Origin of the sequence: Streptomyces viridiviolaceus, assembly GCF_014650995.1 — a bacterium.
GTDB classification, from domain to species: Bacteria; Actinomycetota; Actinomycetes; order Streptomycetales; family Streptomycetaceae; genus Streptomyces; species Streptomyces viridiviolaceus.
This window is the reverse complement of the sequence record NZ_BMWA01000017.1, coordinates 65,210-177,331: the sequence shown is the minus strand read 5'-3', so window position 1 is coordinate 177,331 and position 112,122 is coordinate 65,210. Positions and strand designations below refer to the sequence as shown.

The 112,122-nt window shown below is 73.0% G+C and carries 108 protein-coding genes and 3 pseudogenes (1 of these 111 running past the window's edge); 73 read left to right on the top strand and 38 right to left on the bottom strand.

Annotated elements, in window-relative coordinates; all coding sequences use genetic code 11:
• From IE260_RS25315 to IE260_RS25300, 4 genes are all read left to right on the top strand, one after another.
• On the top strand, positions 1–534 hold the 3' portion of the coding sequence (locus tag IE260_RS25315; RefSeq protein ID WP_189875696.1) for an HAD hydrolase-like protein. 495 nt of this gene lie to the left of the window's left edge; only the last 534 of its 1,029 coding nucleotides appear in the window; its start codon lies off the left edge, out of view; it ends in the stop codon at positions 532–534.
• Positions 535–625: 91 nt separating this feature from the next.
• Positions 626–1,669 carry a FecCD family ABC transporter permease gene (locus IE260_RS25310; protein ID WP_189875694.1) on the top strand — a complete coding sequence of 348 codons (1,044 nt, stop codon included), beginning with the start codon at positions 626–628 and terminating at the stop codon, positions 1,667–1,669.
• Positions 1,666–2,703, top strand: a complete 1,038-nt coding sequence (locus IE260_RS25305) for a FecCD family ABC transporter permease (protein WP_189875692.1) — start codon at positions 1,666–1,668, stop codon at positions 2,701–2,703. Before IE260_RS25310 ends, IE260_RS25305 begins: the two co-directional genes overlap by 4 nt.
• Positions 2,700–3,587 carry an ABC transporter ATP-binding protein gene (locus IE260_RS25300; protein ID WP_189875690.1) on the top strand — a complete coding sequence of 296 codons (888 nt, stop codon included), beginning with the start codon at positions 2,700–2,702 and terminating at the stop codon, positions 3,585–3,587. The genes IE260_RS25305 and IE260_RS25300 overlap by 4 nt, the downstream gene beginning before the upstream one ends.
• Here IE260_RS25300 and IE260_RS25295 read toward each other — a convergent pair.
• A complete protein-coding gene (locus IE260_RS25295; protein ID WP_189875688.1) occupies positions 3,571–3,918 on the bottom strand; it encodes an SCP2 sterol-binding domain-containing protein in 348 nt (115 codons plus the stop codon). The two genes, IE260_RS25300 and IE260_RS25295, sit on opposite strands and share 17 nt — an antisense overlap.
• A 41-nt stretch (positions 3,919–3,959) precedes the next feature.
• Between IE260_RS25295 and IE260_RS25290 the strand changes: the two genes are divergently transcribed.
• From IE260_RS25290 to IE260_RS25265, 6 genes are all read left to right on the top strand, one after another.
• Entirely contained in the window at positions 3,960–4,232 is a 273-nt protein-coding gene (locus tag IE260_RS25290; protein ID WP_189875686.1) for a hypothetical protein, read from the top strand.
• A 24-nt stretch (positions 4,233–4,256) separates the two neighbouring features.
• Positions 4,257–5,072: a hemolysin gene (locus tag IE260_RS25285; RefSeq protein ID WP_189875684.1), complete on the top strand. Its 816-nt coding sequence runs from the start codon at positions 4,257–4,259 to the stop codon at positions 5,070–5,072.
• A complete protein-coding gene (locus IE260_RS25280; protein WP_189875681.1) occupies positions 5,069–5,974 on the top strand; it encodes an NAD kinase in 906 nt (301 codons plus the stop codon). The genes IE260_RS25285 and IE260_RS25280 overlap by 4 nt, the downstream gene beginning before the upstream one ends.
• Before the next feature lie 165 nt (positions 5,975–6,139).
• A complete protein-coding gene (recN, locus tag IE260_RS25275; RefSeq protein ID WP_189875712.1) occupies positions 6,140–7,858 on the top strand; it encodes a DNA repair protein RecN in 1,719 nt (572 codons plus the stop codon).
• Positions 7,859–7,891: 33 nt separating this feature from the next.
• Positions 7,892–8,653, top strand: a complete 762-nt coding sequence (locus tag IE260_RS25270; protein WP_189875679.1) for a hypothetical protein — start codon at positions 7,892–7,894, stop codon at positions 8,651–8,653.
• A gap of 185 nt (positions 8,654–8,838) precedes the next feature.
• Positions 8,839–9,978, top strand: coding sequence for a glycosyltransferase family 4 protein (locus IE260_RS25265; RefSeq protein WP_189875678.1), 1,140 nt, complete (start codon positions 8,839–8,841; stop codon positions 9,976–9,978).
• 53 nt (positions 9,979–10,031) lie between these two features.
• On the opposite strand, the gene IE260_RS25260 is transcribed toward IE260_RS25265, so the two are convergent.
• Positions 10,032–11,666, bottom strand: a complete 1,635-nt coding sequence (locus IE260_RS25260) for a PucR family transcriptional regulator (protein WP_189875676.1) — start codon at positions 11,664–11,666, stop codon at positions 10,032–10,034.
• Positions 11,667–12,354: 688 nt separating this feature from the next.
• Positions 12,355–14,157: a glycoside hydrolase family 15 protein gene (locus IE260_RS25255; protein ID WP_189875711.1), complete on the bottom strand. Its 1,803-nt coding sequence runs from the start codon at positions 14,155–14,157 to the stop codon at positions 12,355–12,357.
• Between the two features lie 514 nt (positions 14,158–14,671).
• On the opposite strand from IE260_RS25255, the gene pyrG reads away from it, so the two are divergent.
• From pyrG to IE260_RS25195, 12 genes are all read left to right on the top strand, one after another.
• The gene (gene pyrG / locus IE260_RS25250; RefSeq protein WP_189875674.1) at positions 14,672–16,321 is read left to right on the top strand and encodes a CTP synthase; all 1,650 of its coding nucleotides are present in this window, start codon (positions 14,672–14,674) and stop codon (positions 16,319–16,321) included.
• 82 nt (positions 16,322–16,403) lie between these two features.
• Positions 16,404–17,030 carry an NUDIX domain-containing protein gene (locus IE260_RS25245; protein WP_189875672.1) on the top strand — a complete coding sequence of 209 codons (627 nt, stop codon included), beginning with the start codon at positions 16,404–16,406 and terminating at the stop codon, positions 17,028–17,030.
• A 162-nt stretch (positions 17,031–17,192) separates the two neighbouring features.
• Positions 17,193–19,220, top strand: coding sequence for a tetratricopeptide repeat protein (locus tag IE260_RS25240; RefSeq protein WP_189875670.1), 2,028 nt, complete (start codon positions 17,193–17,195; stop codon positions 19,218–19,220).
• A gap of 134 nt (positions 19,221–19,354) precedes the next feature.
• Positions 19,355–20,479 (top strand): alanine dehydrogenase, encoded by a 1,125-nt coding sequence (gene ald / locus IE260_RS25235; protein WP_189875668.1) that lies wholly within the window; start codon positions 19,355–19,357, stop codon positions 20,477–20,479.
• Between the two features lie 414 nt (positions 20,480–20,893).
• The gene (locus IE260_RS25230) at positions 20,894–22,021 is read left to right on the top strand and encodes a ParA family protein (protein ID WP_188180739.1); all 1,128 of its coding nucleotides are present in this window, start codon (positions 20,894–20,896) and stop codon (positions 22,019–22,021) included.
• Between the two features lie 41 nt (positions 22,022–22,062).
• Positions 22,063–22,575, top strand: coding sequence for a hypothetical protein (locus tag IE260_RS25225; protein WP_229881210.1), 513 nt, complete (start codon positions 22,063–22,065; stop codon positions 22,573–22,575).
• A gap of 471 nt (positions 22,576–23,046) precedes the next feature.
• Positions 23,047–24,141: a segregation and condensation protein A gene (locus IE260_RS25220; protein ID WP_308434694.1), complete on the top strand. Its 1,095-nt coding sequence runs from the start codon at positions 23,047–23,049 to the stop codon at positions 24,139–24,141.
• A complete protein-coding gene (gene scpB / locus IE260_RS25215) occupies positions 24,138–24,830 on the top strand; it encodes an SMC-Scp complex subunit ScpB (RefSeq protein WP_189875662.1) in 693 nt (230 codons plus the stop codon). Before IE260_RS25220 ends, scpB begins: the two co-directional genes overlap by 4 nt.
• Positions 24,830–25,891 carry a pseudouridine synthase gene (locus IE260_RS25210; RefSeq protein WP_189875660.1) on the top strand — a complete coding sequence of 354 codons (1,062 nt, stop codon included), beginning with the start codon at positions 24,830–24,832 and terminating at the stop codon, positions 25,889–25,891. The genes scpB and IE260_RS25210 overlap by 1 nt, the downstream gene beginning before the upstream one ends.
• A 62-nt stretch (positions 25,892–25,953) precedes the next feature.
• Positions 25,954–26,673 (top strand): NUDIX hydrolase, encoded by a 720-nt coding sequence (locus IE260_RS25205; protein ID WP_189875658.1) that lies wholly within the window; start codon positions 25,954–25,956, stop codon positions 26,671–26,673.
• Positions 26,670–27,680, top strand: coding sequence for an ADP-ribosylglycohydrolase family protein (locus tag IE260_RS25200; protein WP_189875656.1), 1,011 nt, complete (start codon positions 26,670–26,672; stop codon positions 27,678–27,680). The genes IE260_RS25205 and IE260_RS25200 overlap by 4 nt, the downstream gene beginning before the upstream one ends.
• A 4-nt stretch (positions 27,681–27,684) precedes the next feature.
• On the top strand, positions 27,685–28,434 hold the full coding sequence (locus IE260_RS25195; RefSeq protein ID WP_189875655.1) for a nucleotidyltransferase domain-containing protein: 750 nt from the start codon (positions 27,685–27,687) through the stop codon (positions 28,432–28,434).
• Here IE260_RS25195 and IE260_RS25190 read toward each other — a convergent pair.
• Together IE260_RS25190 and IE260_RS25185 are read right to left on the bottom strand one after the other, a co-directional pair.
• On the bottom strand, positions 28,360–29,103 hold the full coding sequence (locus IE260_RS25190; RefSeq protein WP_189875653.1) for a nucleotidyltransferase domain-containing protein: 744 nt from the start codon (positions 29,101–29,103) through the stop codon (positions 28,360–28,362). The two genes, IE260_RS25195 and IE260_RS25190, sit on opposite strands and share 75 nt — an antisense overlap.
• 22 nt (positions 29,104–29,125) lie before the next feature.
• Complete coding sequence (locus IE260_RS25185) at positions 29,126–29,536, bottom strand: Rieske (2Fe-2S) protein (protein WP_189875651.1); 411 nt, start codon at positions 29,534–29,536, stop codon at positions 29,126–29,128.
• Positions 29,537–29,677: 141 nt separating this feature from the next.
• On the opposite strand from IE260_RS25185, the gene aroH reads away from it, so the two are divergent.
• From aroH to der, 5 genes are all read left to right on the top strand, one after another.
• A complete protein-coding gene (gene aroH / locus IE260_RS25180) occupies positions 29,678–30,040 on the top strand; it encodes a chorismate mutase (RefSeq protein ID WP_189875650.1) in 363 nt (120 codons plus the stop codon).
• Positions 30,037–31,122, top strand: a complete 1,086-nt coding sequence (locus IE260_RS25175) for a prephenate dehydrogenase (protein WP_189875648.1) — start codon at positions 30,037–30,039, stop codon at positions 31,120–31,122. The genes aroH and IE260_RS25175 overlap by 4 nt, the downstream gene beginning before the upstream one ends.
• A 112-nt stretch (positions 31,123–31,234) precedes the next feature.
• On the top strand, positions 31,235–31,930 hold the full coding sequence (cmk, locus tag IE260_RS25170; RefSeq protein ID WP_189875646.1) for a (d)CMP kinase: 696 nt from the start codon (positions 31,235–31,237) through the stop codon (positions 31,928–31,930).
• A gap of 53 nt (positions 31,931–31,983) precedes the next feature.
• Positions 31,984–32,571, top strand: a complete 588-nt coding sequence (locus IE260_RS25165; protein ID WP_229881216.1) for a lysophospholipid acyltransferase family protein — start codon at positions 31,984–31,986, stop codon at positions 32,569–32,571.
• Between the two features lie 74 nt (positions 32,572–32,645).
• Positions 32,646–34,124 carry a ribosome biogenesis GTPase Der gene (gene der / locus IE260_RS25160; protein WP_189875642.1) on the top strand — a complete coding sequence of 493 codons (1,479 nt, stop codon included), beginning with the start codon at positions 32,646–32,648 and terminating at the stop codon, positions 34,122–34,124.
• Positions 34,125–34,199: 75 nt separating this feature from the next.
• On the opposite strand, the gene IE260_RS25155 is transcribed toward der, so the two are convergent.
• Both IE260_RS25155 and IE260_RS25150 read right to left on the bottom strand, forming a co-directional pair.
• Positions 34,200–34,514 (bottom strand): hypothetical protein, encoded by a 315-nt coding sequence (locus IE260_RS25155; RefSeq protein WP_189875640.1) that lies wholly within the window; start codon positions 34,512–34,514, stop codon positions 34,200–34,202.
• A 74-nt stretch (positions 34,515–34,588) separates the two neighbouring features.
• Positions 34,589–35,371: a DUF8842 C-terminal domain-containing protein gene (locus IE260_RS25150; RefSeq protein ID WP_189875638.1), complete on the bottom strand. Its 783-nt coding sequence runs from the start codon at positions 35,369–35,371 to the stop codon at positions 34,589–34,591.
• 537 nt (positions 35,372–35,908) lie between these two features.
• Here IE260_RS25150 and IE260_RS25145 point away from each other — a divergent pair.
• From IE260_RS25145 to IE260_RS25130, 4 genes are all read left to right on the top strand, one after another.
• Positions 35,909–36,559: a LysM peptidoglycan-binding domain-containing protein gene (locus tag IE260_RS25145; protein ID WP_189875636.1), complete on the top strand. Its 651-nt coding sequence runs from the start codon at positions 35,909–35,911 to the stop codon at positions 36,557–36,559.
• A 410-nt stretch (positions 36,560–36,969) separates the two neighbouring features.
• Positions 36,970–37,773 (top strand): hypothetical protein, encoded by an 804-nt coding sequence (locus IE260_RS25140; RefSeq protein WP_189875634.1) that lies wholly within the window; start codon positions 36,970–36,972, stop codon positions 37,771–37,773.
• A 46-nt stretch (positions 37,774–37,819) separates the two neighbouring features.
• Complete coding sequence (locus IE260_RS25135; protein WP_189875632.1) at positions 37,820–38,818, top strand: helix-turn-helix transcriptional regulator; 999 nt, start codon at positions 37,820–37,822, stop codon at positions 38,816–38,818.
• A gap of 300 nt (positions 38,819–39,118) precedes the next feature.
• A complete protein-coding gene (locus IE260_RS25130) occupies positions 39,119–39,334 on the top strand; it encodes an I78 family peptidase inhibitor (protein WP_189875630.1) in 216 nt (71 codons plus the stop codon).
• 109 nt (positions 39,335–39,443) lie between these two features.
• Here the strand turns inward: IE260_RS25130 and IE260_RS25125 are convergent, their stop codons facing one another.
• Together IE260_RS25125 and IE260_RS25120 are read right to left on the bottom strand one after the other, a co-directional pair.
• Positions 39,444–40,463, bottom strand: a complete 1,020-nt coding sequence (locus IE260_RS25125) for a phosphatase PAP2 family protein (protein ID WP_189875628.1) — start codon at positions 40,461–40,463, stop codon at positions 39,444–39,446.
• A 238-nt stretch (positions 40,464–40,701) separates the two neighbouring features.
• Positions 40,702–41,943, bottom strand: coding sequence for a mannosyltransferase family protein (locus tag IE260_RS25120; protein WP_189875626.1), 1,242 nt, complete (start codon positions 41,941–41,943; stop codon positions 40,702–40,704).
• A gap of 261 nt (positions 41,944–42,204) precedes the next feature.
• On the opposite strand from IE260_RS25120, the gene IE260_RS25115 reads away from it, so the two are divergent.
• From IE260_RS25115 to IE260_RS25105, 3 genes and pseudogenes are all read left to right on the top strand, one after another.
• Positions 42,205–43,839 carry an MFS transporter gene (locus IE260_RS25115; protein ID WP_189875624.1) on the top strand — a complete coding sequence of 545 codons (1,635 nt, stop codon included), beginning with the start codon at positions 42,205–42,207 and terminating at the stop codon, positions 43,837–43,839.
• 57 nt (positions 43,840–43,896) lie between these two features.
• Positions 43,897–44,016: pseudogene (locus IE260_RS25110) on the top strand (acyl-CoA dehydrogenase); the annotation flags it as partial.
• 74 nt (positions 44,017–44,090) lie between these two features.
• Positions 44,091–44,591 carry a Tn3 family transposase gene (locus IE260_RS25105; RefSeq protein WP_229881208.1) on the top strand — a complete coding sequence of 167 codons (501 nt, stop codon included), beginning with the start codon at positions 44,091–44,093 and terminating at the stop codon, positions 44,589–44,591.
• A gap of 237 nt (positions 44,592–44,828) precedes the next feature.
• On the opposite strand, the gene IE260_RS25100 is transcribed toward IE260_RS25105, so the two are convergent.
• The 3 genes from IE260_RS25100 to IE260_RS25090 form a co-directional block, all read right to left on the bottom strand.
• A complete protein-coding gene (locus IE260_RS25100) occupies positions 44,829–45,596 on the bottom strand; it encodes an SDR family NAD(P)-dependent oxidoreductase (RefSeq protein ID WP_189875623.1) in 768 nt (255 codons plus the stop codon).
• Between the two features lie 162 nt (positions 45,597–45,758).
• Positions 45,759–46,517: an SDR family NAD(P)-dependent oxidoreductase gene (locus tag IE260_RS25095; protein WP_189875621.1), complete on the bottom strand. Its 759-nt coding sequence runs from the start codon at positions 46,515–46,517 to the stop codon at positions 45,759–45,761.
• Positions 46,518–46,662: 145 nt separating this feature from the next.
• Entirely contained in the window at positions 46,663–46,926 is a 264-nt protein-coding gene (locus IE260_RS25090; protein WP_076972001.1) for an Atu4866 domain-containing protein, read from the bottom strand.
• Positions 46,927–47,065: 139 nt separating this feature from the next.
• On the opposite strand from IE260_RS25090, the gene IE260_RS25085 reads away from it, so the two are divergent.
• The 3 genes and pseudogenes from IE260_RS25085 to IE260_RS25075 all read left to right on the top strand — a co-directional run.
• Positions 47,066–47,947 (top strand): helix-turn-helix transcriptional regulator, encoded by an 882-nt coding sequence (locus IE260_RS25085; protein WP_189875619.1) that lies wholly within the window; start codon positions 47,066–47,068, stop codon positions 47,945–47,947.
• A 78-nt stretch (positions 47,948–48,025) separates the two neighbouring features.
• Positions 48,026–48,958 (top strand): recombinase family protein, encoded by a 933-nt coding sequence (locus IE260_RS25080; RefSeq protein ID WP_444545572.1) that lies wholly within the window; start codon positions 48,026–48,028, stop codon positions 48,956–48,958.
• 51 nt (positions 48,959–49,009) lie between these two features.
• Positions 49,010–49,591: pseudogene (locus tag IE260_RS25075) on the top strand (acyl-CoA dehydrogenase family protein); the annotation flags it as partial.
• Positions 49,592–49,630: 39 nt separating this feature from the next.
• Here IE260_RS25075 and IE260_RS25070 read toward each other — a convergent pair.
• The gene (locus IE260_RS25070) at positions 49,631–50,068 is read right to left on the bottom strand and encodes a cell division protein SepF (protein ID WP_189875617.1); all 438 of its coding nucleotides are present in this window, start codon (positions 50,066–50,068) and stop codon (positions 49,631–49,633) included.
• A 289-nt stretch (positions 50,069–50,357) separates the two neighbouring features.
• On the opposite strand from IE260_RS25070, the gene IE260_RS25065 reads away from it, so the two are divergent.
• Positions 50,358–51,569: a DUF5685 family protein gene (locus IE260_RS25065; RefSeq protein WP_189875615.1), complete on the top strand. Its 1,212-nt coding sequence runs from the start codon at positions 50,358–50,360 to the stop codon at positions 51,567–51,569.
• A gap of 24 nt (positions 51,570–51,593) precedes the next feature.
• On the opposite strand, the gene IE260_RS25060 is transcribed toward IE260_RS25065, so the two are convergent.
• Entirely contained in the window at positions 51,594–52,541 is a 948-nt protein-coding gene (locus IE260_RS25060; protein ID WP_189875613.1) for an ABC transporter substrate-binding protein, read from the bottom strand.
• 392 nt (positions 52,542–52,933) lie between these two features.
• Here IE260_RS25060 and IE260_RS25055 point away from each other — a divergent pair, with 392 nt between their 5' ends.
• The 9 genes from IE260_RS25055 to IE260_RS25015 all read left to right on the top strand — a co-directional run bounded on the left by IE260_RS25055 (position 52,934) and on the right by IE260_RS25015 (position 63,138).
• Entirely contained in the window at positions 52,934–53,791 is an 858-nt protein-coding gene (locus tag IE260_RS25055; protein ID WP_189875612.1) for an amino acid ABC transporter permease, read from the top strand.
• The gene (locus IE260_RS25050; RefSeq protein WP_189875610.1) at positions 53,788–55,665 is read left to right on the top strand and encodes an FAD/NAD(P)-binding protein; all 1,878 of its coding nucleotides are present in this window, start codon (positions 53,788–53,790) and stop codon (positions 55,663–55,665) included. The genes IE260_RS25055 and IE260_RS25050 overlap by 4 nt, the downstream gene beginning before the upstream one ends.
• Entirely contained in the window at positions 55,662–56,423 is a 762-nt protein-coding gene (locus tag IE260_RS25045) for an amino acid ABC transporter ATP-binding protein (RefSeq protein ID WP_308434692.1), read from the top strand. Before IE260_RS25050 ends, IE260_RS25045 begins: the two co-directional genes overlap by 4 nt.
• A 39-nt stretch (positions 56,424–56,462) precedes the next feature.
• Positions 56,463–57,539 carry an LLM class flavin-dependent oxidoreductase gene (locus IE260_RS25040; RefSeq protein WP_189875607.1) on the top strand — a complete coding sequence of 359 codons (1,077 nt, stop codon included), beginning with the start codon at positions 56,463–56,465 and terminating at the stop codon, positions 57,537–57,539.
• Positions 57,536–58,825 (top strand): NtaA/DmoA family FMN-dependent monooxygenase, encoded by a 1,290-nt coding sequence (locus IE260_RS25035; protein ID WP_189875606.1) that lies wholly within the window; start codon positions 57,536–57,538, stop codon positions 58,823–58,825. Before IE260_RS25040 ends, IE260_RS25035 begins: the two co-directional genes overlap by 4 nt.
• Before the next feature lie 14 nt (positions 58,826–58,839).
• Entirely contained in the window at positions 58,840–59,661 is an 822-nt protein-coding gene (locus IE260_RS25030; RefSeq protein ID WP_189875604.1) for a DUF1684 domain-containing protein, read from the top strand.
• A 211-nt stretch (positions 59,662–59,872) separates the two neighbouring features.
• On the top strand, positions 59,873–60,781 hold the full coding sequence (locus IE260_RS25025) for a S1 family peptidase (protein ID WP_189875602.1): 909 nt from the start codon (positions 59,873–59,875) through the stop codon (positions 60,779–60,781).
• 162 nt (positions 60,782–60,943) lie between these two features.
• The gene (locus IE260_RS25020; protein WP_189875708.1) at positions 60,944–61,822 is read left to right on the top strand and encodes a slipin family protein; all 879 of its coding nucleotides are present in this window, start codon (positions 60,944–60,946) and stop codon (positions 61,820–61,822) included.
• 233 nt (positions 61,823–62,055) lie between these two features.
• Positions 62,056–63,138, top strand: coding sequence for a S1 family peptidase (locus IE260_RS25015; RefSeq protein ID WP_189875600.1), 1,083 nt, complete (start codon positions 62,056–62,058; stop codon positions 63,136–63,138).
• Between the two features lie 67 nt (positions 63,139–63,205).
• Here the strand turns inward: IE260_RS25015 and IE260_RS25010 are convergent, their stop codons facing one another.
• Positions 63,206–64,264 carry an ABC-2 transporter permease gene (locus IE260_RS25010; protein WP_189875598.1) on the bottom strand — a complete coding sequence of 353 codons (1,059 nt, stop codon included), beginning with the start codon at positions 64,262–64,264 and terminating at the stop codon, positions 63,206–63,208.
• Positions 64,265–64,418: 154 nt separating this feature from the next.
• Between IE260_RS25010 and IE260_RS25005 the strand changes: the two genes are divergently transcribed.
• Positions 64,419–67,943, top strand: coding sequence for a DNA polymerase III subunit alpha (locus IE260_RS25005; protein WP_189875596.1), 3,525 nt, complete (start codon positions 64,419–64,421; stop codon positions 67,941–67,943).
• Positions 67,940–68,908 (top strand): DNA polymerase Y family protein, encoded by a 969-nt coding sequence (locus IE260_RS25000; protein ID WP_189875594.1) that lies wholly within the window; start codon positions 67,940–67,942, stop codon positions 68,906–68,908. The genes IE260_RS25005 and IE260_RS25000 overlap by 4 nt, the downstream gene beginning before the upstream one ends.
• An 11-nt stretch (positions 68,909–68,919) precedes the next feature.
• On the opposite strand, the gene IE260_RS24995 is transcribed toward IE260_RS25000, so the two are convergent.
• Positions 68,920–69,294: a cupin domain-containing protein gene (locus tag IE260_RS24995; protein ID WP_189875593.1), complete on the bottom strand. Its 375-nt coding sequence runs from the start codon at positions 69,292–69,294 to the stop codon at positions 68,920–68,922.
• 86 nt (positions 69,295–69,380) lie between these two features.
• Here IE260_RS24995 and IE260_RS24990 point away from each other — a divergent pair, with 86 nt between their 5' ends.
• Entirely contained in the window at positions 69,381–69,824 is a 444-nt protein-coding gene (locus IE260_RS24990) for a MarR family winged helix-turn-helix transcriptional regulator (RefSeq protein WP_189875591.1), read from the top strand.
• Between the two features lie 49 nt (positions 69,825–69,873).
• On the opposite strand, the gene IE260_RS24985 is transcribed toward IE260_RS24990, so the two are convergent.
• The gene (locus IE260_RS24985; RefSeq protein WP_189875589.1) at positions 69,874–70,905 is read right to left on the bottom strand and encodes a lytic polysaccharide monooxygenase auxiliary activity family 9 protein; all 1,032 of its coding nucleotides are present in this window, start codon (positions 70,903–70,905) and stop codon (positions 69,874–69,876) included.
• Positions 70,906–71,075: 170 nt separating this feature from the next.
• On the opposite strand from IE260_RS24985, the gene IE260_RS24980 reads away from it, so the two are divergent.
• On the top strand, positions 71,076–71,537 hold the full coding sequence (locus IE260_RS24980) for a GNAT family N-acetyltransferase (protein WP_189875587.1): 462 nt from the start codon (positions 71,076–71,078) through the stop codon (positions 71,535–71,537).
• Positions 71,538–71,547: 10 nt separating this feature from the next.
• Here IE260_RS24980 and IE260_RS42650 read toward each other — a convergent pair whose 3' ends face one another.
• Complete coding sequence (locus IE260_RS42650; protein ID WP_268254939.1) at positions 71,548–71,682, bottom strand: hypothetical protein; 135 nt, start codon at positions 71,680–71,682, stop codon at positions 71,548–71,550.
• A gap of 138 nt (positions 71,683–71,820) precedes the next feature.
• Here IE260_RS42650 and IE260_RS24975 point away from each other — a divergent pair, with 138 nt between their 5' ends.
• A complete protein-coding gene (locus IE260_RS24975; RefSeq protein WP_189875585.1) occupies positions 71,821–72,438 on the top strand; it encodes a class I SAM-dependent methyltransferase in 618 nt (205 codons plus the stop codon).
• Between the two features lie 10 nt (positions 72,439–72,448).
• Here the strand turns inward: IE260_RS24975 and IE260_RS24970 are convergent, their stop codons facing one another.
• Both IE260_RS24970 and IE260_RS24965 read right to left on the bottom strand, forming a co-directional pair.
• On the bottom strand, positions 72,449–72,949 hold the full coding sequence (locus tag IE260_RS24970; RefSeq protein WP_189875583.1) for a ribonuclease FAU-1 family protein: 501 nt from the start codon (positions 72,947–72,949) through the stop codon (positions 72,449–72,451).
• Complete coding sequence (locus IE260_RS24965) at positions 72,930–73,859, bottom strand: GNAT family N-acetyltransferase (RefSeq protein ID WP_189875581.1); 930 nt, start codon at positions 73,857–73,859, stop codon at positions 72,930–72,932. The genes IE260_RS24970 and IE260_RS24965 overlap by 20 nt, the downstream gene beginning before the upstream one ends.
• Before the next feature lie 70 nt (positions 73,860–73,929).
• On the opposite strand from IE260_RS24965, the gene IE260_RS24960 reads away from it, so the two are divergent.
• Positions 73,930–74,298 carry a GntR family transcriptional regulator gene (locus IE260_RS24960; protein WP_189875580.1) on the top strand — a complete coding sequence of 123 codons (369 nt, stop codon included), beginning with the start codon at positions 73,930–73,932 and terminating at the stop codon, positions 74,296–74,298.
• Here IE260_RS24960 and IE260_RS24955 read toward each other — a convergent pair.
• The 5 genes from IE260_RS24955 to IE260_RS24935 form a co-directional block, all read right to left on the bottom strand.
• Complete coding sequence (locus tag IE260_RS24955) at positions 74,286–75,095, bottom strand: DUF72 domain-containing protein (RefSeq protein ID WP_189875578.1); 810 nt, start codon at positions 75,093–75,095, stop codon at positions 74,286–74,288. The genes IE260_RS24960 and IE260_RS24955 overlap by 13 nt on opposite strands.
• Before the next feature lie 16 nt (positions 75,096–75,111).
• A complete protein-coding gene (locus tag IE260_RS24950) occupies positions 75,112–76,206 on the bottom strand; it encodes a DUF5925 domain-containing protein (RefSeq protein ID WP_189875576.1) in 1,095 nt (364 codons plus the stop codon).
• Between the two features lie 502 nt (positions 76,207–76,708).
• The gene (locus IE260_RS24945; protein WP_189875574.1) at positions 76,709–77,524 is read right to left on the bottom strand and encodes a polysaccharide deacetylase family protein; all 816 of its coding nucleotides are present in this window, start codon (positions 77,522–77,524) and stop codon (positions 76,709–76,711) included.
• Entirely contained in the window at positions 77,517–78,506 is a 990-nt protein-coding gene (locus IE260_RS24940; protein ID WP_189875572.1) for a glycosyltransferase family 2 protein, read from the bottom strand. Before IE260_RS24940 ends, IE260_RS24945 begins: the two co-directional genes overlap by 8 nt.
• On the bottom strand, positions 78,503–79,321 hold the full coding sequence (locus IE260_RS24935; RefSeq protein ID WP_189875570.1) for a glycosyltransferase family 2 protein: 819 nt from the start codon (positions 79,319–79,321) through the stop codon (positions 78,503–78,505). The genes IE260_RS24940 and IE260_RS24935 overlap by 4 nt, the downstream gene beginning before the upstream one ends.
• Before the next feature lie 642 nt (positions 79,322–79,963).
• Here IE260_RS24935 and IE260_RS24930 point away from each other — a divergent pair.
• Complete coding sequence (locus IE260_RS24930) at positions 79,964–80,770, top strand: SGNH/GDSL hydrolase family protein (RefSeq protein ID WP_189875568.1); 807 nt, start codon at positions 79,964–79,966, stop codon at positions 80,768–80,770.
• A gap of 11 nt (positions 80,771–80,781) precedes the next feature.
• On the opposite strand, the gene IE260_RS24925 is transcribed toward IE260_RS24930, so the two are convergent.
• The 4 genes from IE260_RS24925 to IE260_RS24910 form a co-directional block, all read right to left on the bottom strand.
• Positions 80,782–82,407: a serine/threonine-protein kinase gene (locus IE260_RS24925; protein ID WP_189875707.1), complete on the bottom strand. Its 1,626-nt coding sequence runs from the start codon at positions 82,405–82,407 to the stop codon at positions 80,782–80,784.
• A gap of 88 nt (positions 82,408–82,495) precedes the next feature.
• Entirely contained in the window at positions 82,496–83,932 is a 1,437-nt protein-coding gene (locus IE260_RS24920) for an urease accessory protein UreH domain-containing protein (protein WP_189875567.1), read from the bottom strand.
• The gene (locus IE260_RS24915) at positions 83,929–85,659 is read right to left on the bottom strand and encodes a tetratricopeptide repeat protein (protein WP_189875565.1); all 1,731 of its coding nucleotides are present in this window, start codon (positions 85,657–85,659) and stop codon (positions 83,929–83,931) included. Before IE260_RS24915 ends, IE260_RS24920 begins: the two co-directional genes overlap by 4 nt.
• A gap of 107 nt (positions 85,660–85,766) precedes the next feature.
• Complete coding sequence (locus IE260_RS24910; protein WP_189875563.1) at positions 85,767–87,302, bottom strand: DUF4331 domain-containing protein; 1,536 nt, start codon at positions 87,300–87,302, stop codon at positions 85,767–85,769.
• A 200-nt stretch (positions 87,303–87,502) separates the two neighbouring features.
• Here IE260_RS24910 and IE260_RS24905 point away from each other — a divergent pair.
• The 3 genes and pseudogenes from IE260_RS24905 to IE260_RS24895 form a co-directional block, all read left to right on the top strand.
• Positions 87,503–88,054 (top strand): annotated as a pseudogene (locus IE260_RS24905) (sigma-70 family RNA polymerase sigma factor); the annotation flags it as partial.
• Positions 88,051–88,857, top strand: a complete 807-nt coding sequence (locus IE260_RS24900; protein WP_189875559.1) for an anti-sigma factor — start codon at positions 88,051–88,053, stop codon at positions 88,855–88,857. The pseudogene IE260_RS24905 and the gene IE260_RS24900, both read left to right, overlap by 4 nt.
• Before the next feature lie 115 nt (positions 88,858–88,972).
• Positions 88,973–89,242, top strand: a complete 270-nt coding sequence (locus tag IE260_RS24895; protein WP_189875557.1) for a hypothetical protein — start codon at positions 88,973–88,975, stop codon at positions 89,240–89,242.
• 189 nt (positions 89,243–89,431) lie between these two features.
• Here IE260_RS24895 and IE260_RS24890 read toward each other — a convergent pair whose 3' ends face one another.
• Both IE260_RS24890 and IE260_RS24885 read right to left on the bottom strand, forming a co-directional pair.
• On the bottom strand, positions 89,432–90,241 hold the full coding sequence (locus IE260_RS24890; RefSeq protein ID WP_189875556.1) for an ABC transporter permease: 810 nt from the start codon (positions 90,239–90,241) through the stop codon (positions 89,432–89,434).
• The gene (locus IE260_RS24885; protein ID WP_189875554.1) at positions 90,238–91,182 is read right to left on the bottom strand and encodes an ATP-binding cassette domain-containing protein; all 945 of its coding nucleotides are present in this window, start codon (positions 91,180–91,182) and stop codon (positions 90,238–90,240) included. Before IE260_RS24885 ends, IE260_RS24890 begins: the two co-directional genes overlap by 4 nt.
• A gap of 63 nt (positions 91,183–91,245) precedes the next feature.
• Between IE260_RS24885 and IE260_RS24880 the strand changes: the two genes are divergently transcribed.
• The gene (locus IE260_RS24880; RefSeq protein WP_189875552.1) at positions 91,246–91,950 is read left to right on the top strand and encodes a TetR/AcrR family transcriptional regulator; all 705 of its coding nucleotides are present in this window, start codon (positions 91,246–91,248) and stop codon (positions 91,948–91,950) included.
• 13 nt (positions 91,951–91,963) lie between these two features.
• Here IE260_RS24880 and IE260_RS24875 read toward each other — a convergent pair whose 3' ends face one another.
• From IE260_RS24875 to hmgA, 3 genes are read right to left on the bottom strand one after another with little or no spacing between them, the layout of a single operon-like run.
• Positions 91,964–93,118: a type ISP restriction/modification enzyme gene (locus IE260_RS24875; protein ID WP_189875550.1), complete on the bottom strand. Its 1,155-nt coding sequence runs from the start codon at positions 93,116–93,118 to the stop codon at positions 91,964–91,966.
• A gap of 22 nt (positions 93,119–93,140) precedes the next feature.
• Entirely contained in the window at positions 93,141–93,890 is a 750-nt protein-coding gene (locus IE260_RS24870; RefSeq protein WP_189875548.1) for a GntR family transcriptional regulator, read from the bottom strand.
• Between the two features lie 26 nt (positions 93,891–93,916).
• Positions 93,917–95,233: a homogentisate 1,2-dioxygenase gene (gene hmgA, locus IE260_RS24865; RefSeq protein ID WP_189875547.1), complete on the bottom strand. Its 1,317-nt coding sequence runs from the start codon at positions 95,231–95,233 to the stop codon at positions 93,917–93,919.
• 138 nt (positions 95,234–95,371) lie between these two features.
• On the opposite strand from hmgA, the gene IE260_RS24860 reads away from it, so the two are divergent.
• The 10 genes from IE260_RS24860 to IE260_RS24815 all read left to right on the top strand — a co-directional run bounded on the left by IE260_RS24860 (position 95,372) and on the right by IE260_RS24815 (position 105,842).
• Positions 95,372–96,064, top strand: a complete 693-nt coding sequence (locus tag IE260_RS24860) for a hypothetical protein (protein WP_229881201.1) — start codon at positions 95,372–95,374, stop codon at positions 96,062–96,064.
• 82 nt (positions 96,065–96,146) lie between these two features.
• Positions 96,147–96,764, top strand: coding sequence for a TetR/AcrR family transcriptional regulator (locus IE260_RS24855; RefSeq protein ID WP_189875545.1), 618 nt, complete (start codon positions 96,147–96,149; stop codon positions 96,762–96,764).
• A 113-nt stretch (positions 96,765–96,877) separates the two neighbouring features.
• Positions 96,878–99,109 carry a molybdopterin oxidoreductase family protein gene (locus IE260_RS24850; RefSeq protein ID WP_189875543.1) on the top strand — a complete coding sequence of 744 codons (2,232 nt, stop codon included), beginning with the start codon at positions 96,878–96,880 and terminating at the stop codon, positions 99,107–99,109.
• 134 nt (positions 99,110–99,243) lie between these two features.
• The gene (locus IE260_RS24845; protein WP_189875541.1) at positions 99,244–100,656 is read left to right on the top strand and encodes a CitMHS family transporter; all 1,413 of its coding nucleotides are present in this window, start codon (positions 99,244–99,246) and stop codon (positions 100,654–100,656) included.
• A 21-nt stretch (positions 100,657–100,677) separates the two neighbouring features.
• Positions 100,678–101,910: an MFS transporter gene (locus IE260_RS24840; protein ID WP_189875539.1), complete on the top strand. Its 1,233-nt coding sequence runs from the start codon at positions 100,678–100,680 to the stop codon at positions 101,908–101,910.
• A 79-nt stretch (positions 101,911–101,989) separates the two neighbouring features.
• Positions 101,990–102,169: a hypothetical protein gene (locus IE260_RS24835; protein WP_189875537.1), complete on the top strand. Its 180-nt coding sequence runs from the start codon at positions 101,990–101,992 to the stop codon at positions 102,167–102,169.
• A gap of 165 nt (positions 102,170–102,334) precedes the next feature.
• The gene (locus IE260_RS24830) at positions 102,335–103,021 is read left to right on the top strand and encodes a hyaluronoglucosaminidase (RefSeq protein WP_189875535.1); all 687 of its coding nucleotides are present in this window, start codon (positions 102,335–102,337) and stop codon (positions 103,019–103,021) included.
• A gap of 10 nt (positions 103,022–103,031) precedes the next feature.
• Positions 103,032–103,199: a hypothetical protein gene (locus IE260_RS24825; protein WP_189875533.1), complete on the top strand. Its 168-nt coding sequence runs from the start codon at positions 103,032–103,034 to the stop codon at positions 103,197–103,199.
• 137 nt (positions 103,200–103,336) lie between these two features.
• Positions 103,337–104,725, top strand: coding sequence for an aldehyde dehydrogenase family protein (locus IE260_RS24820; RefSeq protein WP_189875531.1), 1,389 nt, complete (start codon positions 103,337–103,339; stop codon positions 104,723–104,725).
• Positions 104,726–104,741: 16 nt separating this feature from the next.
• The gene (locus tag IE260_RS24815) at positions 104,742–105,842 is read left to right on the top strand and encodes a Zn-dependent alcohol dehydrogenase (RefSeq protein WP_189875530.1); all 1,101 of its coding nucleotides are present in this window, start codon (positions 104,742–104,744) and stop codon (positions 105,840–105,842) included.
• Here IE260_RS24815 and IE260_RS24810 read toward each other — a convergent pair.
• The 3 genes from IE260_RS24810 to IE260_RS24800 all read right to left on the bottom strand — a co-directional run bounded on the left by IE260_RS24810 (position 105,839) and on the right by IE260_RS24800 (position 108,248).
• Positions 105,839–106,777, bottom strand: a complete 939-nt coding sequence (locus tag IE260_RS24810) for a DMT family transporter (protein WP_189875706.1) — start codon at positions 106,775–106,777, stop codon at positions 105,839–105,841. The two genes, IE260_RS24815 and IE260_RS24810, sit on opposite strands and share 4 nt — an antisense overlap.
• A 65-nt stretch (positions 106,778–106,842) precedes the next feature.
• Positions 106,843–107,556, bottom strand: coding sequence for an ArsR/SmtB family transcription factor (locus IE260_RS24805; RefSeq protein WP_189875528.1), 714 nt, complete (start codon positions 107,554–107,556; stop codon positions 106,843–106,845).
• 50 nt (positions 107,557–107,606) lie between these two features.
• Complete coding sequence (locus IE260_RS24800) at positions 107,607–108,248, bottom strand: TetR/AcrR family transcriptional regulator (protein ID WP_189875526.1); 642 nt, start codon at positions 108,246–108,248, stop codon at positions 107,607–107,609.
• Between the two features lie 116 nt (positions 108,249–108,364).
• On the opposite strand from IE260_RS24800, the gene IE260_RS24795 reads away from it, so the two are divergent.
• The 3 genes from IE260_RS24795 to IE260_RS24785 all read left to right on the top strand — a co-directional run bounded on the left by IE260_RS24795 (position 108,365) and on the right by IE260_RS24785 (position 110,628).
• Positions 108,365–109,516: an acyl-CoA dehydrogenase family protein gene (locus tag IE260_RS24795; protein ID WP_189875523.1), complete on the top strand. Its 1,152-nt coding sequence runs from the start codon at positions 108,365–108,367 to the stop codon at positions 109,514–109,516.
• A gap of 90 nt (positions 109,517–109,606) precedes the next feature.
• Positions 109,607–109,897, top strand: a complete 291-nt coding sequence (locus IE260_RS24790; RefSeq protein ID WP_189875521.1) for a YiaA/YiaB family inner membrane protein — start codon at positions 109,607–109,609, stop codon at positions 109,895–109,897.
• An 86-nt stretch (positions 109,898–109,983) separates the two neighbouring features.
• Positions 109,984–110,628, top strand: a complete 645-nt coding sequence (locus IE260_RS24785) for a TetR/AcrR family transcriptional regulator (protein ID WP_189875519.1) — start codon at positions 109,984–109,986, stop codon at positions 110,626–110,628.
• 17 nt (positions 110,629–110,645) lie between these two features.
• On the opposite strand, the gene IE260_RS24780 is transcribed toward IE260_RS24785, so the two are convergent.
• Positions 110,646–111,107, bottom strand: coding sequence for a MaoC family dehydratase (locus tag IE260_RS24780; protein ID WP_189875517.1), 462 nt, complete (start codon positions 111,105–111,107; stop codon positions 110,646–110,648).
• A 106-nt stretch (positions 111,108–111,213) separates the two neighbouring features.
• Here IE260_RS24780 and soxR point away from each other — a divergent pair, with 106 nt between their 5' ends.
• On the top strand, positions 111,214–111,720 hold the full coding sequence (gene soxR / locus IE260_RS24775; RefSeq protein ID WP_189875515.1) for a redox-sensitive transcriptional activator SoxR: 507 nt from the start codon (positions 111,214–111,216) through the stop codon (positions 111,718–111,720).
• 101 nt (positions 111,721–111,821) lie between these two features.
• Positions 111,822–112,122, top strand: a 301-nt coding sequence (locus tag IE260_RS41880; RefSeq protein WP_229881198.1) for a hypothetical protein, incomplete at its 3' end; no start/stop codon positions are given.

Sequence of the window (112,122 nt, the reverse complement as noted above, 5' to 3'; positions counted from 1 at the left end):
TCCAACACCGACCTGACGATCCCGGGCGCGCGAGGGATCGCTCCGGGCAACGGCGCGGCGGTGGAGGTCGTGCGGATCGCCACCGGGGCCGAGCCGCAGGTCGCGGGGAAGCCGCTGCCTCCGATGCACCGGGAGACGATCCTGCGGACCGGCGCTCGGCGGCCCCTGGTGGTGGGCGACCGGCTGGACACGGACATCGAGGGCGCGTTCAACGGGGAGGTCGACTCGCTGCTCGTCCTGACCGGTGTGACCGACGGAGCGCAGCTGCTGGCCGCGCCGCCGCAGCACCGGCCGACGTACGTCGATGCCGACCTTCGCGGGCTGCTCGCCGGTCAGGCCGAGGTCACCGGAGACGGGGACGGCGGGTTCCGCTGCGGTGGCTGGACGGCGACGGCGGGGGAGCGGCTGGAGCTGGAGGGCGACGGCGAGGCCATGGACGGGTTGCGGGCGCTGTGCGCGGCGGCCTGGACGGCGGCCGGGGAGGGCACGTGCGAGCTGGACCCGGGGAAGGCGTTGGCGCGACTGGGGTTGTGAGTCGCCGTGGTGGGAAGGAGCCCGCCTCGGACGGCCTCCGTGAGCGTCCAGGGGATCGTGATCGATTGGCAGGGTAGGCTAACCTAACCGCGTGTTGGTCGACAGTCCTCCCGAACAGCGCGCGGAGACCGCCCCCGCGCCCCCGAAACGCCAGGCGATACGCGCCGTTGGGCTGCTCGTCTCCGTGGTGATCCTGGTGGTCGTCGCGTTGGCGAGCATCGCGATCGGTGCGAAGGACCTGCCCCTGGACCAGGTCTGGCACGGTCTGTTCCACGATTCGGGCACGTACGGCGACATCGTGGTCGGTGAGCGGTTGTCGAGGACCGTGCTCGGCCTGCTCGCGGGTGCCGCGCTCGGCCTGGCAGGAGCCGTGCTGCAGGCGCTCACCCGGAATCCGCTGGCCGATCCCGGACTTCTCGGCATCAACGCCGGTGCCTCCGCGGCGGTCGTCACGGCCATCACCTTCCTCGGCGTCACCTCGCTGTCGGGCTACGTCTGGTTCGCCTTCCTCGGGGCGGCGGCGGTCGGTGCGCTGGTCTGGTTCCTGGGCGGCAGCCGGGGTGCCACGCCGGTGCGGCTGGCGCTGGCCGGTACGGCGATCAGCGCCGCGCTCTTCGGCTACCTCCAGGCCGTGATGATCATGGACGACGCGGCGCTTGGCCGGATGCGCTTCTGGACGGTCGGTTCGCTGTCCTCGGCGACCGACGACATCATCGTCGAGGTGCTGCCGTTCTTCGCGGCGGGCTCCGTCCTCGCTCTGGCGCTCGCGCGGCCGCTCAACGCCATGGAGATGGGCGACGACACCGCCAAGGCGCTCGGCGCCAACCTGAACCGCACCCGGGCGCTGTCCATGCTCGCCGCGACCGTGCTGTGCGGGGCCGCGACCGCGGCCTGCGGCCCGATCGTGTTCGTGGGCCTGATGGTCCCGCACATCGTCCGCTCCTTCACCGGGCCCGACCTGCGCTGGATCCTGCCCTACGCCGCGATCCTGTCGCCCGTGCTGCTGCTCGGCGCGGACGTGCTCGGCCGGATCGTCGCGCGGCCCTCGGAACTGCAGGTCGGCATCGTCACCGCCGTCCTGGGCGGTCCGGTCTTCATCTACCTCGTACGACGGCGGAGGACGGCCCAGCTGTGAAGACCAACCGTGCTGTGCGGAGCCCGGGAGGGCTGTCGGTCCGACTGGACGTCAGGACCCTCGTCGTCGTGGTGCTGCTGCTGGTGGCCGCGCTCGCCGCGAGCGTCGTCCTGATCGGCACCGGCGACTTCGAGATCCCGGCCGCGGACGTGCTCAGGACCCTGTTCGGCGAGGGCAACGCCAGTCAGGAGTTCATCGTCAACGAGTTGCGGCTGCCCCGGGTCCTGGTCGGGCTGCTGGTCGGTGCCTCGCTCGGGCTGGGCGGCGCGCTGTTCCAGGCCATCTCCCGCAACCCGCTGGGCAGTCCGGACGTGCTCGGCCTCGGGCAGGGCGCGACGGCCGGCGCGCTCACGATGATCGTCCTGTTCTCCGGGGGTGCGACGCAGGTGACCCTCGGCGCGCTGCTGGGCGGCCTGGTGACCGGACTCGGCATCTACCTGCTCGCCTGGAAGCAAGGCGTGCACGGCTACCGACTGGTTCTGGTCGGCATCGGTATGTCGGCGATCGTCACGGCGATCAACGGCTACCTGCTCACCAGGGCCGACATCGTCGACGCCGCCCGTGCCGTCGTATGGATGACCGGATCCCTCGACGGGCGCGACTGGAACCAGGTGTGGCCGCTGCTCGCGCTGTGCGCCGTGCTGGTGCCGCTCGTGCTCGCCAACGGGCGGGGCCTGCGGATGATGGAGATGGGCGACGACATCTCCTACGCCCTCGGGGTGCGCGTCGAGCGGGTGCGGATGCTGCTGCTGGTGGCCGCCGTGCTGCTCACGGCAGCCGCCACCGCCGCGGCAGGCCCGGTCAGCTTCGTCGCGCTCACCGCGCCGCAGCTCGCCCGCCGCCTGACCCGCTCGCCAGGCCCCAACCTGCTGCCGTCCCTGTGCATGGGCGCCGCCCTGCTGATCACCGCCGACTGGATCTCGCAGCGGGCCTTCGGCGCCGACCAGCTGCCCGTGGGCGTGGTCACCGGTGTTCTCGGCGGCGTCTACCTGCTGTGGCTGCTGGTCACCGAGCGCAAGGCGGGCCGGATATGAGCGCCGGCACCGGCATCCGCAGCGGGCTGAACAACCAAAGGAGCATCGTGAACCGCCTGTCCGCCGAGAACGTCACCCTCGCCTACGACCAGCGTGTCATCGCCGAGAAGCTGTCGGTCGAGATACCCGACAACTCCTTCACCGTGATCGTCGGCCCGAACGCGTGCGGCAAGTCCACCCTGCTGCGGGCTCTGTCACGGATGCTCAAGCCCAGCCAGGGCAGGGTGCTTCTCGACGGAGAGGTCATCCAGTCGATGCCCGCCAAGCAGGTCGCGCGGACCCTCGGCCTGCTCCCGCAGTCGTCGATCGCGCCCGACGGCATCACCGTCGCCGACCTCGTCGGCCGCGGCCGCTACCCGCACCAGGGCCTGCTGCGCCAGTGGTCGACCGAGGACGAGCGGGTCGTCCAGGAGTCGATGGCCCGGACCGGCGTGGCCGAACTCGCCGACCGCTACGTCGACGAACTCTCCGGCGGCCAGCGGCAGCGCGTGTGGATCGCCATGGCGCTCGCCCAGCAGACCCCGCTGCTGCTGCTCGACGAGCCGACCACGTACCTGGACATCCAGCACCAGATCGACGTCCTCGACCTGTGCGCCGAACTGCACGAGGAGCAGGGCCGCACCCTCGTGGCCGTCCTGCACGACCTCAACCACGCCGCCCGCTACGCCACCCACCTCATCGCCCTGCGCGGCGGGGAGATCATCGCCGAGGGCGCGCCGAACGACATCGTCACGGCCGGACTGGTCGAGGAGGTCTTCGGACTGCGCTGCCAGGTCATCGACGACCCGGAGACGGGCACGCCGCTGGTGGTGCCGGCCGCGCGCAAGGCACGCGCGCATGGCGGCGCCGCGCCGGAGAAGGTCGCCGCTACAGAAGCTTCCTGAGCCGGAACAGGTCGCGCAGGCCGGCCTCCAGCCGAACCCGGCCCGAGCCCCAGGCCCTGGCGAAGTTCAGCTCGCCGCCGACCAGGGCCACCAGGTCGTCGCCGGTCATGGCCAGCCGGATGTCGGCCTTCTCGCGCGGCGGCCCCTCAAGGGTCTCCCGCACGTCGATGCGGCCGTCCGCCATGCGTCCGGCGAAGGTGACGTCCAGGTCGGTGATGTGGCAGCTCACCGAGCGGTCCAGTTCGGCGGCCGCCCGGACGTCGCCTTCGGCGTCCTGCATGTTGTCCGAGAGCTTCTCGAGTGCGGCGCGGCACTCCTCAGTCGTCGCCATCAGGACCGACCGTATCGCAGTGGTTCGGGTAGCGTCGGGGCATGAGCGACGCAGTTCCCGAGCCCGGGGCCCAGGAGGCCGGGGCGGAGGCGGAGGCGCAGCCCGAGTACGACCCCGCCGCGCCCGCCCCGCTGCACGTGCCCCGCACCCCCACCGGCAACGCCGAGGTGGACGCCCGGCTTGCCCGGCTGGCCGACGCCGACCACCTGGCCACGGACGGGCACGTCGAGGTGTACGAGGATGTACACAGGGGGCTGCGCGACGCGCTCACCGCGCTCGACGCCCGCCCGGGACCTCCGGCGCCCCCCGCCTGAAAGCACAAGGGAGCTGAACCGAACGTGGCAGGAGTCGCACGCCGCCGTCTCGACGCGGAGCTGGTCCGCCGGAAGCTCGCGCGCTCACGCGAGCACGCCAGCCAGCTGATCGCCGCGGGGCGGGTCACCGTCGGCAAGACCGTCGCGACCAAGCCGGCCACGCAGGTGGAGACCGCCGCGGCCATCGTCGTCACCCAGGACGACAGCGACCCCGACTACGTCTCGCGCGGCGGTCACAAGCTGGCCGGCGCCCTGGCGGCGTTCGTACCGCAGGGACTGGTCGTCGAGGGGCGACGGGCGCTGGACGCCGGCGCCTCCACCGGGGGCTTCACCGACGTCCTGCTGCGGGCGGGCGCCGCGCACGTCGTCGCCGTGGACGTCGGATACGGACAGCTCGCCTGGACTCTCCAGCAGGATGAACGCGTCACCGTCAAGGACCGTACGAACGTACGCGAACTGACGCTCGGAGCGATCGATGGGGAGCCCGTGGACCTTGTCGTGGGGGATCTGTCCTTCATCCCGCTCGGACTGGTGCTGCCCGCCCTGGTGCGGTGCACGCGGCCGGACGCCGACCTGGTGATGATGGTGAAGCCGCAGTTCGAGGTGGGCAAGGAGCGGCTGGGCAGCGGGGGAGTGGTACGCAGTGCGCAGCTGCGGGCCGAGGCCGTGCGGGGCGTCGCCCGCAGGGCGTGGGAGCTCGGGCTCGGTGTGAAGGGGGTCACCGCCAGTCCGCTGCCCGGTCCCTCCGGGAACGTCGAGTACTTTCTGTGGCTGCGGGCCGGGGCCGGCGAACTGGACCCGGCCGACGTTGACCGTGCAGTGGCGGAGGGGCCGCGTTGACACAGAACCGAGCTCGTACTGTTTTCCTGCTCGCCCACACCGGGCGCCCGGCGGCCGTGCGCAGCGCCGAGCTCGTGGTCAAGGGGCTGCTGCGCGCCGGGCTAGGCGTACGCGTCCTGGAGGCCGAGGCCGTCGACCTGCCGCTGCCGGACGAGGTGGAGCTGGTCAAGGAGGCCACCCCGCAGTGCCTCGACGGATGCGAGCTGCTGATCGTGCTGGGCGGCGACGGGACGCTGCTGCGCGGCGCGGAGTTCGCCCGCGCCTCCGGGGTGCCGATGCTCGGCGTCAACCTCGGCCGGGTCGGCTTCCTCGCGGAGGCCGAGCGGGACGACCTCGACAAGGTCGTCGACCGGGTGGTGAGCCGGGCGTACGAGGTCGAGGAGAGGATGACCGTCGACGTCGTCGTGCACCGCAACGGCGACATCGTGCACACGGACTGGGCGCTGAACGAGGCCGCCGTGCAGAAGGTGTCCGCCGAGCGGATGCTCGAGGTCGTGCTGGAGATCGACGGGCGGCCGGTGACGGGGTTCGGGTGCGACGGCATCGTCCTGTCGACGCCGACCGGGTCGACGGCGTACGCGTTCTCGGCCGGGGGGCCGGTGGTGTGGCCGGAGGTCGAGGCGCTGCTGATGGTGCCGATCTCGGCGCACGCGCTGTTCGCGAAGCCGTTGGTGACCTCGCCGGACTCCGTGCTCGCGGTGGAGGTGCTGCCCCACGTGCCGCCGGGCGTGCTGTGGTGCGACGGGCGGCGGACCGTCGAGCTGCCGCCGGGGGCGCGGGTGGAGGTCCGGCGGGGGGCCGTACCGGTGCGGCTGGCCCGGCTGCACCACGCTTCTTTCACCGATCGGCTGGTGGCCAAGTTCGCGTTGCCGGTCTCCGGGTGGCGGGGAGCGCCTCATTAGCGGTCTCGGAGGGCTGGTCCCGGAGCGTCGGCGGCCGCGTGCCGCCTGTGGCTGATCGCGCAGTTCCGCGCGCCCCTGGGGGCGATGCACTCCTGTGGGTGACAAGGGCGGGCCGGTCGCACTCCCGGGCCCGGACCTCGTAAGGTCGTGTCCGTGTTGGAGGAGATGCGGATACGGTCGCTCGGAGTCATCGACGACGCCGTAGTGGAGCTGTCGCCCGGGTTCACCGCCGTCACCGGTGAGACGGGTGCGGGCAAGACCATGGTGGTCACCAGCCTGGGACTGCTGCTCGGCGGGCGCGCGGACCCGGCGCTGGTGCGGATCGGTGCGAAGCACGCGGTCGTAGAGGGGCGGATCTCCGTGCCCGGGGACGCCGCGGCCGCCGTACGGGCCGAGGAGGCCGGGGCCGAGCTCGACGACGGGGCGCTGCTGATCAGCCGCACCGTGTCCGCCGAGGGGCGGTCGCGGGCGCACCTGGGCGGACGGTCCGTGCCGGTGGGGATGCTCGCCGAGCTGGCCGACGAGCTGGTGGCCGTGCACGGGCAGACCGACCAGCAGGGGCTGCTCAAGCTCACCCGGCAGCGGCAGGCGCTCGACCGGTACGCGGGCGACGCGGTCGCCGTGCCGCTCGCCAAGTACGCCGGTGCCTACCGGCGGCTGCGGGCCGTCTCCTCGGAGCTGGAGGAGATCACCACGCGTGCGCGGGAACGCGCGCAGGAAGCCGACATGCTGCGCTACGGCCTCGACGAGGTCGCAGCCGTCGAACCGCGCGCCGGCGAGGACGTGGAGCTGGCGGAGGAGGCCGAGCGGCTGGGCCACGCCGAGGCGCTGGCGTCCGCCGCCACGGCCGCGCACGCCGCGCTGGCGGGCGATCCGGAGGACCCCGAGGGCGTGGACGCGGCGACGCTCGTCGCGGGCGCGCAGCGGGCCCTGGACGCCGTGCGGTCGCACGACCCGGCGCTGGCCGCCCTCGCCGACCGGATCGGCGAGGTCGGCATCCTGCTGCGTGACGTCGCCGGGGAGCTCGCTGGGTACGCCGACGACCTGGACGCCGACCCGCTGCGGCTGGCCGCGGTCGAGGAGCGGCGGGCCGCCATCACGGGGCTGACGCGGAAGTACGGCGAGGACGTCGCCGCCGTGCTGGCCTGGGCCGAGCAGAGTGCCGCCCGGCTGACCGAGCTGGACGGCGACGACGAGCGGATCGGTGAGCTGACCGCCGAGCGGGACGCGCTCAGGGCCGAACTGGGCGGGCTGGCACAGGCGTTGACCGACGCGCGGACCGAGGCCGCCGAACGGTTCGCCGCCGCGGTGACCGCCGAGCTGGCCTCGCTCGCCATGCCCCACGCGCGCGTGTCGTTCGCGATCCGGCAGACCGAGGACCCCGAGGGCGTGGAGGTCGGCGGGCGGACGGTGGCGTACGGGCCGTCGGGCGCCGACGAGGTCGAGCTGCTGCTCGCCCCGCATCCGGGCGCGCCGCCGCGGCCCATCGCCAAGGGTGCGTCCGGCGGTGAGCTGTCGCGCGTGATGCTGGCCGTGGAGGTCGTGTTCGCGGGCACGGACCCGGTGCCGACGTATCTCTTCGACGAGGTCGACGCCGGTGTGGGCGGCAAGGCGGCGGTGGAGATCGGGCGGCGCCTGGCACGGCTCGCGAAGACCGCGCAGGTCGTGGTCGTCACGCATCTCCCGCAGGTGGCCGCCTTCGCCGACCGGCAGCTGCTGGTGGAGAAGACGAACGACGGGTCGGTGACCCGGTCCGGCGTGAAGGTGCTGGAGGGCGAGGACCGGATCCGGGAGCTGTCCCGGATGCTCGCCGGGCAGGAGGACTCCGAGACGGCCCGGGCGCACGCCGAGGAGCTGCTGGCGGCGGCTCGGGCGGACGCGTAGAGGGCCGGTCCGGCGGGCCCGTAGGGTGACGGCATGATCATCCGTGCCCGCCGGACCGTCTCGTCCCTCGCCCTCGCCGCCGCGCTCACCCGTACCGGTCTGACCGTGCTGCGCGCCACGGCGCCGGGCGGCGCGGAACGCTGGGAACGGGGGAACCACGCCGGACGGACCGTGGGTCTGTACGCCGGTCCCGCGTCCGCCGTGGCCGCGGCGGTGGGCGCCGGGCGGATCCGGCCCGCCGCCGGGGTCGCCGTCCTCGCCGCCGGTGTGTGCGGTGCCTACGACGACGTGGCGGGGGCCGAGGACCCCCGTCGCGGGTTCCGGGCGCATCTGTCGGCGCTGCGCGGTGGTGAGGTGACCAGCGGGGCGGTGAAACTGTTCGGGATCTCGGCGGCCGGGCTCGTCGCCGGCGCGGCCATGAGGGAACGTCCGCTGGACAAGGTGCTCGCCGGGGTGGTGATCGCCGGGGCCGCGCACTTCGTCAACCTCGTCGACGTACGCCCGGGAAGGGCCGCGGCAGCGGTCCTCGCGCTGGGGGCGCCGGGGCTGCTGCGGGCGGGGCCCGGCGCGACTGCGGCAGCCACCGCGATGGGCGCCGCCGCGGCCGTGCTGCCCGACGACCTCGCCGAGCGCACGATGCTCGGCGACACGGGAGCGCACGCACTCGGCGCGGCCCTGGGCGTGGCCGTGGTGGCGGGCAGCGGCAGGGCGGGGCTGGTCGCCCACGCCGCCGCACTGGTGGCCGCGGCGGCGTGCGGAGAGAAGGTGAGCGAGCTGGCACGGTCACTCGTGTGAGTGACTGGCTCCGTCTCGTTGCCCCGAAGGTCACGCGCTCGTGGCGTTCGTCGTTCCCGGAACACCCGTACGGCCTGGCATCCTTGACGGAGTAACGCGCAGGAAACCGTACGGCGCACTCCGCCGCCTCGTCCTTCTGTACTTTCTTCGTGACCGCCCCACGCCGAACCAGGAGCCCCGGCCACGTGACCCCCGTGAGCAGCCACTCACCGCACGGCCAGTCATCGCTGCGCACCGTGCAGGTGCTGGGCGGAGGCAACGCGGGCAGCAGCGCGCACGTGCGCTCCCTGGCCGCCGGGCTCGTGGCACGGGGCGTGAAGGTCACGGTGTGCGCCCCCGTCGAGGCGGAGCGCACCTACGACTTCGCGGGAACCGGGGCCGACCACGTGCACGTGCCGCGCAGCAGTGACCCGGGGTCGCTGGCCGCGCTGCGGGCCGCCTGTGCGGACGCCGACCTGGTGCACGCGCACGGGCTGCACGCCTCCTTCCGTACCGTGCTCGCCCTCGGCGGGCGCCGTACCCCGCTCGTCGTCACCTGGCACGACCGGGCCCATGCCGACGGGGCGCGCGCCCATCTGCTGCGGCTGCTGGAACGGCGGGTGATGAGGGCGGCCACCGTGGTGCTCGGTGCCACGTCGGAGCTGGTGGACCGGGCGAGGCGGACGGGCGCGCGGGACGCCAGGCTGGCCGCCGTCGCCCTTCCCGGCCGCTCCCGCCGGCCGGTCGAGCCCGAGGACCCCGACCGGCTCCGGCCCAAGGCCCGGGCCGAACTCGGCGCCATCGGCCGCCCGTTGCTCATCGCGGTCGGCTCCCTGGAACGGCATCGGGGGTACGACGTCCTGCTCGACGCCGCGCGCGCATGGCGCCGCCTCGACCCGGTGCCGCTGGTCGTCGTGGCCGGGGAGGGGTCGCTGCGTGCGGACCTCCAGCGGCGGATCGAGGGCGAGCGGCTGCCGGTCGTGCTCGTCGGGCGCCGCGACGACGTCACCGATCTGCTGGCGGCGGCCGACCTGGCGCTGCTGCCGAGCCGCCGGGAGTCGCGCTCCGTCCTCGCCCAGGAGGCCCTCCACGCGCGCGTGCCGCTCGTCGCGAGCGATGTCGGCGGCATCCCCGAACTGGTCGGCGACGCCGCCGAACTCGTCCCGCCCGGGGATCCCGAGGCGCTCGCCGAAGCCGTCGTCCGGCTGCTCGACGACCCCGAGCGGCGGGAGCTGCTGAAGGACAGGGGCGTACGGCAGGCGGGCACATGGCCGACCGAGGACGAGACGGTCGCCCAAGTGCTCAGCGTCTACGACGAGTTGACGCAGCCCAGGTTGCTGATCTAGGGCCTGCCCGCCGGAGTGGGCCGCGGCGGATCGGCGGCCCTCCCCCGATACCCCTAGCCCGCGTGCCTGCGGGCCCGCAGGGCCAGGCTCAACGCCAGTACCGTCTGCGGGTCGTCGAGGTCCGTGCCGAGCAACTCGCCGATGCGGGCGAGGCGGTTGTAGAGCGTCTGCCGGTTGAGGTGGAGCTCCCGGGCCGTCTCCGCCTTGCGGCCGGCATGCGCCAGGTACGTCTCCAGGGTCGGCAGCAGAGGCGGTCTGGACCTGTTGTCGTGGTCCCGGAGGGGGCCGATCGCGCGGTCCACGAAGGCCGCCAGGTCCGGGTGGTCGCGCAGCCGCCACAGCAGCAGATCGATGTCCAGGCGCCGGGCGTCGTACCACGGCCGGTCGGTGAGCCCCTGGGCCGCGGTGGCCGTCTCCGCGGCGTGCCTGAGTCCCGCCGACGCCGCCGCCCAGCCGCCGGCCACCCCGACGACCACCACCGGCGGCTGCGCACCGGGCCGCTGCATCCCGGCCCGCTCCGCACCCGCCCGCAGCGCCGCCGCCACCCGGTCCGCGACCGCCGCCCGCTCCGACTCGGAGCGCAGGCCCAGCAGGAGCGGGACCCGGCCCTCCACCGGTCGTACGCCCAGCAGGACCGGGACGCCGACGGCCGCCAGCTCTTCCGCGACCGCGCGCGCCAGCACCGCCCAGCCGCCGCCCGCGGGGGAGAGGCTGTCACCCAGCCGCATCACCACCGGCAGCAGCGGACTGCTGCCCGGCTTGAAGCCCAGCACGCGGGCCTGCGCCGGGGCGTCCTCCGCCGTGATGCGGCCCTCGGCGAGGTCGGTGAGGAAGTCGCCCCGTCCCCGCGCCGCCAGCTCCTCCTCCTGCCGCGCCTGCATCAGCACCACGGCGAGGATGCCGGCCGCCCGCTCCGCCGCCATGCGGTGCACCGGCGCCAGCGGTGACCGCACGGGCAGCATGACCAGCCGGGCGCGCACCGACCCGGTGCCGGGGCCGCCGCCGGGCACGTCCACCAGGACCGTGCCCGCCGGGGGCGGCGCGTCCTTGTGCGGGCCGCGCAGCCCCTCCCACACCTGGAGCGGATCGGCGCCCTCGGGTCCGGCCCCGGCCGCGTACAGGAGGCGGCCGTCGGCGGTCTCCAGGAAGACGGGGTTGTCCCCGAAGTCGGCCAGGATCTCCAGTACCTGGGGGACCCCGCCGCCGCCCAGCAGGGCCTGGGTGCACCGGCGGTGCACCTCCTCGGCCCGCTGTAGAAGCGCGTAGTGGCCGTTGACGATCTCGGTGTGGATCTCCTCGGTGACCGTCACGAACGGCACTTCGCGGTGCAGCTGGACCAGCGGCAGCCCGGCCGCGCGGGCGGTGTCGACGAGGGCGGCGGGCAGCCGGGCGAAACGGGGGCCCAGCTCCACGACGAGCGCCGCGATGCCGCGCTCGGCCAGCGTGCGCACGAACACGCGCTGCTCGGCGGGGCGGGTGCCGAGGCCGTAGCCCGTGGTCAGCAGGAGTTCGCCGCCCTTGAGGAGGGAGGCGATGTTGGGTACCTCGCCTGCGTGCACCCAGCGCACGGTGCGGTGCAGGCGGTCGGCGCCGGCGAGGATCTCGGGCAGGCCGCTGCGGAGGCCGGGCAGCTCGAGGGCGCGTTGCACGGTGATCCCCGTGGGCTGGGGGGCGCTGGGGGTTTCCATGGAGCGGACGGTACCTGGGGGTGTGCGCCGGGCACATCTCCGGGCGTCCGGCCCGATTCGGTGACGGTCGGGTCGGTCACGGGACGGCCGTCGGCCGGGCGCCCTCCTGGCGTCACGGTGGTCGTCGGCCGGGCCATCCACCTGGTGTCACGGCGGTCGTCGGCCGGGACATCCACCTGGTGTCACGGCGGTCGTCGGCCGGGGCATCCACCCGGTGTCACGGTGGTCGTCGGGTGGGCCGGGCGGTCCGGCGCCACGGGGTGCCGCTGCGCCCACCCGTGCCGCCCCTGGGGGTGCCTCCCAGGCCGTTCAGGCACTGGGGAGCCACGACTTGCCCGCAGCTGCGGCGTTGAGCGCCGCCCGCGGCTGCGACGGCGCATGCCCGCTCCGCGGCTGCGGAGGCGCGCACCGGCCGCGGCGGTGACGGTGCGCCCCGGACCTTGGGCTGCGACGGCGCGCTGCCGGTCCTGCGGCGGCGGTGCGCATCCGTCCGCGGCTGCGGTGCGCGTCCGTCCGCGGCTGCGGCGTCGCGTGCCCCGCCCGCCCGCAGCCACGACGCGTCCCCGTCCCGCGCCTGCGGCGTTGCGTGACCGTTCCGCAGCCACGGCGCGTCCCCGACCCGCGCCTGCGGCGTTGCGTGACCGTCCCGCGGCGGTGGTGGGGCGTGCGCGCCGTCGGCCGCAGGTGGTCAGCCCGCGTACGCTCCGCTTGCCGTGAGGCGCAGGGCCGTGTCGATCAGGGGCACGTGGCTGAACGCCTGCGGGAAGTTGCCGACCTGGCGCTGCAGGCGCGGGTCCCACTCCTCGGCCAGCAGGCCCAGGTCGTTGCGCAGGGACAGCAGCTTCTCGAAGAGCTTCCTCGCCTCGTCCACGCGGCCGATCATCGCCAGGTCGTCGGCCATCCAGAACGAGCAGGCCAGGAAGGCGCCCTCGTCGCCGGGCAGGCCGTCGACGCCCGCGTGGTCGCCCTCCGTGGGGTAGCGCAGGATGAAGCCGTCCGGCGTGGACAGCTCCCGCTGGATCGCCTCGATCGTGCCGATGACCCGCTTGTCGTCCGGCGGCAGGAAGCCCATCTGCGGGATCAGCAGCAGCGAGGCGTCCAGTTCCTGGGAGCCGTAGGACTGCGTGAAGGTGTTGCGCTCCTCGTCGTAGCCCTTCTCGCACACGTCCCGGTGGATGTCGTCGCGCAGCTGCTTCCAGCGCTCCAGCGGGCCGTCGGCGTCGCCGGACTCGATCAGCTTGATGGTGCGGTCGACGGCGACCCAGGCCATGACCTTGGAGTGCACGAAGTGGCGGCGCGGGCCGCGCACCTCCCAGATGCCCTCGTCCGGCTCCTGCCAGTGGTCCTCCAGGTAGCGGATCAGCTTCAGCTGGAGCAGCGAGGCGTAGTCGTTGCGGGCCAGGCCCGTCATGTGGGCCAGGTGCAGGGCCTCGGTGACCTCGCCGTACACGTCCAGCTGCAGCTGGTGCGCGGCGCCGTTGCCGACCCGGACCGGCCCGGAGTTCTCGTAGCCGGGGAGCCAGTCCAGCTCCGCCTCGCCGAGCTCGCGCTCGCCGGCGATGCCGTACATGATCTGCAGGTTCTCCGGGTCGCCGGCGACCGCGCGCAGCAGCCACTCGCGCCAGGCGCGGGCCTCCTCGCGGTAGCCGGTGCGCAGCAGCGAGGACAGGGTGATCGCCGCGTCGCGCAGCCAGGTGTAGCGGTAGTCCCAGTTGCGCACGCCGCCGATCTCCTCCGGCAGGGAGGTGGTGGGTGCGGCGACGATGCCGCCGGTCGGGGCGTACGTCAGGGCCTTCAGCGTGATCAGGGAGCGGACCACGGCCTCGCGGTAGGGACCGTGGTACGTGCAGTGCTCCACCCACTCCCGCCAGAAGTCCTCCGTCGCCTCCAGCGACTGCTCCGGCTCCGGCAGCGGCGGCGGCTCCTTGTGCGACGGCTCCCAGGAGATCGTGAACGCGATCCGGTCACCCGGAGCGACCGTGAAGTCCGCGTACGTGGTCAGCGCCTTGCCGTAGGTCTCGGCCTCCGTGTCGAACCACACGGAGTCGGGGCCCGCGACGGCCACCGTGCGTCCCTCGTGCCGGTGCACCCACGGGACCACCCGGCCGTAGCTGAAGCGCATCCGCAGCTCCGAGCGCATCGGCACCCGGCCGGAGATGCCCTCGACGATCCGGATGAGCTGGGGGGCACCGTCGCGCGGGGGCATGAAATCGGTCACGCGGACCGTGCCGCGCGGGGAGTCCCACTCGGATTCCAGGATCAGCGAGTCCCCGCGGTAGTTCCGCCGGTGGGCGGTGGGCGGCTCCTCGCCGGGGGCGTAGGCCGGACCGAGCCGCCAGAAGCCGTGCTCCTCGGTGCCCAGGAGGCCGGCGAAGATGGCATGCGAGTCGAAGCGGGGCAGGCACAGCCAGTCGACCGTGCCGTCCCGGCAGACCAGGGCAGCGGTCTGCATGTCTCCGATGAGTGCGTAGTCTTCGATGCGCCCGGCCACGTGCAACTCCAGTCGAACGGCCACGTCACCCCGCGTGGGGGCGGTCGCTAGTGCGGTCATGGGGTGGTTGTGATGCGTCGTTGAGCGATGAAGCAAAGCAGTCACCGTGTTGTGACGCCAAACGACAATTGTCGCTCAACGAACTGACGAGCTCTTGTTGTTCCGGTGCTGACGGGCGGGGGGTGGTGCCATGTCGCCGGGTCGGCTCGGCAGCGAATGTCCGAGCAGGATACGACGCACGTAGATGATCTGTGTGCCGCTCCGGGCAACCCGAGTCGGCCGAACGAGTGAGCACCGGGTGAGAAAACGGTATGCGATGTGCATGCGTGTCGGGGCGTGCGCGGAGCGTGGCCGGAAGCCATCGCCTTCCGGCGCTGATACGCTGGTAGCCCGTGGACCGGTGGGAGACAAACCCCGGAACCGCAGCGACGGCGCCGCCGACGAAACCCGGGACGACCGGGCCGGACGGCCGCGCCGCACCCCAGACCGCGACCACGGGAGCCCCCTCTTGGCCATGCCGCCCAAATCCACGACGACCAAGCACATCTTCGTCACCGGGGGTGTCGCCTCCTCGCTCGGCAAGGGGCTGACCGCCTCCAGTCTCGGCATGCTGCTCAAGGCCCGGGGCCTGCGCGTGGTGATGCAGAAGCTCGACCCGTACCTGAACGTCGACCCGGGCACGATGAACCCCTTCCAGCACGGTGAGGTGTTCGTCACGAACGACGGCGCCGAGACCGACCTGGACATCGGCCACTACGAGCGTTTCCTCGACCGCGACCTGGACGGTTCGGCCAACGTCACCACCGGCCAGGTGTACTCCACGGTGATCGCCAAGGAGCGGCGCGGCGAGTACCTGGGCGACACGGTCCAGGTCATCCCGCACATCACCAACGAGATCAAGCACCGCATCCGCCGCATGGCGACGGACGAGGTGGACGTGGTGATCACCGAGGTCGGCGGCACGGTCGGCGACATCGAGTCGCTGCCGTTCCTGGAGACCGTCCGCCAGGTCCGGCACGAGGTCGGCCGGGACAACGTCTTCGTGGTGCACATCTCCCTCCTGCCCTACATCGGCCCCTCCGGCGAGCTGAAGACCAAGCCGACCCAGCACAGCGTGGCCGCCCTGCGCAACATCGGTATCCAGCCGGACGCGATCGTGCTGCGCTGCGACCGCGAGGTGCCGACCGCGATCAAGCGCAAGATCTCGCTGATGTGCGACGTCGACGAGGCCGCCGTGGTGGCCTGCCCCGACGCCCGCTCGATCTACGACATCCCCAAGGTCGTCCACACCGAGGGCCTGGACGCCTACGTCGTCCGCAAGCTGGACCTGCCGTTCCGCGACGTGGACTGGACGACCTGGGACGACCTGCTCGACCGCGTCCACAACCCCGACCACGAGGTCACCCTCGCCCTGGTCGGCAAGTACATCGACCTGCCCGACGCCTACCTGTCGGTCACCGAGGCGCTGCGCGCGGGCGGCTTCGCCAACCGGGCCCGCGTGAAGATCAAGTGGGTCACGTCCGACGACTGCAAGACCCCGGCCGGCGCCAAGGCGCAGCTCGGCGACGTCGACGCCATCTGCATCCCGGGCGGCTTCGGGGACCGCGGCGTGCTCGGCAAGGTCGGCGCGATCAAGTACGCCCGCGAGAACAAGGTCCCGCTGCTCGGCCTCTGCCTGGGCCTGCAGTGCATCGTGATCGAGGCCGCGCGCAACCTGGCCGGCATCACCGACGCCAACTCCACCGAGTTCGACCCGGCCACCGGCCACCCGGTCATCTCCACCATGGCCGAGCAGCTGGACATCGTCGCCGGCGAGGGCGACATGGGCGGCACGATGCGGCTCGGCATGTACCCGGCCAAGCTGGCCGAGGGCTCCATCGTGCGCGAGGTCTACGACGGCAAGGAGTACATCGAGGAGCGGCACCGCCACCGCTACGAGGTGAACAACGCCTACCGCGCGGAGCTGGAGAAGAAGGCGGGCATCCTCTTCTCGGGCACCTCCCCGGACGGCAAGCTCGTCGAGTACGTCGAGTACCCGCGCGACGTCCACCCGTACCTGGTCGCCACCCAGGCGCACCCGGAGCTGCGCTCGCGCCCGACCCGCCCGCACCCGCTCTTCGCCGGGCTGGTCAAGGCCGCGGTCGAGCGGAAGACGGCGAAGTAACACACCAGTTGTACGGTGGCCGGGGCGCGCCCGTTCAGTGGTGCGCGCCCCGGCTCTTCGCGTACGTCTGGAAGGACAGGGCATGACGATCAAGGACACTCCCGAGGAATGGGAGATCCGGGCGACGACGACCCCGTTCCGGGGCAACAAGACCTCCGTGCGCACCGACGACGTGGTCATGCCCGACGGCTCCGTGGTCACCCGCGACTACCAGGTCCACCCCGGTTCCGTGGCCGTCCTCGCCCTCGACGACGCGGGCCGTGTCCTGGTCATCCGGCAGTACCGCCATCCCGTGCGCGAGAAGCTCTGGGAGATCCCGGCCGGCCTGCTCGACGTCCCCGGCGAGAACCCGCTGCACGCCGCCCAGCGCGAGCTGTACGAGGAGGCGCACGTCAAGGCCGAGGACTGGCGGGTGCTGACCGACGTCTACACCACCCCCGGCGGCTGCGACGAGGCCGTACGGATCTTCCTCGCCCGGAACCTGTCCGAGGCCGAGGGCGCGCGCTTCGAGGTCGAGCACGAAGAGGCCGACATGGAGCTGGAGCGGGTGCCCGTCACGGACCTGGTCCGGGGGGTGCTCGCGGGCGAGTTGCACAACAACTGCCTGGTCGTGGGCGTGCTCTCGCTGGTCGCCGCGCAGCAGGGCGACGGGCTCGACGCGCTGCGTCCGGCTCAGGCGCCGTGGCCGGCGCGTCCCTTCGAGGCGTGAAGCCGTTCAGGCCGTTCGCGGTGTGACCATCGGCTGATCCGATCGAGGGACGCGACCGCCGCGCTCCGCCCGGGACGTAGCAGAGCGTGAACTAGGCTCGGGAAAGGCCCGGACCGGACTACCGGCGGGCGCCGGCGTGCGGTGGGATCGGGAGTGTGGCCCGTGACGGATCAGGCGGTGGACACGGACGGCGTGCGGCTGTCGGGCGACACGCTTGAGCAGAGTCCTTTCCTGGGCCGCGTCAGGGAGTTGAAGGAACTGCGCGCCGACATCGAGCGCGCGGGCCTGGACACTCTCTCGGGCCGGAAGGCACCCCGCGCGCGCGTACTGCTCATCGCCGGCCGGCCCGGCTCGGGCCGCACCGCCCTCGCCGAGGAACTCGTCGCCCAGGTCGCCGACCGTTACGCCGAGGGCGTACTGCGTGCCCGGCTGAGCGAGCCGGACGGCACGCGCGTGCCCGTCGCCCGTGTCGCCCGGGAACTGCTCACCGAGCTGGAGCAGACCGTCCCGCCCGGAGCCTGTGAGGAGGACCTCGCCCAGGCGCTGCGCACCGCCCTCGCCGACCGCCGCATGCTGCTCCTGCTGGACGACGCGGCCGACGCCGAGCAGGTCGACGCCCTGCTCCCGGACACCCCGGACTGCCTGGTCGTCGCCGTGGCCGAGGGCCCGCTGACCGGCATCGCGGACGTCCGCCCGTGCACCCTCGGGGGCCTGGACACCAAGTCGGCCGTGGCGCTGCTGTCCCGGTACACCGGCTCGGTCCGCATCACCGTCGACCCCCGGGCCGCCGAGCACCTGGTCGAGGCCTGCCAGGCCCAGCCCGCGGCGCTGACCCTGGCGGGCGGCTGGCTGGCCGCCCGTCCCAAGGCGGCCGTCGCCGACCTGGTCAAGCAGCTGCACGCGGACGCCGGGGAGGGGACCCCGCTCGGCCGCGTCTTCCGGCTCGCCTACGCCTCCCTGCCCGGCCCCGCCGCCCGGACCCTGCGGCTGCTCTCCCTCGCCCCGGCCGGTCTGGTCGACCCGCACACCGCCTCCGCGCTGGCCGGCTGCTCCGTGGACGGCGCCCGCGCCACCCTGGACGGTTTCGTCGACCTCGGCGTGCTGCGCGCGGTCGGCTCCCCGCTGCCGCAGTACGAGGTGCCGGGCTGTCTGCACCCCCTGCTGACGGCCCTCGCCGAGGCCCACGACCGGCCCGCGGAGCTGCAGCTCGCCCGCGCCCGCATGCTGGAGCGGACCGTACGGCTGCTGCAGTCCTGCCGGGCGATCACCGAGACCGACAGCCCGCAGGCCCGCGAGAAGCTCGTCGGGATGCCGCGTGCCCTGCGCTTCCCCACCCCCCGGGCCGCCGCCGACTGGCTGCGCATCCGCCGGCCCGCCCTGCTGGCGGCGGCGCGCCTCGCGGTCGCCGACGGAGAGCTGGACACCCTCGCCCGGCGGCTGATGTCCCAGCTGGTCCGGGCCATGGTGGCCCACTTCGGCACCCAGGCGGCGGCGCCCGACCTGTACGGGATCCACCGCCTCGTCCTGGATGTGGCCGAGCGCCGGGAGCTGCCCCGGGAGAAGGCCGCGGCCCTGCTGAACCTGGGCGACCTGGACGCCCGGACCGGCCGTACGGCCGAGGCGCTGGTGCGGTTTCGGGCCGCGCTGGACGCCGCACGCGAGGCGGACGACCCGTACGCGACCGGCCGCGCGATGGAATCCGTAGGCGGTGCCCACCTGGAGCTGGGCGACTACGACCGGGCCGCCGACTGGTTCGGCCGCGCCCTCGCCCAGCGGCTCGCCCGGGACGAGCGCGCGGACGCCGCGCGGATCTACGGCCGGATCGCCACCGCCCACACCTACGCGGGCCGCTACGGCGAGGCGGTGCGCGGCTGGCGCGCGGCGGTCGCCGGGTACCGCAGGACCGGCGATGTGGCCGCTCAGGCGCGGGCGTTGAGCGAGCTGGCCCGCGTCCAGGAGTACGCCGGACGGCCCGAGGAGTCGCTGCGCACCTGCCAGGAGGCCGTCGAGCAGGCCCGCCGGGCCGAGGACGTCCGGCTCGAGGCGGCGCTGCAGATGCGCCTCGCCGACACTCTGGACCGCCTCGGCGACCCCACCGCGGCCGGACTGCATCGGAGTGCGGCCGAGCGATTGTTGGGCGAGGACCCCGTTAACACCTGCGAAATCCGCAGCACATCTGCTGAAGATTGATGCTTTGAAAGGCTAGACAGCGGGAACGCCTTCATTAGACTGGCTCTGCCGCACCTTCTCCTGCGGTCTCTCCCGGTGTGCCCGAGCATGAGCGGGTATGCCTTGTAATAGCCACATTCTCTGAGTCAAGGACCGTGATCGACGTGAAGGTCGGCATTCCCCGCGAGGTCAAGAACAACGAGTTCCGGGTGGCCATCACCCCCGCCGGCGTCCACGAGCTGGTGCGCAACGGTCACCAGGTCGTCGTGGAGCGCGACGCCGGCGTCGGCTCCTCGATCCCGAACGAGGAGTACGTCGCCGCCGGCGCCCAGATCCTCGACACCGCCGACGAGGTGTGGGCCGCCGCCGATCTGCTGCTGAAGGTGAAGGAGCCGATCGCGGAGGAGTACCACCGCCTCCGCAAGGACCAGACGCTCTTCACCTACCTGCACCTGGCCGCCTCCAAGGAGTGCACGGACGCCCTGCTGGAGTCCGGCACCACCGCGATCGCCTACGAGACGGTCGAGCTCCCGAACCGCGCGCTGCCGCTGCTCGCCCCGATGTCCGAGGTCGCGGGCCGGCTGGCCCCGCAGGTCGGCGCCTACCACCTGATGGCCGCCAACGGCGGTCGCGGTGTGCTGCCCGGCGGCGTCCCCGGCGTGCTGGCCGGCCGGGCCGTCGTGATCGGCGGTGGCGTCTCCGGCTGGAACGCCGCGCAGATCGCCATCGGCATGGGCTTCCACGTGACGCTGCTCGACAAGGACATCAACAAGCTCAAGGAGGCCGACAAGATCTTCGGGACGAAGATCCAGACCGTCGTCTCCAACGCCTTCGAGCTGGAGAAGGCCTGCCTCGAGGCCGACCTGGTGATCGGCGCCGTGCTGATCCCGGGCGCCAAGGCCCCGAAGCTGGTCACCAACGAGCTGGTGTCCCGGATGAAGCCCGGAAGTGTCCTTGTCGACATCGCGATCGATCAGGGCGGCTGCTTCGAGGACTCCCACCCCACCACGCACGCCGAGCCGACCTTCAAGGTCCACGAGTCGGTCTTCTACTGCGTCGCCAACATGCCCGGCGCGGTGCCCAACACCTCCACCTACGCGCTGACCAACGCCACGCTGCCGTACATCGTCGAGCTGGCCAACCGCGGCTGGGCCGAGGCCCTGCGCCGCGACCCGGCGCTGGCCAAGGGTCTCAACACCCATGACGGCAAGGTCGTTTACAAGGAGGTCGCCGAGGCCCACGGCCTGGAGCACGTCGAGCTGAGCTCGCTGCTGGGCTGACCGGTCGGCGGCCGGTAAATCGGCTAAGTCACCAACCGGTAAAGGCGATACGTCAACAGACGCCGTCAACCGTGCACATCCGGCCGGACCTTGCCCGACAAGGTCCGGCCGGATGTGTGTATGGTCACTTTGCGATTCTCGGCCAACTCGCCTCGAACGTAACGCTTCAACCGATTCGCGCACCGGTGAAACCTGCTGTGCGACGGCCGTACGCCCTTGACAGAGGGATGTTTCATTGCCGACACATCGGGCCGGGTCCGGCGGATTGTGTTGCTGCGGACCGCCGACACGCCATAGAGTCGCCAACCGTCGGCATGGTGCCACGCTGACCTGTCTAGAAGTTTCCTGGTCACCAAGGAGGTAAGACGACTTGTGAATGAGTCGACATTTACTCCCGGGGGTGGTCAACCAGGAATGCCTGCACGGGCTCACGGCCCCGGGCGTCTCGAGGCTGTCGGCTCCGTCGCTGTACGCACCTTCGCAGCCCACCAGAGTCCGCAGGCAACTCAGACAGCACACATGAGCATGGATGGCCAACACGTGAACGCCATGGCCGGCGACGGAAGTGGCGCGCCCCGCAACCACTTCGCCGACTACGACGAACTGCCCGAGGGGCACTTCTACGACCCGGACGCGGAGTACGAGCCCGATCCCGAGTACGCGGCCACGCTCGCGCCGGACGCGGCCCGTCAGCGCCGCGAGCGCATCGGCCCGACGGGACGCCCGCTGCCGTACTTCCCGATCCCGGGCCCGCTGACCGATCACGGCCCCGCGAAGATCATCGCGATGTGCAACCAGAAGGGCGGCGTCGGCAAGACGACGTCGACCATCAACCTGGGTGCCGCGCTCGCCGAGTACGGGCGCCGGGTGCTGCTCGTCGACTTCGACCCGCAGGGCGCGCTGTCCGTCGGTCTCGGCGTCAACCCGATGGAACTCGACCTCACCGTCTACAACCTGCTCATGGAGCGGGGCATGGCGGCCGACGAGGTGCTGCTGAAGACCGCGGTCCCCAACATGGACCTGCTGCCCAGCAACATCGACCTGTCGGCGGCCGAGGTCCAGCTGGTGAGCGAGGTCGCCCGCGAGTCCACGCTCCAGCGCGCGCTGAAGCCGCTGATGGACGACTACGACTACATCGTGATCGACTGCCAGCCCTCGCTCGGCCTGCTCACGGTGAACGCCCTGACGGCCGCGCACAAGGTGATCGTGCCGCTGGAGTGCGAGTTCTTCGCACTGCGCGGTGTGGCGCTGCTGACCGAGACCATCGAGAAGGTCCAGGAGCGGCTCAACCCCGACCTGGAGCTCGACGGCATCCTCGCCACGATGTACGACTCGCGCACGGTGCACAGCCGTGAGGTGCTCGCGCGGGTCGTCGAGGCGTTCGACGACCACGTGTACCACACGGTCATCGGGCGCACGGTCCGCTTCCCGGAGACCACGGTCGCCGGTGAGCCGATCACCACGTACGCCTCCAACTCCGTCGGTGCCGCCGCCTACCGCCAGCTCGCCAGGGAGGTGCTCGCCCGGTGTCACGCCGAGTGAGTCTGCCGGGGGCCGACGAACTCTTCCGTACGACAGGGGGGATGGCGCTGCAGGCGTCCACCCCGCGGCGACCGGCCGGCGGCGACGCCCGGGTACCGGCACCGGCGGGGGAGAGCGACCAGGCGGCCGCGGAGGACGCGCCGCAGTCGGTGCCCGCGCAGGACGGCGACGGCGAGGGCGCGGAGCACGTCGCGGCCGACGCGGAGCCGGCCGCGGCCGGCGAGTCGCGCAGCCGGGGTGCGGAGCGCTCCGCGCGCCGCGGGAGCGCCGGGGCGGGCGCGCAGGACGGATCCGCCGCCCAGCAGCCCCGCAAGCGCGGACGGGGGGCCACACGGCGCCCCAGCGGGCGCGAGCGGCACGACGAGAAGATCACCGTCTACGTCTCCGCCGAGGAGCTCATGGATCTGGAGCACGCGCGTCTGGTGCTCCGGGGCGAGCACGGCCTCGCCGTCGACCGCGGCCGGATCGTCCGCGAGGCGGTCGCCGTGGTGCTCGCCGACCTGGAGACCCGCGGGGATGCCAGCATCCTCGTACGCCGGCTGCGCGGACGGTAGCGGTAGCCTGCGGGGGTCATGACCTCGAACGACGCTCCCCGCCCCGGTACGCCCGCCGGGCGTCGCCGTGCGCTGGGGAGGGGCCCGGGAGTGCCGCCGGCCGCCGCCGAGCCGTCCGAGCCCCCGGAGACCGTGTGCGCGCAGCCCAGCCGGACCGAGGGGCCGGCCGCCGAGGAGCAGCCCCGCACCCTGGAGCCCGCGGCCCCGGAGGCACCGCCGCGCGGCGGGCCGGAGTCCCGGACGGCTCCCCGGGAGGCAGCCGAACCGGAGGCAGGGGACCGGACGGGACCGGCGGGCACCCGGCCGCACACCGCCATCGCCCTTGAGGCCGCCCTGCCCCCGGCGCCGCCCGCCGGACCGCCGGCGGCGGACCCGGAGCCGGAACGTGCCGCCCCGGAGCCGTGGCCGTCCGGCGGGCGGCCGGGACCGGCGGGCACCCGGCCGCACACCCCCACCGCCCTTGAGGCCGCCCTGCCCCCGGCGCCGCCCGCCGGACCGCCGGCGGCGGACCCGGAGCCGGAACGTGCCGCCCCGGAGCCGTGGCCGTCCGGCGGGCCGGGCCCTTCGGCCGTTCCCCCGACGGACACCGCGACGGGGGCCGCCACCGTGCCGGGGAAGGTTCCGCCAGGAGCCGCTGGGGACTCCGGGCACGCCGTCGCGGACGCGTCCCCGCCGAACGAGCCGGACCGGGCGGTTGCCGCCGGGACGGAAGCCGCGGCAGCGCCCGACGCCGGGGCCGGGGCGGGGGAAACGCCCGACGGGGTCTTCAAGGTCCGGCTCGCCAACTTCGAGGGGCCCTTCGACCTGCTGCTGCAGCTGATCTCCCGGCACAAGATGGACGTCACCGAGGTCGCCCTGTCCCGGGTGACCGACGAGTTCATGGCGCACATCCGGGCGATGGGCCCGGAGTGGGACCTCGACCAGACGACCGAGTTCCTGGTCGTGGCGGCCACGCTGCTCGACCTGAAGGCGGCGCGGCTGCTGCCCGCCGCCGAGGTGGAGGACGAAGCCGACCTGGCGCTGCTGGAGGCCCGCGACCTGCTCTTCGCGCGGCTGCTGCAGTACCGCGCGTACAAGCGGATCGCGGAGATCTTCAGCGAGCGGCTGGACGTGGAGGCCCGCCGCTACCCTCGTACCGTCGGCCTGGAGCCCCACCACGCCGAGCTGCTGCCCGAGGTGGTCATCAGCATCGGGGCGGAGGGGTTCGCCAGGCTCGCCGTCAAGGCGATGCAGCCCAGGCCCAAGCCGCAGGTCTACGTCGAGCACATCCACGCCCCGCTGGTCAGCGTGCAGGAACAGGCCGGGATCGTCGTCGCGCGGCTGAAGGAGCTGGGCGAGGCCAGCTTCCGCGCCCTGACCGAGGACACCGAGGACACACTGACCGTCGTGGCCCGTTTCCTGGCGCTGCTGGAGCTGTACCGGGAGAAGGCCGTCGCCCTGGACCAGGAGACCGCGCTCGGCGAGCTGCTGGTGCGCTGGACCGGCGGGGACGGGGAGGCCGGGCCGATGGTGACCGACGAGTTCGACCGGCCGGCCGAGGAGCCCAAGGAGGAGGAGAAGGCGTGAGCCAGGAGACCACGGAGGTTCCGGCAGGGCTGCAAGCCGTCGCCGACCTCGACCTCAAGCCGGCCCTCGAGGCGGTGCTCATGGTCGTGGACGAACCCGCGACCGAGGAACACCTCGCGAAGGTCCTCCAGCGACCCCGGCGGCAGATCGCGGACGCCCTGCGGGAGCTGGCCGACGAGTACACCGTCCAGGGGCGGGGCTTCGAGCTCAGGGTCGTCGCGGGCGGCTGGCGCTTCTACACCCGTCCCGAGTACGCCGCGGCCGTCGAGGGCTTCGTCCTGGACGGCCAGCAGGCCCGCCTCACCCAGGCCGCCCTGGAGACCCTCGCGGTGGTCGCCTACCGGCAACCGGTGAGCCGCAGCCGCGTCTCGGCGGTCCGCGGGGTGAACTGCGACGGCGTGATGCGCACCCTCCTGCAGCGGGGTCTGGTCGAGGAGGCGGGCACGGAACCCGAAACAGGTGCGATCCTGTACGTGACGACGAACTACTTCCTGGAGCGGATGGGCCTGCGCGGTCTGGACGAGCTCCCGGAGCTCGCGCCCTTCCTCCCGGAGGCGGAGGCGATCGAGGCCGAGACCCAGGAGGGTGTGCCGTCGTTCGACCCGGACGCGCCCGACGCGGACGACGGTCACCCGGCGAGCACGACCCGTGCGCCGAACACGACGAACACGACGACGACGGAACTTTGATGCGAAGCAGCGGCAGCGGCAAGAGCGGCGGGCGCGGGAACTACCGCGGCGCCGGCAACAACAGGGACCAGAAGCAGGGGCAGGGCCGCCCCCGCAAGCCCCGCCCGGAGGAGCGCCGCTACGACGTCGGTCCCGGCGCCTCCCCCGACGGCCCCAAGTCCGGGCGCGGCGGCGCGGCGCGCGGCGGAGCCAAGGGCGGTCCCAAGAAGCCCCAGCAGCGGGGACGCACGGCCCCGGCCCGGTCGCGCGAGTACGAGACGCGGGCCGAGGAGCGCAACCGCGAGAGGTACGCGGGCAAGAAGGAGATCAAGCTGCCCAAGACCTTCCCGGGCGCCGAGCAGGAGGGCGAGCGGCTGCAGAAGGTCCTCGCGCGCGCCGGCTACGGCTCCCGGCGTGCCTGCGAGGAGCTGATCGAGCAGGCGCGGGTCGAGGTCAACGGCGAGATCGTGCTGGAGCAGGGCAAGCGCGTCGACCCGGAGAAGGACGAGGTCAAGGTCGACGGGCTCACCGTCGCCACGCAGTCGTACCAGTTCTTCTCGCTGAACAAGCCCGCCGGTGTCGTGTCCACCATGGAGGACCCGGAGGGCCGCCAGTGCCTCGGTGACTACGTCACCAACCGCGAGACCCGGCTCTTCCACGTCGGCCGGCTCGACACCGAGACCGAGGGCGTCATCCTGCTCACCAACCACGGCGAGCTGGCGCACCGGCTGACCCACCCGAAGTACGGCGTGAAGAAGACCTACCTGGCGCACATCGTGGGCCCGATCCCGCGCGACCTCGGCAAGCGCCTGAAGGACGGCATCCAGCTGGAGGACGGGTACGCGCGCGCGGACCACTTCCGGGTCGTGGAGCAGACCGGCAAGAACTACCTCGTCGAGGTCACCCTCCACGAGGGCCGCAAGCACATCGTGCGGCGGATGCTGGCGGAGGCGGGCTTCCCCGTCGACAAGCTGGTGCGCACCGCCTTCGGCCCCATCACGCTGGGCGACCAGAAGTCCGGCTGGCTGCGCCGGCTGTCCAACACGGAGGTCGGGATGCTGATGCAGGAGGTCGACCTCTAAGGGGTTGTCCCGATCACCCACCCTCTTTATAGTCGCAGTGACTATTAAGGGGGTGGGTCGTCGTGCACGGATACGACAAGCACGCCTACGAGCCCTTCGCCGTCACCGTCGACCTCGCCGTCTTCACGCTCCGCGCGGGCGCGCTCCACGTGCTGCTGGTCGAGCGGGGCCAGGAGCCGTACGCGGGCCGCTGGGCGCTGCCCGGCGGCTTCCTGCTCCCGGACGAGTCGGCGGAGACGGCCGCCCGCCGGGAGCTGGCCGAGGAGACCGGCCTGGCGGACGTGACCGGGCTGCACCTGGAGCAACTGCGCACCTACAGCGAGCCCGGCCGCGACCCCCGGATGCGGGTCGTGTCGGTGGCGTTCGCCGCACTGCTGCCGCACCTTCCCGAACCGCACGGCGGCGGTGACGCGGCCGAGGCCCGCTGGGTGCCGTACGACACGGCCGGAAACCTCGCCTTCGACCACGACCGGATCCTGGCCGACGCCCGCACCCGTGTCGGGGACAAGCTCGAGTACACCTGCCTGGCCACCGCCTTCTGCCCGGCCGAGTTCACCCTCGGCGAGCTCCAGCGGGTCTACGAGACCGTGTGGGGCACGGTGCTGGACCGGCCCAACTTCCGCCGCAAGGTGCTCGCCTCCCCCGGCTTCGTCGAACCGGTGCCGGGCGCCGCCCGCCTGACCGGCGGCCGGGGCAAACCGGCCGCGCTGTACCGCGCCGGCCCGGCCACCACCCTGCACCCGCCCCTGCTGCGCACACCCCGGGAAGGACGCCCCGCATGACCACGACCGCCGTCACCAAGCGCGCCGCCACCGGGGCGCTCACCGGCCTCGCCCTCGGCGACGCCCTGGGCTTTCCCGCGGAGTTCAAGGACGTCCCGTCGATCCTCGCCGCGTTCGGCCCGTGGCGGGAGATGGAGCTGCCCCGGCCCGCGATCGTCACCGACGACACGCAGATGACGCTGGCGCTGGGGAAGGGGCTGCGGACGGCGATGGACCGGGGGGTGCTGGGGCCCCGGCGGATGGAGAGGCCGGTGCGCGAGGAGTTCGTCGACTGGTACCAGTCACCGGAGAACAACCGGGCGCCGGGCAACACCTGCCTCCGGGCCTGCAACCTCCTGAAGACCCCGGACCGCCCCTGGCAGGACGCCTCCCAGATCCACTCCAAGGGCTGCGGCGCCAACATGCGCGTCGCGCCCGTCGGCCTCGCCCCCGGCCTCGGCGACGAACAGCGCGCGGGCGCCGCCCAGTTGCAGTCCGCGCTCACCCACGGACACCCCACGGCGCTCGCCGCCTCCGACCTCACCGCACACGCCGTGCGGCTGCTGGCCGAGGGAGCCGAGCCGACCGGGCTGGTCGGGCGGCTGCGGTCGTACGCCTACGACAACCGCACCCGCTACCACGAGCGCTGGCTCGGCGACCTGTGGACCCGCGCCCAGGACCCCACGCCCGAGCACTTCATCGCCCGGGGCTGGGACGAGTGCCTGGCGACACTCGACCGTCTCCAGGAGGCGGTGCGCACCGTGTCGCCGGAGACCGACCCGTGCCTGGCGGTCGGCGAGGGCTGGGTCGCCGAGGAGGCGCTGGCCGCGGGGCTGCTCTGCTTCCTGCTCTTCGTAGACGAGCCGCTGACCGCCCTGCGCCGCGCCGCGTGCACCTCCGGCGACTCCGACTCCATCGCCTGCCTCGCGGGCGCGCACCTGGGCGCCGACGCCTGGCCGGCCGCGTGGGCCGACCGCATCGAGTACCGGGGCGACCTGCTGGCCCTCGGGGCGCTCTGGGACGCTTGAGCGCATGATCGACGCCCCGGACATCGACCTGGCCCCGGTGGTGGCCGAACAGCCCTTCCCGGTGCTGTTCGCCACCGTCTCCGGCGCCCACCTCTACGGCTTCCCCTCCAGTGACTCGGACGTCGACCTGCGCGGCGTCCACCTGCTGCCCGCCGCCGACCTCGTCGGGCTGCGCGAGCCGGAGGAGACCAGGTCCCGGATGTGGGACCGGGACGGCGTCGAGATGGACCTCGTCACGCACGACCTGCGCAAGTTCGTACGGCTGATGCTCCGGCGCAACGGCTACGTGCTGGAACAGCTGCTGTCGCCGCTGGTCGTGCACACCACCGAGGCCCACCGGGAACTGGCCGCCCTCGCCCCCGGCGTCCTCACCAGTCACCACGCCCACCACTACCGGGGGTTCGCGGGGACCCAGTGGCGGCTGTTCGAGAAGAGCGGCGAGCTCAAGCCGCTGCTCTACACCCTGCGGGTGCTGCTCACCGGCATCCACCTGATGCGCAGCGGCGAGGTGCAGGCCCACCTGCCCACCCTGCTCGGGCAGGTCGAGGCCCCGGCGTACGTGCCCGAGCTGATCGCGGCCAAGGCGGACCGGGAGCACGGGAGCGCCGACGTCGACCACGCGCGCGTACGGGCCGACGTGGAGCGGCTGCACGGCGTGCTGGACGAGGCGCAGGCGGCGTCAGCGCTGCCCGCCGCCCCCACCGCGTACGACGCCCTGCACGACTTCGTCGTACGGGCCCGGCTGGAGGGCTGAGGCGCGGCGGGTGCGGACGAGGAAGTCCTCGACGCGCCGCCGGTCCGGTTCGGCGGGCAGCGGGCTGCGGCGGGCGGCCTCCTCGCCCTCCTCCACCAGGCGGGCCATCCACGACGCGACCTCCGGCCAGGCCACCTCGCCGCGCTTCACGGCGAGCAGCGCTTCGCGCCGGTCGCCGACGTCGACGGTGAGCGTGCCCGTGCGCAACAGGTCGCGGGCGCTCGTCAGCAGCCGCAGCAGGTGCATCGCGTGTTTCCAGCGCGGGGCGCCGTGCGTGCGCACGTCGGCGTCCAGCTTGCGGCGCTGGCCGTGCGCGTAGCGGGTGAACGTCTCGTGGACCCGGCGGGACAGGAACGCCCCGCGCAGGCCGAGCAGCTCGCGGCCGGTGTCGTCGGCGTACTCCACGAGCGGGGAGTGCAGGCACTCCAGGATGTTCGGGTTGGCGCGCAGAGCCAGCTCGCAGAAGCGTTCCAGCTCCCAGCTGAACTGCTCCTCCGCCGGGCCCTCCACATGCGTCGGCGGCTTCTCGAACCGCCAGAACAGGGGTGTGGGCGCGAGGAACACGCCCCGGCGGTCGGTGTCGCTGCCGTCCGTCGCCAGACCGAAGGCACGCGAACCCATGACACAGGCGTAGATCGTGTGGTCGCGTACCAGGGTCTCGGGATTCATGGCCGGGAGCGTACGCGGGCCGTCACACCAGGCGGACCGAATTTCCCTCCACCGTGATCCGCTCCTCGGGCAGCGGCTTCGTGGCGGGGCCCTGCTCCACCGAGCCGTCGGCGATGCGGAACCTGCTGTTGTGGCAGGCGCAGTTGATGGTGCCGTCCCGCACGTCCGACACGGTGCAGCCCTGGTGGGTGCAGACGGCCGAGAACGCCTTGAAGTCACCCTGCTCCGGCTGGGTCACCACGACCTTCTCGTCCGTGAAGACCCTGCCGCCGCCGACCGGGATGTCACTCGTCGGCGCCAGCTCCCGCCCGGGGGAGGCCGGGGACGCGCTCGCCTCCGAGGAATCGCCGTCGCCGCCGTCGCCGCAGCCGGCCACGAGGACGGCCGCGCCCGTGGAGAGGAGAACCGTGCGGCGCGTCGGACCGTGGGGCATGTCGTCACTCCGAGGAAACGCGGGGGAGGGGAACCGGCGGGGCCAGCGTCTCAGGAGGCGGGCGCCCCGCACCGGTCCGGCGCGGGCTGACTAGGCTGGACGGACCAAGAGCCGATACGCACGTCAGCAAGGAGCATCGCCGTGGCGGTACGAGCGGTCCGGGGCGCCGTCCAACTGGAACGGGACGAAGCCGGGCACATGGACGAGCAGGTCGCGGCGCTGCTCACCGCCATCCTGGAGCGCAACGGCCTGACCGTCGACGACCTGATCAGCATCTGGTTCACGGCCACCCCCGACCTGCACAGCGACTTCCCGGCGGCCGCGGCCCGGAAGCTCGGGATCACCGACGTGCCGCTGATCTGCGCCCAGGAACTGGACATCGAGGGCGCCATGCCGCGCGTCGTCCGTGTCCTCGCCCACATCGAGTCGGACCGGCCCCGCGCCGACATCGCGCACGTCTACCTCGGCGCCGCGGCGGCCCTGCGCAAGGACATCGCCCAGTGAGAACCGCACTCGTCATCGGAACCGGCCTCATCGGCACCTCGGCCGCCCTCGCCCTGACCCAGCGGGGTGTCACCGTCCACCTCGCCGACCACGACCCGGAGCAGGCCCGCACGGCCGCCGCGCTCGGCGCCGGCACCGACGAGGCGCCGGACGGACCCGTCGACCTCGCGATCGTGGCCGCCCCGCCGGCCCTGGTGGCCGACGTGCTCGCCGACGCCATGGGGCGCGGCGCGGCCCGCGGCTACATCGACGTGGCCAGCGTCAAGGGCGGCCCGCGCCGCGAGCTGGAGGCACGCGGGCTGGACCTCTCCCGCTACATCGGCACCCACCCCATGTCCGGCCGCGAGAAGTCCGGCCCGCTGGCCGCCACCGGCGACCTCTTCGAGGGCCGCCCCTGGGTGCTGACCCCGACCCGGGACACCGACACCGAGGTGCTGAACCTCGCGCTGGAGCTCATCTCGCACTGCCGCGCGGTGCCGGTCGTCATGGACGCCGACGCCCACGACCGCGCCGTGGCCCTCGTCTCCCACATGCCGCACCTGGTCTCCAGCATGGTCGCCGCCCGCCTGGAGAACGCCGAGGAGGCCGCCGTACGGCTGTGCGGGCAGGGCATCCGGGACGTGACGAGGATCGCCGCCTCCGATCCCCGGATGTGGATCGACATCCTCGCCGCGAACCCGGGGCCGGTCGCCGACCTGCTCGGGGACGTCGCCGCCGACCTCGACGAGACGGTGCGGGCCCTGCGGGCCCTGCAGTCCTCCGACGAGGACAAGCGCCGCGAGGGCAGCCGGGGCATCGAGGCGGTGCTGCGGCGCGGGAACGCCGGCCAGGTACGGGTCCCCGGCAAGCACGGCTCCGCCCCGCGGGTCTACGAGACCGTGGCCGTCCTCATCGACGACCAGCCCGGCCAGCTCGCCCGCATCTTCGCGGACGCGGGGCGGGCCGGCGTCAACATCGAGGACGTACGGATCGAGCACGCCACCGGGCAGCAGGCCGGTCTGGTGCAGCTGATGGTCGAGCCGAAGGCCGCCCCCGTCCTGACGGCGGCCCTGCGGGAGCGGGGCTGGGCGATCCGGCAGTGACTGCCGGGCTCCCACGCCTGTCGGAGGGGTTCCGGAGAGCCAGTAACCTTGTGCGGGGCACATGCGCGCCCCGCACACCGCTCACCGCACCGCACCAGGAAGGTGTCCCCCCGTGGAAAACGGCGCCGCCCCGACCGTCCCGGCCGTGATTGTCGCCATCGACGGCCCCTCCGGCACGGGCAAGTCGAGCACGTCGAAGGCCGTCGCCGCGCAGCTCGGCCTGAGCTACCTGGACACCGGCGCCCAGTACCGGGCGATCACCTGGTGGATGGTGACCAACGGCATCGACATAGATGACCCGCACGCCGTCGCCGCCGCGGCCGGCAAGGCCGAGATCGTCTCGGGCACCGACCCGGCCGGCCCGACCATCACGGTCGACGGCGTGGACGTCGCCGGCCCGATCCGCACCCAGGAGGTCACCTCCAAGGTCAGCACGGTCAGCGCCGTCCCCGAGGTCCGCTCCCGGATCACCGAGCTGCAGCGCTCCATCGCCGCCGCCGCCCCGCAGGGCATCGTCGTCGAGGGCCGCGACATCGGTACGACCGTGCTGCCGGACGCCGACCTGAAGATCTTCCTCACCGCCTCGGCGGAGGCCCGCGCCGCCCGCCGCAACGGAGAGCTGAAGGGCGCCGACGTCAACGCCACCCGCGAGGCCCTGATCAAGCGGGACGCGGCCGACTCCAGCCGCAAGACCTCCCCGCTCGCCAAGGCGGACGACGCGGTCGAGGTGGACACCACCGACCTCACCCTCCCGCAGGTCATCGAGTGCGTCGTCACCCTCGTCGAGGAGAAGCGGGCAGGGAAGTGAACCTTCCCTCCGAGAAGGGCGCCGAGGTCGGGCGGCGCATCGGCGTCGGCCTGATGTACGGGCTGTTCAGGCCGCGCGTGCTCGGCTCCTGGCGGGTGCCCGCGACGGGACCGGTGATCTTCGCCGTCAACCACTCCCACAACATCGACGGCCCGATGGTCATGGGCGTGGCACCCCGGCCGACGCACTTCCTGATCAAGAAAGAGGCGTTCGTCGGCCCGCTCGGACGGTTCCTCACCGGCATCGGCCAGCTGAAGGTCGACCGCCGCTCCACCGACCGCACGGCCATCGGCCAGGCGCTGGGCGTGCTGGACAGCGGCGGCGTGCTGGGCATCTTCCCGGAGGGCACCCGGGGCGAGGGGGACTTCGCCTCGCTGCGCGCCGGGCTCGCCTACTTCGCCGTCCGCAGCGGCGCCCCGATCGTCCCGGTCGCCGTGCTGGGAAGTTCCCAGCGGCGCGGACGGTTGATAAAGGGACTGCCTCCGCTCCGCTCCCGCGTCGACGTCGTCTTCGGCGACCCCTTCGAGGCGGGCGACGGCAGCGGACGGCGCACGCGCAAGGCGCTGGACGAGGCGACCGAACGCATCCAGAAGCAGCTCACCGCGCACCTGGAAAACGCCAGGCGGCTCACCGGCCGCTAGGCGACACTTGAGTAGTGGATCACCCGGTACAGGGGTGCTTCACCGATCACCACGATGAACGAGGTACGGACTTCATGAACGACCACATCCACTCCGAGGGCTCGGGCGAGGAGCACGACCACGGGGCGCTTGGCGACGCCGAGTACGCGGAGTTCATGGAGCTCGCCGCGGAAGAGGGCTTCGACATCGAGGAGGTCGAGGGCGCGATCGAGGCGGCCGGGCACGGCCCGCTGCCCGTCCTCGCCGTCGTCGGCCGCCCCAATGTCGGCAAGTCGACCCTGGTGAACCGGATCATCGGCCGCCGCGAGGCGGTCGTCGAGGACAAGCCCGGTGTGACCCGCGACCGCGTCACCTACGAGGCCGAGTGGGCCGGCCGCCGCTTCAAGGTCGTCGACACCGGCGGCTGGGAGCAGGACGTCCTCGGCATCGACGCCTCCGTGGCCGCGCAGGCCGAGTACGCCATCGAGGCCGCCGACGCGGTCGTCTTCGTCGTGGACGCCAAGGTCGGCGCCACCGACACCGACGAGGCCGTCGTCCGGCTGCTGCGCAAGGCGGGCAAGCCCGTCGTGCTGTGCGCCAACAAGGTGGACGGCCCGAGCGGCGAGGCCGACGCGGCGTACCTGTGGTCGCTGGGACTGGGGGAGCCGTATCCGGTCTCCGCGCTGCACGGCCGCGGCACCGGCGACATGCTGGACAAGGTACTGGAGGCCCTCCCCGAGGCCCCGGCGCAGACCTTCGGCACCGCCGTCGGCGGCCCGCGCCGCGTCGCCCTGATCGGCCGGCCCAACGTCGGCAAGTCCTCGCTGCTGAACAAGGTGGCGGGCGAGGAGCGGGTCGTCGTCAACGAACTCGCCGGCACCACCCGCGACCCGGTCGACGAGCTGATCGAACTCGGCGGCAAGACCTGGAAGTTCGTCGACACGGCGGGCATCCGCAAGCGCGTCCACCTCCAGCAGGGCGCCGACTACTACGCCTCGCTGCGCACCGCGGCCGCAGTGGAGAAGGCGGAGGTCGCCGTCGTCCTCATCGACGCCTCCGAGTCGATCTCGGTCCAGGACCAGCGGATCGTCACCATGGCCGTCGAGGCGGGGCGTGCGCTCGTCGTCGCCTACAACAAGTGGGACACCCTCGACGAGGAGCGCCGCTACTACCTGGAGCGGGAGATCGAGACCGAGTTCGGCCAGGTGGCGTGGGCGCCGCGGGTGAACGTCTCGGCGCAGACCGGACGTCACATGGAGAAGCTGGTCCCGGCGATCGAGACGGCCCTGGCCGGCTGGGAGACCCGGGTCCCGACGGGCCGGCTGAACGCCTTCCTCGGCGAGCTGGTCGCCGCCCACCCCCACCCGGTGCGCGGCGGCAAGCAGCCCCGCATCCTGTTCGGCACGCAGGCGGGCACGAAGCCCCCGCGGTTCGTGCTCTTCGCCTCCGGCTTCATCGAGGCGGGCTACCGGCGCTTCATCGAGCGCCGGCTGCGTGAGGAGTTCGGTTTCGAGGGGACGCCGATCCACATCTCGGTGCGGGTGCGCGAGAAGCGCGGCGCCAAGAAGAAGTAGCGCGAGCGGCGAGGACGCGAGCAGCGAGAAGGGGCGGCCCCGAGGGGCCGCCCCTTCTCGCCGTCCGTGCGCCGTTCAGGCACCACGGCGCGGGGCCGGTGGCAGCGCGGCCGGGACGTGCCGCGTCCCGGCGCCGTGCGGGCCGAGGTACCCGACGCGCTGCCAGGGTGACTGCTGGACCACACGGGCGCTGTGGGCCCCCGCGCTGTAGGCGCTGTACGCGCCCCGGCCGCGGGTCATGTTCCCGAACGCGATGAACCCCAGCTCCTCCTCGCCACTGCGATCACCCGGCAGCGAACGGAAGGACTTGACGTACTCGGCGTAGAGCGCGTCGTAGATCGGCGTGGCCGAGGGGCCACCGTGTCGGCGGGAATTGTCGTATGCGTGCACGTATGTCCAAACGACCCCGAGCCGGAAGGGATGCGGGCCCGGACGGGGGCCGTTGGGCCTGGCGCGGACGGCGCTCACGTCCCAGCGAGGGGCAGCGCCGCCGCGACCAGCTGCCCGTTCGCCGCCGCCTTGTCCAGCGCGTCCCGCAGCAGGTCCTCGCGCGGCTGCCGTCCGATCGTCCCGACCGGCGCCGCGAACATCAGCACCTGATGGTGCTTGCCGGCCGCCGTGCGCCAGCCCTCGGTGACCTGGAGGGGCTGGTGGGCCTGCCACCAGGCCACCGGCCGGCCGCCGTTGGCCCCCGGCTGGAGCACCGCGTGCAGCCGGCCCATGGCGAGCAGCACGGACCAGCCGTGCAGCACGGCCGGGGCGGTGGACAGGTCGCCGGTCGGCATGAAGCCCTGCTCGATGAGCAGCGGCAGGAAGTCGTCGCCGGGGCCGGTGGTGCCGGGCCGTGCGATGGGCGCGGTCGGCTCCACCACCAGTGCGGGGTGCAACTCCCCGGAGATCAGGACCAGTCCGCTCGTCACGCCCAGCACCGCCTGCTCGGACGCGGCCTGTTCGGAGTTCCGGCCGGCGGTGTCGCCGCTGATGGACCTCACGGCTCCCTGGAGCTGTTCCTCGGTGACCTTGACGACCTGCGAGGGCAGGCAGCCGGCGTGGGCGAAGGCGAGGACGGCGGTCTCCTCCCCGATGAACAGTACGGTGCTGGTGCGCTCCTGCTCGGAGTCGCCCGGGGTGCGGCAGGACGTGCAGTCGTAACTGCCCGGGGCGGTCTCTCCGGCGAGCAGGCGATCGGCTTCTTCGTCGCCGATCTCGGCGCGTACCTCGTCGCTGACGTCGAGCATGCGCGGCACGGGTGGCTCCCTCGGGATGCGGTACGTGGCGAGGCCGGGTGGCTCCCGGCCCGTGGTCCGGGTGGGTCCCCGGCTCATGAAGAAGACAACGGGCGATCTGTGGCGGGAGTCACGCCCCATGGCGAACGGAATCGAACCATCCGACGCACAGGGTCACGTACCGCTCGGAATCGCTCACGCACCGTCAAGTGCCTTGAAGATCGCGGTCGTTGATCCGGTGAAGTGAGTCACAGGACGCGGGAACGGTGAGTCGACAAATCCCGAAATCAACGAATGAAGTGGGTGTCCGAAAGTAACCGCTACCTGAGGTAACGGTGAACTGGCCTGGAATGACGGGGGATTGGTTGATCCCGGCCCCGGCCGCTCCCTACATTCCTCCGCCGTGTGCAACGAGCACCGCTCGGGTACGTCCGCCGACCGCACCAACCGGCTCGCACCACGGCCTGGCGGCGGACGGGGCGGAGCGCGACGAACGCGTCCAGAGCGCGCAGTCGCGCCCCGCCTTGGGGGACCCCGGGTCCGTGGAGAGGGAAATACATGTCCGAAAGTGCCGATACCACTCGCGACAACGTTCGTAGGAACCGTGCGACGGCGGTCCTCGCCGGCGCGGCACTGCTCGCGCCCCTCGGACTGCTGGCCGCGACCGGCAGCGCCGCGGCGGCGGACGGCGCGGTGTGGGACCGCATCGCCCAGTGCGAGAGCGGCGGCAACTGGCACATCAACACCGGCAACGGCTATTACGGCGGGCTGCAGTTCTCCGCCTCCACCTGGCGCGCGTACGGCGGCACGGCCTACGCGCCGACCGCCGACCAGGCGTCCAAGTCCCAGCAGATCGCCGTGGCGACCAAGGTCCAGCGCGCCCAGGGCTGGGGCGCGTGGCCGACCTGCTCCGCACGGGCCGGGGCGTCCGGCGGCGCACCCGCCGCGTCCGGTGCCGGCTCCGTGACCGGCCAGGTGGCCCCGTCGGAGTCCGCACGGTCGGCGAAGCCGTCCAAGGCGCCGGCGCGGCAGTCGGGCCACACCGGACGCGGCTCGTCCCGCGGCGACTACACCGTCCGCCGGGGCGACACGCTCAGCGGCATCGCCGCACGGCACGGGACCAGCTGGCAGCGGCTCTTCGCCGTCAACAAGGCCGTCATCGGCGGCGATCCGAACGTGATCGTGCCCGGGCAGCGCCTCGACATCTGAGCCGTTTCCCTCCGCCCGGGAGTGCGGGGCCCTGTCCGGCCGGCCGGACAGGGCCCCGCGGCGCGCCTGACTCACCGCCGAAGCCCGGGCGTCCGGCAGCCGCCGTTCGGCGACGACCGCACACGCGCCGAGGGAGCCCGCCGGCCCGGACTCGGCGACGCGGCCGGCCGGCATCACGTGCACGACGTCGGCGGAGCCGGCGACCGGGGCGAGGCGGCGGACCTGTCCTTCAGGGGCCCGATGACGGACAGGCGGGGCCGGATCTCCCAGGGCGACACGAACCGGACCGGCTTCGACGTCCCGCTGCCACCCTTTTGGCCGTGACCACATCGCAACCGGACACGGACAACCAGAAGACCCGTTTCCGGGTCTGACCGGACGACGAGAAACTCGGGGAGGAACCGCACCGCATGACGTCGCCGGCCCCACCGGCCGCCCCGCTGCGCGCCGACTGCATCGCCGACTCCGCGGGCGGGCTGACCTTCGACGTCGCCGCCAACGGGGACACGGCGGCGGCCCACCTGGTGCTGCGCAGCCGCGACGGGGACGGCGAGGTGAGCCTGCCGCTCGCCCCGGCCGCGGAGGGCCGGCTGCGCGCCGCGCTGCCCAGCACCGTCGCCCTGCCCGAGGGCCGCTGGGACGCCTACGCGCGCGTGGCCGACGGCGCGCCGCGGCGCCTGGTGACGGGCGTCACCGATCTGCGCTCCCTCGCCGACCGCACCCCCAGCGGCCTCCACGGCCACGTCGCCGTCCGCATCCCGTACGCCACCCGGCAGGGCAACCTGACCGTCCGCAGCTGGCTGCGCGCCCCGCACGCCGAGACGGGGGAACTCCGCCTCACCGGCACCGGCCTGACCGTACGGGGACGGGTGTACGGCACCCAGCTCGCCCCCGGAGCCCGTGCCGAGCTGCGCTGCCGGACCGGCGCCCACCGGGTCCGCCGGCTCGACCTCACCGTCGACCGGACGGAGTTCGGCCTCACCGTGACCTACGCAGCCCTGGCCCCGGGCGCGTGGGATCTGTGGCTGCTGCCCGCCGGCGCATCAGGCCCGGCCGTGCGCGTCGCCCGGCTGCTGGACGACATCGCCGACAAGCAGCCCGTCCTCACCTATCCACGTGCGCGCGTGGAGACGCCCCACGGCCCGGTGGAGGCCGGGCCGTACTACACGCGGGACAACGACCTGTCCGTGTCGGTCACCGCGCCGAGCCCCTGACCGCCGCGGACAGTCCCTGTCCGCAACCGCTGGCAGACTCGGGCCCATGCTCGAGACCTCGGCACGACTGCTGCGCCTGCTCTCCCTCCTCCAGGCCCACCGCGAATGGTCCGGTACCGACCTGGCCGACCGCCTCGGCGTCTCGCCCCGCACCGTGCGCCGCGACGTGGAACGGCTGCGCGAGCTCGGCTACCCCGTCAACGCCAGCCCGGGCACCGGCGGCGGCTACCAGCTGGGCGCGGGCGCCGAGCTGCCCCCGCTGCTGCTGGACGACGACGAGGCCGTCGCGGTCGCCGTCGGACTGCGCACGGCCGCCGGGCAGGGGATCGAGGGCATCGGAGAGACCTCCGTGCGGGCCCTCGCCAAGCTGGAACAGGTGCTGCCGAACCGGCTGCGCCGGCGCGTCAGCGCCCTCAACGCCTTCACCGTGCCGATGCTGCGCGCCTCCCGGCCCACCGCCGTCGACCCGGGCGTGCTGACCGAGCTGGCCCACCTGTGCCGGGACGCCGAGCGGCTGCGCTTCGAGTACCGCGGCCACGACGGCACGCCCACGCGCCGCACCGTCGAGCCGTACCGGCTGGTGTGCTCCGAGCGGCGCTGGTACCTGGTCGCCTTCGATCTGGACCGCGCGGACTGGCGTACCTTCCGCGTGGACCGGATCACGCCGAAGCCGCCGCACGGGCCGCGCTTCGTGCCGCGCGAGCCGCCCGCCGAGGACCTGGCCGCGTACGTCTCCCGGGGCGTCTCCACCCGGGTGTACGCCACGCACGCCGTCGTCCGGCTGCTGGCGCCGCTGGAGGAGGCCGCCGAACGGATCTCGCCCATCGCCGGAACCCTGGAGCCGGAAGGCCCCGACAGCTGCCTGCTGCGCACCGGGGCCGCCAGCCTGGAGGTCATGGTGGTGCATGTGATGATGCTGGGCTTCGACTTCGAGGTGCTGGAGCCCGCGGAGCTGACCGAGGCGATCAGGTCGGCCCGCGACCGGCTCGACCGGTCCCTCGCCCGGGCGGAGGAACCCGGGGCCGCGCGTGCGGAGATCCTGTGACGAAGGCATGGAATTCCTGTGTCTCCATTCGATTCCCGCGTGCCTGTTCGGGGCCGGAATGGAATCTCTCCCGGAGCGTGTCACCTGCCTTTTCCGTCGTTTATTCGAAGGGCGGTCGCGACGCGCGAGAATTTCCCTCCAATGCCTGTGGAACGCGACGGGAACCGTCCGTCCGTGTGACGGAGTTCTGCCAAAACGCATGTCGTGGTCCTGTGACAGAAGTGTGACCGGAGAGGTATCTGTGACCGTTGTTACTGGTCTGGGCTTCCCCGTCCCTGGAGCAGGGCATAGCGTGGCGGCATGGCGCCGATTCCCACACCCCCAGCCGAACCCCAGGACAGTCCGGACGCATACGTCGGCCTCGATTCCGACGCGGCCGAACGGCTCGCGCGTGAACGGGGATGGTCCCCGGTGCGGTCGCTGCCGCCGGGGGCGATCATCACGATGGAGTACCGCGTGGGCCGGCTGAACTTCGAGGTGAAGAACGGCCGCGTGGCGCGGGCCTGGAAGGGCTGACGCACGGTGACGACGACGGCCCCGACTTCCCTGCGCGGAAGCCGGGGCCGTCGCCGTCCTGGGGGCGGGGGAGGGGCTGTGCGTACCGGCCCCCGCGTCGTGCCGGTGGTCAGCCGCCCGAGAGGTGACGGGCGGCCGGGGCCGCGTTGCGGGAGTGGCGGTCGGCGTGCGGCGGTCGCCGGCTGCCGGCCGGAGTGACCGGCGTGCGCTCGGAGCGGGCCGTGTGCGGTCCGGGGGCCAGGTGCACCGGGGTCCGGGAGCGGGACGCGGAGACCGGCTCGCGAGCCGGGGTCCCCTCCCGGTCGGAGGCCGGCGGCGGTGTGAGCACCACCGGGGTGCTGACCGGCTCCTTCACCGGTTCGGTGCGTGCCCGGCGGGCGTACCAGCGGTCGCGCAGGCCGAAGATCCAGGACTCGGCGCGGGTGATCAGCGGCTCGAACCAGGGCAGCGCCAGCAGGATCAGCAGCCCCGCGGCCCAGCCGAGGAGCACATCGCTCAGCCAGTGCGTACCGAGGTAGACGGTCGACATCCCGACCCCGAGGGAGACGACCGCGGACAGGGCGGACAGCCAGCGGCGGGCCCTCGGCGTCGAGGCCAGGTAGGCCAGGATGCCCCAGGTCACCACGGCGTTGGCGGTGTGACCGCTCGGAAATATATCGCCGCCGAGCCACATCTCGTTCGAGCCGATCGTGGTCGCGTAGTGCGGTCCGAGCCGCCCCATGCCGATCTTGGCGGCACCGACGGTGACGTTCAGCAGCAGCAGGGAGACGCCGAGCGCGATCAGCGGCCGCAGCGTGTGCTGGCGCCAGGAGCGCCAGCCGAGCCAGGCAGCGACCATCACCGCCGTGGGTCCGCGCTGGCCGAGCACCACGTAGTAGTCGACGAACGCGTGGATCTCCGGCCACTGCTGGTACGGCCGGAAGAACATGACCTGCCAGTCGAGCCGGACCAGCCACGAGGTGACCAGTACGGCCCACACGATCGCGAGATAGAAGGCGAAGGTCGCGGCGAACAGCGCGATCCTGTGCCGGCTCATCTTCGGCACATCCAGGTGGGCCGGTCGTTCCGGCTCCCGGTCCAGCCTCGCGAACACCCGGTCCAGACGGGTGAGGTTCCGTTCGGTACGCACCCAATCGACGTTACAGCGAGTGAGCTGTGAACCCGGCCGAATCAACGGCTTTGTGATGACGATGTGATGTGGGATTCCTCTCAGCGGGCGGACCATTTCCGAGGAATCCGCAATCCGGGCCGTAGGCGGACTTCAATTCCTTTGATCAGTCCGGTCGGCGGTTTTATCGTGATTATGAATTCGTTCACCGAAAGCTGGTGCGGAATTCTCTCGTCGCTCATCGGGTGCCCCGGGCCGGTCAGGGCGGACCCGAGCCGTTCAGCCAGAACGCCCCGTACACCGCCGACGCCACCGCGACCCCGCCCACGACCAGCGCTGACCTGGGGGTTCGCAGCCGGGCCAGGGCCAGTGCGAGGGGCAGCAGCAAGGGGAAGGCGGGGAGCAGCAGGCGCGGCTTCGAGCCGAAGTAGCTCGACGCGCACAGGGCGAGGACGGTGACGACGCCGGCGTACACCAGCAGCGGGAGCGGCTGGCGCTGTCGCACGCAGACCACGTACAGCAGGACGAGCAGGCCGACCCCGACGACGAGTCCGACGCCCGCCAGGACCGACGGGAACGACGTGAACTTCTCGGCGACGAAACGGGCGAAGGCCACGCCTCCGTCGAAGCCGTTGCGCCAGCCGGCCTGGACGTCGAGATAGCCGAGCGGGCCCCTGCCGGTGCGGTGGCCGACCCACAGCACGTAACCGGCGGCGCCCAGGGGCGCGAGCAGCATGCCGATCACCCGCCGCGCGCCGTCCGAGGGGGCGCGTTCCGGGCCGTGAGCGCCGCTCGGGCCGACGGTGCTCCGGCTTCGCACGAATGCCACGATCGCGGCCGCCCACACCGCCGCCGTCACCGCCAGCCCCACCGGCCGGGTCAGCCCGGCCAGCGCGGCCAGCGCCCCCGCCGTCACCCAGCGCCCGGTCAGCACCGCGTACAGCGACCAGGCGGCGAGCGCGGTGAACAGCGACTCGCTGTAGGCCATCGACTGCACGATCCCGACCGGCAGCACGGCCCACAGCAGCACCGCGCACACCCCGGCCCGTCCGTCTCCCACCACCACCCTTCCAAGGCCGCGCTGCGCGTCTTTCTCCTTCTGGTCGTACACGTGCTCCGCGACCGCGAAGATCCCCCAGGCCGCCGCGAGCGAGGCCGACAGGCTCACCACGAACCCCGCGTCGGCGTGCGACAGCGGGCTCACGGCCGCACCCAGCCGCTCCAGCCAGGGCAGCAGCGGGAAGAAGGCGAGGTCGGAATGCACGTCGCCGTTCGGCAGCCGCACCTCGTAGCCGTACCCCAGCTCGGCCACCCTCGTGTACCACAGGGAGTCCCAGCGGGCGGTCAGCAGCGTGTACGCGCTCTTGTCGCGCGCGGCGCTCCACAGGGCCAGGGCGAGCAGGCCCAGGGCGCGCACGGCCGCGTAGCCGAGGAGCGCCGGGGCGGCCCGGCGCAGGGCGCCCGGCCGCCCCGCCGTCACGCGCGTTTCAAGATCGGTCACGGGCTCGATTATCTGCCGCCTCCGCAACCGGCCGGCCGGCCGGGGCGTGCCGGCCGGCAGGGGCAGTGGCGCATGCCACACGCCCGGCCCGGGATGTGTGAGGCCCACCACGTGTGTGCGCCGGGGACTCGCGTACGCTGACGAGTCACTCGCGTTCCGTTGCACGGCCCGGAGACTCCCGCTCCTCTCCGGGCGAGCCGCAGGGGAGTCCCCACCCCGCGCAGCCCGCCGGACGCGAGGGAACATCTTGGAGGTACGTACATGTCCGGGACGACCACGGCTGCCGCCACGCCGCGCCGTCGGGCGGCCGGGGCCGGTGCCAACCGCTGGGTGGTTCTGGTCGTCCTCTGCGTCAGCCTGCTGCTCGTCGCCGTCGACGCGACCGTGCTGCACGTGGCGGTCCCCGCCGTCACCGAGGACCTCAGGCCCGGCTCGATCGAGCTGCTCTGGATCGTCGACGTCTACCCGCTCGTCTGCGCCTCGCTGCTGATCCTCTTCGGCACCCTGGGCGACCGGGTGGGCCGCAGACGGGTCCTCCTGCTGGGGTACGGCCTGTTCGGTGTCGCCTCCGCCCTGGCCGCCGTCGCCGACAACGCCCAGGTGCTGATCCTGGCCCGTGCGCTGCTCGGCGTCGGCGGCGCGATGATCATGCCGGCGACGCTGTCGATCCTGCGGCAGGTCTTCCCCGACCGGCGGGAGCGGGCGCTGGCGATCGGCATCTGGAGCGCCGTGGCCGCGGTGGGCGCGGCGATCGGGCCGTTGCTCGGCGGCTTCCTGCTGGAGCACTTCTGGTGGGGTTCCGTCTTCCTGGTCAACATCCCGCTGATGCTGGTCAGCCTGCCGGTGGGACGCCTGCTGCTGCCCGAGTCGAAGGGCGACGGCGCCGGCCCCTGGGACGTGGTCGGCGCGCTGATGGCGGCGGCCGGGCTGTTCGGGGTCGTCCTCGGTGTGAAGCGGCTCGGCGGCGGCGAGCCCGTGGCCAGCGTGGTCACCGTGCTGCCGCTGCTGGCGGGCGCTGCCCTGCTGGCCGCCTTCGTACGACGGCAGCGGCGGCGTGCGCATCCGCTGGTGGACCTGCGGATGTTCCGGCGGCCGGCGTTCAGCACGTCGGTGGGCTGCATCGTGCTGGCGATGCTGGCACTGGTGGGCCTCGAGCTGATCGCGGCGCAGTACCTGCAACTGGTGCTCGGGCTGTCCCCGCTGCAGACCGGGCTGCGGTTGCTGCCGCTGACGTTCGCGGCGATGGCGGCGGGCCTGGCCGGGGCGCGGATGCTGCGGCGCTTCGGGCCGCGCCGGATGGTGTGCGCCGGCTTCTGCCTGACGGCGGGGGCGGTGGTGCTGCTGACGGCGATGGGCCGCGAGGACCACTGCGCACTGCTGCTGACCGGGTTCGTGCTGCTCGGCTTCGGTCTCGAGACCACGCTGTTCGGGGCGTACGAGTCGATGCTGAGCGAGGCACCGCAGGCACAGGCCGGCGGGGCGGCGGCGATCGGCGAGACGTCGTACCAGCTGGGCGCCGGGATCGGCATCGCCCTGCTGGGCAGCGTGATGAACGCGGCGTACGCCCCGGGGCTGGCGGGCGTTCCCGGTGTGCCCGCGGCGGCGTCCGCGGCGGCGGGGCATTCGCTGGGCGAGGCGTACGAGGTCGCCGCGCAGCTCGGCGGGCCGGCGGGGGTCGCCCTGCGGCGGGCGGCGGCGGACGCGTTCGTGCACGGGCTGCACGTGACGTTGCTCGTCAGCGCCGGGCTGTTGCTGCTGGGGGCGGCGATGGCGCTGCGGCTGCCGCGGGTCATGCAGTGCGAGCCGGTCGCCGTGCCCGCGCCCCGGGACGCCGCGGAGTCCCGCGTCTCGGTGACGGCCACCGCGTCGGTGGACGTACGGGACACCGCGACGTAACGGCGGCACCGAGTCGCGACTAGCGGTGCTAGTTTTCAGTGTCCCGGAGGGTGTTCCATGGCCGCGTCCCCGAAGTTGCCCCCGTTCGACCCCGCCGCCCCCCTCGGCATCGACGACCTGCTGGACCCGGAGGACCTCGCGGTCCGGGACACCGTGCGGGACTGGACCGCCGACCGCCGAGGACCGGCAGCGCGAGGCCCTGCTGGTGGAGTGTCGGGCGCGGAAGATCGAGCCACCGGGCCCAACCCGGCTTGAGAAGGTGCTGGTTGCGGCGCGGGGCAAGTGAGAGAAGACGTTCTGCGCCCGCACTCGGACCCTCCCTAACGCGGCCGATCCGATGGGACCTGATCGAGCAGCAGTACGACCAGATGGTGAAGTACGCCACCGCGCTCCGGCTCGGGACGGCGGAAGCAGAGCAGGTCCTGCGGCGCTTCACCCGCGGCGGCCCCAAGCACCCGACCTACCAGGCTCTCGAAGAACTCGGCCGCGCAGTTCGTACGGTGTTCCCCTGCGATTACCTGGCCAGTCCTGGCCTGCGCCGCGAGATCCACGGCGGGCTTCAGGTCGTGGAGAACTGGAACAGCGCGAACACCGTGCTCCACTACGGCAAGGACGGCGCCCTGACCGGCCCGGACAAGGAGCACGCCGAGACCTCTATGCTCGCCCTGCACCTGCTCCAGTCCGCGCTCGTGCACGTCACACCCTGCTGGTGCAGCAGGTCCTGGCCGAACCGGCCTGGGCATCGAGGCTGAGCGAGGAGCATCGGCGCGGCTTGACCGCGCTGTTTTGGTCCAACGTCAACCCCTACGGCACCTTCCGCCTGGACATGGACCAGCGACTCGACCTGGGGCTCACGGTGCCCCGTCCCCGTGGCGCGACAGACACCGCCGGTCGATCACATGCGGAGACGCGATGACGAACTTCCGGCAACCCGCCGTCCAACAGGCAGGGTGGTGTGTCCGAGCAACGGCTGATCGGCCCCCGTCACGTCAGACGGCGGTGAAGCCGCCGTCTGCGGGTACCACGGCTCCGGTGATGAAGCTGGAGCGTGGTGAGGCGAGGAAGCAGAGAACCTCGGCGATCTCTTCGGGCTGTGCGACTCGGCCCAGAGGCTGGGCGTCGGCGAACGATGCGAGGTAGGCGCGGCTGTCGGGGCGGATCGTGTCGAGGAAGTCGGTCTCGATGACGCCTGCGGCGACAAGGTTGGCGCGGATGCCCCATGGTCCGCCTTCGACGGCGAGCACCTTGGTCAGTTGGGCCAGGGCGCCTTTGGACGCGCTGTAGGCGGCGCCTTCGGGCAGGGCGACCGTGCCGGCGTAGGACCCGGTGCTGACGATGCTCCCGCCGCCCCGGCTCTGCATCGTTCGGAAGGCTTCTCGGGCGCAGAGGAAGGATCCGCGGGCGTTGACGGCCATCACGGTGTCCCAGTCTTCGGCGGTGGTTTCGGTGACGGGTTTGTTCAGGGTGCGTCCGGCGTTGTTCACCAGGATGTCCAGTCCTCCGAAGGTGTCCAGCGCCGAGCGGACCGCGTGGACGGCGGTCTCCTCCCGCGTGATGTCGCCCCGCATCGCGAGTACGCCGGGGAATTCGTCCCCCAGGGTCGTGACGTCGGGACGCAGGTCGACGGCGACGACGCGGGCGCCGCGGGCATGGAGCAGTGCCACGGTCTCCTTGCCCACGCCGCGCGCGGCCCCGGTGACCAGGGCGGTCTTCCCGGCGAACTCGGATGCTTCGGCAGACGCGGCGGTGGGCGTCATGGTGAGGTCCTCTCGAAAAGATCAGGGTCGCGCGCAGTTTCCCGCGCCGGCTGTCTGGGCTGCTGTACGGTCACGCACTCACGAGGCAGACGGCACAGGAGATGAGCGCACTTGCCGTGCGTGCGCACGGGAGGCGTCGTGGACGCCCGGCGGGCGGGTTGTTCAGTGTGCGGTGAGGCCGCCGTCGACGACGAGTTCTGAGCCGGTGACGAAGGAGGAGTCGTCGCTGGCGAGGAAGAGGATCGCGGGGGCGACCTCATCGGCGCGGCCGGCTCGGCGCATGGGGGTGCGCTGGATGTCCGGTTGCTGGTCGCCCTGCTCGTCCAGGAGGTCCTGGATCATCGGTGTGGCGACCACTCCGGGATGTATCGAGTTGACCCGTACGCCCTGCCGTGCGTACTCGACTGCGGCCGTCTTGCTCAGCAGACGCACCGCGCCCTTCGACGCCTGGTAGGCCGCGGCCGCGCCGCTGCCCACCAGGCCGAGCACGGACGAGGTGTTGATCACCGACGCGTTGCCGCTCGCTCGCAGCAGCGGCATCGCCGCCCTCATACCGAGCCAGGTGCCTTTCTGGTTCACGTCGATCACGCGGTCCCACACCTCCTCCCGCGTGTCCTCGATACCCGGCCAGTCCAGGATTCCGGCGAGGTTCACCAGCACGTCCAGCACTCCGAAACGATCGCGTACGAGGGCCGTCACCTCCTCCCATTCCCGGGCGGAGGAGACATCGAGGAGGGCGGTCGCCACCTCCGCGCCACCCGCCTCGATGCGCCGCGCCAGCTTCTGGAGGGGTTCCCGGGCTACATCGGTGATCACCAGCCGGGCGCCCTCCTGGGCGAAGAGTTCGGCGGTCGCCGCACCGATCCCCCCGGTCGCGCCCGTGATCAGGGCCACCTTGCCCTCAAGACGTCGTCCGGTCATGAATACGGTCCTTCCCTTGCGTTTGATACGTCTGTCAGCGACTGCTGCCTGCCTCGGCAGTCGGTCCGCTCCCACGAGGAGTCGGTCTCCGCGACCGGAGCAGCTGCTGCCCGAACCCCGTTGTCCCGCTACGCTCGCCACCCCGCTACGACGGGCTCGACTCTCGGTACAGCACGAGGTGTTCGTGGTAGAGCACTCCGTCGCGGATGTCCCCTGTGGCGGTGAACCCGGTGTCGTCGACGTAGTCCAGGTGACTACCGGTGACCGTGTAACGGCCGGTGTACGCACTGGCCCGCTCGCCGCGAGCCTCGTCGTAACGGCCGTCCGGCAGCAGCTCCTGCCGGATGTGCCCGTCCTCGGTCACCCACATACCGACCACGTCCACGTGGCCGTCCTCGATCGCGGCCATGGCGGCCTCCTCTCCTCGAACGGTGCGGTCCTTCCCGCTCCACCGAGTCTGCGCAGGTCAGCGATGACCGACCAGGACGCTTGCTGCCTGGATGCACCACACCCAGGCAGCACGGCGGCGCGCCGCCTAGCCTGAGGACATGGACGACAACCGCATGGGGGACTTCCTGCGCGCGTGCCGCGCCGCCCTGCGCCCGCACGACGTCGGGATGCCGAGCCACGGGACCCGCAGAGTCGCCGGGCTGCGCCGCGAGGAGGTCGCCGTCCTGGCCGGAGTGAACGCCGACTACTACACCCGCCTAGAACAGGGCCGCGAACGCAACCCCTCGCCCCAGGTGATCGACGCTCTCAGTCATGCGCTGCACCTCGACGAGGACGCCAGGGCGCACCTGTACCGGCTGGCCGGGGCCGCCCCCGCCGACCGGCTGTCGCCTCGCCGCACCGAGCGCGTCAGCCCCGCCCTGCGACAGCTGATGGACGGCTACCCCAACACCCCGGCGTTCGTCATGAACAGGACCCTCGACCTCCTCGCGGTCAACGCGCTGGCCCAAGCCCTCTACTCGGCGTTCACCCCGGCGGACAACCTCGCCCGCATGACGTTCCTCGACCCGGCCGGCCCCACCTTCTACACGGACTGGAACCGGGCGGCACAAGCCACCGTCGCCAACCTCCGCGAGGCGACCGGATTCGACCCGGACAACCCGCGGCTGCGTGAACTCGTCGGCACCCTCACCGAGCACAGCGCGGACTTCGCGCGCCTGTGGCAGTCCCACACCGTGCGAGGCAAGACGCAGGACGCCAAACACTTCCTCCACCCGGATGTCGGCCCGCTCACGCTCACCTACCAGGCGTTCGACGTACGCGAGGCACCCGGCCAGCAGCTCGTCATCTACCACGCCGAACCGGGCAGCCCCAGCGCCCACTCCCTCCACCTGCTCGGCTCCCTCCACGCCACCCGGCGCCAAGACCGCTCCCAGCACACAGCTGATCAGCCAACACAACCCGGAGACCCGCACCGATAGTGCGACTTCGCCTCAGCGCGTTTCATAGGTGGTCGCTCGTGAAACACCCGGCCGCCCGGCGGCCCACCTGCGGCAATCATGTTTCATGAGTTGTTGCAAACGACTTGCCTCCTGAAACACACCCTTGAAACGCTCCGAGGTGTGAGCGACGACTTCAAGCGCGTGGAATCGCGCGACTGCCCTATGTCCTCCTGCGCGGCCCCCGCGGGCTCCCCTTGCCGGACCGGCAACGGGAAGGTGGCCATCCAATACCACACCGCCCGCTTCCGCCTCGTGCCCCACCTCGCCAAGGCCCTCAGCGTGCCGACCCCCGCCGTACGCAAGCCCGGCTCGGCGTGGACCGAACTGCCCCGGCCCGTGAGCGCCGGCGCCGAACCGGTCGGACACGTCCGCCTCGGCTACGCCCGTGCCTCGACCGCCCGGCAGTCCCTGGACGCGCAGCTCGACTCCCTCGCCGCGGCCGGGGTGACCCGCATCTTCTCGGAGAAGATCTCCACCCGCGCCACGAAGCGCCCCGAACTGGAGACCGTCGTGAAGCTCGCCGGGGAGATCCGCTCCTCCGGCGCCGCCGTGACCCTCGTCGTCCACGAGCACAAGCGGCTCGGCCGCGGCATCGAACTCGCCATGCTCGCCGAGGAACTGAAGGCCAGTGACGTCGGACTGGAGTTCCTCACCGGGGAACTGATGGGCTCGCACGACCCCTCGGGCATCGTCTTCACCGTGCTGGCGGCCATGTCGGGCATGGAGCGCGAGTACATCCGCGACCGCACCCTCGAAGGCCATGAGTCCGCCCGAAAGCGCGGCAAGACCATCGGCGGCGCGGGCGTCACCGACCCGGACATGCTGTCCATGGCCCTCCACCTGCGCGACCAGGAGATGAGCCTGCGCGACATCGCCAAGCGGCTCGTCATCACCACCGGCACGAAGAAGGGCCAGCACCCCTCACCCGCCACCGTCATGCGAATGTTCCGCGTGCACGACGAGAAGGCCGCCACGACGGCGAGCGTATGATCACCCGCTACATTGCGGCTGGTGTCTGAGCTAGGACACCGGGGCCGACACCCCGGTTTCTCCGCGCCCGAGATCAAGCACAAGTGGTCGCTGCGCGCCTCCGTCACCAGCGAGCTGGTCCTCGACGACGTGCGGCTGCCCGCCGACGCCGTGCTGCCGGAGGTGACCGGACTGCGTGGACCGCTCAGCTGTCTCACGCACGCCCGTTACGGCATCGTCTGGGGCGCGATGGGCGCGGCCCGCAGCTGCTTCGAGGCGGCCGTGGAGTACGCGAAGTCGCGGGAGCAGTTCGGGCGGCCCATCGGCGGCTTCCAGCTGACCCAGGCCAAGCTCGCCGACATGGCGGTCGAACTGCACAAGGGGATTCTGCTCGCCCACCACCTCGGGCGGCGCATGGACGCCGGCCGCCTGCGTCCCGAGCAGGTCAGCTTCGGCAAGCTCAACAACGTGCGCGAGGCCATCGACATCTGCCGTACGGCCCGGACGGTCCTCGGCGCCAACGGGATCTCGCTCGAGTACCCCGTGATGCGGCACGCGACGAACCTGGAATCGGTGCTCACCTACGAGGGCACCGTCGAGATGCACCAGCTGGTGCTGGGCAAGGCGCTCACCGGGATCGACGCCTTCCGGTGAACCCCGCGAGGGGGCAGGGCCGGTGTGCGCGGCCCTGCCTCAGCTCTGGTTGAAGAAGCCGTCCGACCGGTGCGCGGCCGAGTCGCCGCTGATCACCTGGGTGTCGGCCGGGCTCAGCAGGAAGACGCGGGTGGACACCCGCTCGATCGAACCCCGCAGGCCGAAGATCAGCCCGGCCGCGAAGTCGACCACGCGCTTGGCGTCGGATGCCTCCATGGCCGTGAGGTTCACGATGACCGGGACCCCCTCCCGGAACAGCTCGCCGATCGCACGCGCGTCCCGGAAGCTGTCCGGGGTGACCGTGCCGATGCGACGGCCCTTCTCCTCGGCCGAGTCCGCGGCCACCTTCACCCGGGGGTCGGTGACCCAGGCGTCGCCGGAGTCGTTCTCCTCGGAGTAGTCGTCGTCGTAGTAGCGCTCGTCATCGTTGTCGTCGACGAGGCCGAGCCACGCACTCGCCTTGCGTACCGATCCCATGGACGCCTCCTCTCACAGCGGTCTTTCGTGCTTTCCGCATCCCTATGGTCATCCATGATGCGGACGTCGCGCCAAGTGGATAGACGCCGCGCGGGGGGTTTGTGACGGTACTGGTGCACAGCGAATCCGTCGAGAGTCCATGTGTCCCAAGGGCCGTTTCTCAAACGGCTGCTGACTGTGAGTGAAATATGATTCTTCGCGGCGGACGGGTGAGGCGCGGGGCGTACGGGTGAACCGGCGGCCGGTACGATGCCGCAGCTCAGCGTCGTAGCAACCACGGGGGAGTGTTGTGTTCGGAATCGTCAGGCCCTGTCGGCACCGGCTCGGAGAGCGTCTCACGAGCCAGTGGATGGCGCACTTGTGCGGGTTGTGTCTCGCGTTGCGCGGGGACCACGGCCAGTTCGCGCGGATCGTGACGAACTATGACGGGCTTCTCATATCGGTGTTGACGGAGGCTCAGGCCGGACGCGGCGGCACCGGCGCCGGGCGGCGCACCGCGGGCCCCTGTCCGCTGCGCGGCATGCGCACCGCGTCCGTCGCCCACGGCGAGGGGGCGCGGCTCGCGGCCGCCGTCTCCTTGGTGCTGGCCTCGGCGAAGGTGCGCGACCACGTCGTCGACGGGGACGGGCTGCTGGCCCGCAGGCCGGTGGCGCGCGCCGCCCGCCGGGTCGCCGCGAGCTGGGACGCGGCCGGGGCGCGGGCCGGTACGGCCGTCGGGTTCGACACCGCCGTCCTGGTCGACGCCGTGGACCGGCAGACCGGCATCGAGGCGCTCGCCGGGCCCGGTACGCCGGTGCTCGTCGTCACCGAACCCACCGAGACGGCGACCGCCGCCGCCTTCGCGCACACCGCGCACCTCGCCGGACGGCCGTACAACGCCGCGCCGCTCGCCGAGGCGGGCCGGCTCTTCGGCCGGCTCGCCCATCTCCTGGACGCCGTGGAGGACCTGGACACCGATGCCGCCTCGGGTGCCTGGAACCCGCTCACCGCCACGGGGACACCGCTCACGGAGGCCCGGCGGCTGGCCGACGACGCCGTGCACGGGGTGCGTCTGGCGCTGCGCGAGGTCGCCTGGGGGTCCGGGGTCTCCCCGGAAGGACACAGCACCGACGGGCGGCTGGCCCACCTGCTGCTCGTGCACGAGCTGCGCAACTCCGTCGACCGCGCCTTCGGCACCCCCTCCTGCGCGCACGGTGCCGGACCGTACGCGCCGCCCGGCACGCCGGGCGGTCCCGGGGCGCCGACGCCCCCGGAGCCGCCGCGCCGGGACCGGCGCGGGCTGCTCGCGGGGTGTGCCGTGTGGCTGGGGCTGGCCTGTACGTGCCAGTTGTGCTGCGGCACCTACTCCGACCCCTGGACGGGGGAGCGCAAGGAGGGCCAGTGCAGCAACTGCGACTGCAGCGGGTGCGACGGCTGCTGCAGTTGCTGCGACTGCTGCAGCAACTGCTGCGGCGACGACGGGTGCGGGTGTGACGGCTGCGACTGCGGTTGCAGCTGCTGAGAGACCGTCGGTGCGCCGGGCCGGTCAGTCCTTCAGCTCCGGGGGCGAGATCTCGGACCTCGCGATCGCGGAGTCCGTCGTCCCCCACTTCTTCAGGATCCTGTCGTACGTCCCGTCGGCGATGAGTCCGTTCACGGCGGCCTGCAGGGCGGGCGCCAGCTTCGAGCCCTTCTTGAGGGCGAACCCGACGTCCAGGCGGTGGAACTCGTTGAGGAACTTCAGGCCCTGCTGGTGGGCGACCGCGTAGCGCAGCCCGTTGATCGTGGACATCACGACGTCGCTGCGGCCCTGCTGGAGCGAGGACCAGAGCGCGCCGGGCTCGCTGTAGGTCTGCACCTCGTACGCCTTCTCGCCGGCGTCCGTGCACAGGTGCTTGTTCTCCTCCAGCGTGGCCTCGAAGGTCGTGCCGGCGCCGGTCGCCACGTTCAGCCCGCACAGCTGCCCCAGGTCGGTGACCTTCGACAGCTCGCTGTCCTCGCGGGCGGCGAAGCCCTGACCGTCGTTGATGTAGGTGACGAAGTCGATGGTCTTGCGCCGCTCCTCGGTCACGCCGAAGTTGCTGGCGCCGACGTCGTACTTGCCGCTGTCGAGGGCGGGCAGGATCGCCTCGAAGGAGGCCTGCTCGGTCTTCAGCCGGATACCGAGCGCCTTGGCGACGGCGTTCGCGAAGTCGACGTCCTGGCCGGTCAGCGTCTTGCCGTCGGTCAGATAGGTGGTGCCGGGCGGAGTGCCGCCGACGCTGACGGCGAGGGTGACGCTCGTGGTGCCGGCGGGCAGCAGCTTCACGGCGGCCGCGTTCCGTCCGACGCCGGAGACGACGTCCGTGGTGGGGACCGCGTCGGAGCCGGCCGCCGCGCCCGCGACGTCTTCGGCGCTGTCGCCGGAGCCGCACGCGGTGAGCAGCAGGGCCGCCGAGGCAATCAGGGTGAAGGGGGTGAAAAGTCTTTTCCGGGCGCGCGTGGGCGTACGCATGGTGAGCAGTCTCCTGAGAGCGAAGGCTTGGGGCAGCGCGAGGGGAGGGGGCGCGTGTGAAGGCGGGAAGAGAGAAGGGAAACCCGTGGAGGCCCCGACGGAGTCAGGCGGTCAGGGCAGGCAGGGAGGGTCGGCTCAACAGGAAGAGGACCACACTCGACCGAAGTCGATGTGGGAGCGCGTGACCAGCCACTGCTGCGGATGCATGGGCCAAGTGGAACAGGCATCCGGTTCCGCGTCAACGACTTGAGACGCGCGGCTCACAGTGTGGACAGTCTTGACAGCGGACCGAAACAGCCCCGTACTCTCGGCGCACGGCCCTGCTGAGGGGCTCGGCCGTGTGAAGGCACCGCCCACCGTGTCCGACTGACTCGATGTCACGGAGCCTTCGCATGCCCTCCGACACCCTCGCCCAGCACGCCGCCGTCCCGGAGACCCCGGACAAGGCGGACACCCCGCGGATCGTCCCGCAACGCCGCTTCGGCCAGTGGACGGCCGCCGCCGTGGTCCTCGTCCTCCTCGCTTTGGCCGTCAACTCCGTCCTGCGCAACGACGCCTTCCAATGGGACGTCGTCGCCGACTACTTCACCACCACCGCCGTCCTGCGCGGCCTCTGGCTCACCCTCTGGCTGACCGCCGTCGTCATGGTCCTCGGCTTCGCGCTGGGCACGCTGCTCGCCGCGTTCCGGCTCTCCGCCAACCCCGTGCTACGGGCGGTGAGCTGGGGCTACGTGTGGCTGTTCCGCTCGATACCGATCCTGGTGCAGCTGCTGTTGTGGTTCAACATCGGCGCCCTGTACCCCCGGATCCTCGGCGTGAAGACGGTCGACCTGCTCGGCCCGGTCACCGTCGCGGTCATCGGCCTCACCCTGCACGAGGCCGCCTACGCCGCCGAGGTGGTGCGCGGCGGCATCCTCTCCGTCGACCGCGGCCAGATCGAGGCCGCGCAGGCGCTGGGGCTGAGCCGGTGGCGCCGGTGGCGGCGGATCGTCCTGCCGCAGGCCATGCGCTCCATCGTGCCGCCCGCCGGCAACATGCTGATCGGCACCCTCAAGGGCACCTCCATCGTCAGCGTCATCGCCGTCCAGGACCTGCTGTACTCGGTGCAGCTCGTCTACCACCGCACCTACCAGGTCATCCCGCTGCTGATGGTGGCCACCGTCTGGTACACCGTCGTCACCTCGCTGCTCGGCGTCGGCCAGTACTACGTCGAGAAGCACTACGCGCGCGGCACGGAGCGCACCCGATGACGCGGCACTCCCTCGTGATCGTCGGCGCCGGTCCGCGGGGAACCGGCCTGCTGGAGCGCATCGCCGCCAACGCGCCGGAGCTGTACGCCGGTGCGGGCCTCGACATCCACCTCGTCGACCCGCACCCGCCCGGTGCCGGGCGCATCTGGCGCGAGCGGCAGTCGCCGCTGCTGTGGATGAACTCGCACGCCGAGGACGTCACCATGTTCACCGACGAGACGGTGGAGATGGCCGGACCCGTACGGACGGGCCCCACCCTGCACGAGTGGGCGGGCCTCGACGGCCGCACCTTCGCCGATCGCCGGGTCCAGGGCGCGTACCTGCGCTGGGTGTACGACCGCGCCGTGGCCGACCTGCCCGACGGCATCACTGTCCATCACCACCCGGGGCGAGCCGTGCGGGTCGACGGACCGCGCGAGGGACGCCAGCGGGTGTGGCTGGCGGGCCGGACCCTGCCCCTCCTCGCCGACCTGGTCGTCCTCACCCTCGGCCACCTCGACGCCGAGCCCGACGAGGAGCAGCGGGAGCTGTCCGCGTACGCCCGCGCCCACGGCCTGGTCCATCTCCCGCCGGACTTCACCGCCGACAGCGACCTGTCCGCGCTGCGCCCCGGTGAGCCGGTCCTCGTCCGCGGGTTCGGGCTGGCCTTCGTCGACCTGATGGTGCTGCTGACCGAGGGCAGGGGCGGACGGTACGAGGGAGACACGTACGTCCCGTCCGGGCGGGAGCCGGTCCTCCACGTCGGCTCGCGGCGCGGAGTGCCCTACCACGCCAAGATCGGCTACGACTGGACCGGGGAGCGGCCCGCGCTGCCGCGGTTCTTCGGGCCCGCCGAGACCGACGCGCTGCTCGCGCGGCCGGGAGGCTTCGACTTCCGCCGGGACGTGTGGCCGCTGGTCGACAAGGAGCTGGGGTTCGCCCACTACCACCGGCTGTTCACCGCCCACCCCGAGCGGGTGTCCGGCACCTGGGCGGCCTTCGCCGAGAAGTACGCCGCCGCCGACCCGGACGAGCGCGCCGCCCTCGTCGCGTCCGCCGTACCCGACCCCGCCGACCGGCTCGACCTCGCCGCACTCGACCGCCCGCTGGACGGGGTGCGGTACGGGTCCCACGAGGAGCTGCAGGACGGACTGCGCCGGTACATCGAGGGCGACCTGAGTCGCCGTCACGACCCGCAGCACAGCCCCGACCTCGCGGTCTTCCTCGCCCTGCTCTCCGTCTACGGGCAGCTCGTCCGGCTCGGCGACGTGGGCCCCTGGTGGCACGGCTTCTTCAGCTACCTGGCGTCCGGCCCGCCCGGCCCCCGGCTGCGTCAGATGCTCGCGCTGTCCCGGGCGGGCATCCTGCGCTTCGTGGGCGCCGACATGACGGTCACCGCCGCCGACGGGGTCTTCCGGGCGGCCGGTGCCACCGTGCCGGGTGCCGTCGTCGAGGCCCGGGCGCTGGTGGAGGCGCGGCTGCCGCACCCCACCGTGGAGCGGGCCCGCGATCCGCTGCTGCGCTCGCTGCACGCCGACGGGGCCGCCGCGACCCCGGACGGGCTGCTGGCCGTGGACCGGGCCGACGGGCGGGTGCTGGACCGGGCCGGCCTGCCGCACCCGCGGCGGTTCGCGCTCGGACCGCACACCGACGCGCGCGGATCCGGCGCGTTCACCCGGCCCCGCACCGGCGGACCGGCGTTCCGGCAGAACGACGCCACCGCGCGGGCCGTGCTGGCCTTCCTGTCGGCTCCCCAGGCCCCCAAGTCCTCCCAGACCCCCCAGGCCCCCAAGTCCTCCCAGTCCTCCCAGACCTCCAAGTCCTCCCAGACCTCCCAGACCCCCCAGGCCCCCGAGGCGGCCCGGCAACCACTGCTCGAGGAGTCCCCGCGATGAGCGTCATGGTCGACATCAGGTCCGTGCACAAGAGCTTCGGCCCACTGCACGTGCTCAAGGGCATCGACCTCACCGTGCGCACCGGCGAGGTGACCGTGGTCCTCGGCCCCTCCGGCTCCGGCAAGTCGACGCTGCTGCGCACCGTCAACCACCTGGAGAAGGTGGACCGGGGTGTGATCAGCGTCGACGGCGCCTTGGTCGGCTACCGGCGTTCCGGCGACCGGCTGCGGGAGCTGCCCGAGCGGGAGGTGCTCAGGCAGCGCACGCGGATCGGCTTCGTCTTCCAGAACTTCCACCTCTTCCCGCACCTGACCGTGCTGGAGAACATCACCGAGGCGCCGGTCTCGGCGCTGAAACGGCCGCGCCGCGAGGCCGCCGAGGCGGCGCGCCGGCTGCTGGCGAGGGTGGGACTCGCCGACAAGGCCGATGCCTACCCGCGGCAGCTGTCCGGCGGACAGCAGCAGCGGGTCGCCATCGCGCGGGCCCTCGCGCTGGAGCCGAGGCTGCTGCTCTTCGACGAGCCGACCTCCGCCCTCGACCCCGAGCTGGTCGGCGAGGTGCTCGACGTCATCAGGGACCTGGCCCGGCAGGGCACCACCATGATCGTCGTCACGCACGAGATCGGGTTCGCCCGCGAGGTCGCCGACACGGTGGTGTTCATGGACGACGGGCGGATCGTCGAGCAGGGGCCGCCCGCCGACGTCCTGGACCGCCCACGGCACGAACGCACTCGGGCGTTCGTCTCCAAGGTCCTCTGACCCAGGTCCTCCGAAGCTCCCCGAAAGGGCTTTTCCGCAATGACCTCATCGAACGGACGGCGGCTGCACCTGGCCGCCGCCCTCGACCACCGGCCGGCCTGCGAGGCCGGCCCCTACCTGGAGTCGGCGCGGCTCGCCGAACGCGGCGCACTCGACTTCGTGACCCTCGGCGACTCCTTCACTCGCCCCGGCCCCGATGCGCTCTGCGTCCTGTCCCGGGTGGCGCCCGCCACGCGGCGCGTCGGACTGGTGCCCACCGTCACCACCACCCACACCGAGCCCTTCCACGTCCAGGCCGCCGTGGCGACCCTCGACTGGGTCAGCCGCGGCCGGGCCGGCTGGCGGATCGAGGTGTCCACGACCGAGGGCGAGGCCCGCCTCTTCGGCCGGCGCCACGCCGCACCCGCCGACGTCCTGTGGCAGGAGGCGGGCGAGGCCGCCGACGTGGCGGCGCGGCTGTGGGACAGCTGGGAGGACGACGCCGAGATCCGGGACACGGCGACCGGACGGTTCATCGACCGGGACCGGCTGCACCCCGTCGACTTAACCGGAACCGCCTTCTCGGTCAAGGGCCCCTCGATCGTGCCGCGTCCCCCGCAGGGCCATCCGGTGCGCGTGGTCGACGTCACCGAGCCGGCCGCACGGCCGGTCGCGGCCCGGTACGCCGACGTGGCCCTCGTACGGACCGCGAGCCCGGCCGAAGCCGCCGCGACACGGGCCGGGCTGCGGGCCTCCGCGGCCGCGTCCGGCCGTGATCCGGACGGCCTGCGGGTCCTCGCCGGCCTCGACATCGACCTCGGGGACGGCGAGTACGCGGCGGACCCCGGCCACGGCGGGGGCGGTCCCCGGGCCACTCCCCGCGGCCCGCTGTACCGCGGCGGGCCGGTCGATCTCGCGGACCTGATCGCCGCCTGGCACCGGGAGGGCGCCGTCGACGGCTTCCACCTGGTGCCGGTCGAGCCGCGCCGTGACCTGGAGCGGCTGGTCAACGGCACCGTGTCCCTGCTCCAGCACCGGGGCCTGTTCCGCACCTTCTACCCGGGCAGCACGCTCAGGGACCACCTGGGCCTGGCCAGGCCCGCCAACCAGTACGCCGCGACGGGGAGGACGCGATGAGCCGAGACCGGCAGATCCACCTGGCGGCGCACTTCCCGGGCGCCGACCACACCACCGTCCGGGCCGATCCCCGGTCGGGGTCGCAGATCGACTTCTCCTCCTTCGAGCACCTCGCCCGCACCGCCGAACGCGGCCTGTTCGACTTCCTCTTCCTCGCCGGGAACGTGCGGCTGCGGGAGCACAAGGGCCGCATCCACGACCTGGACGTCGTCGGACGCCCGGAGTCCCTCACCGTGCTCAGCGCCCTCGCCGCCGTCACCGAGCACCTCGGCCTGGCCACCACGGTCGACGCCACCTTCAACGAGCCCTTCGAACTCGCCCGCAGGCTCGCCACGCTGGACCACCTCAGCGGTGGCCGGGCGGCCTGGAACGTGGTCGCCTCCTCCGGCGCCTTCACCGGCGAGAACTTCCGGCGCGGCGGCTTCCTGGACCACGCCGACAGGTACACGCGCGCCGCCGAGTTCGTGCGGACGGCCAGGGAGCTGTGGGACTCCTGGACCCCGGACGGCGAGCCCCGCCCGTTCGCCCACCGCGGTCGGCACTTCGACATCGCGGGGGAGTTCACCGTCCCGCGCCCCCCGCAGGGGCACCCGGTGGTGATCCAGGCCGGGGACTGCGACGAGGGGCGGGAGTTCGCCGCGTCCACGGCCGACGTGGTCTTCGCGCGGCACGGCACGCTGGAGGCCGGGCGCGCCTTCTACGCCGACGTCAAGCGGCGCCTGGCGAAATACGGCCGCCGGCCGGACGACCTGAAGATCATGTCCGGCGTCTCCGTCGTCCTCGGGGACACCGTCGCCGAGGCACGCAGGCGGGCCGAGAAGATCCGCCGGCAGCAGGTCTCCCCGCAGACCGCGATCCTCCGACTGGAGCAGATCTGGGGCGTGGACCTGTCCGCCTACGACCCCGACGGGCCGCTGCCCGACATCGACCCGGTGCCGGAGCCACGGTTCACCCGGGGCCGCACCCGGCGCGGCGACACCGTCGCGGTCGCCGAGAAGTGGCGGGCCCTGGCGCAGGAGAAGGGGCTGTCCATCCGGGAGACCGTGATCGAGGCGGGCGGCCGGCAGTCCCTCGTGGGCACGCCCGGGTCGGTCGCCGCCGAACTGGAGGCGTTCGTCCGGCAGGACGCGGCCGACGGTTTCGTCCTCGTACCGCACCTCGTCCCGGGCGGACTCGACGAGTTCGTGGACCGGGTGGTGCCCGTGCTCCAGGAGCGTGGCGTGTTCCGCACCGCCTACGAGGGCCGCACCCTGCGGACCCACCTCGGTCTCCCCGAACCGGCATGAAAGGGTCGAATCCCATGACGACGAACGCATCCGACGAGTGGAAGCGCTGGCACGACCGGCGCGTCGCGACGGTGTCGGCGCCCTACGGACCGCTCGCGCTGACGGGTACGCACTGGCTGGAGGACCATCCGGACGGCCGCCTGCCGGACGTCCCGGGGCGGTGGGCGGCCGACGGCGACGCGGTGGTGCTGACGGCCGCCCGGGCGGACGGACTCACCGTGGACGGCCGGCCCCTCGACGGCCGGGCACGGCTCACGGCCGATCGGGGACCGGCGGACGGGGCCAGGGTGGCGTACGGCGAGCGGCGCCTGGTGGTCCTGGTCCGCGAGGGCGTCTGGGGAGTGCGCGACTTCGACCCGGCGGCCGAGGCGAGGCGGGATTTCCGCGGCATCGAGGCCACGCCCCACGACCCGCGCTGGTCGGTGCCGGGGCGCTTCACGCCGTACGAGGCCGGGCGGCGCAGCGTGCGCGTGCCGAACGCCGACGGCAGGGAGCGCGGCCTCGGCCTCGGCGGCGAGCTGGCGTTCACCCTCCCGCTCTCGGCCTCCCCCGACCGTGGGGACCCCCGGGCCGGGCGGGAGCTGACGCTCCAGGTGACCGTCGAGGAGGACGGTTCGCTGTGGGCCGTCTTCGCCGACTCCACCAGCGGGAAGAGCAGTTACCGTTTCAGGTTCCTGCGCCCGCCCGCGCCCGACGCCGAGGGCCGTACGACGGTCGACTTCAACCGCGCGCTGCTGCCGCCGTGCGCGTTCGCCGACCACTTCATCTGCCCCTTCCCGCCGCCGGGGAACACGCTGGACGCCGGGATCGAGGCAGGTGAGCGCCAACTGCTCTGAGGCCGGGGGGAGGTGTCGCACGGGTCGTTCAAAGGGCGACGGCCGAAAGGCACTCTTGCGCCGACCGGCCGTTCGGCCGAATACTCCCTCCACAGCGCTTGTCAGGGGCACGACGCTTTCTGGAATCCGGACGTCCGTGCCCCCGGCTGCGCCTCACGGGCCCACCAACCCCACGAATGGGCCCCCGACTTCCCCTGTGGAGGAACGAAAAGTGAGGATCAAGCGCACCACCCCCCGCAGCGGCATCACGAGACGGACCCGGCTGATCGCCGTATCCACCGGACTCGTGGCCGCGGCCGCGATCGCGGTCCCCAGCGCGAACGCGTCGGACACGCCCACCACCTTCAGCAGCGCCGAACTCAAGAGCGCCAGCGGCTCGGTGCTGAAGGCCGACGTGCCGGGCACCGCCTGGGCCGTCGACAGCAAGACCGGCCGGGTGCTCGTCACCGTCGACAGCACGGTCTCCCAGGCCGAGATCGCGAAGATCAAGAAGCAGGCCGGTGACAACGCCGGCGCGCTCACCATCAAGCGCACACCCGGCACGTTCAACAAGCTGATCCAGGGCGGCGACGCCATCTACGCGAGCAGCTGGCGCTGCTCCCTCGGCTTCAACGTCCGCGCGAGCAACGGCACCGAATACTTCCTGACCGCCGGTCACTGCACCGACGGGGCGGGCACCTGGTACTCCAACTCCGGGCGCACCACCGTCCTCGGCTCGACCGCCGGATCCAGCTTCCCGGGCAACGACTACGGCATCGTGCGGTACACCAACACGTCCGTCAGCAAGCCCGGTACCGCCAACGGCGTGGACATCACCCGCGCGGCCACCCCGAGCGTGGGGACCACCGTCATACGCGACGGCTCCACCACCGGCACGCACAGCGGCCGGGTCACCGCCCTCAACGCCACCGTCAACTACGGCGGCGGCGACATCGTCTCCGGCCTGATCCAGACCACGGTCTGCGCCGAGCCCGGCGACTCCGGCGGTCCGCTCTACGGCAGCAACGGCACCGCGTACGGTCTGACCTCCGGCGGCAGCGGCAACTGCTCCTCCGGCGGCACGACCTTCTTCCAGCCCGTCACGGAGGCCCTGAGCGCCTACGGCGTCAGCGTCTACTAGGCCGTCCTCCGAGCGGGACCCACCGGACGCAGCCAGCGGCACGACGAGCCCCCGCACGGCAACTGCCGTGCGGGGGCTCCCCCTTGCCCGCGTGCCGGAGTTACCGTCTGAAGAGCGCACAAAGAGCACCCGATGCGCCCACTTCGGACCCTGGGGGCCGTGATGGTCGAGGAGCTGGTGGTGGCGGGAGCGGCGCTCGCGTCCGCCGGAGCGGTCTACGTGATGGCGGCGGCGCGGGTCGTCAAGCAGTACGAACGAGGCGTGGTGTTCCGGCTCGGCAAGCTCCGCTCCGAGGTGCGCGGGCCGGGGTTCACCATGGTCGTTCCGCTCGTGGACCGGCTGCACAAGGTCAACCTGCAGATCGTCACGATGCCGGTGCCCGCGCAGGAGGGCATCACCCGGGACAACGTGACCGTACGGGTCGACGCCGTCGTCTACTTCAAGGTCGTGGACGCGGCGGAGGCCGTGGTGCAGGTCGAGGACTACAAGTTCGCCGTCTCCCAGATGGCGCAGACCTCGCTGCGTTCCATCATCGGCAAGAGCGACCTGGACGACCTGCTGTCCAACCGGGAGAAGCTCAACCAGGGCCTGGAGCTGATGATCGACAGCCCGGCCGTCGGCTGGGGCGTGCAGATCGACCGGGTCGAGATCAAGGACGTGTCGCTGCCCGAGACCATGAAGCGGTCGATGGCCCGGCAGGCCGAGGCCGACCGGGAGCGTCGGGCCCGGGTCATCAACGCCGACGCCGAGCTCCAGGCGTCGAGGAAGCTGGCCGAGGCGGCGAAGGAGATGTCCGAGCAGCCGGCCGCGCTGCAACTGCGGCTGCTCCAGACGGTCGTCGCGGTCGCGGCCGAGAAGAACTCCACTCTGGTGCTGCCCTTCCCGGTGGAGCTGCTGCGGTTCCTGGAGAAGGCGCAACAGCAGATGCCCGCTCCTGCTGCCGCGCCGCCGCGGACGGAGCAACTGCCGCCCGCCGAGGCGGATCCGGACGCCGAGGCGCCGGACGGCGTGACGCAAGGGGCGAATTCAGGACAGGACTAGACCTCACTGTCCGGTGAAGGGTTACTCGCTCGTAGTGTTTGCAGTGCGAACCGGCCTGCGTCGGGCATGAACGGTGAAGACCGTGTGGGTGCGTTGAAGTTGTCGTGCGCACGTCCTGAAGTCGACCTTGTGTGCGCCCTGTGGGGTTCGGAAGAGTGGGCGCTCGTCAACCAGCCTTCCGGCCCGTGAGGTCCCCACAATCTCCGGGCCGACCCCCCACAGGAGGACGTGAGTTGAAGCACCGACGCATACCCAAGCGGCGGGCAGCCGCGGCAGGTGCGGGCATCGCCGCACTGGTCGTCGCGGGAGTCACCTTCCAGAGTGCGAACGCCAGCGAGCCCGTGAAGGCCTCCGCGCCGAAGACCCTGTCGGTCACGGCGGCCGGAAAGCTCGCTTCCACGCTGCTCGGCGACCTCGGCGCCGACGCGGCGGGCACGTACTACGACGCGAAGGCCGAGAGCCTCGTGGTCAACGTGCTCGACGAGGCCGCCGCGCAGACCGTCGAGGAGGCCGGCGCCAAGGCGAGAGTCGTCGAGAACTCGCTCGCCGAGCTGAAGAGCGCGCGCAGCACCCTCAAGCAGGACGCGACCATCCCCGGCACCTCCTGGGTGACCGACCCCACCACCAACAAGGTCGTCGTCACCGCCGACCGCACGGTCTCCGGGGCCGAGTGGGCCAAGCTGACGAAGGTGGTCGACGGCCTCGGCGCCAAGGCGGAACTCAAGCGCACCGAGGGCCAGTACAAGCCCTTCGTCGCCGGCGGCGACGCCATCACGGGCAACGGCGGACGCTGCTCGCTCGGCTTCAACGTGACCAAGGGCGGCGAGCCGTACTTCCTCACCGCCGGGCACTGCACCGAGGGCATCTCGACCTGGTCGGACTCCTCCGGCAACGTGATCGGCCAGAACGAGGCGTCCAGCTTCCCGGGTGACGACTACGGCCTGGTCAAGTACACCGCCGAGGTGGCCCACCCGAGCGAGGTGAACCTCTACAACGGCTCCACGCAGACCATCTCGGGCGCCGCGGAGGCCACCGTCGGCATGGGGGTCACCCGCAGCGGCTCCACGACCCAGGTGCACTCCGGCACGGTCACCGGCCTCGACGCCACCGTGAACTACGGCAACGGCGACATCGTCAACGGCCTGATCCAGACCGACGTCTGCGCCGAGCCCGGTGACAGCGGCGGCTCGCTGTTCTCCGGCAGCAGCGCGGTCGGCCTCACCTCCGGCGGCAGCGGCGACTGCACCTCGGGCGGGGAGACGTTCTTCCAGCCGGTGACGGAGGCCCTGTCGGCGACCGGTACGCAGATCGGCTGAGCACGCGCCGTCCGTGAAGTCCCGCCCCGCGCGCGAGGGGCGGGACTTCCGCGTGTGCACGGACGGGTCAGGTGACCTGGGTGGGCAGCTCCGCCTCGTGCCGCTTGCGGCGCATCGCCGCCGCCAGCATGGTGATCACCACCCCCGCGAGCGCCCACGCCGACAGCACCAGGAGCGAGCCGGTCGTGGCGCGGCCGTCGAAGTACGCGATCGAGCGCGCCGCCCACGTCCCCGCGCCCGGCGGGAGCGCCGGTCCGATCGCCTGCCAGAACGGCGGCAGCATCGGCAGCGGGAATGCGCCGCCCGCGCTCGGGTTGCCCGCGATCACCACCAGCAGGATCGCCAGCCCGATGCCGATGATCCCGAAGACGCCCTGGAGCGCGAGTGTGGCGGCGCCGACGGCGAAGGTGGTCAGGGCGCCGAGTCCCCACAGGGCCGCCACACCGCCGGGCAGGGCGCCCAGGGCCGGACCGGTGATCACCGCTCCGCCGAGCCCGCCGACGATCGAGACCAGCGCCATCACGATCAGCCGGATCGCCGCGCGGCGCGGGTCGGCGGGCCGGGCCCCGGTGCTGATCGCCAGGATCGAGGCGCACAGGTAGCCGCCGACGCACCAGCCCACGACCAGGTAGAAGGACGACAGCCCGTCGAAGTCCTGCGCGGACGCCGGGGCCACGTCGACGGTCCGCACCGTGCGCTCCCCGGCCTGCTCCAGCCGGGCGACGATGCCCTCCAGGGTGGTGGCGAGGACGGTGCCGCCGCCGGAGGCGACGAGCAGCGTGTCGGTGCTGCCGGCCGGGTCCACGATCAGGGCGCCGTCGATGTCCCGGTCCGCGATCTGCTCGCGGGCTCTCGCCTCGCCGGCCACCGGGCGCGGATCCAGGGGTGAGCCGGGCAGCCGCTCCAGCCGGGCCACCGCCTGCCCGGCCGCGGCCGGGGGCGCGACGACGCCGAAAGGAACGTCCCTCGGTTCAGGGTCGTGCAGCGCCCCCACGTAGGAGGCGATGAACAGCAGCTGGAGCGCGAGCACACCGAGCACGAGCAGCGTCGCCCGCGGGGTGACGGCGTCCTTCACCTCGTCGGGGAAGGAGCCGCGCCGGGCGTCGCTGCCGGTGTTCTGTGGCATGTCCCCACGGTCCGGGGCGCCGGGTGTTTGCGCAGGTGGGAGGGGGCCGAACGGATGTCGCACATGCTTTCGAAAATTGGTCTATGGTGGGGGTGAGGTTGTTGGGAACAGACGTTCGATATGACGTCGGAGCTCGCCAGTGCGGGAGGTGCGTGTGCCGGGTTTCACGCATCTGCACACCGTCTCCGGGTTCTCCCTGCGATACGGGGCCTCCCACCCGGAGCGGCTGGCCGAGCGCGCCCTGGAACGCGGCATGGACGCCCTCGCCCTCACCGACCGCGACACCCTCGCGGGCACGGTCCGCTTCGCCAAGGCGTGCGCGAAGGCGGGCGTCCGTCCGCTGTTCGGCGCGGAGCTGGCGGTGTCGGCCCCCGAGCCCGGGGCCGACCGCACGGAGACCTCCGTGCGCCGGGACCGGCGCCGCGCTCCCGTGCGCGGAGGCGCCTTCGTCGACGAGTCGGCCCCCCGTGTGACCTTCCTCGCCCGGGACGGCGCCCGCGGCTGGGCCGACCTGTGCCGGCTCGTGTCGGCCGCCCACACCGCCGAGGGCCCCCCGCTGCTGTCCTGGGCCGCCAACCACGCCGACGGCCTGACCGTCCTGCTCGGCCCCGACTCCGACGTCGGCCGCGCCCTCGCCGCCGGCCGCCCCGACCGCGCGGTCCGGCTCCTCGCCCCCTGGCGGGAGGTGTACGGCGACGCCCTGCGCCTGGAGGCCGTCTGGCACGGCCGCAAGGGCACCGGCCCCGGCTCCCTGCGCCTGGCCGCCCGTACCGTCGGCTTCGCCGCCGAGCAGGGTGTCCGCCCCGTGCTCTCCAACGCCGTCCGGTACGCCGACCACGGCCTGGGCCCGGTCGCCGACGTGCTGGACGCGGCACGCCGCCTGGTGCCGATCGACCCGGCCAAGGAACTGGACTCCGGCGAGGCCTGGCTCAAGGACGCGGGCGCCATGCGGCAGGTCGCCGAGCGGGTGGTCGAGGCCGCGGGCTTCCGGCGCGAGGCCGCCCACCGCCTGCTGGAACAGACCCAGGAGACGGCCGCCGCATGCCTGGTCGACCCCGACGACGACCTCGGCATGGGCGCCGTCCACTTCCCCGAGCCGCACCTCGTCGGCGCCGGCCGCCGCACCGCCCAGCGCGCGCTCGCCTCCCGGGCGGCGGCCGGGATGGTGCTGCGCGGCTACGACCGGCGGCGCGCGTACTGGGAGCGGATGCACCACGAGCTGGACATCATCGCCCACCACGGCTTCGCCTCCTACTTCCTGACCGTCGCCCAAGTGGTGGACGACGTACGGCACATGGGCATCCGGGTCGCCGCGCGTGGCTCCGGCGCGGGCTCGCTCGTCAACCACCTCCTCGGCATCGCGCACGCCGACCCGGTCGAGCACGGGCTGCTGATGGAACGCTTCCTGTCCAAGGAGCGGGTCGTGCTGCCCGACATCGACATCGACGTGGAGTCCGCGCGCCGCCTGGAGGTCTACCGCGCGATCATCGACCGGTTCGGCACCGAGCGGGTCGCGACGGTCGCGATGCCGGAGACGTACCGGGTGCGCCACGCCATCCGCGACGTCGGTGCCGCGCTGTCCATGGACCCGGCCGAGATCGACCGCGTCGCCAAGTCCTTCCCGCACATCCGCGCCCGCGACGCCCGCGCGGCGCTGGAGGAACTGCCCGAACTCAAGGCGCTGGCAGGGGAGAAGGAGCGGTACGGACGGCTGTGGGAGCTGGTCGAGGCCCTCGACGCCCTCCCGCGCGGAGTCGCCATGCACCCCTGCGGCGTCCTGCTCTCCGACGCCTCCCTGCTGTCCCGTACGCCGGTCATGCCGACCAGCGGCGAGGGCTTCCCCATGGCGCAGTTCGACAAGGACGACGTCGAGGACCTCGGGCTGCTCAAGCTGGACGTGCTGGGCGTGCGGATGCAGTCGGCGATGGCGCACGCGGTCGCCGAGGTGGAGCGGGCGACGGGGGAGCGGGTCGACGTGGACGCGGTGCCGGACGGCGATCCGGCGACGTACCGGCTCATCCGCTCCACCGAGACGCTGGGCTGCTTCCAGATCGAGTCACCGGGGCAGCGGGACCTGGTCGGGCGGCTCCAGCCGGCCACGTTCCACGATCTCGTCGTCGACATCTCCCTCTTCCGACCGGGTCCGGTCGCCGCCGACATGGTGCGGCCGTTCATCGAGGCGCGGCACGGGCGGGCGCCGGTGCGCTATCCGCACCCGGACCTGGCGGAGCCGTTGAAGGGCACGTACGGCGTCGTGGTCTTCCACGAGCAGATCATCGACATCGTGGACATCATGACCGGCTGCGGGCGCGGCGAGGCCGACCGGGTGCGGCGCGGGCTGTCGGACCCGGAGTCGCAGGGGCGGATCAAGGTCTGGTTCGCGCAGCACGCGGCGGCGAACGGATACGACGCGGAAACGATTCAGCGGACCTGGGAGATCGTCGAGGCGTTCGGCTCCTACGGCTTCTGCAAGGCGCACGCGGTCGCCTTCGCCGTCCCCACGTACCAGTCCGCCTGGCTGAAGGCCCATCACCCGGCCGCTTTCTACGCCGGGTTGCTCACGCACGACCCCGGCATGTACCCGAAGCGGCTGCTGCTGGCGGACGCGCGGCGGCGCGGGGTGCCGATCCTGCCGCTGGACGTGAACAAGTCGGGGGCCGCACACAGGATCGAACTGGTGTCTGAATCGCGTGGGGCGAAGGTCTGGGGACTCCGCCTCGCCCTCTCCGACGTGCACGGCATCAGCGAGGCCGAGGCCGCGCGGATCGCCGAGGGTCAGCCGTACGCCTCCCTGCTCGACTTCTGGGAACGGGCCCGGCCCAGCCGCCCGCTCGCCGGCCGGCTCGCCCAGGTCGGCGCGCTGGACGCGTTCGGCGCCAACCGCCGCGACCTGCAACTCCATCTGACCGAGCTGCACCGCGGCGCCCGGGGCGGACGCGGCGACCAGCTCCCCCTGGCCGGCGGGCGGAGGACGGCCCCGGCCGGACTGCCCGACCTCACCTCGGCGGAGAAGCTCAGCGCCGAACTGGGCGTGCTGTCCATGGACGCCTCGCGCAACCTGATGGACGACCACCGCACCTTCCTCGACGAGCTGGGCGTGATGCCGGCCAGGCGGCTGCGTGATGCGCGGCACGGGGAGACGGTGCTGGTCGCGGGCGCCAAGGCGGCCACCCAGACCCCGCCGATCCGGTCCGGCAGGAGGGTCATCTTCTCCACGCTGGACGACGGCACCGGCCTGGTCGACCTCGCCTTCTTCGACGACTCCCACGACGCCTGCGCCCACACCGTCTTCCACTCCTGGCTGCTGCTGGTGCGCGGCGTGGTGCAGCGCCGCGGCCCGCGCAGCCTCAGCGTGGTGGGCGCCGCCGCCTGGAACCTCGCCGACCTGCTGGAAGTACGCCGGGAAGAGGGGCTGGAGGGCGTCGCGGCCAGGCTGGCCGAGGCGCCCGGCACCGGGGCGGCACCCGACGACGCAGAGGGCCCGGCCCGGCGACGGCTCGCCGGTTCGGACGGGCGGCCCGCGCCAGCGGGTTCCGCGGCCCGGGACCCGATGGAGCAGCGCAGGATCCGCCTGCCCACGGGGTACGAGATGCACCCCTGGGCCGATCTGCGCCCCGCGGGCGAAGGGCCCGCGGTCGGAAGGAAGTTGTGGCACCAGAGTCCGGGGAGTGCGGGATGACCATCCTCTGTGTACGTTTCCAGCTGCCGCCGATGTACGAGGCGGCCCTGCCCCAGCTGCTCGGGCTGCTGGAGGAGTTCACGCCGGTCGTCGAGGCGCTGCCGCCGGACGGTGCGCTGGCCGATCTGCGGGGCGCCGAGCGGTACTTCGGGCGCAGCGCCGTGGAGCTGGCGTCGGTGATCCGCGTCCGGGCCCTCGCGCTGCACGGCGTCGACTGCGTGATCGGTGCCGGACCGGGCCCGATGCTGGCCCGCATGGCGCTGCGGGACGCCCGGCCGGGGGTGACCTGTGCGGTGTCCGAGGGCACGGCAGATGAGTTCCTCGCCGGAAAGCCCGTCGCCGCGCTCCCCGGCGTCGGTCCCGCGACCGCCCGCACCCTGTGCGAGTACGGCCTGGACACCCTCGGCCGGGTCGCCACCGCGCCGCTGTCCACGCTCCAGCGCCTGGTCGGCGCGAAGACCGGGCGCGACCTGCACGAGAAGGCGCAGGGCATCGACCGCGGCCGGGTGGTCCCGAACGGCGTCTCCCGGTCGCTGGCGACCGAGCGCCCCTTCACCCGGGACGAACTGGACCCCGACCGGCACCGCCGCGCCCTGCTGTCGGCCGCCGAGGACCTGGGCGCCCGGCTGCGCGCCGTGGACAAGGTCTGCCGCACCCTCACCCTCACCGTGCGCTACGCCGACCGGTCCGCCACGACCCGCAGCCGCACCCTGGGGGAGCCGACGGCGCACTCCGCCGCGCTGACGCGGACCGCCTACGGCATGTACGAGGCGCTCGGCCTGCAGCGCGCCCGGGTCCGCTCGCTGGCCCTGCGCGTCGAGGGCCTGGTTCCCGCCGAGCAGGCCTCCCACCAGCTCACCTTCGACCCGGTGGACGAGAAGGTCCGCCGGATCGAGGAGGCCGCCGACCGCGCGCGGGCGAAGTTCGGACCGAGGGCGGTGATGCCGGGGTCGCTGGCGGCATGACGCCCCGCGGGTCAGTTGGCCCACGGGGGCGCGAGCCGCGTCCCGTCGGCGAGCTCCGCCTCCAGGCCCACGGAGGTGGTGACCCAGGAGGTCGCGAGCCGGTCGGTGGGGTTCTCCACGGCGAGCGTGGAGCCGCGGTTGATGATCACGGTGTCGCCCGCGGTGACGCGCTCGGTGCGGCCGTCGAGGGTGATCAGGAGTTCTCCGGTGAGCAGGTGGAAGATCTCCTCCCGGTTGACGGTGTGGGCGGGCGCCCGGGTCCCCGCGGGGATCTCGCCCCGCCAGGCGCACAGCTCCCTGCTGCCGGTGAGCGGCGTGGCGTACGAGACGAAGCGGGCGCCGTGGATCTCGTGGGTGACGGCTTCGGACGAGCGGACGACGGGCATGGCGGACCTCCATAGGCCAAGCAGCTTGACTATCTGAACATGGTCAAGCAGCTTGACCAATCGGTCAAGGGTGTTTGAATGCGGGCGTGCAGAACTCCGAGGCCCTGACCCTGACCGCCGCCCTGCTCGCCGCCGCGGGCGACCTGACCCAGCGCATCAACGAGGGTGTCGTCGCCCGCGGTTTCGAGGGGCGCCCCGCCTACGGATTCGCCTTCACCCGGCTCGCCCCGGACGGCGCGACGGTCACCGACCTCGCCGTGCACCTCGGGGTGACCAAGCAGGCGGCGAGCCAGCTCGTCGACGAGCTGGCCCGCAAGGGGTACGTCGAGCGCCGGCCCCATCCGGACGACGCGCGCGCCCGGCTCGTCGTCCTGACCGAGCGGGGATGGGCCTGCACCCGGGCGGCGGAGGAGGCCGCCGCGGAGGCCGTGCGGGCCTGGGCCGACCTGATCGGCGAGGGCGAAGTGCGCGTCCTGCGCAAGCGGTTGCTGCGGATCGCGCCGGGCGGCCCGATCAGGCCCGCCTGGTGAGCCGGGGGCCGTCCGGCCTGAGCCGCCGGACGGCCCCCGGCTGTCCGGGTCAGCGGCCGTGCCGGCCGCCGCCCAGCGCCCGCCGGCGGACCGACGCGAACAGCACCGCCGCGCCCAGCGCCAGGGCGGCGGCGCCCCCGACGGCGAGATACGGCGTACTGCTGTCGCCGCCGGTCTCGGCGAGGTTCCCGGTGGTGGCGCCGGCGGCCTTGACCTGGTTCGGCTCACCGGCCGCGGCGGCCTCCGTCGCCTCGTCCGACTCCGCCGACTCCGCCGGATCAGTCGGATCCGTCGTCGTGGCGGCGTCCTGGTCGCCGTGGCCTCGGTGCTCGATCGTCGACTTGTCGGCCGCCGCGGCGATCTGCTCCTCGGAGGGAGCCGAGGCCGTCGGCGCCGGGGCGGCACCTCCCGCCGCCTCTTCGCCGGAACCGGAGCCACCGCTGCCGCCGCCGAAGGAGACGTCCGAGCAGGAGTAGAACGCCTCCGGGCTGTCCGAGCGCTGCCAGACCGCGTACAGCAGGTGCTTGCCGGAGCGCTCGGGCAGGGTGCCGGAGAAGGTGTAGAAGCCCCCCGAGGCGACCGGGTCGGTGACCGTCGCCACCGGGGCGGACAGGTCCAGGTCGCCCCAGCCCAGCGGCTTCGACGGGTCGTAACCGGGCTTGGTGATGTACACCTTGAAGGTGCCCTTGTGCGGGGCGGTCACGCGGTACTTGAAGGTGTACGAGCCGCTGCTCACGCCGGTCGCCGGCCAGTCGGCGCGAGCCAGGTCCATCCCCTTGAACTGCGGGTCGTTCGCGCTGCACAGCTTGCCGTCCGGGATCAGCTCCTGGTGCTTGCCGGCGGCGTTGCCGATGCGGATGCCGTTCCAGTCGTACAGCGCCTGCGTGCCGCCCGCCGCGACCGCCGCCTTGCACGCGGCCGACCGGGGGCTCTCGGGCCCCTCGGCGTAACACTGCGAGACCCGGCTGACCGGGTCGCCCATCGAGCCGTGCGCGGACGCGGGCGCGGCCGTCAGCGCGCTCAGGGCGAGAGGGACGGCACCGACGACGGCGACGGCGGCGACCCTGCGGGATGCGGGCATGGGGAACTCCTCGAAACGGTCACTGGGAACGGGGGCCGGAACCCGTGGGGTTGATCAGCAAGCTAGCCCCAGGAGACCGCGAAATCGCCTGCTGGAGGCGGGTGATGGAGATCCTTATGGTCGCGTTAAGGGAGTGCTCAGGCTGCGCTCAGGTAGCTACCGTTCCCCGCATGACGAACGAGGAGATCAGGCCGGCCGCCGCCGCCGACGTGCCCGCGGTGAAAGCCGTCACCGACGCGGCCTACCACCACTACGTCGAGCGCATCGGCGTGGTGCCGGCACCCATGGAGGCGGACCACGCCGCGAACGTGGCCGAGGGCAAGGTGTACGTCACCGGTGACCCCGTGGTGGGCCTCGTCGTGGTCGAGGCGTTCGCGGACCACCTCTTCCTCGACAGCATCGCCGTCCGCCCCGACGCGCACGGCACGGGCGTGGGGCGGCGGCTGCTGGGATTCGTGGACGCGCACGCGCGTGCGCTGGGACTGCCCGAGGTCAGGCTCTACACGAACGCCATGATGTGGGAGAACCAGGAGATCTATCCGAAGTACGGGTACGAGGTCGTGGAGCGCCGCGTGGACGGGCCCTACGACCGCATCCACTACCGCAAGAAGCTGCTCCGACGTGTCTCGTGAACGGACCGGCTCAGCCCTCCGGCCACCAGGTGCGTGCGATGTCCTTGCGGACCTCCGGCCGCCCGGAGGGGCGCTCGTCGGCCTCCTCCCGGACCCGGCGGGCGTCCGTCTTCTTCAGGGGCTTCTGCACGGTCACACGGCGCATGGCTGCCTCCTCACGGATCCACCGGGTTCCGTGTTCTCACGGAGGTAGACCCTTTTCGCGAGAGTTCCTCATCGGCACAGGTCTGTCAGTGGCGGCCGTCACGATTCGACTGTCAGTGGCGGCTGTCACCCTTGGGGCATGACGAACGACAGTGACGGGACGACTCCGCCCGGTGTCGACTGGGACGCGCAGGCCGCCGTCTTCGACGACGAGCCCGACCACGGCCTGCGCGACGCCGGCGTCCGCCGTGCCTGGGCCCGCCGGCTGAGCTCCTGGCTGCCCGCACGGCCGGGCGACGTCCTCGACGCCGGCTGCGGCACCGGCAGCCTGTCGCTGCTCGCCGCCGAACAGGGACACCGCGTCACCGGCGTGGACCGGTCCCCGGCCATGGTGGAGCGGGCCAGGGCCAAACTGGCCGGACGTGACGCCGTGTTCCTGACCGGTGACGCCGCGGCACCGCCGGTGGGGCAGCAACGCTTCGACGCCGTCCTGGTCCGGCACGTGCTGTGGACGCTGCCCGACCCCGGCCGGGCGCTGCGGCACTGGCGGGAGCTGCTGCGCCCGGGAGGGAGGCTGGTCCTGGTCGAGGGCGTGTGGGGGACCGTCGCCCCGGTCGGCATACCCGCCGACCGGCTCACCGCCCTCCTCACGCCGCTCGCCGGACGGGTGCGCGTGGAGCGGCTGTCGGACGATGCGTCGCTGTGGGGGAGAGAGGTCGACGACGAGCGGTACGCGGTGGTCGCGGAGCCGGCCTGACCCGGCACTCCTACGCCAGCAGCGCCGCGAAGCCGTCCCCGCGGGCCAGCCGCTCCAGCTCGTCCAGCGCGGCCACGGCTGCGGCAGCGGCCCCGGGGTCCCGTTCCGCGAGCCCGCTCTCGGCGAACTCGTCCTCGTCCAGCCGCCGTACATCCGTGCCGTCCGCGGAGCGCCACAGGTCCAGGTCGAGGTCCTCCACGACCAGCTCCGCACCGGTGCGCACGGCCGGGCGGGTGACGTCGCAGTACCAGCCCTTCAGCGCGCCCGAACCGGCGCGGACCTCCTTGACGGAGTACCAGCGGTCGCGCCAGTAGTACTCGGTGAAGACGTCACCGGCCTCGAAACGCACGAAGCCGAAGTCCCGGACGCCCTCACCGGCCCAGGGGGCACGGACGGCGATCCGGGTGCCGTCGTCGTGCAGGAGCGCGCTCTCGTAGCGGATCTTCGTACGGCCCGCCTTGACCAGGACGACCTCCACCCGGGCCTGCCGTTCAGCCGAGTTCGCGGACATACCGCACCTCCGTTCCGCAGATCTCGTACCCGAGCCGCTTGTTGATCGCGAGCATCGGTGCGTTCCCGGTGTCGTTGCCCGTGAAGGCCTCCATGTACCCGGCGGCGCGGGCCCGGTGCAGGGAGGCCGTCTTGACGAGCCTGGCAAGACCCCGGCCGCGGTAGGCGCGGGCGGTGCCGGTCATGGCGGTGGAGTAGCGTTCGCGGCCGTCGGTGAAGGCGGAGCTGAAGGCCACGGGACGGCCGTCGACGACCGCGACCGTGGTCAGGTCGTGGTTCAGCAGCGGATGCCGCCAGGTCTCGGCGAGCCACGCCTCGTAGTCGGTGAACTCCGTCTCGACGTCGCCGGGTTCGTCCGCCATCGTCTCGGCGTCCAGCCTGAACAACGGGCGCGGATCGTCCGCGTAGTCGGCCGCGGTGCGCAGCTCCACGCCGGCGGGCGGGGACGGCAGCGGCGGGAGCGTGCCGTTCGCCAGGTCCAGCCGGAGGAAGTGGGCGGAGCGCCGCCGCTCGTAGCCGCGCCCCTCGGCGAAGGCACGGTTGGCGGGCTCGTCCAGCACCCAGGCGAACAGCTTCGTCGCCCCCTCGGCGGCCAGGTACTCCTCGGCCGTCCGCACCAGGAGCCCGCCGGCGCCGCGCCGGACCCTGTCCGGGTGGACGTAGATGTTGAGGTACGCCTGGCCGGGCTCCGGGCTGTCGTGGACCAGCCCGACCTGGGCCGTGCCGATCGTCTCCCCGTCCTCCTCCGCGACGAAGGAGCGGCTCCGGACCTCCGGATGGGTGTGGACCAGGTGGTGGACGACGGCGGCCGGAGTCCACAGGATGAACGGCAGGGCGAGATGACGGACATGGGCGAACGCCTCGACATCGGCCGGGACGTCGGGACGCAGGTCGCGTACAAGGACGGTCATGGGGGCGCACGCTACGGCGGCCGGCGCCCCGGTGCCTCCCATTTTCCGCCGGGTGCGCGACAATCGCCGCGTGACCTTGCAGATCCACATCGACGACGGTGCCCCGCCCTACGAGCAGGTGCGCGCGCAGATCTCCGAGCAGGCGCGGTCGGGGGCGCTGCCGGTCGGGTACCGGCTGCCGACCGTGCGCGGTCTGGCCGAGTCCCTGGGGCTCGCCGCGAACACGGTCGCCAAGGCGTACCGCGCCCTGGAGGCGGACGGAGTGATCGAGACGCGCGGGCGCAACGGGACGTTCGTCGCGGCCGCGGGCTCGGCCGCCGAGCGGGAGTCGGCGTCGGCCGCGCAGGTCTATGCCGAGCGGGCTCGGCGGCTCGGACTCACGGAAGGTGACGCGTTGGCCGCCGTTCGGGATGCCCTGCGGGCGGCCTACGGGGACTGAGCGCGCTTTCGGACAGGGGCGGCACCTGTCGGCGGTTGCGTCGTGGCCGGCGTCCGGGTGACCGTCAGGCCCGCCGTCCGCGCCGCTCGGGCGAAGACCTCCGCGTCCCCCACCGCCGCCGCGTTCGGGTCGTTGTTGAAGTACGCGTACACGTCGTGCTCGTCCGCCCAGGTCGTCGCGACACGGTCGACCCACGTCCGCAGGGACCGGCTGCCGTAGTGCGGCCAGGCGGCGGCGCGCCCCTGGTGGAAACGGACGTAGCCCCAGTCGGTGGTGCGCCACAGGGGCGTGACCGGGCGGGCCAGGACGTCGGCCCAGCACAGCGCCGCGCCCCGGGACGTGAGGACCTCCCGCACCTCGGGGGTCCACCAGGACTCGTGCCGGGGTTCCACCGCGATCCGCGTGCCCGGCGGAAAACACGCCAGGCAGGCGTCCAGCAGCCCGGGGTCGGCCCGCAGGGTCGGCGGCAGCTGCAGCAGGACGGGACCGAGGCGGTCGCCCAGGCCCGCAGCGTGGCTCATCAGGCGGTGCACCGGCTCCTCGGGGTCCCGCAGACGCTTGATGTGGGTGAGGTAGCGGCTCGCCTTGACCGCGACCACGAAATCCGCGGGCACCCGTTCCCGCCATGCCTCGAAGGTCTCCCGCGTCGGCAGCCGGTAGAACGCGTTGTTGATCTCGACCGTCGCGAAGCCGGCCGCGTACCGCTCCAGCCACAGCCGGACGGGCAGGCCGGGCGGGTACAGGACGTCCCGCCAGTCCCGGTACTGCCAGCCCGACGTGCCGACGAACAGGGTCATACCCCCATCAAAGCAGCTACAGGTAGAGTCCCGCCTCCGCCCCGTCCCGGGGTTCCGGCAGCGCGGTCGGCGAGGTGCCCCGGCGCAGCGCGTACAGCTCCGCCAGCGTCGCGCCCTCGCGGCCGACGCCCTCCTCGGTGCCCAGCCAGGTCACCGCCTCCCGCCGGGTCAGCGGACCGACCTCGATGCGGGCCAGGCAGCGGCCGGGGCGGACGACGGCGGGGTGCAGCCGTTCCAGGTCCTCGTTGGTGGTCACGCCCACCAGGACGTTGCGGCCCTGGCCCAGCAGGCCGTCCGTCAGGTTCAGCAACCGCGACAGCGCCTGCCCGGCCGTGTGCTTGGCCTCCCCGCGGATCAGCTCGTCGCAGTCCTCCAGGAGCAGCAGGCGCCAGCGGCCCTTGCCCGCCGCGTCCTCCTCGCCGATGGCGATGTCCATCAGATAGCCGACGTCGGAGAAGAGCCGCTCCGGGTCCAGCACGCAGTCCACCTGGCACCAGTCCCGCCAGGACCGGGCGAGTGTCCGCAGCGCCGAGGTCTTGCCGGTGCCCGGCGGGCCGTGCAGGAGCAGCAGGCGGCCCGCGATGTCCTCGGGGGTCGTCTTCATCAGGCGGTCCATGGCCTGAGCCACCGGAGCGGTGTAGTTGGCCCGGACCTCGTCCCAGGTGCCCGCGGAGATCTGCCGGGTGGTGCGGTGCGGGCCGCGCCGCGGGGAGACGTACCAGAAGCCCATCGTCACGTTCTCCGGCTGCGGTTCGGGCTCGTCCGCCGCGCCGTCCGTCGCGTCGCCGAGCACCTTCTCGGCCAGCTCGGCGCTGGTCGCCGTGACCGTCACGTCGGCGCCGCGGTTCCAGCGCGAGATCAGCAGCGTCCAGCCGTCGCCCTCCGCGAGGGTGGCGCTGCGGTCGGCGTCGCGGGCGGCCCGCAGCACGCGCGCTCCGGGCGGCAGGAGCGTCGCCCCGGACCGTACGCGGTCGATGTTCGCCGCGTGCGCGTACGGCTGCTCGCCCGTCGCGAAACGGCCGAGGAACAGCGCGTCGACGACATCGGAGGGGGAGTCGCTGTCGTCGACGTTGAGCCGGATCGGCAGGGCGTCGTGTGGGTTCGCGGACATGCCGCCATGATCCGGCACAGGACCGCCGCGTGCACCCGGTTTCCCGGGCACGCGACACCTGCGGTACCGGCCACCGACCCCCGCGGTAGCCTCCGCAGGACACCGGGCCGCGCGTGCGCGCCCACCGCCCCGGAACGGCCCTTCCCCGCGCGCCATCCGGGCCCGCGGCCTTCACCGGGCCGCCCCACCGGACCACGGCACCGACCCGCCTCGCCCCCACAGCGTCGCCGCGGCGCGGCACCGGCCCGGGTCCGGTTGTTCCCGCCGTGTCGGGGTGTGTGGGAGGGCCGCCGGCCCGGTCGCCTCTGTCGTGCCGGGGCGTGGTGCCGGCTCGGCTTGGTGTCGTTGCGTCGGCCTGGCGTGGCCCCCCGGCCCGGGTCGCGGCGTTGCCGCCGTGCGGTGCGCGCGGCGTCGGCGCCGGGTCGGAGGATCTGGCGCCGCATCGCCGCGCGCGGTCACCGAGCCCGTGCCGGGGCGGCCGGATCGCGCCGGTCGACGGCGGTCAGGTACCGGCGCCGGGGAGCCGGCCGCGCAGCTGCCGCGCCCGTCGGACGACCGCGTAGCCCTTGGTGAGGGCGCGGTCCCGGGCGAAGGTGCGGCCGATCGCCCGCCCCTCGACCAGCCGTTCGAACTCGTCGAGTCCCGTGCTGCGGCGCACGGTGACGCGCCGCAGTGCGTACGGCCCCTGACGGCGGTGCGCCAGGCCGTTCCCCACGGCGAGCGCCTGCGCGTACCCCGTCTCGCGCACCGCCTCCCGCACCCGGCGGTCGGAGTAGCCGTAGGGGTAGGCGAACGAGGCCGGGACGGTGCCCAGCTGGTCCGCGATGATCTCCTTGCAGTGGATCAGCTCGAACCGCAGCCGCGCGTCGCCCAGTTGGTCGAGCTGCGGATGCGTGTGGCTGTGTCCGCCGATCTCCACGCCCGCCTCGGCAAGGTCGCGGACCTGGTCCCAGTCGAGCATGGTGTCCAGCGCGCCCCCGGTGTCGTACGGTCCGCGCAGCCAGCCGGTCGAGACGAACACCGTGGCCGCGAAGCCGTGTTTGGCCAGCACGGGCAGGGCGTGCCCGTGCACGCCCTCGTAGCCGTCGTCGAAGGTGATGAGGACCGGCCGCTTCGGCAACGGGCGGCCGGAGCGCCAGGCGGCGGCCAGGTCGGCCGTGCCGATCGGGGTGCGGCCCCGGTCGGCGATCACCGCCATCTGCTCGGCGAACGCCTCCGGGGACACCGACAGCACACGGGTGGCGTCGTTCGGGTCGGTCGCGACCGCGTGGTACATCAGGACCGGCACGCGCGCGTCGGCCGGGTGAGCCTCAGTCATGTGCGGCCTCCCCGACCGGCGCCACGGAGAACGTGGCACCGCCGCGCCGCGCCCGGACGCTCCCCACCACGTAGCCGCCCGCCGCCGTGAGCACCCCGGCGACGATCGCACCCGCCCGTCCCGCGCCGCCCGGCCGGGCCAGCACGGCGTCCCGCAGCCCGCGCACGACACCGGCCGGCAGAACCCGGGTGGTGTACCGGCGTTCGGACTCCAGCCCCTTGTCCGCGCCGACGCTCCGGGCCACCAGGGCCTTGGACAGGCCCTCGGCGTAGGTGCGGGTGCGGAAGTAGCCGAAGTGCTCCCGTGCCTCGGGCACCCGGTGGTGGATCACCGCCCGGTCGTCGATCAGCAGTACGGCGTCGGGGCGGGCGCGGGAGAGCCGGATGCACAGCTCGGTCTCCTCGCACCCCAGCGGGCGCTTGTCGCCGTCGCGCCCGATGCCGGTGGCGAAGCCGCCCGCCGCGTCGAAGGCCGTACGACGGAAGGAGGCGTTGCCGCCGAGTACGTTGCGCACCCGGACCCGGCCGGGCGGCAGCCCGCGGTAGGTGCAGCCCACCACCCAGTCGAACTCCTCGGGGAACCAGGCCGGCCGGCGGCCCGACGCCCAGATCGGCACCGTGCGCCCGCCGACGGCCATGACCTTCGGGTCGGCGAACCCCGCGGCGAAGTGCCTGAGCCAGTCGCGTTCGGCCACGGCGTCGTCGTCGAGGAAGGCGATGACCTCGCCGCGCGAGGCGGCGATGCCGGTGTTGCGGCCGGCGGACAGGCCGCGGGGGCCCGCGTTGGCGAGCACCCGCACGTCCCCGGCCTCCTTGTACTCCTTGGCCAGCCGGTCCCGGAGCGCCTCGTTGTGGTCGACGACCAGCAGCGTCTCCAGGGCCGGGTGGGACTGCGCCAGCACCGAGGAGACCGCCGCGAGGATGTCCTCCCAGCGGTCCTCGGTGTAGACGCAGATCACGACGGAGATGTCGGGACCGCTCAAGACACCTTCCCCCGGACCGTGTCGAGCATCGGCGAGTGCGTACGGCTGCGCAGCGCACGCCGGTTGGAACGCTCCTCCAGGATCACTCTGAGCACCCGCAGCCCGTCCCGCACGGCGCGCAGGTTGCTCACGCCGTGGATGCGCAGGTACTCGTGGCTGGGGATCTCCTGCACCTTGAGCCCGGCCTTGACGACCCGGATGTTCATCAGGGTCTCGACCTCGAAGCCGGTGCAGTCGAGGTCGATCTTGTCCAGGCAGTGCCGCCAGAACGCGTTGTAGCCGTAGCACAGGTCGGTGTAGCGGGCGCCGAACTTGCGGTTGACGACCGCGCACAGCGCGCGGTTGCCGAGCTTGCGGATGAAGGTCATGTCGTCGGTGCCGCCGCCGTTGGCGAAACGGGAGCCCTTGGCGAAGTCCGCGCCCGACACGAGGGCGGAGACGTACGACACGATCTCCTGGCCGTCGGCCGACCCGTCGGCGTCGACCATCACGATGATGTCACCGGTGCACGCCTTGAAACCGGTGATCAGCGCGTCCCCCTTGCCCTTGCCGCGCTGTTCGACGACCTTGACGTCCGGCCACAGCTCCCGCGCCACCTCCACGGTGTTGTCGGTGGAGTTGCCGTCCACGAGGACGACCTCGTGGATCCAGTCGGGCAGCGTCTTGAAGACGTACGGAAGGTTCTCCGCCTCGTTCATGGCGGGTATCACCACGCTCACCGGCGGCGCTATGGCCAGGTGCGAGGAGACGGGCCGGTACTTCCCGGCGGGCGACGGATCATTGTCCGTGCTCGCCGGCTGCAGAACTGAGCTCATGAGTCTGGTCCCTCTCGTCCGGCGGACCGCCCGCCCCAGGGGCGGTCCGGCTCTGAATCCGGTTCGAAAGGGGGGTTCTCACCCAGAGCACGACGGCATGAATCCCCGTACGTGCCAGGCGAGCTGGCAAAGCCCGCCGGCGCCTGGAAAACGGCAGCCGGCCGCGCGGCACGACTCGGTCACGAACGCGGTCACCGAGCACGGCACCCCCCTACCGCGCCCCGCCCGGGCCGTCGCGGTCCTTGAGCCCTCCCCTAGAGCCGCTAGCTGACAGACCGGTGCGGGTGAGATGTACGACGGTATTGATGATTGAACCCGTATGGCAAGGCCTGGAACGTGGCCTCACGTTTTTGTTGGTTTGCCTGTCATCCGCGCTTCGCAGGAGGCGGGTTCGTACGGCACGTCCGTTGAGCCTGTCTTGATGCCTATGGCGTGCATGGCCGAATTGCCCCCCGAAGCCCCGGATGCCGGGCCTCAATGTCGCGCAGCCCCGTGCGGGCCGTCAAGGCGGCATGGATGTCCTGACTGAAATTCGTCCGAGTTTGAACGAGTCTGTATGGGCATTGTTGGCATGGACACTACCCGTCAACACGCGTAGCTGATACGACGGTTGAGGCAGAGATCCTGCTAAAGGGAGGTTCCATGAGACGTTCCCGACTTGTCGGCTACCTGACCTCACTTCTCCTCGCCGTCGGCACCGCCCTCACCGGTGCCGCGACCGCACAGGCGGCCCAACCCGCCGCGGCCGGCGGCTATGTGGCCCTCGGCGACTCCTACTCCTCGGGGGTCGGAGCGGGCAGCTACATCAGCTCCAGCGGCGACTGCAAGCGCAGCACGAAGGCCCACCCGTACCTCTGGGCCGCCGCCCATTCACCCTCGACGTTCGACTTCACCGCCTGCTCCGGCGCCCGTACGAGTGATGTTCTCGCCGGACAACTGGGCCCCCTCGGCTCCGCCACGTCACTGGTGTCCATCAGCGTCGGCGGCAACGACGCCGGATTCGCCGACGTCATGACGACCTGTGTGCTCCAGTCCGACAGCTCCTGCCTGTCGCGGATCGCCACCGCCAGGGCGTACGTCGACTCGACGCTGCCCGGCAACCTCGACGGTGTCTATTCGGCCATCCGCAACAGGGCGCCGAGCGCCCACGTCGTCGTCATCGGCTACCCCCGCTTCTACAAGCTCGGCACCTCCTGCCTCGGCCTCTCCGAGACCAAGCGGAAGGCGATCAACGACGCCGCCGACCACCTCAACAGCGCCATCGCCCAGCGCGCCGCCGCTCACGGCTTCACCTTCGGCGACGTCCGCAACACCTTCACCGGCCACGAGATCTGCTCCGGCAGTTCCTGGCTGCACAGCGTGAACTGGCTCAACATCGGTGAGTCCTACCACCCGACCGCGGCCGGGCAGTCGGGCGGCTACCTGCCGGTCCTCACCACCGCCGCCTGACCGTCACCCCGTCAGTAGGACGCCGAAGCGGAAGGAGAAGCGGAAGGAGAAGGAGAAGCGGAGGCCCCGCCCGTCGGGGTCTCCGTCCCGCACAGCACCGAGAACGCCACCGAGTTCGACGTGGTGTCCACCGGCTCCCGGACGTCGACGCGGACCGCGCTCTCGAGCGCGCCGCTCGTGAGTTCCGTGGTCACGATCACCGTGTCCTGCCGGGAGCGGCCACCGCCCGCCGGGAACTCCAGCGTCCGCCACCCGGGATCGGACACCGCCCCGTCCCGCGTCACCCAGCGGAAGTCCACCCGCGCCGGCAGCCGTCCGACCGTGAACGTCGCCGTGAACTCCGGCGACTGCGCGTGCGGCGGCGGACAGGCCCCCTCGTACGCGGTGCGCGAACCCGTCACGGACACCCGCACCGACTGCGGCGCGGGAGAGCTCTCCGGACCGTGCCCGCCACCCCCGCCGCCGGTGCCGGTCGACGGGCTCGGCTCCTCACCGGGCTCCGACCGGCTCGGGGCGGACGACGTCACCCCCGCGCTCCGCCGGCCGCCCGCACCCTCCTCCCCGCCGTCCCCGTCCCCGCGGTCCAGCAGGGCGTACGTCAGCCCGCCCAGTGCCAGCGCGAGGGCGGCCAGCCCCAGGACCAGCACGACGACCGCCCGCCGGTCCCGTCGGGGCCGTGTGGCCGTGCTCGTCCCGGCGGTCCGGGGCTCCGGCCCCGTCGACGGGACCGGCTGCGGCGGGGTCGGCGTGCCCTGCCCGGGGCGGGCCGAGACCGTCGGGGCGTACACGGCGGCCGGCGCCGTGTCCGCGCGCGGGGTGCCTCCGCCGGAGGGCACACCTCCGGCGCCGATCAGCCGCAGCTCCCGCTCGGCCCGCTCGGCGGGCGTCCGTTCGGCCGGGTCCTTGCGCAGCAGGCCCTCGACGACCGGGGCGAGCGGACCGGCCCGGTGCGGCGGCGGCAACTCCTCGTCGACGACGGCCCGCAGCGTGCTCAGCGGGGTGTCCTGACGGAAGGGCGAGGCGCCCTCGACCGCCGCGTACAGCAGCACGCCCAGCGACCACAGGTCGGACTCGGGACCGGGCGTGCGGCCCAGCGCCCGTTCCGGGGCGAGGAACTCGGGCGAGCCGACGACCTCGCCGGTCATGGTCAGCGCGGAGCTGCCCTCGACCATGGCGATCCCGAAGTCCGTGAGCACCACCCGGCCGTCGTTCGCCAGCAGCACGTTGCCCGGCTTCACGTCCCGGTGCAGCACGCCCGCCGCGTGCGCGGCCCGCAGCGCGGCCAGCACCTCGGCGCCGATGTGCGCGGCCCGGCGCGGCGGCAGCGGGCCCTCGGCGTCCAGCAGGTCGGCCAGGGACAGTCCGCGGACCAGCTCCATCACGATCCAGGGCCGGCCGCCGTCGGTGGCCACGTCGTACACCGTGACGACGTTGTGGTGGGCGACCCGGGCGGCGGCCCATGCCTCGCGCTCCAGCCGGGTGTACATCCGCCGCACCTCGGCGTCCGGCAGCCCGGCGGGCGCGCGCACCTCCTTGACGGCGACCTCGCGGTGCAGCACCTCGTCGCGGGCGCGCCACACGGTGCCCATGCCGCCCTCGCCCAGAGGGGACAGGAGACGGTAGCGGCCGGCGATCACACGCTCACTGCCGGGTTCCTCGAACACCGGCGCCCCCTAGACGTCGACGTCTCGCACGGTTTCTCCCCGCAATTCTCCCCAAAGTAGCTCAACCGAGTGCTGATGCCGCCCCCCTGAACACCAATCCGGCCCCGAGGGCCACCACGACGAAGGCCGAACCCAGGGGCGCCGCCCGGCGCACCAGGTCGGCCGGCGGCCCCGAGGCCCAGCGGGGACGGCGCCGCAGCACGCGGGTCACGCCGCCGCCGAGCCGGACGACCGCGACACCGGCCGCGGTGAGGGTGAGGGCGAGCCCCACGCCGTACGCGACCACGAGCAGCAGTCCGAACCACGCCTGGCCGAGGGCGGCGGCGCCGACGAGCACCACCACGGCGGACGGACTGGGCACGAGCCCGCCGGCGAGACCGAGGAGGACCGTGCCGCGCAGGGAGGGCGCGGCCGGGTGGGTGTGGTGCCCGTGGCCGTGCTCATGCCCGTGGGCGTGCCCGTGACCCCGGTGGCGCAGGGCACGGCGTACCAGGCTCGCGCCCGCCAGGGTCACCAGGACGCCGCTCGCGATGCCGAGCCAGGCGACGACCGTGGGCGCGGCGGCCGAGCCGGCCGTGACCAGCAGGCCGAGGGCGACCACGCCCAGCGTGTGGGTGACCGTCACCGAGACGGCCAGGGGGAGGACGTCCTTCAGCCGGGCCCGGCCGCCTCGGGCGGCTGCCGTCGCGGCCATCAGGGTCTTGCCGTGCCCCGGCGCGAGCGCGTGCGCCGCGCCGAGGACGACCGCGACGGCGAGTGCCAGGGCGGCGAAGCCGGCGGTGAGGTCGTGGCGGGCGACCAGGGAGTCCAGGGCCCGGGTCCAGCGGTCCGCGCCGCGCGGCAGGACGGAGGCGGCCGGGTCGTCCTGCCGCTGCGCGTCCAGGGCGGGGCCGCCGGGCCGCACCCGCAGGGAGGCGGTGGCGGTGTCGGCCGGGGAGGAGAGCAACTCCTGCGGATAGCGGGTCAGTTCCCGCGAGGCCGAGGACCGCGGCACGTCCGACGCGGTGAGCGTCATACGGTCGCCGCGTGCGCTGATCTCCCGCCAGCCGGGCCCCGAGGAGGTCCCGGCGGCGCGGAAACCCACGCTCACCGTGGCCGAGCCGGGAAGCGGCGCCGTGAACCGGCACTCCACGCGCAGGGTGTCGAGCCCGGCCTGACCGGGCCGCACGCGCGCGTGACTGCGCCGCGCGGTGAGGGCGACCCTACGACCGTCGACGGTGAGCCGGCTGTCCCGCGCCGCCTTCGCGCAGCGCCGCCGGGCCCATTCCGCCGTGCCGAGCCGTTCGACGTCCGGGCCGGCCTGGGTCGCCGGGATCTCGGCAAGGTCCTCCACGTGGTCGACGCGCAGTTCGCCGGGGGCGGCGACCAGACCGTCGTAGCGGTTGACCGTGAAGTTGCCGAGCGGATGAGCGCTCGCGGGGGCCGGAGGGGACAGGGCGAGGGCGCAGGCGGCGGTGAGGAGGGCCGCGCCGCGCGCCAGGAGACGGCGGGGGCTCACCGGGCCGCCTCCAGGTCCCTCAGGGCGGTTCGGGCTTCGCGGGCGCCGAGCGGGGAGAAGCCGGGGTTCAGTTCGAGTGCCGCCCGCAGATGGCGCCGCGCGTCCTGTTCCCGGCCCAGGGCCAGCTCGATCATGCCCCGGTGGTGGAGGAAGGCCGCGTTGCGGTAACCGCCGGACGTGGCCCGGCGGGCGTAGGGCAGGGCCTCCGCGTCGCGGCCGGCCACGTGCAGCGCCCAGGCGAGGGCGTCCGCGGTGTGCACGGTGCGGCGGCGGGCCCACTCGGCGCGGGCCGCGCCCAGAGCCTCCCCTTCGTCGCCGTGGTCGGCGGCGGCGAGCGCGGTGTCGAGGTCCGCGTCGACGCCGCCCGCGCGGGCGAGTGCCGTCCAGGCGTCGACGAGGGCGTACTGCTCACGGGCCTTCTCCCGGTCGCCGCCGGCCTCGTACAACTCGCCTAGGGCGACGAGCGGGCCGGGCAGCGGTGAGCGGGCCACCACCCTCTCCAGGTCCTCGACCGCCCCGCCGCGGTCCCCGCTCGCGGCCCGGGCACGGGCGCGGCCCTCCAGGGCGGGGAGATGGGCGTCGTCGGCGGAGAGGGCACGGGCGTAGTGGCGCAGCGCGGTCCGCTGGTCGCCCTGGTCGCGGGCCAGGTTGCCCAACTCGGTGGCGACGTACGCCACGTCCGCCGGGGACGCGGCGCCGGCGAGCGCCTGCTCCAGCACCCGGCGCGCGGTGCCCACGTCGCCGCGCAGCTCCTGGACGTACGCGTACCGCGTGAAGACCGGCACGCCCGGCCGCCTCGAGTCGGCGGTGTCGGCGGCCTCGGCCGCGTCGTCGTAGCGGCCCAGCTCGACGAGGGCGTCGATCCGTGCGCACAGGGCGCGTTCGTTGTACGGGTTCTTCTCCAGGGCCCGATCTGCGTACCGCAGGGCGCCCGTGAAGTCGTGCCGGGCGGCGGCGAGGGCGGCGTGGCCGGCGAGGGCCCGGTCGTTGCCGGGTTCCAGTTCCAGGGAGCGCTTCAGGGCATGCTCGGCCCGTGGATAGCGCGAGGGATCGCCGTCGGTGCGGGCCTTCTCGACGTGGGCGAGGCCGAGGGTCGCCCAGCCGCCGAAGTCCTGCGGCCGGGACCGCAGCCGCGTCTGCAGGGCGCCGATGTCCGCGTCCAGGTCCTCGCCGGCCGGCGGACCCGGCTCCGGTACGGCGGCGGCACCGGCCGACGCAGCGCCCCCGCCGTCCCGCACGTCCCCGACCGCGACCGCTCCCGCGGTGAGCGCAACGGCCAGCAACGCGGCGCATCCGGCTAGGCGCAGCCCACGCCCGCCCCGCCCGGCGGCAACGCTCCCGTCCCCGCCTCCCGTGCCCTCGGCAGCCGCTACCGCGTCGGGGTCGGCGGGTGCCGTGTCGCCGGGTGCGGTGCCGTCGGGGCCGGTGGGCGTCGTGTTGCGGGGCTGGGTGCCGGGGCTTGGAGGCCGCGATCCGTCGCCGCGGTGGGTGGGTGCCGTGTCGTGGGATCCGGTGCCGTCGGTGTGCGGGTGCGGCCCGGCGCCGCGTTCTCCGGGCGTCCCGTCCCCCGGCGAGCCGGTGGCCGCCGGCCGGCGCGACCGGGGGCGGGAGGCCGCCGGCGTCGCGTCGGTGCTGCCCGGCCGGGTGGCAGGCGGTGGCGGCGGGCCCGGACGGGGCGCCTCGGGCCGCTCGTTCTCAGGGGCGCTGTCGTGCGTACGCGGGGCCATGCCTCTCCTCGAGCGACGTAACGGAAACGGGAGCGGGACGCGGGGCGGCGCGACCCGCCGTGGGGGAGGGGAAGGAACGGGTCGCGCCGGTCGGAGGGCGGAACCGGTCAGTAGGCCCGGTCCCGCATGCGGCGCCACCACGCCAGGGCCGCGCCGACCAGCAGGATCCCGACCGCTCCGGCTCCCGCGGAGGCGGCGATCAGGAAGGTGTCGTCGGAGCCGGAGGAACCGGCGGGACGCAGCGCGTCGCCGAGCCCGTTGCGTACGTCGTTGGCGTCGCCCACGCCCTCGGCGAGCGGCCCCCGCGAACCCTCCGTGGGGTTCGCCAGATACGGGAAGGACCGCCCGAACTCCCGGTCGTTGGCGTCGACCGCGTCACCCAGGTCGTTCTCGGCACCGACCAGCTCGCCCTCGACGACCTGGAGCGCGGCGTCGACCACGTCGTCGGTCAGCCGGCGCCCGTTCGGGAAGCCCGCCTTGTCGCCGTCGAGAACGCCGAGCCGCTTCGGCTCGGCGGCCGGCTCGATCGACGTGTTCAGGCGCAGCTGCTCCGAGGGGGTCACGTGCGGCGGCCGGTTCAGGCCCTCGACGCCCTTGAGGAAGACGTCGACGAGGTCGTCGCGCGGCTCGGCGGGTGCCTCGATCCTGTAGATCGCCTCGACGAGCCTCGGCAGCTCGGGGTTGGTGACGTTCGGCAGGAACCGCGCGTCCTCCCACGGCGAGGAGGCGTTGAACGCGTCCTTGTCCTCGAGCGGGTTGACCACCTCGTTCACCAGCGGGTTGCCGAGGCGCGAGACCTGGGTGAAGTGCCCCTGGGCGTTCTTGCGCTGCGTGGTCGACCAGATGCCGACGACCGGCTGCCCGGGCGACTCGGTGAGCATCCCGGTGGGGAGCTGGAGTGCGATCGAGTTGACGTTGTAGCCCTTGAGGGTGTCGTTGCCGACCTCGGACAGGTCCCCGCCGTACAGCAGGTCGAAGACGCGCAGGTCCAGGAAGAAGGGGTCGTCGGCCTGGCCGGCGAACGTCCGGCCCCCGCCGGCGAGTCGGTGGATCGCCTGCTCGCGCAGCGTGTCGTAGTCCGGCATCGACGCCTTGCCGACGTTCGACGGTGCCACGGGCACGTCGTCGGCGACCTTCGTCCGCGACGTCACCTTCTGCTCGTGCAGCTTGATCAGCTCGACGTCGTACGTCTGCGTGATGTTGAGGTCCGGGTCGTCGAGACCGGTCACCGGGCCGGTGTTGTACAGGAACGTCTTGTCGTTCTTCGTGTGGGTCCTGAACGTGTACCGGAACAGCAGCTCGCCCTGCGCGTCGCCGTCGTTGTCGATGTGCAGGTCGTACTGGGCGTCCTCGGCGAAGGGGTAGAAGTTCGGCCCGCCGGCGGGCTCCTCGAACGGGGTCCAGTTCGCGACGATCGTCGTGGTGTCCGGCCGGTCCGGGCTCACGAAGGCGTACAGGTCCGTGTTGTCGTACTGCGGGGTCCCCGATATCAGCGGGGCCTCCCGGTGGCTGGAGGCGGAGGCCGCCCCCGGTTCCAGCGCGGTCACGCCGGCGGCCGCGAGCCCTCCGGCGGCCAGCGCGCCACAGATCAGCGTGGCGAGGCCCTTGCGCCCCGGACCACCGCTCCTGGAGAAAGGTGTCATGCCGTCCGTCCTCAGTGCCGACTTGCCTGACGCACCGGCATTCGGAGCGCCGGCGGGTCCGGATTGGTCGGACCCGAAAACCGATTCCGTGCCCCTGAGACCCGCGTTTTCGGCCGGCTGATCCGTAACCCCGTCCGGAGGACGTGGCCGCTGCGCCCGTCCGACGGTGACGCCGAGGGCCGGACGCGGCCCGCAGAGAGGGGGACCGAGTGGAGGCGGACGAGCTCCTGACGCTCGTGGCGGGCGGTGACCAGAAGGCCTTCGAGGAGCTGTACGGACTGGTGTCCGGGCCCGTGTACGGGCTGGTGCGGCGCGTGCTGCGCGACCCGGCGCAGTCGGAGGAGGTGGCACAGGAGGTGCTGCTCGAACTCTGGCGGTCCGCCGCGCGGTTCGACCCGCGCCGGGGCAGCGCCCTGTCGTGGATCCTCACGCTCGCGCACCGCCGGGCCGTCGACCGGGTGCGCAGCGCCCGCGCCGCGGGCGAACGCGAGCAGCGCGAGGCCCGGCGTGCCCACCACCCGGCCTTCGACCAGGTCCTGGAGGAGGTGGAGGCCGGACTCGAACGCGAACGGGTGCGCCGCTGCCTGGACCGCCTCACCGCCCTGCAGCGCCAGTCGGTCACGCTCGCCTACTACGACGGTTACACCTACCGGGAAGTCGCCGAGCGGCTCTCCCTGCCACTGGGCACGGTGAAGACACGGATGAGAGACGGACTGAACCGCCTGCGCGACTGCCTGGGAGGTGTGGCATGAGCCTCTTCGGCCGGCTGCTGCGCCGCGGCGACCTCCACTCGCTCGCCGCCCCCTACGCGCTCGACGCCCTGGAACCCGCCGAGCGGGTCCGCTTCGAACGGCACCTGGACGACTGCGACCGCTGCGCCGCCGAGGTGCGCGCCCTGTCCGAGGACGCGGTCCGCCTGGCCTGGTCCACGGCCGCTCCCGCGCCGGCCGCCCTGCGCGACCGCGTCCTGGCGGCCGTACGCACGACACCGCAGGACCCCGCGCCCGGGCGCGCGTTCCGGCTGCCGCCCCATGTCTGGGGCGTCCAGCCGCCGCAGGCCCGCTCCCGTGCGCCCCGGCCGCGCCCCCTGCTGGTGCCGTTCGCCACGGCGACGGCCGCCGCCGCCCTCGTCGTCGCCTCGCTCTTCGCGGTCCAGGCGAACCGCACCCAGGGCGAGCTGGACACCGCGCGGGACCGGGCGCGTGAGATCGCCCACGTTCTCGCCGCTCCGGACGCCCGCGCGACGAGCGGACGGGACGATCGCGGCCGGGGGATCGGAGCGATCGCCTCCGCTTCCGAGGGGAAGGTGGTCGTCACCCTCAGCGGATACGGCGACCCCGCGGGTGACCGCGTGCACCAGCTGTGGCTCATGCGCCCCGGCGCGCAGCCGCGTTCGCTCGGGCTCTTCGACGGTGACACGCCCCTGCTCGCCTCCGGCCTCGACCGGACCGCGACGTCACTCGCCGTGACCGTGGAGCCTGACGGCGGGTCGGCCCGGCCCACGAGCCCGCCGGTAGTCCAACTCGCCCTGGAATCTGTTGGATTCGGAGAGTAATCGTCAACACCCTTACGGGGAAGGTGAATCCTGTGACCGCGATACACGCATGCCCCAAGGGGGCGATAGGGTTACCCTGCCCGGGCCGGGTGGACTCGTACGGGTGGGGAGTGACATGGAACAGATAACAGTGCGCAGCAGGGCCAGGGTCCCTGCGATCACCTGCGGGAGCAGCGCGACCAGTTCGCGTCTCGACCGCCATCTCTCGGTGCTCGGAGGGCCCGCCCTCCCGCAGCGCGAGACGGTCGAGGCCACCTCGCTGATGCGTGAGCTGACCGCGCGTGACACCAGGCGCGAGCGCAGCGGCCGGGGCGCTCGGGTGCGCCACGTCTCGCTCTTCGCGCCACTGCGTCGACTGCGCCGCTCGCTCTTCGGCGGCAACTGAGGGCCCGCGCTCCGGCGGTCACACCGATCCCGGCACGGCGCCGCGCACCCGTCCGTCATCCCCACGGCACGCAGCGGCGCCCCGGTGTGCTCCCGAGCGCGGGCACGTCCCCGTCCGTGCCGTATCCCCGCCCGGCGGTGACGGAGACGAATCCCGGTCCCTTCGGTGTCCGACGGACCCTCGGTCCCGTCACCGCTCGCCGTGCGCGTACCGGTGCACGGCGAGCGGCACGAACACGGCCAGCAGCAGCGCGCACCACGTCAGCGACCCGGCGACGGGGTGCGCCACCGGCCAGGCGGCCCCCTGAGGCACGGGAGCGTTGCCGAACAGGTCCCGCAGGGCCGTGGTCACCGCGCTGATCGGATTCCACTCGGCGACCGTCCGCAGCCAGCCCGGCAGCCCCTCGGCGGGGATGTACGCGTTGGACAGCAGCGGCAGGATGAAGGTCGCGCCGCCCAGCTGACCGGCGGCCTCCTCGTTGCGGGTGAGCAGCCCCAGGAAGATCCCGACCCACGTCGTCGCGAACCGGAACAGCAGTAACAGGCCGACGGCCGTCACCGCCCCGGCCGCGCTGCCTTCGACCCGCCAGCCCACCGCGAGCCCGACCAGCAGCAGCGGCACCGTCCCCGCGGCCGTGACCACGACGTCCGCCACGGACTGCCCGAGCGGCACCGCCGCCCGGCTCACCGGCAGCGTGCGCAGGCGGTCCGTCACGCCCCGGTGCGTGTCCTGGGCCGCCTGGAACATGCCGGTCATGATCCCGTTCGCGGCCGTGGCGACCAGCAGGCCCGGCAGTAGGAACGACCGGTACTGCTCGCCCGGCATCGCCAGCGCGCTGCCGAAGACGTAGCCGAAGAACAGCAGCATCGTGATCGGCATCGTCTGGGTGAGGATCAGCAGTCCGGGGTTGTTCCGCATCCGCCGCAGCTGCCGCCCCAGCATCGCGGTGCCGTCGTGCACCAGGTCGTACGCCGCTGTGCTCGTGCCGACCGCGCTCATGCCGTGAGCTCCTTGCTGTCCGTGAGGCGGAGGAAGACGTCGTCCAGGGTCGGGGGGTGCAGGCTCGCGTCCACCAGGGGCACGCCCGCCGCGTCGAGTTCGCGCACCAGGCGCGGGAGGGTCAGGGTCGGGTCCGTGCTCACCGCGCCCACGGCGCGGCGCTCGTGGTCGAGCACCGGCTCGGCGCCGGTGAGCCGGTCGAGGACGGCGGCCGCCCTCGTCATGGCGTCCGCGTCCGCGACGACCGCCTCGGCGTGCGCGCCGACCAGTGCCTTGAGCTCGGCCGGCGTTCCCGTGTGGGCGACCCGTCCCCGGTCCACCAGGGCGATGTCGTCGGCGAGCCGGTCCGCCTCCTCCAGGTACTGCGTGGTGAGCAGCACGGTCGTGCCCTCCTCCTTCAGGGAGCGCACGGCGTCCCAGATCCGGTTCCGGCTGGCCGGGTCGAGCCCGGTCGTCGGCTCGTCCAGGAACAGCACCTCGGGCCGGCGGATCAGGCTCGCGGCCAGATCCAGGCGCCGGCGCATGCCGCCCGACAGGGTGGACGCCGGCCGGTCCGCGGCCTCGGTCAGCCCGAAACGGTCGAGCAGTTCGGCGGCCCGCGCCGAGGCGTCCCGCACCCGGTGCAGCCGGGCGAACAGCCGCAGGTTCTCGCGTCCGGTGAGGTCCCCGTCGACCGACGCGTACTGCCCCGTGACGCCGATCCTGCGCCGGACGGCGGCGGCCTCCCGGACGAGGTCGTGCCCGGCGATCCGGGCCGAGCCCGCGTCCGGCCGCAGCAGCGTGGTCAGCAGCCGCACGGCCGTGGTCTTGCCCGCCCCGTTGGGCCCGAGCACCCCGCACACCGTGCCCTCGGCCACCGCGAGGTCCAGTCCTCTGACCGCGTGCACGGCGCCGAAGCGCTTCTCCAGACCCTCACTAAGTACAGCGTACGTAGTAGTCATGCGACGACCATAGCGCACTACGTACGGTGTACGTAACTAGGATGGTGGCCGAGGTGATGAACGATGGCGGGCCGAGCGGCCGTACCCGAAGTGATCTGGGAGCGCCCCGAGCGCACCGGGCGGGGGCCCAGGCCGGCCCACACCCGCGCGGACATCGCGGCCGCCGCGGTGCGGATCGCCGACGCCGAGGGCCTGGACGCCGTCTCGATGCGCCGCGTCGCCACCGAGCTGGGTTGCGGCACCATGTCGCTGTACAACTACGTCCCCCGCAAAGAAGACCTGCACGAGCTGATGGTGGACGCCGTCAGCGGTGAGCACGAGCTGTGGGAGCCGAGCGGCGACTGGCGCGCCGACCTGCTCCGGGTGGCCCGGCAGACCCGTGCGCTGATGCACCGCCACCCCTGGCTGCCGCGCCTGATGTCCCCGGTCTACGGCTTCAGCCCCAACGCCCTGCGCTACCTGGAGCACTGCCTCGCCTGCCTCGACCCGTACGACGGGCCCTACGGCACCAAGATGCAGCTGATCGCGATGGTGAACGGCGTCGTGACGACCTACGTCACCAACGAGCTCGCCACCGCCGAGCGCACCCGCTCGCTGCCCTGGTCGCAGGAGCAGGAGAACGCGGTGCGGGGCGCCTATCTGGGCCGGCAGGTCGCGAGCGGCGCCTATCCGCGGCTGGCGGCGGCCTTCACGGAGGACCCCGGGCCGATCGACCTGGAGGCGGTGTTCGAGCAGGCGCTGGCCCGGGTCCTGAACGGGTTCGCCTAGGAGGTGTCCGGGCCTACAGCAGGGCCAGCTGGCCCTCCGGTCCCTCCTCCCGGCCGTCCAGCACGGAGGCCGGCCTGCGGGCCGCCCGCGGCACCGGCAGTACGCCGGCCTCGCGCAGCTCCGCGGCCGTGATCGGCGCCGTCACCGTCAACTCCGCCCGCTCCGGCCGGAGTTCGGCGAGCAGGGCGAGGACCGTGATCAGTTCCAGCAGCTCGGAGGTCCAGATCTGCGGCCAGGTGGCCGGGCGGATCGCCGCGAGCGTGCCCGGCTCGCCCTCCGCCGTGCGGGCCGCGAACCACTGCTCCAGGACCCGTACCCCGCCCACCTCGAAGTCCCAGGCGCCGGGCGGCACCGGGGAGATTCGTCCGTCGTCCAGGTGGAGCGTCTCCTCGTCCGGGTCGTAGCGGAGGGTCAGCGGTCGTGCGGGCAGCGGGGCGCGGACGTACGGGCGACGGCCGCCGGGCAGCTTGGGACGCTCCCCGTCGCGCCGCATCAGCCACAGCGCACGGTGGCCGAGTCCGACGCCGCGGGACCACAGCTCGGGGTCGGCGGTGAGCGGGACCACGGGACCGGAGCGGACGCTCGCCACGATCCAGGCCAGGACGTCCGGCGGTTCCGGGCGCCGGCCGAGGCGGGCGGCCAGGTGGTCCAGCAGCCCGGGGGCGAGGTTCGGCTCCGCCGCGCCGGGGCGGCGGTAGAGCGGGCGGACGCGGGCGCCGAGCAACGGCAGCAACGAGGTCGCGAGGAGCCCGGGACCCGGCACCTCGGGCGTCTCCACGACGAAGACCTGCCGTTCGTCCACCACCCGCCACAGCTCGGGCCGGGCGGCGTCGATCAGCCGGTGGTCGGGGATCAGCCACTGCTCGTCGAAGGGCGCGCGCAGCACACGCACCGGCTCCGGGCACGGGCCCGAGGCGCGCACCAGCCGCTCCGTACCGCCCGAGCCGCCCGGCAGCCGCCCCACCGCCGTGCGCAGCGTCCGCGAGCGCGTGGGCTCGAACAGGGCCTCGCGCTCGGGTCCCTCTGCCTTCACCAGGGCGTCCCAGCGGGCCTTCAGGGACGCCGTGTCGGGGGCCGTCGGCCAGCCCCGGCCGAGCCGCGGCGGTGCGACGGACCACGGCATGAGGTCCGCCAGCGGCGGAGCGTCGTCGTGCGTCACGCTGGGCATCGTACGACGGTGCCCCACGGCCTCAGGTGGCATCCAGCGTGACCGTGAAGGAGAAACGGTCCCCCCGGTAGTGGATGACCGCCACGTCCAGCACCCGGCCCGCCGCGTCGTACGTGATGCCCGTGTAGTGCAGGATCGGGCTGAGCAGCGGGACCTGGAGCAGCCTGGCCGTCTCCGGGTCGGCCAGCCGGGCCTCCACGGTGTCCGTGATCCGGCTGATGTCCACGCCCACGACGTCCCGCAGCACCTTGGTCATCGGCCGGCGGGCGAGGTCGTCGGCGTCGATGCGGGCGGCCAGTTCGGGACGGAGGTAGTTGCGGGCGTGGTTGGTCGGCTCGCCCGTCTTCTCGTCGCTGCGCAACCGGTGGTACGTCGCCACCTCGGTCACGTCCGGGAAGTACTCGGCGAGTTCGGGCGGCACGGGGCCGACGCCGTGGTCCAGCAGCTCGGCCCGCATACCGGACTGCTGGGCCACGATCGCGTCCACCGAGCCCAGCAGCCGCACCGGGGACCCCCGTCTGGCGTGCGGCTCGATGAACGTGCCGCGCCGGCGGTGGCGCGTGATCAGCCCTTCGTCCTCCAGTTCCTTCAGGGCCTGCCGCATGGTCAGCACGCTCACCCCGTAGTGCCCCGCCAACTGCTCCTCCGTGGGCAGGCGCAGGGGGTCCTGGGGCGAGCGGCCCAGTATCGAGGCGCGCAGCGACTGCGAGACCTGGTACCAGAGCGGCAGCTTGCGGTTCAGGACGATGGAGTCCGGGGCGAAGGAGGTCACGGGCCATCCGTACCGGTAGGGAATCCTCAGTGCAAGGGGCGGAAGTGACGCTCCAGGCCCTGCCAGACGTCGTCGTACCGCTGCTGCAGGTGCTCGGCGCGGGCCGCCTGGGGCGTGAGGGTGACGGGCCACCGGGTCTCGAACATGAACGCCAGCCCGTCGTCGATCTTCTGCGGCTTCAGCTCGGCTGCGCTCGCGCGGTCGAACGTCTCCCGGTCCGGACCGTGCGCCGACATCATGTTGTGCAACGAGCCCCCGCCGGGCACGAAGCCCTCCGCCTTCGCGTCGTAGGCCCCCTCGATCAGGCCCATGTACTCGCTCATCACGTTCCGGTGGAAGTAGGGCGGCCGGAAGGTGTCCTCGCCCACCAGCCAGCGCGGCGCGAAGACCACGAAGTCGACGCCCGCGAGGCCGGGGGTGTCGGACGGCGAGGTGAGCACCGTGAAGACCGACGGGTCGGGGTGGTCGTAGGAGATCGTGCCGATCACGTTGAAGCGGCGCAGGTCGTAGACGTACGGCACGTGGTTGCCGTGCCAGGCGACGACGTCGAGCGGGGAGTGGTCGTAGACGGCCGTCCAGAGGTTGCCGCAGAACTTGTTGACCACCTCCACCGGGCCCTCGACGTCCTCGTACGCGGCGACCGGTGCCCGGAAGTCGCGGGCGTTCGCCAGGCCGTTGGCGCCGATCGGGCCGAGCTCGGGGAGGCGGAAGGGGGCACCGTAGTTCTCGCAGACGTAGCCGCGGGCGTCGTCGTCGAGGAGGTCCACGCGGAAGCGGACCCCGCGCGGGATCAGTGCCACATGGCCCGGCTCGGCGTGCAGCAGCCCGAACTCGGTGCGCAGCAGCAGCCCGCCGCGCTCCGGGACGATCAGGAGTTCGCCGTCGGCGTCGCTGAAGACACGCTCCATGGAGGCCGTGGCGTGGTACAGGTGCACGGCCATGCCGGTGCGCTGAGTCGCGTCGCCGTTGCCGCCGAGGGTCCACAGGCCCGCGACGAAGTCCGTCCCGGCCCCGGGCTCCGGCAGCGGGTTCCACCGGAGCCGGTTCGGGTCCGGCACGCACTGCGTGAAGGGCGCGGTCCGGATCGCGCCGTTGCCCGCGCGGGTGAACGCCGGGTGCGCGGCCGACGGCCGGACGCGGTACAGCCACGAACGCCGGTTGTCCGCCCTCGGCTCGGTGAACGCCGTGCCGCTGAGCTGCTCCGCGTACAGCCCCAGAGGCGCCCGCTGCGGCGAGTTGCGCCCCTCGGGCAGTGCGCCCGGCACGGCCTCGGAGCTGTGCTCGTTGCCGAAGCCGGACAGGTAGGCCAGCCCCTCCGCGGTCTTCCGCGCGTCCCCGCTCATGATCGCTCCCTCGCCCTCTGATTCCTATGGGACACCGTAGGATTGCGGTTTCGCGGGCGCAAGAGGTCGTACGGGGCCGTGCCCGGAACCCGACCCCAGGAGGATTCGGCCGTCGGACCCGTGTTCTAGTCTCCGGGCATGTCGTGGACGCGGAGAGCACTCGCCGCGCTCGCGGTCTGCGTCCTGGTGCTGACCGGATCGGCGGGCTGTGGCTCCAGTGGTACGGACGAACCGGGGAGCGGGAGGTCCGCCGTGCCGGCGGGCAGGCTCCTCGACGACACGGACGAGGACGGCCGGCGCTACCGGGAGGTCGACGCAGAGGGCGCGCCCGAGGTCGGCATCGAGGTGCAGCCCGGCGCCGACGGCAGCTGGGGCGTACGCCTGACCGTGCGCAACTTCCGCTTCTCGGCGGCCGGCGCCGAGGCCCGGGCCGAGGCCGGCCGGGGCGTGGCGCACCTCTTCCTCGATGGCGATCTCGTCACCCGGCTGCGCGGTCCCGAGTACCGCCTCGCCGCCCCTCTCGTGCCGCGCGGCACGCACCACGTCACGGCCCGCCTGTACGCCGACGACGGCACCGTCTGGGCCGTCGACGGCAAACCCGTCGAGAGCACGGCGGACATCACGGCGTCGGACACGGGCCCGGGGCAGAGCCCGCAGCCGACGGCCACCGGGGAGCAGGGGGAGAGCCCGGAGCCGACGGCCTCCGCAAAGCAGGGGGAGAGCCCGGAGCCGCGGGCGGTGCCGGAGTCGTTGGCCACGGTGCCGGGGAAGGTCACGCAGACGGTGGTGATCGGGGGCCGGCTGCTGCCCGAAGGCACGGAGGGCCGATGAGCCGGACGAGCCCGGTGAGCGGAGCCGGTGTCCGTTCCCGTACAGGAGGTCACAGTTCACCGGACCGCGCAGGGAAGGCATCATGAACACCGTGCCCCACGCGACCCCGCTCCGCCGTGCCCCCGTGCAGCGGCGCAGTGCCGAACGGCTGACCAGGATCCTCGACGCCTGCGCCGACCTCCTCGACGAGGTCGGTTACGACGCCCTGAGCACCAGGGCCGTGGCCCTGCGCGCGGGCGTCCCCATCGGTTCGGTGTACCGCTTCTTCGGCAACAAGCGGCAGATGGCCGACGCGCTCGCCCAGCGCAACCTGGAGCGCTACACCGAGCGCGTGACCAAGCGGCTCGAGGGGACCGGTGACGCGGGCTGGCGCGAGGCGCTGGACGCGGTGCTCGACGAGTACCTGGCGATGAAGCGGACCGCACCCGGCTTCTCCCTCGTCGACTTCGGCAACCAGATCCCGATCGGCGACCGGCACGCCGAGCCCAACCACCGCGTCGCCGAGCGGCTCACGGCCCTGCTCTCCGGCTATGTCGGCCGCCGCCCCGACGACGATCTGCGCCGCGTCTTCCTGGTCGCCGTGGAGACCGCCGACACCCTCGTCCAACTCGCCTTCCGGGTCGCCCCGGACGGGGACGAGAAGGTCATCGAGGAGGCCCGGGAGCTGCTGCGGGCGTATCTCGGGCGCGTGCTCGACTGACGGACGGGGAATTCACCGACCCGACCGCCCGTGAGACCTCCCCGACATGCCTACCGGTCGGTATGCTCGCCCGTGTCCGTGCGCCACCGTCGCCGCCGACCCCGGGAGGACCCGTGTCCCGCACCGCCCTGCGTATCTGTCCCTTGTGCGAGGCCACCTGCGGCCTGACCCTCACCGTCGACGGCACCCGGGTCACCGCCGCCCGCGGCGACCGCGACGACGTCTTCAGCCGCGGCTTCATCTGCCCCAAGGGCGCCTCCTTCGGCGCCGTCGACTCCGACCCCGACCGACTGCGCGCGCCCCTGGTACGCCGGGACGGCGAGCTGCGCGAGGCCACCTGGGAGGAGGCGTTCGACGCGGTCGCGGCGGGCATCCGGCCCGTCGTCGAGAGGCACGGACCGCACGCCGTCGGCGTCGTGCTCGGCAACCCCAACGTGCACACGGTGGCCGGCGCCCTGTACCCGCCCGTCCTGCTGGGCGCGCTCGGCACCCGCAGCCTGTTCACCGCCTCCACGGTCGACCAGATGCCCAAGCACGTCTCCAGCGGACTGCTCTACGGCGACGCGAACGCGATCCCGGTGCCCGACCTGGACCGCACCGACCACCTGCTCCTCATCGGCGCCAACCCCCTGGAGTCCAACGGCAGTCTGTGCACCGCCCCCGACTTCCCGGGCCGGCTCAAGGCGCTCAAGGCCCGCGGCGGCACTCTCACCGTCATCGACCCGCGCCGCACCCGCACGGCCCGGCTCGCCGACCGGCACGTGGCCGTCCGCCCCGGCGCCGACGCCCTGCTCCTCGCCGCGATGGCGCACGTCCTGTTCGAGGAGGACCTGGCCGACCTCGGCGCACTGGCCCCGCACGTCGAGGGCGTCGAAGAACTCGCCGCCGCCCTCGGTGACTTCACGCCCGAGGCCGTCGCCGGCTCCTGCGACGTGGACGCCGCCACGACCCGCGCCCTCGCCCGGGAACTCGCCGCCGCCCCCACCGCCGCCGTCTACGGCCGCATCGGCAGCTGCACCGTCCCGCACGGCACCCTCGCCAGCTGGCTCGTCGACGTCCTCAACATCCTCACCGGCAACCTCGACCGGCCCGGCGGCGCACTCTTCCCGCAGGCCGCCACCGACAAGACCCCGCGCCCCGCCGGGCCCGGCCGCGGCTTCGCGCTCGGCCGCTGGCGCTCCCGGGTGAGCGGGCACCCGGAGGCGAAGGGCGAACTGCCCCTGTCCGCCCTCGCCGAGGAGATCGACACCGCCACCGACGCGGGCGAGCCGGTCCGCGCGCTCGTCGCCGTCGCCGCCAACCCCGTGCTGTCCGCACCCGACGGCGACCGGCTCGACAAGGCCCTGGACTCGCTCGACTTCATGGTGAGCGTCGACCCCTACCTCAACGAGACCTCGCGTCACGCCCACGTCGTCCTGCCGCCGCCCCCGCCCGCCCAGAGCCCGCACCACGACTTCGCCTTCAACACCCTCGCCGTGCGCAACCAGGTCCGCTACACCCGCCCCGCCGTGCCGCTGGAGCCCGGCCGCATGGCCGAGACCGAGATCCTGGCCCGGCTGATCCTCGCCGCGACCGGCATGCACGGCGCCGACCCCGCCGCCGTCGACGCCATGGTCGTCGAGCAGACCCTCGGCAAGGCGGTGCGGGACCCGCACTCACCCGTGCACGGACGCGACCCCCGTGACCTGGCCGCACGGCTGACCGGCGAGAACGGCCCCGAGCGGCGGCTCGACATGATGCTGCGCCTCGGCCCCTACGGCGACGGCTTCGGCGCACGCCCCGAGGGCCTGTCGCTCCAGCGGCTGCTCGACCACCCGCACGGCATCGACCTCGGCCCGCTGCGCCCGCGCCTGCCGCAGCCGCTGAAGACCCGCAGCGGCAAGGTGGAGCTGCTCCCCGAGCCGATCGCCGGCGACCTGCCCAGGCTCCGCTCGGCCATGGACCGGCGCCCGGCCGGACTCGTCCTCGTCGGCCGCCGCCACCTGCGGTCCAACAACAGCTGGATGCACAACATCCCGGCCCTCACCGGCGGCTCCAACCGCTGCACCCTGCACATCCACCCGGAGGACGCCGAACGGCTCGGCGTACGGGACGGAGCGGCCGTACGCGTCAAGGGCGCCGGGGGAGAGGCGACCGCGCCCGCCGAGGTCACGGACACCGTCCGGCCGGGCGTGGTGAGCCTCCCGCACGGCTGGGGTCACGACCGGCCCGGAACCCGTCTGACCCACGCGGCCACCGTCCCCGGCACCAACGTCAACCAGCTCCTCGACGGCAGCCTGCTCGACCCGCTGTCGGGCAACGCGGTCCTCAACGGCGTACCCGTCGTGCTCACCCCTGTGACCTGAGCAAAGCCGTGACCTGGAGTTTTGCGCTTATTGCTCGCGTGTCAACATCTTGTTAACGCCGCTTCGCGGCACCTAACGTCGTCGCACCGCCTGCCCCGGTGGGATGTTCAAGGGCGAACGTTAGGTATCCACACATGCTGACCATCCTCGGCTTCGCCATGATCGCGACCTTCCTGGTCCTGATCATGATGAAGAAGATGTCGCCGATCGCGGCGCTCGTGCTGATTCCCGCGCTGTTCTGCGTGTTCGTCGGCAAGGGCGCCGAACTCGGCGACTACGTCATCGACGGCGTGTCCAGCCTCGCCCCCACCGCGGCGATGCTCATGTTCGCGATCGTCTACTTCGGCGTGATGATCGACGTCGGGCTGTTCGACCCGATCGTCCGGGCGATCCTGAAGTTCTGCAAGGCCGACCCGATGCGCATCGTCGTCGGCACGGCGCTGCTGGCCGCGATCGTCTCGCTGGACGGCGACGGCTCGACCACCTTCATGATCACCGTCTCGGCGATGTACCCGCTGTACAAGCGCCTGAAGATGAGCCTCGTCGTGATGACCGGCGTCGCCGCCATGGCCAACGGCGTGATGAACACCCTGCCCTGGGGCGGCCCCACCGCCCGCGCCGCCACCGCGCTGAAGGTCGACGCCACCGACATCTTCGTCCCGATGATCCCGGCCCTGGCCGTCGGTCTGCTCGCCGTGCTGGTGCTGTCGTACGTCCTCGGTCTGCGCGAGCGCAGGCGGCTGGGCACGCTGACGCTGGACGAGGTGCTGGCGGAGGAGAAGGAGACCGAGACGGTCCTGGTCGGCGCGGGCGCCGCCGGCACCGGGTCCGGCGCCGACGTGAAGGCGTCCGCGCCCGCCGCCGGCACCGGCGGCCCGGCCGGGGGCGACGCAGCCGAGGACGACTTCCAGGGCCTCGACCCGAACCGGCCCACCCTGCGCCCCAAGCTGTACTGGTTCAACGCGCTGCTCACGGTCGTCCTGCTCACCGCCATGATCATGGAACTGCTGCCGATCCCGGTGCTGTTCCTGCTCGGCGCCGCCCTCGCGCTCACCGTGAACTTCCCGCACATCCCCGACCAGAAGGCCCGGATCGCCGCCCACGCCGACAACGTGCTCAACGTCTCCGGCATGGTCTTCGCCGCCGCCGTCTTCACCGGCGTCCTGACCGGCACCGGCATGGTCGACCACATGGCCAACTGGCTGGTGGACATCATCCCCGCCGGCATGGGCCCGCACATGGGCCTCGTCACCGGCCTGCTGAGCCTGCCGCTCACCTACTTCATGTCCAACGACGGCTTCTACTTCGGCGTCCTGCCGGTGCTCGCCGAGGCCGGCCAGGCGCACGGCGTGTCCACCCTGGAGATCGCCCGCGCCTCGATCGTCGGCCAGCCGCTGCACATGTCGAGCCCGCTCGTCCCGGCTGTGTACGTCCTGGTCGGCATGGCCAAGGTGGAGTTCGGCGACCACACCCGGTTCGTGGTGAAGTGGGCCGCCCTCACGTGCCTGGTCGTCCTCGGGGCGGGCATCCTGTTCGGCATCATCTGACCTACCAGGGAGGACACGACCATGGCGCCCGGCGGGAACCGCGGCTGGCTGCTCCGCCTCGTCATCGCCTTCGGCTTCGCGCAGGGGGCGGTGTCGATGGCCCGGCCCGCCGTCTCCTACCGGGCGCTCGCGCTCGGCGCGGACGAGCGGGCGATCGGCGTGATCGCCGGCGTCTACGCGCTGCTGCCCCTGTTCGCCGCCGTCCCCCTGGGCCGGCGCACCGACCACGGCCGCTGCGCCCCGCTGCTGCCCGTCGGCGTGGTCCTGATCGCCGGCGGCTGCGCGCTGAGCGGCATCGCCGGCTCCCTGTGGGCGATGGCCCTGTGGAGCGGGGTCATGGGCCTCGGCCACCTCTGCTTCGTCATCGGCGCCCAGTCACTGGTCGCCCGCCAGTCCGCGCCGCACGAACAGGACCGCAACTTCGGCCACTTCACCATCGGCGCCTCGCTGGGCCAGCTCATCGGGCCCGTCGCGGCGGGCGCGCTGATCGGCGGTCACGACATGGCGGGCAGCAGTGCGCTCGCCCTGGTCGTCGCGGGGGCGGGCGCGGCGGTCGCGTTCACGTCGCTGTGGCGCATAGAGCACTCCACGGTGGCCGAGGCCCGTGGCGAGCGGCGCGAACGCGTGCCCGTGGGAACCATCCTGCGCGCCCGGGGCGTGCCCGCCGGCATCCTGATCAGCCTGTCCGTGCTCTCCGCGACCGACATCCTCACCGCCTACCTGCCGGTGGTCGGCGAGCACCGGGGCATCGCGCCGTCCGTGATCGGCGTGCTGCTCAGCCTGCGGGCGGCGGCCACGATCGCCTGCCGGCTGGTGCTGACGCCGCTGCTGCGGCTGCTCGGCCGCACCCTGCTGCTCACGGTGACCTGCCTGCTGGCGGCCCTGCTCTGCGCCGGCATCGCGCTGCCGGTGCCGGTGTGGGCGCTGGGGCTGATGCTCGTCGTCCTCGGCTTCTGCCTCGGGGTCGGTCAGCCGCTGTCCATGACGACCGTCGTCCAGGCGGCCCCCGACGAGGCCCGTTCCACGGCCCTCGCCCTGCGCCTGACCGGCAACCGTCTCGGACAGGTGGCCGCACCCGCCGCCGCGGGCCTGATCGCCGGAGTCGCCGGCGTGGCCGCCCCGTTCGTGATGCTCGGCGCCCTGCTGCTGTTGTCCTCTGGCATCGCGCTGCGCTCCCCGGCCGGACCGTCCGGGGGCCATCCGCCCGCCGAGGAGGGCAACCGGGCCCGGCCACTCGGCCGTACGGCCCGTTAGCGGGAGCCGGTCGGCGGCCTGGAATGATGGTGCGGACCGCACACACCACGGCGGACTCACATGCACCAGGGGGAAGCGCATGTTCCTGATCGTCCTGTCCGGCCTGCTCGTCCTCGCCGTCTTCGGATGCGTCTGCGTCGTCCGGGCGGCCCGGGGCGGCCCGCGCTGGGTGCGCGGGGTGGCGAAGGCGACCGTGCTCGCGGGCGAACTGGCGGGCCGGTCGGGCAGGTCGGGCCGAAGCCAGGGCGACGACGACTAGGCCCGGTCGTCCGGCACCTTCCCGTCGCCCGCCGTGCGGGCGGGCCCGGCGGCGCCGCCCGAGGGGCCGGCCGACCACCGTTGTGCGCGACCCGTGAGGGGTGATCACATGATCTCCGCACCGCGCACGCGGTGCGATTGCCTCATACGGAAAGCGAGTACACGGATGGCAGTGGGACGCAGAGTGTTCCTGGGCGCCTTCACCGCGGGCGCCGTCACCGTCGCGGCCGGCACGGAGGCGGCTGCGGAGGGCGAGTACACCGACTACGCCGCACCCGCCAATTTCTGGAGTACGTCGACGACCGCCTACACGGTGACCATCAACTGCGCGGCCACGTCCGGGACGGCCTCGGCGCTGAACGTGACCTCCCGGAACCCGGCCACCTCGGCCATGAACCTGTCGGGCACGGAGACCGCGCGCGGCACCCTGAAGATCTCCCACGTGGGCTACGCCGACGGCTCGGACGCCGATGCCTCCGGTCTCTCGATCGACCTCAAGACGCAGGGGACGGCCGCCCAGGGCATCTTCGTGACGGCGACCCAGGGACCGACCACGGGCTCCCTGATCGTGCTGCGCAACAACCCGGGCGTGGACGACTTCGTCGTCAAGGGGTCGGGCCGCACCGGCATAGGCGTCGGCCGCGGGGACAAGCCCCTGGCCCAGCTCCACGTGGTGCAGCGCTCCGACGCCCCGGCCGCGCTCCTGCTCGAGGGCGCGGCACGGCTCGCCGACGTCGACACCGAGCCGACCAACGCGCCCGCCGACCGCGGCGGCGGTTCCCTCTACGCCCAGAACGGCGCCCTGTACTGGAAGGGCAGCAGCGGCGTGCCCACGCGGCTGGCCCCGGCGTGAGGACGGAACCGTGGAACTGACCCCGGAGCAGCTCGTCGCCGAGTTCCAGGACGCCGTGATGGAGCTGTACTTCGCACGCAAGCGCATGGTCGCCCTGGAGGCGGAGAACGCCGAACTGAGGGCGCGGCTCGCGTCACTCGAGCAGAAGGCCGTGGTCGAGCAGGAGGGCAACGGATGAGGTGAGCGGCGTCGGGCCGGTTGCCGCGACCGTCGTCCGGGCAGGGTGAGGTGTGCCATGGAGGCCGCCCCTGGTGCCGGAAAACTAACAGCGCTAGTTTGGGGGCCGGACGACGAGGCCCGCCCGGGAGGAACGCGATGAAGGCACACGACGGCATGTACATCGACGGAGCCTGGCGGCCCGCCGACGGCCGGGACACGATCGACGTCGTTAACCCGGCCGACGAGCAGGTGATCGGCAAGGTCCCCGCCGGCAGCGCCCTGGACGTCGACGCCGCCGTACGGGCCGCCCGCGCCGCCCTCCCGGGCTGGGCCGCCACCCCGCCCGCGGAACGGGCCGCGCGGCTGGCCGCCCTGCGGGACGTGCTGGTGGCCCGCAAGGACGAGATCGCGCGGACGGTCACCGCCGAACTGGGCTCCCCGCTGAAGTTCTCGCAGGCCGTGCACGCCGCCGCCCCCATCGCGGTGGCCGGTTCGTACGCCGAGCTGGCGGCGACGTACGCCTTCGAGGAGAAGGTCGGCAACTCCGTCGTCCACCACGAGCCGATCGGCGTGGTGGGCGCCATCACCCCCTGGAACTACCCCCTCCACCAGATCGTCGCCAAGGTCGCCCCGGCGCTCGCGGCCGGCTGCACCATCGTGCTGAAGCCCGCCGAGGACACCCCGCTCACCGCCCAGCTCTTCGCCGAGGTGGTGCACGAGGCCGGCGTCCCCGCGGGCGTCTTCAACCTGGTGACCGGCCTCGGCCCGGTCGCCGGCCAGGCCCTCGCCGAGCACCCCGGCGTCGACCTGGTCTCCTTCACCGGTTCCACGGCCGTGGGCCGGCGGATCGGAGCGACCGCCGGTGCGGCCGTCAAGAAGGTCGCCCTCGAACTGGGCGGCAAGTCCGCCAACGTCATCCTCCCGAGCGCCGACCTGGCCAAGGCCGTGAACGTCGGCGTCGCCAACGTCATGTCCAACTCCGGTCAGACGTGCAGCGCCTGGACCCGCATGCTGGTCCACCGCGACCAGTACGACGCGGCCGTGGAGCTGGCCGCCGAGGCCGCCGCGAAGTACGGCGACCGGATCGGCCCGGTCGTCAACGCCAAGCAGCAGCAGCGGGTGCTCGGTTACGTCGAGAAGGGCGTCGCCGAGGGCGCCCGCCTCGTCGCGGGCGGCAGCGAACCCCCGCGCGAGCAGGGATACTTCGTCAGCCCCACGGTCTTCGCCGACGTGACCGAGGAGATGACCATCGCCCAGGAGGAGATCTTCGGCCCCGTCCTGTCCATCCTCCGCTACGAGGACGAGGAGGACGCCCTGCGGATCGCCAACGGCACGGTGTACGGTCTCGCCGGCGCCGTGTGGGCCGGGGACGAGGCGGAGGCGGTCGCCTTCGCCCGCCGCATGGACACCGGCCAGGTCGACATCAACGGCGGCCGCTTCAACCCGCTGGCACCCTTCGGCGGGTACAAGCAGTCCGGCGTGGGCCGCGAACTGGGCCTGCACGGCCTGTCCGAGTACCTCCAGACCAAGTCCCTCCAGTTCTAGGAGAGTTGCTGCCGTCATGGCTGTCCGCGCCGCCGTCGTACCCGCCGTGGGATCCCCGCTGGAGATCACCGACATCGACCTGCCGGAGCCCGGTCCCGGCCAGGTCCGTGTCAAGCTCGCCGCCGCCGGGGTCTGCCACTCCGACCTGTCGCTGTCCAACGGCACCATGCGCGTGCCCGTACCCGCCGTCCTCGGCCACGAGGGCGCGGGCACGGTCCTCGCCGTCGGCGAGGGCGTCGCACACGTCGCCCCCGGCGACGGCGTCGTCCTCAACTGGGCCCCGTCCTGCGGCGCCTGCCACGCCTGCTCGCTCGGCGAGGTCTGGCTGTGCGCCGGCGCCCTGGCCGGCGCCGCCGCCGTGCACGCCCGCCGCAGCGACGACGGCACCGATCTGCACCCCGGCCTGAACGTCGCCGCGTTCGCCGAGGAGACCGTGGTGTCCGCGTCCTGCGTCCTGCCCGTCCCGGACGGCGTCCCGCTCACCGACGCGGCCCTGCTCGGCTGCGCCGTCCTGACCGGCTACGGTGCCGTCCACCACTCGGCGCAGGTCCGGCCGGGCGAGACGGTGGCGGTGTTCGGCGTCGGGGGAGTGGGCCTGGCCACGCTCCAGTCGGCCCGGATCGCGGGCGCCTCGACGATCGTCGCGGTCGACGTCTCCCCGCAGAAGGAGGCACTGGCCCGCGCCGCCGGCGCCACCGACTACCTCGTCGCCTCCGACACCACCGCCCGCGAGATCCGCGCCCTCACCGGCAAGCAGGGCGTCGACGTGGCCGTCGAGTGCGTCGGCCGCGCCGCGACCATCCGCACCGCCTGGGACTCCACCCGGCGCGGCGGACGCACCACGGTGGTCGGCATCGGCGGCAAGGACCAGCAGGTCACCTTCAACGCCCTGGAGATCTTCCACTGGGGCCGCACCCTGTCCGGCTGCGTGTACGGCAACGCCGACCCGGCGCGCGACCTGCCGGTGATCGCCGAGCACGTACGCGCCGGGCGCCTGGACCTGGGCGCCCTGGTGACGGAGCGCATCGCCCTGGACGGCATCCCGGCGGCGTTCGAGAACATGCTGGCGGGCAAGGGCGGCCGGGCCCTGGTGGTGTTCCAGGAGGACACCCCCTAGGACCGGCCCGCACGCGTCCGGTGCGGCTTCGGAGCCTCCTCCGGGGCCGCCGCCCGGCTCCTGGACCGGGACACCGCCACGCCCGCCAGGCACAGGGCGCCGCCCGCCAGGGTGAGCGGCCCCGGTACCTCGTCGAGCACCAGCCACGACATCAGGACGACGAGGGCGGGCACGGCGTACGTGGTGGCGCCCATGCGGCCGGCCGTCGTGCGGGCCAGCGCGTACGCCCACGTCGTGAACGCCAGCGCGGTCGGGAACACGCCCAGGTAGACCATGTTGAGCGTGGCGGAGAGCGGTGCGTCGGCGGCCTCGTGCACGAGCTGTCCGCCGAACGGCAGGCACACCACCGCCCCGACCAGGCACCCGAATGTCGTCACCTGCAACGCGCTCGCCTGCGCCAGAGCCGGCTTCTGAGCGACGACCCCGCCCGCGTACGCCACGGCGGCCAGCAGACACAGCACCACCCCGAGCAGCGAGGAACCGCCCCCGCCCGACATCGACAGGCCCACGGTCACCGCGCCGGCGAACGACACCGCCATCCCCGCCACCAGCCGCGGCGGCAGCGCGTCCCCGAGCAGCCGGGCACCCAGCAGGGCGATGAGGATCGGCCCGACGTTCACCACCAGCGCCGCCGTACCGGCGTCCACCTGCTGCTCGCCCCAGTTCAGCACGACCATGTAGAAGCCGAACCACAGCAGCCCCGATATCGCGATCCCCCGCCAGGCCGGGCGCGGCGGCCACCCCTCCCGGCGCAGCAGGCAGATGACCCCCAGCGTCAGGGCGCCCGACAGCAGCCGTCCGAGCGCCAGCGCGCCCGGCGAGTAGGCCTCGCCCGCGCTGCGGATCGAGACGAAGGCGGAGGCCCACAGGACGACGGTGACGGTGGCCGCACCGGCGGCGAGCAGGTGCGGACGACGGGACGGGGCGGGGCTCATCATGCTCCACAGGCTAGGAACGGAAAGGGACGGGGACCGGCGGGTTTCGGACGGGACGGCGGTGCTCAGCGCAGCGTCGCCGGGTCGATGCCCAGCAGCTCGGACAGCGCTTCCTCGCCGGCCGCCGTCACCTTCACCGCCCGCTCGGAGCCGATGCGCACGCACCAGCCCGCCTCCAGCGTGTGCCGGCACAGGGCGGCGCCCGCGACGCCCGCGAGGTGGGGGCGGCGTTCGGTCCAGTCCAGGCAGGCGCGGGCGAGCGGGCGACGGCCGGTGCGGGCGAGCCGGATGCCGGCCGTGTCGAACCAGGCGAGCCCCGCGTCCGTGAGGGCGAAACCGGTGTCCTGCCGCAGCAGCCCGCGCTCGCTCAGCGCGTCGGTGACCGCGATCCCGAGCCGCCCGGCCAGATGGTCGTAGCAGGTGCGTCCGCGGGCCATCGCCGACCCGGCGGTGGACTCGCGCAGGGTGCGCGGACGCCGGGCGGCCTCGGGCGCGACCTGCGCGGCCAGCTCCTCCACCAGTTGCGCGACCCGGGCGTCGGCCAGCCGCACGTAGCGGTGCCGTCCCTGCCGCTCCTCGGCGAGCAGGCCGCCCGCGACGAGCTTGCCCAAGTGCTCGCTCAGCGTCGACGCGGCGACGCCCGCGTGCCGGGCCAGCTCACCGGCGGTCCAGGCCCGCCCGTCCAGCAGCGCCAGCAGACAGGCGGCCCGGGTCTCGTCGGCGATCAGCCCGGCCAGCCGCGCGAGCCCGGGGGCTGCGGCATCCCTGGTGGTGGTCATGCTCCCCAGGATGCGCCACGGACCGTTCGGTCCCGGCCGAAGTGTCCGGGCTAGCGTTCCTCCCGCAGCTGCTCGAACTGCTGCGCGAGCCCGTCCAGCAGTGCCGTCAGTCCGGTCTCGAAGGCCCGCTGGTCGATCTTGTCCTGCTGCTCGGCCAGTAGGTGGGCCTGCCCGAGGTGCGGGTAGTCGGCGGGGTCGTAGGCGCTCGCGTCGTCCACGAAGCCCCGGGCGAAGGAGCCGAGCGCGGAGCCCATGACGAAGTACCGCATCAGCGCGCCGATGGACGTGGCCTGCGCCGGGGGCCAGCCCGCGTCGACCATCGCGCCGTAGACGGCGTCCGCGAGGCGCAGTGCGGCCGGGCGTCGGCCGGGCCCGTGGGCGAGGACCGGGACGATGTTGGGGTGGTCGCGCAGGGCGGCCCGGTAGGAGACGGCCCAGTCGTGCAGCGCGGTCCGCCACTCCCGGCCGTCCTCGAACATCGACAGGTCGACCTGGGCGCTCACCGAGTCGGCGACCGCCTCCAGGATCTCGTCCTTGGTGCGGAAGTGGTTGTAGAGCGAGGGTCCGCTGACCCCCAGCTCCGCCGCGAGCCGGCGGGTGGAGACGGCCGTGAGGCCCTCCGCGTCCACCAGCGCGCGGGCCGTCTCGACGATCCGGTCGGTGCTGAGCAGGGGCTTGCGCGGTCGGGCCATGGCGCACATAGTAGGGCTGCGGCTCTAAACTAGCAGTGCTAATTTAAATGTCCGGCTTTCAAGGACGGCTGCCGAGCCCAGTCGTCGACCGTTCGCTACCTGTGGGGTGACCCGTCATGAACCTGGAGCTCAGCGAGGAGCAGACCGCCGTGCGGCGGCTCGCCCGGGACTTCGTCGAGCGCGAGATCGCCCCCCACGTCGTCGCCTGGGACCGGGCCGAGGAGGTCGACCGGGCCGTCGTGAAGAAGCTGGGCGAGGTCGGCTTCCTCGGCCTGACGATCGACGAGGAGTACGGCGGGTCCGGCGGCGACCACCTCGCTTACTGCCTGGTGACGGAGGAACTGGGCCGCGGCGACTCGTCCGTGCGCGGCATCGTGTCCGTCTCCCTCGGCCTGGTCGCCAAGACGATCGCCGCCTGGGGCGACGAGGAGCAGAAGCGGCGCTGGCTGCCGGGGCTCACCTCCGGCGAGTACGTCGGCTGCTTCGGCCTCACCGAGCCCGGCACCGGCTCCGACGCCGGGAACCTCTCCACCCGCGCGGTACGCGACGGCGACGACTACGTGATCAACGGCGCCAAGATGTTCATCACCAACGGCACCTGGGCCGACGTCGTGCTGCTCTTCGCCCGCTCCACGGACGCCCCCGGCCACAAGGGGGTCTCCGCCTTCCTGGTGCCGACCGACACCCCCGGCCTGACCCGCCGCACCGTCCACGGCAAGCTCGGGCTGCGCGGGCAGGCCACCGCCGAGCTGGTGCTGGAGGACGTGCGCGTGCCCGCCTCGGCGATGCTGGCCCCCGAGGGCAAGGGCTTCTCGGTCGCCATGTCCGCCCTCGCCAAGGGGCGGATGTCGGTCGCCGCGGGCTGCGTCGGCATAGCCCAGGCCGCGCTGGACGCGGCCGTGACGTACGCCGGCGAGCGCGAGCAGTTCGGGAAGACCATCGCCCACCACCAGCTGGTGCAGGAGCTGATCAGCGACATCGCCGTCGACGTGGACGCGGCCCGGCTGCTGACCTGGCGGGTCGCCGACCTGATCGACCGCGGGCTGCCCTTCGCGGTGGAGTCCTCCAAGGCCAAGCTGTTCGCCTCCGAGGCCGCCGTGCGCGCCGCGAACAACGCCCTGCAGGTCTTCGGCGGCTACGGCTACATCGACGAGTACCCGGCGGGCAAGCTGCTGCGCGACGCGCGCGTGATGACCCTCTACGAGGGCACCAGTCAGATCCAGAAGCTGGTCATCGGGCGGGCGCTGACGGGGGTTTCGGCCTTCTGACCGCCGAGGGCTCGATGGCGTCCGGACTGAGTACCCGAACTGAGTATCCCGGCGGATGTGGTCCCGGCCACATCCGCCGAAGCTGTCCCCATGAGTGACACACCGGTCAAGCAGCAGAGCACAGCGGCCTTCTACGGGCAGGCCGTCGCGTCGTTCACGGTGGCCATGGCCGCCACCGCCATCGGCATCGTCAAACTGGAGGCCGACGCGTGGGTGCGCGCCTTCCTCGGCATCGCCGTCCTCTACCTCGTCACCTCCGCCTTCACCCTGGCCAAGATCATCCGGGACCGTCAGGAGGCCGGGCAGATCGTGAGCCGCGTCGACCAGGCGCGGGTGGAGAAGCTGCTCGCCGAGCACGACCCCTTCCAGAAGCTGGGCTGACGTACGCCGCCGGACGGGCGCTCTAAGCGCTCGCTCACCTTCGGCGGTATGGTGGAGCTCCTGTCACCGAGAGGGGCGAAGAAGCGATGAGTACGGCGGCGGAGACGACGGGCGGCGACATCGAGCCGTGGGAAGAGGTCACGCCCGACGCGGCCCGGCGGCTGCTGGTCGCCGCCGTGGAGGCCTTCGCCGAGCGCGGGTACCACGCCACGACGACCCGTGACATCGCCGGGCGCGCCGGTATGAGCCCCGCCGCGCTCTACATCCACTACAAGACCAAGGAAGAGCTGCTCCACCGCATCAGCCGGATCGGCCACGACAGGGCGCTCGGCATCCTGCGGACGGCGGCCCGGGGCGAGGGCAGTGCCACCGAGCGGCTCGCCGACGCCGTCAGCTCCTTCGTCCGCTGGCACGCCGGGCGGCGCACCACGGCCCGGGTGGTGCAGTACGAGCTGGACGCGCTCGGGCCGGAGGCCCGCGCCGAGATCGTCGCGCTGCGCCGTCAGTGCGACGCCGAGGTGCGCGGGATCATCGAGGAGGGCATGGCCTCGGGCGAGTTCGAGGTGCGGGACGTGCAGGGCACGACGCTCGCGGTGCTCTCGCTCTGCATCGACGTCGCCCGCTGGTTCAACGTGAACGGCCCCCGGACACCCGACGAGGTCGGTGCGCTCTACGCCGACCTCGTGCTGCGGATGGTGGGGGCCGAGGACGCGGGCGCCGCACAGCGGTAGCGGTGCCCGCGACGGCCTCAGAGGTAGTAGCGCGAGACGGATTCGGCGACGCAGACCGGCTTGTCGCCGCCCTCCCGCTCCACGGTGAAGGCGACGGACACCTGGACCCCGCCCTTGACGTCCTCGACGCCCGTGATCGTCGCCGTGGCGCGCAGGCGCGAGCCGACCGGGACGGGGGCGGGGAAGCGGACCTTGTTGGTGCCGTAGTTGACCCCCATCTTCACGCCCTCGACCTTGATCAGCTGCGGTCCGAACAGCGGGAGCAGCGACAGGGTCAGATAGCCGTGCGCGATGGTGGTGCCGAACGGGCCCGCGGCGGCCTTCTCCGGGTCCACGTGGATCCACTGGTGGTCGCCGGTGGCCTCCGCGAACAGGTCGATCCGCTTCTGGTCGACGTCCAGCCAGTCGGTGTGACCCAACTGCTCGCCCACCGCCGCCTTCAGGTCGTCGGCGGACGTGAAGATCCTCGGCTCTGCCATGTCCCGGCCTCTCTGCTCGCCCAATCTAAGCGACTGCTTAGCATGCTCGCCCGCGAAGCCGATGTCAACGGACCGGAGGAGTGACGGGGTAGGTAGGGTTCGAGGAGTGCCCCAGATTCCCGAGAAGATCCACGAGCTCACGGTCGGCCAGCTCGCCGCGCGCAGCGGCGCCGCCGTCTCCGCCCTGCACTTCTACGAGTCCAAGGGCTTGATCAGCAGCCGCCGCACCTCGGGCAACCAACGCCGGTTCAGCCGTGACACGCTGCGCCGGGTGGCCTTCGTGCGGGCGGCCCAGCGGGTCGGAATCCCGCTGGCCACGATCCGCGAGGCGCTCGCCGAACTGCCCGAGGGCCGCACGCCCACACGGGACGACTGGGCCCGGCTCTCCGAGGCCTGGCGCTCCGAACTCGACGAACGCATCAAGCAGCTGAACCGTCTGCGCGACCACCTCACCGACTGCATCGGCTGCGGCTGTCTGTCCCTGGACACCTGCGTCCTGTCCAACCCGGACGACATCTCCGGCGACCGCCTCACCGGCTCCCGCCTGATGGTGGAGCGGGGCGCAGCCGCCGCCCGCGCCGCCCGCACACCGAAGACGGACTGCTGCGACTGAACGGACCACCGGCCCTCTGCGGGCCGCGAGTTCCGGCCCTCCGGCCGACCGCGGCCCGGCCGCCGGCGTGCGGGGCTGCGGCGGTCGGTGGCTGTCCGGTCGTGTGCTGCGTTCCCGGCGGATGGTGGCTGTCCCGTACCGCGTCGCGTGCCGTCGGCTGGGTGCGGCCGGACGGCATCCTGCGCGTCGGTGTCCTGGCGTCGGGCGCGGACACGGTGGGTGCCGTGCCGGATGCCGCCGGCCCTGCTGGGCCGGCTCAACTGGGCCGGACCCGGCCGACGGTGCGGAGCGGGCTGTCGCGTGCCGTCGGCTGGGTGTGGCCGGACGGCATCCTGCGCGTCGGTGTCCTGGCGTCGGGCGCGGACACGGTGGGTGCCGTGCCGGATGCCGCCGGCCCTGCTG

What these genes read in the sequence shown, in the direction of transcription:
- IE260_RS24800 (WP_189875526.1), bottom strand. Translation starts at nt 108,248, where the DNA reads ATGGCCCGACCGCGCAAGCCCCTGCTCAGCACCGACCGGATCGTCGAG.
- IE260_RS42650 (WP_268254939.1), bottom strand. Translation starts at nt 71,682, where the DNA reads ATGCGCCGTGTGACCGTGCAGAAGCCCCTGAAGAAGACGGACGCCCGC.
- hmgA (WP_189875547.1), bottom strand. Translation starts at nt 95,233, where the DNA reads ATGAGCGGGGACGCGCGGAAGACCGCGGAGGGGCTGGCCTACCTGTCC.
- IE260_RS24805 (WP_189875528.1), bottom strand. Translation starts at nt 107,556, where the DNA reads ATGACCACCACCAGGGATGCCGCAGCCCCCGGGCTCGCGCGGCTGGCC.
- IE260_RS24860 (WP_229881201.1), top strand. Translation starts at nt 95,372, where the DNA reads ATGTCGTGGACGCGGAGAGCACTCGCCGCGCTCGCGGTCTGCGTCCTG.
- IE260_RS25020 (WP_189875708.1), top strand. Translation starts at nt 60,944, where the DNA reads ATGGTCGAGGAGCTGGTGGTGGCGGGAGCGGCGCTCGCGTCCGCCGGA.
- IE260_RS24975 (WP_189875585.1), top strand. Translation starts at nt 71,821, where the DNA reads ATGACGAACGACAGTGACGGGACGACTCCGCCCGGTGTCGACTGGGAC.
- IE260_RS25270 (WP_189875679.1), top strand. Translation starts at nt 7,892, where the DNA reads ATGATCATCCGTGCCCGCCGGACCGTCTCGTCCCTCGCCCTCGCCGCC.
- IE260_RS25165 (WP_229881216.1), top strand. Translation starts at nt 31,984, where the DNA reads ATGTACGGGCTGTTCAGGCCGCGCGTGCTCGGCTCCTGGCGGGTGCCC.
- IE260_RS24900 (WP_189875559.1), top strand. Translation starts at nt 88,051, where the DNA reads ATGAGCCTCTTCGGCCGGCTGCTGCGCCGCGGCGACCTCCACTCGCTC.
- IE260_RS24890 (WP_189875556.1), bottom strand. Translation starts at nt 90,241, where the DNA reads ATGAGCGCGGTCGGCACGAGCACAGCGGCGTACGACCTGGTGCACGAC.
- IE260_RS25085 (WP_189875619.1), top strand. Translation starts at nt 47,066, where the DNA reads ATGGACGACAACCGCATGGGGGACTTCCTGCGCGCGTGCCGCGCCGCC.
- IE260_RS24910 (WP_189875563.1), bottom strand. Translation starts at nt 87,302, where the DNA reads ATGACACCTTTCTCCAGGAGCGGTGGTCCGGGGCGCAAGGGCCTCGCC.
- IE260_RS24995 (WP_189875593.1), bottom strand. Translation starts at nt 69,294, where the DNA reads ATGCCCGTCGTCCGCTCGTCCGAAGCCGTCACCCACGAGATCCACGGC.
- IE260_RS25055 (WP_189875612.1), top strand. Translation starts at nt 52,934, where the DNA reads ATGCCCTCCGACACCCTCGCCCAGCACGCCGCCGTCCCGGAGACCCCG.
- IE260_RS25035 (WP_189875606.1), top strand. Translation starts at nt 57,536, where the DNA reads ATGAGCCGAGACCGGCAGATCCACCTGGCGGCGCACTTCCCGGGCGCC.
- IE260_RS24780 (WP_189875517.1), bottom strand. Translation starts at nt 111,107, where the DNA reads ATGGCAGAGCCGAGGATCTTCACGTCCGCCGACGACCTGAAGGCGGCG.
- IE260_RS24955 (WP_189875578.1), bottom strand. Translation starts at nt 75,095, where the DNA reads ATGACCCTGTTCGTCGGCACGTCGGGCTGGCAGTACCGGGACTGGCGG.
- IE260_RS25195 (WP_189875655.1), top strand. Translation starts at nt 27,685, where the DNA reads ATGATCGACGCCCCGGACATCGACCTGGCCCCGGTGGTGGCCGAACAG.
- IE260_RS25000 (WP_189875594.1), top strand. Translation starts at nt 67,940, where the DNA reads ATGACCATCCTCTGTGTACGTTTCCAGCTGCCGCCGATGTACGAGGCG.
- IE260_RS25060 (WP_189875613.1), bottom strand. Translation starts at nt 52,541, where the DNA reads ATGCGTACGCCCACGCGCGCCCGGAAAAGACTTTTCACCCCCTTCACC.
- IE260_RS25260 (WP_189875676.1), bottom strand. Translation starts at nt 11,666, where the DNA reads ATGGAAACCCCCAGCGCCCCCCAGCCCACGGGGATCACCGTGCAACGC.
- IE260_RS25200 (WP_189875656.1), top strand. Translation starts at nt 26,670, where the DNA reads ATGACCACGACCGCCGTCACCAAGCGCGCCGCCACCGGGGCGCTCACC.
- IE260_RS24845 (WP_189875541.1), top strand. Translation starts at nt 99,244, where the DNA reads ATGCTGACCATCCTCGGCTTCGCCATGATCGCGACCTTCCTGGTCCTG.
- IE260_RS25080 (WP_444545572.1), top strand. Translation starts at nt 48,026, where the DNA reads ATGTTTCATGAGTTGTTGCAAACGACTTGCCTCCTGAAACACACCCTT.
- IE260_RS24835 (WP_189875537.1), top strand. Translation starts at nt 101,990, where the DNA reads ATGTTCCTGATCGTCCTGTCCGGCCTGCTCGTCCTCGCCGTCTTCGGA.
- IE260_RS25190 (WP_189875653.1), bottom strand. Translation starts at nt 29,103, where the DNA reads ATGAATCCCGAGACCCTGGTACGCGACCACACGATCTACGCCTGTGTC.
- IE260_RS24965 (WP_189875581.1), bottom strand. Translation starts at nt 73,859, where the DNA reads ATGACCGTCCTTGTACGCGACCTGCGTCCCGACGTCCCGGCCGATGTC.
- IE260_RS24810 (WP_189875706.1), bottom strand. Translation starts at nt 106,777, where the DNA reads ATGAGCCCCGCCCCGTCCCGTCGTCCGCACCTGCTCGCCGCCGGTGCG.
- IE260_RS24885 (WP_189875554.1), bottom strand. Translation starts at nt 91,182, where the DNA reads ATGACTACTACGTACGCTGTACTTAGTGAGGGTCTGGAGAAGCGCTTC.
- IE260_RS25050 (WP_189875610.1), top strand. Translation starts at nt 53,788, where the DNA reads ATGACGCGGCACTCCCTCGTGATCGTCGGCGCCGGTCCGCGGGGAACC.
- IE260_RS25140 (WP_189875634.1), top strand. Translation starts at nt 36,970, where the DNA reads ATGACGTCGCCGGCCCCACCGGCCGCCCCGCTGCGCGCCGACTGCATC.
- der (WP_189875642.1), top strand. Translation starts at nt 32,646, where the DNA reads ATGAACGACCACATCCACTCCGAGGGCTCGGGCGAGGAGCACGACCAC.
- IE260_RS24880 (WP_189875552.1), top strand. Translation starts at nt 91,246, where the DNA reads ATGGCGGGCCGAGCGGCCGTACCCGAAGTGATCTGGGAGCGCCCCGAG.
- recN (WP_189875712.1), top strand. Translation starts at nt 6,140, where the DNA reads ATGCGGATACGGTCGCTCGGAGTCATCGACGACGCCGTAGTGGAGCTG.
- IE260_RS25090 (WP_076972001.1), bottom strand. Translation starts at nt 46,926, where the DNA reads ATGGCCGCGATCGAGGACGGCCACGTGGACGTGGTCGGTATGTGGGTG.
- IE260_RS25245 (WP_189875672.1), top strand. Translation starts at nt 16,404, where the DNA reads ATGACGATCAAGGACACTCCCGAGGAATGGGAGATCCGGGCGACGACG.
- IE260_RS25225 (WP_229881210.1), top strand. Translation starts at nt 22,063, where the DNA reads ATGGCGCTGCAGGCGTCCACCCCGCGGCGACCGGCCGGCGGCGACGCC.
- IE260_RS25115 (WP_189875624.1), top strand. Translation starts at nt 42,205, where the DNA reads ATGTCCGGGACGACCACGGCTGCCGCCACGCCGCGCCGTCGGGCGGCC.
- IE260_RS25100 (WP_189875623.1), bottom strand. Translation starts at nt 45,596, where the DNA reads ATGACGCCCACCGCCGCGTCTGCCGAAGCATCCGAGTTCGCCGGGAAG.
- IE260_RS24875 (WP_189875550.1), bottom strand. Translation starts at nt 93,118, where the DNA reads ATGCCCAGCGTGACGCACGACGACGCTCCGCCGCTGGCGGACCTCATG.
- IE260_RS24820 (WP_189875531.1), top strand. Translation starts at nt 103,337, where the DNA reads ATGAAGGCACACGACGGCATGTACATCGACGGAGCCTGGCGGCCCGCC.
- IE260_RS25130 (WP_189875630.1), top strand. Translation starts at nt 39,119, where the DNA reads ATGGCGCCGATTCCCACACCCCCAGCCGAACCCCAGGACAGTCCGGAC.
- IE260_RS25010 (WP_189875598.1), bottom strand. Translation starts at nt 64,264, where the DNA reads ATGCCACAGAACACCGGCAGCGACGCCCGGCGCGGCTCCTTCCCCGAC.
- IE260_RS24970 (WP_189875583.1), bottom strand. Translation starts at nt 72,949, where the DNA reads ATGTCCGCGAACTCGGCTGAACGGCAGGCCCGGGTGGAGGTCGTCCTG.
- IE260_RS25030 (WP_189875604.1), top strand. Translation starts at nt 58,840, where the DNA reads ATGACGACGAACGCATCCGACGAGTGGAAGCGCTGGCACGACCGGCGC.
- IE260_RS24815 (WP_189875530.1), top strand. Translation starts at nt 104,742, where the DNA reads ATGGCTGTCCGCGCCGCCGTCGTACCCGCCGTGGGATCCCCGCTGGAG.
- IE260_RS25070 (WP_189875617.1), bottom strand. Translation starts at nt 50,068, where the DNA reads ATGGGATCGGTACGCAAGGCGAGTGCGTGGCTCGGCCTCGTCGACGAC.
- IE260_RS24915 (WP_189875565.1), bottom strand. Translation starts at nt 85,659, where the DNA reads ATGGCCCCGCGTACGCACGACAGCGCCCCTGAGAACGAGCGGCCCGAG.
- IE260_RS25040 (WP_189875607.1), top strand. Translation starts at nt 56,463, where the DNA reads ATGACCTCATCGAACGGACGGCGGCTGCACCTGGCCGCCGCCCTCGAC.
- IE260_RS24945 (WP_189875574.1), bottom strand. Translation starts at nt 77,524, where the DNA reads ATGACTGAGGCTCACCCGGCCGACGCGCGCGTGCCGGTCCTGATGTAC.
- IE260_RS25300 (WP_189875690.1), top strand. Translation starts at nt 2,700, where the DNA reads ATGAGCGCCGGCACCGGCATCCGCAGCGGGCTGAACAACCAAAGGAGC.
- IE260_RS24895 (WP_189875557.1), top strand. Translation starts at nt 88,973, where the DNA reads ATGGAACAGATAACAGTGCGCAGCAGGGCCAGGGTCCCTGCGATCACC.
- IE260_RS25095 (WP_189875621.1), bottom strand. Translation starts at nt 46,517, where the DNA reads ATGACCGGACGACGTCTTGAGGGCAAGGTGGCCCTGATCACGGGCGCG.
- IE260_RS24855 (WP_189875545.1), top strand. Translation starts at nt 96,147, where the DNA reads ATGAACACCGTGCCCCACGCGACCCCGCTCCGCCGTGCCCCCGTGCAG.
- IE260_RS25210 (WP_189875660.1), top strand. Translation starts at nt 24,830, where the DNA reads ATGCGAAGCAGCGGCAGCGGCAAGAGCGGCGGGCGCGGGAACTACCGC.
- IE260_RS24935 (WP_189875570.1), bottom strand. Translation starts at nt 79,321, where the DNA reads ATGAGCTCAGTTCTGCAGCCGGCGAGCACGGACAATGATCCGTCGCCC.
- IE260_RS24795 (WP_189875523.1), top strand. Translation starts at nt 108,365, where the DNA reads ATGAACCTGGAGCTCAGCGAGGAGCAGACCGCCGTGCGGCGGCTCGCC.
- IE260_RS24930 (WP_189875568.1), top strand. Translation starts at nt 79,964, where the DNA reads ATGAGACGTTCCCGACTTGTCGGCTACCTGACCTCACTTCTCCTCGCC.
- IE260_RS24985 (WP_189875589.1), bottom strand. Translation starts at nt 70,905, where the DNA reads ATGCCCGCATCCCGCAGGGTCGCCGCCGTCGCCGTCGTCGGTGCCGTC.
- IE260_RS25295 (WP_189875688.1), bottom strand. Translation starts at nt 3,918, where the DNA reads ATGGCGACGACTGAGGAGTGCCGCGCCGCACTCGAGAAGCTCTCGGAC.
- IE260_RS24785 (WP_189875519.1), top strand. Translation starts at nt 109,984, where the DNA reads ATGAGTACGGCGGCGGAGACGACGGGCGGCGACATCGAGCCGTGGGAA.
- pyrG (WP_189875674.1), top strand. Translation starts at nt 14,672, where the DNA reads ATGCCGCCCAAATCCACGACGACCAAGCACATCTTCGTCACCGGGGGT.
- IE260_RS24840 (WP_189875539.1), top strand. Translation starts at nt 100,678, where the DNA reads ATGGCGCCCGGCGGGAACCGCGGCTGGCTGCTCCGCCTCGTCATCGCC.
- IE260_RS24980 (WP_189875587.1), top strand. Translation starts at nt 71,076, where the DNA reads ATGACGAACGAGGAGATCAGGCCGGCCGCCGCCGCCGACGTGCCCGCG.
- IE260_RS25230 (WP_188180739.1), top strand. Translation starts at nt 20,894, where the DNA reads ATGCCTGCACGGGCTCACGGCCCCGGGCGTCTCGAGGCTGTCGGCTCC.
- IE260_RS25145 (WP_189875636.1), top strand. Translation starts at nt 35,909, where the DNA reads ATGTCCGAAAGTGCCGATACCACTCGCGACAACGTTCGTAGGAACCGT.
- IE260_RS24790 (WP_189875521.1), top strand. Translation starts at nt 109,607, where the DNA reads ATGAGTGACACACCGGTCAAGCAGCAGAGCACAGCGGCCTTCTACGGG.
- IE260_RS24830 (WP_189875535.1), top strand. Translation starts at nt 102,335, where the DNA reads ATGGCAGTGGGACGCAGAGTGTTCCTGGGCGCCTTCACCGCGGGCGCC.
- IE260_RS25185 (WP_189875651.1), bottom strand. Translation starts at nt 29,536, where the DNA reads ATGCCCCACGGTCCGACGCGCCGCACGGTTCTCCTCTCCACGGGCGCG.
- IE260_RS25290 (WP_189875686.1), top strand. Translation starts at nt 3,960, where the DNA reads ATGAGCGACGCAGTTCCCGAGCCCGGGGCCCAGGAGGCCGGGGCGGAG.
- IE260_RS24950 (WP_189875576.1), bottom strand. Translation starts at nt 76,206, where the DNA reads ATGTCCGCGAACCCACACGACGCCCTGCCGATCCGGCTCAACGTCGAC.
- IE260_RS25135 (WP_189875632.1), top strand. Translation starts at nt 37,820, where the DNA reads ATGCTCGAGACCTCGGCACGACTGCTGCGCCTGCTCTCCCTCCTCCAG.
- IE260_RS25045 (WP_308434692.1), top strand. Translation starts at nt 55,662, where the DNA reads ATGAGCGTCATGGTCGACATCAGGTCCGTGCACAAGAGCTTCGGCCCA.